The following is a 115,343-nucleotide window of genomic DNA, read 5'->3' on the forward strand; positions in this document are numbered from 1 at the left end:
AGCTTAGTTGATGAAGATAAAGATGATACGGTTTGTACGCTACGAGAAGCTGTACAGTTTCTAAATTATCGTGGTTCATCTAATGCAGCCGATGTAGAAAAATATGCAAATGGTTACCATGGCTGTGGAAATAAAGATGCTTCATCAAATATTATTTTACAGCGTGATAAAGAATATACGCTAAATAGCAAAATAACGATTACAGCTCCCCTTACCATTAGTACAGTAAAAAATGATTCTACATTAGTTGATACTGATCAGCCTGGTTCTCATAATGCAACCATCAAAATGGTAGGTACAGATCAGTTATTTAAAATTGATGATGGTAGCGTTGAAAAACCATCATTTGCTGTAACCTTGAGTGACCTTAACTTACAAGGTGCAGGCGCAAACTCTAATGTGTTAACAGGCGGTTTAATTTTAAACCATGAAAAACTCACTATTCAAAACTCTCGGTTGATTGGCGGATATGCGAATCAGGGTGGGGTAATTTACAATCAAGGATTATTATCTAAAACCGGTCAAACAGCTGGCTTTGTAACTATCATAAATAGTTTATTTCAAAATAATAAAGCAACCCAAGGTGGCGTTATTTATAGCGAGCAACCTTTGTATTTAGTAACCCAATCTGTAGTACGTGATAATGAAGTTTCCTCAGCAGATGGAACCTTATTTTATGGTGCAACGAAATTTGATGATGAAAGTACTGGTGGGTATTTAAATATACGTGCCATAGGTTTTAGTAACAGTACATTCTTTCATAACAAAGTCGGTTTTATTGCAAACATTAAAGATGGAATGTTTGTTAATAATATTACAATGATTAAAAATGCAGCAGGCTTGTTTCTTGATGCTCCTCAAGGAAATGCTTCTATTTCTAACAGCATTTTAGTTGGCAATACTGCAAACTGTACTGCAAATACGGATGACAAGACTGTTATTCAAAGTAATTTAGTTATTTCTGACTGTAATCGCAATACTACTGCAAAGTTACCTAATATCCTTTTTCCTGCTAGTGAAAAGTTAATCGCTGGAGATACCGATGAAGGTGTCTGTGATGTAACAGCAAAAGAGGGGTTGTTATGTCCATTTAGCACACCGAAAGATAGCTTTCTTGGATTTTTTAAGCCTCGCCTGCTTGAGAGTTATAATAGCCTAGCTGATTCTTTAATTATTAATAAAGGACGGTTATATAGTGACGGTTCATCGGTTGGATTGGCTGGTTGTGAAAGACTTGACCAACGTGGAAAAAATCGTAGTGGTTACGATGAACTATGTGACTTAGGTGCAATCGAATATATTTTAAATAATGAAATTGCGACAGTGGGGCAGGATATTAAATATGGCCAAGTTGCAAAATTTAATATTTTAAACTCCTTAAGTGAAGCCGATTTGGTCACACCTGCTACATGTAAACGTTTATTTGGTGACCGTCCTGATGGTAAAGAATGGCAACCTGGCTGTTTGAAAATAAAACAAAGTACCGATACGCCAGTCTCTAAAGGTAGCGTCACAATAGATCAAAATGGAAATGTTGTTTACACACCAAATGGAAACTGGCATGGCGCAGACATTTTTAGTATTCAAGTCGTTACGAGTGTATCGAGATTTAATGATGGCTCGGATTTCCAATATGTCTCGATTCCAGCAACTGTAGTCCAAGAACCTGTATCTGGTATTGAAGATAAATCTGTGAGTACAGGTGGCGGGGGAAGTGTCGGTGGTGGATTAATTTTAGGGTTATTTGGATTAATTGCATTACGCCGTTTCAAGTCATAATCAGGGATGAGGACTATGAAAAATTATAAAAAAGCAGTATTAGCATTAGCTGTGCTAGCGGCTATGCCTCTTTTTGCCGATACAGCAAATCAAAGAATTGAAGTGACAACTTTTGCGGATGAAGATGGTGAAAACCCTAATGCTTGTTCATTAAGGGAAGCAATAAAAGTTGCTGAAACACGAAGATCTGATTATGGATGTACAGTTTATAACACTTCTAAAAGTCAGGTGATCCAATTAAAAGCAGGAACTTATACATTAAACAAAGAATTGGTTCCAAATGCAGATATAGCAATTTACGGATTTGGTGAAAAAGACCAAGATAAAAATTGGTCAGAGAAGAGCGTTTTAACCAATGATTATCCAGCATTACAACCGTTGCAGACGAGAATTAATGCTGGTGGTAAATCACGTATCTTTAATACAGCAGTAAATAAACAGCCTTTATTCCTTCAAAACATTATTTTGGAAAATGGTTCAGCACCCGATTTTGGTGGCGCTATTTATGCAGGCGGCAATGTTACCTTATTAAATAGTCAAATCTTGAACTCAAATGCATCTAAAGGCGGCGCTATTTTCCTCGGTGGCGATAATGTTAATTTATCTGCAACTCACTCTTTGATCCAAGGTAATACTGCAACAGCTGGAAGTGTACTTTCAATGAGTTGCTGGAATGGTACTGCCTATGCAAAACGGGAGGTAACATTTACCTCTTCTAGTATTTTGAATAATGGTTCAAATAGTTCCAATAATACTTTTGAGTTCTGCGGAGAACCGAAAGCAACCTTTACAATTAATACCATTGCTCGAAATATTGCAAATACAGTAAATGGTAGTATTTTGAAATTTACAGGTGATGCTACTCCAAACGGTACTCCTAATCCTTCAACTATACTTAGCGCTAACAGTAGTTTATCTTTAAAAAATAATACTATTGTTGAAAATAACGCTTATAGCACCTTCTTATATGACACTATGGGAAGTAAAGAGTTAAGGTTTAATGTAATTGGTTATAATTTAGGAGCTTATGCGTGTCATTACTTTATAGGACCTGCGGCTGATTTAAAAAATGCTGGTTTCATATTATCTTTTAATGCACTAAATTTGACGAATGATGCTGGAAAATGTGATCTACCGACGGAAGCTCTTACGTCTACACATCGAACTGTTGATATAGCAGGCCAGTCTTTTGACTCATTGCTTGAACCTTTACATTCAGCTGGACCAGAGACTGGTTTTTTACCAATTTACTATCCTAAAAATAATATAGGTGGTCAGAATCTGGTGGACGTAGACCCAGAAGGTAAAGATTCGTGTACTTCTATCGACCAACGAGGCCTTTCACGACTTGCTGATAGTAAATTATATTATCAACCAAATAGCCGTAATAGTTGTGATATTGGTTCGATTGAACTAATGAAACTGACTGCTGGTGATATAAAAGGTTTAGGTAATACATCGCTTACAGATCTGCTTGCGAAATATCAATCTCAATATGATACGGTTCAGAAGAATATATTGAATCCAGATTATGCATATTTATTAAATGTATTAAAAATCGATTCTGCGAATTATAAGAATCTTCTTGATCAAACCAAAGCAAATGCAAAATATCGAGCTATCTATATCGACTTAAAGGCAAATGGTTTACCTTTGCCAAATGAAGATAGTAGTCATATTTTAAAGTTCTTTAATACAACCGACTATAATATTAATCTTGAAACTGTTGGAACGGGATTAATTGACGATAAAGTTACAAGTATTAAAAAGGATGATGGACTGTTCTGTGAATGGAATCCTTCTTTGCAACAAATTATATTCTATCGTTCAGATGATATTATTACCCAAGCGGGGGATTACAACTATTGTAAATATACAATTAGCAGTAAAGATGGATCTACGCAATCATCGGGATTATTAGAAGCTCGATTTGATAATATTCCACCAGTTGCTGGTGATGGTACGGTAACGTTTAAGTATTTAGCAAATGAAGTCATTCCTTTAAATTTATTACAGTATGCGAATGATGATGGGGATGGTCCTACAAGTACACTCAAGACAAAACCAAATAAACCTAAATTTTGGGTAAATGATCAGGGTGTGGAATTGCCGATTTATATACCAAGTAAAACCTCAAAGGATGGTATTTTCAAGGTAGTCAAAGCAGATCGAGAAGGCCCGTGCCCTAAAGATGATAGCGGTAATATCTGCTATGGTGGCAATATTTATATTCAAGCGAGTAATGTATTCAATACTTTCAATGATACATTGACTTACTATGTTTATGACGCAGATGGAACTATTTCAGCCAAAGCGGGAACAATTAACTTAATAAGCACTGCAACTACAACCGATGATTCTAGAAGTGGTGGCGGTGGAGGAAGTATCGGAATCTTCTCTCTTACATCACTGCTAGGTTTGATTGCTTATAGACGTTATCGCAAATAAGCAGAAATAAAAAAGCCTCCATAGGAGGCTTTTTTATTTCTTGTTAGCTTTTTGAATGGTACATTCTTAAAAAGTGATTTTTTTAGTGCTCTAAATATTTATTGATATATTCTTCGCGTATGGCAGTTCTTTCATCAGCACTTGCTTTTAACATACGCTGACGTAAATCATTACGCTCTTGTGTACTCATTTTTTGCCAAGCTTCGCGCATTTTCTGCTTTTCTGCATCTGGAAGTTGGTTGAACCAATCCATGCGTTGTTGCAAGTTAGCGCTTTGGTTTGGTGGCAATTCTTTTAAACTTTGATAACGTTTAATTACTGCTCGTTGCTCTTCTTCAGATAGAGCATTCCAAGTATCGTCTACTTGAGTATTGGCATCTTTAGAAAAAATCCAGAAGCGTTCAAAACCCGCAAAACTGGTTTGCAGGAAACTTAATGAACAAAGGATAAGTGCTAACTTTTTAGCTACCATGTTGAACTTTATCCTCACCCAACACCATCAGCATTTCTAAATCTTCCACCATTTGTGGAGATAATTTAGGATTTACAACCACTTGATTTTGTGGCTTATCCATCATATCTACCGAATTTGGTAAAATAACAAAACCAGTAATCGCTGCAGCAAGTGCAAAACCAGTCATTTTCCAGACACTATAAAAAGAGGCTGGTTTTTGTTGGATATGGTCAAGCACATGATTCATCACCACTGTTTTATTTTTATGGTGATGGGCTAAACTATCGAGTTTAGACGTCACCTTTTTAGTGAAATCATCATGATTCATTAGAACCTCCCATGGGATTTAAATGCGCTAAGTACTCTCTAAGTCCCTGAATTGCTCGATGATAATGGGTTTTTACACTACCTTCAGTGCAGTTCATAATCTGTGCTGTAGTATGGGTGTCGAAACCTTCCCACGCACGTAACATGAAAGCTTGTTGTTGACGAACAGGTAGTTTTGCAATCGCTTCCTGAATCTCTTCTATGGTTACTTCTTGATCTAGAAAATCTGCTGGATTGATTGCTTTTTCATCGACAATATCAATGATTTCTTCATCATCATTGTCTAGACTAACTTTTTTGAAGAATGAAAATGGGTTTGCCCGACGTGCTTCTTTGCGGCGCCAATCCTGAAGTTTGTTGTTTAGAATCGTATAAAACAGCGGATACCATTCTTCAGTACTTCGATCGGCGTAAGACTTGTGTAAAGCAATAAATGCTTCTTGAACCAAGTCCATGGCAATACCTTGTTGACCTTGAGTAGCACTCTCCATCATCACTAAAGCACGACCAGTAACATCTTGCATAAAAACCTTTAGGCGTTGTTCAGCCGTGCTGGCATGAACACTAGATGCTTCCGATCGAGACTTTTTCGGTGCTAAATCCATGGAGATGGAAAATCCTGTCATTGGACGTACCCACCTTATCTTCAATATATCTCTTATATAACGTTGAAAAGAGGTGGGAGGTTGACAACAATCGGCTATTTTTTAGTAGTGTAAATGATTTTTTTCACAAATATGAGCGATGTAAAATAAATTAACGTTTTATTGGCGCTGACGAACCATCTCAAAAAAACAAATAGATCCTGCAATAGCTACATTTAATGACTCTTGACCACCTGGTTGCGGTATTGTCACTGATTGTGCGTGTTCTAGAGCATAATCACTTGCGCCTTGTCCTTCGTTACCTAAAATCCAAACGCATGGCTTTGAAAGGTCTTTTGAATAAAGACTGGTCGAGCGATGAGAACTTGTAACGAAAACAGGAATATCGAATTTAGGAAGAATATCGGTCAATTGGAAGTTTTCAAAACAATTTAAGCTAAAATGAGCCCCCATACCTGCCCTTAAAACGCGTGGTGACCAAAGTGAGGCAGAGCCTTGCGTACAAATAATTTGTTTAATATTTGCTGCTGCTGCTGAACGTAATAATGTGCCTACGTTACCTGGGTCTTGTACATTCTCTAGAATTAACGTATCTACGTTATAGTCAATCGTTAACGCAGTTTTAGGCAGATCAATAATAGCTAAGCAAGGAAGGGTATTACCTAAAGTACTTAAGTCTTTATATAAAACTTCACTGATAATAAAGACATGACCCTGATGGAGTTCGATAATTTTCTTTAAATCGTCATGTTCCAACGCCTGTTCAGTCATAAACAACGAAAAGAGTTTTTTCTGTTGTTGTAACCAAGCTAGGCAAAGGTGAGTACCTTCAAGAACCGTTTGTTGATGCTTTTTTCGGGCGCTATTGAGGTCAATTAAACCACGCAAATGTTTAATTTTTGCATTGTCTTTTGATTCTAAAAAAATAACCGCCATAAGGATATATCCAAAAGGGCGTCATCATACTATATGACGCCCTCTATAATTTAATTATTAATGATAGCTTGTTACGCGTTCAACTTCGTTTTTAGAACCGATAATTACCGGAACACGTTGGTGAAGCTCTGTTGGTTCAATATCTAAAATACGAACACGGCCTGTAGTTGATGCGCCGCCTGCTTGTTCAATGAGCATACTCATTGGATTAGCTTCATACATTAAACGTAAACGACCAGCTTTTTTCGGGTCTTTTAGATCATATGGATAAAGGAAAATACCACCACGGCATAAAATACGGTGAATATCGCCCACCATACATGCAACCCAACGCATATTGAAATCTTTTTCACGTACAGATGTTTTACCTGCAAGTAACTCTTCAATATATTGTTTTACTGGTTGTTCCCAATGACGCTGGTTAGATGCGTTAATAGCAAACTCTTGAGTATCTGCTGATACTTGAACATTCTCTGTAGTAAGTAAGAATGTTTGAGTTTCTGGGTCTAAAGTAAAGAACGCTACACCATTTCCAACGGTTAAAGCCATCATTGTTGATGGGCCATATAACACATAACCAGCAGCAACCTGTTGAGTACCTGCTTGCATGAAATCTTGTGCTTGTGTTACTGCATTTTTTGCAGGAAGAATCGAGAAGATTGTTCCTACGCACATGTTGATATCGATGTTACTTGAACCATCTAATGGGTCGAATAATACTAAATATTCGCCGTTTTCTTGCGCAGGTGTAAAGTCATCAAGTTCTTCAGATGCAAGACCACCAACATGAGGGTGAACTTTTAAAGCATCAATTAAATAGTCATTAGAAATCACATCAAGTTTTTTCTGTGTTTCACCTTGAACATTTTCATTACCTGCACTACCTAAAATTCCAGCCAATGCACCTTTTTGTAGGGCTTGGTCAATGGTTTTACAAGTCGTAGCAATCGTGTCGATGACTTGGGCCAACTCAGGTGTAAGGTTCCCTTTTTGTTGTTGTAAAAATTGGGACAATGTGAGGTTGGACATAAAAAAACGCTCCTGTGCGCAAGCATCAAAATGAGTCAAATAAATACGTGGCATATTCTAGATGAGAATGCCGGAAAATAAAAATTATCTTACTTTATTTGTGTTGCATTTATGCTTACAAGCCCCATTTTACATGGTATGTTGTTTGCATAGCAAAGGAATGTATATTTAGGAGAATCGAAATGACAACTAAGAAGTTTGATGCGACCCCCACGGCAGGCGAACCAATCAATTTAGAAGAAATTTCGAAAGAAAGTGTTCAGGAAGCTTGGAAAGACTATGAAGCAAAACCTGAATATAAAGCTTTTAATAAGCATGATTTGATTGAGTCGATGCAACATTCAGAAGAAGAGGAAAACAAATCTTCTTAAATTAAGAATCAAAAAATAAACGCCCATATGTGGGCGTTTATTTTTTGGAGTGTCTTATTTTAATAGAGGAGGAACCGCTTCATAGTTAATTTCAACACGGCGGTTTTCTTTCCAAGCTGACTCGTCATGGCCTGGGTTAACAGGAGCTTCTTTACCATAACTTACCGCTTCAAGTTGCTGTGGGTTTACACCATTTGTGATGAGGTAACTTTGAACTGCTTTTGCACGACGCTCACCTAAAGCCATGTTGTATTCACGTGTACCACGTTCATCTGTATGACCAGTTAATGCAACTTTTGAGTTTGCATTTGCCATGAGGAACTGAGCATGGGCTTGAAGTGTTTGATAATCTTCGGCAGATAAATCACTGCTGTCATAATCGAAGTGAACAACACGTTTAGCTAAAGCAGCTTTATTTGCTTCAGTTACACCTTTTGATGAAGCACCTGCCAAATTTTGGGCATTTAATGCGGCATCTTCACTTAAACCAGTTGTGTTTACTGTACTTGGGTTTGTAGTACCAGTAGTTGCCGTTGTTGCAGGCTTACGGCTCGCACAACCTGTCATGACAAGCGCTACACTAAGTAGAGGAAGGGCCAAATATTTGATTGATTTCATCATCATCTCCATCAATGGAATAAAAAGTTATTTAGGTGCCCAGGCTGGTTCACGTACTTCACCTTGTTCACTCGGTAAATTCATACGGAAACGACCATCAGTGGACATGATAGACAGTAAACCACGGTTCCCTTCACGAGTTGCGTAAACCACCATTTGCCCATTTGGTGAGAAACTTGGTGATTCATCTAAACTCGTTGGGGTAAGAATATTGACAATGCCTGTATTAATATCTTGGATAGCAACTTTATAGTTACTGCCACTTGGTCGATGCACTAGTGCAATTTTTTTGCCATCTGCACTTAAAGTACCACGAGCATTAAATGACCCTTTAAATGTTAAGCGTTTTACTGAGCCATCTCCAAAATCATAGCGATAAATTTGAGGAGAGCCTCCACGGTCAGATGTAAAAATAAAAGCTTTCCCATCTGGTGTGTAACGTGCTTCTGTATCAATGCCAGAATCATTCGTCATACGTTTGACTTGGCGAGTTGATAAATCCATTTGATAAATTTCAGGGTTACCATTCATTGATGCTGTAAATAGCATTGATTTGCCATCTGGTGAAAAGCTTGGCGCACCATTTAAGCCTTTAAAGCTGGTAAGTACTTCACGTGTTCCAGTAGATAGATCTTGTAAGTAAATTGCTGGGCGTTTAGTTTCGAAAGAAACATAAGCAATTTTTTTAGCGTCAGGAGTCCATGCTGGAGACAGAATTGGGTCGCGTGAAGAGAGAACAGTTTTTGGTTGCTCACCATCTGTATCGGCAATTTGTAAAGTGTAACGTTCCGCAGGGGTTGCCGGATTACGTAATACATAAGCGATACGACCGCTAAAATCGCCTGCAATACCAGTTAATGCTTGATAAATAGCATCACTAACCATATGTCCAGCTTGACGGATGCGTGAAGCAGGAACATTCAACAACTCATTGAGAAGATATTGCTGTTTTTGTACATCATAAAGTTGGTAATGGACTTCAAACCCATCAGCTGTTTGCTTAATTTGCCCAGTAACAACATATGGAATACCAGCTGCTTGCCAATCAGATGCTTGAATCTGATTAATGGCAGCATTTGCAGGTAAGTTTTTCGATGAACTTGTGAAACGTCCTGAACGGTTTAAGTCAGTTTCCACAATTGGATAAAGTCCATTGTCATTATTAAAGGGAACAATAGCGATTTTAGGCGCCTGATCAGGTGCTTTTGCAATTTCTAAATGTAGTTGAGCAAAGGCAGCTGTTGGTGCAAGAGGACTTAGTGCTGTAAGCAGCGTTAAGGCTAAAAGGTGTTTGCGGCTCGTTTTCATAGGTTTAAAGTCATTGAAGGCATTTTTGTGACTGTGGATTTTGTAACATAGTTACATGCCTTAAACTATTTAAAGCATGTAACAAGATACTTATTTTGCAGTAAATGTTGAACTGAATGATCTTGCTTCGCGTCGAGCATCAGGATCAGATGGCATAGGGTAAGGCGCAGCAGAACGAATCGCTGCTTCAACACTAGCTTTAACATCTGGGTTGCTAGAGCTAACAATAACTGATAATACAGCTCCACTATCACTTAACGTTACACGCGCAGTAGCTTTTTGACCTGATGTTCCTGCTGGAATATCCCAAGCATTTCTAATTTTCTGCTCAAAATCACGCTTCGCTGAAGATGCAATTTTTTTGGCTTCACCCTTTTTCTGAGCGGCTTCTTCCTGTGCTTTTTTAACAGATGCAGCTTTTGCTTCGGCCTCAGCTTCAGCTTTACGTCTTGCATCTTCAGCCGCTTTTTGCTGTTTCGCTTTTGCGTCAGCATCAGCCTTATGCTTGGCATCCTCAGCCGCTTTCTGCTTTTGAGCCTTTGCATCGGCTTCAGCTTTACGCTTAGCATCTTCGGCAGCTTTTTGGTGTTTAGCTTTTGCGTCAGCATCAGCTTTACGCTTGGCATCCTCAGCCGCTTTTTGCTTTTGAGCTTTTGCATCAGCTTCAGCTTTACGCTTGGCATCTTCAGCTGCTTTTTGGTGTTTAGCTTTTGCATCGGCTTCTGCTTTACGCTTAGCATCCTCAGCCGCTTTCTGCTTTTGGGCTTTTGCATCAGCTTCAGCTTTACGCTTGGCATCCTCAGCTACTTTCTGCTGTTTAACTTTCGCCTCTTCAGCCGCTTTGCGTTTAGCATCTTCAGTTGCTTTACGAGCTTCATGTTTCGCTTTTGCCTCAGCTTCAGCTTTACGTTTTGCTTCTTGCTGTGCCTGAAGTTTTGCATTTTCTGCTTCACGTTTCAGTTTTGCATCGGCCTCAGCTTTTCGTTTAGCAGCTTCTTCAGCTTTGCGAGCCTCATTTTGTTCATGTTTGGTTTTTGCCTCAGCATCAGCTTTACGCTTTTGTTCGGCTTCAACTTTTGCAGCTTTTGCCTCAGCTTGACGCTTAGCTTCAGCTTGCTGCTTTTGAGCTTCCTCTAAACGTTGTTGTTCCGCAGCTTGCTTCGCTTTAGCAGCTTCTTCGGCTTTACGTTTTTCCTCAGCTAATTTTGCTTGCTGTGCCTGCTCGGCTTTTTGCTTTTGGGCACCCAGATGTTGTGCTGTGGGCGGAGGAGGTGATGGTACTGCTGGAAGATTTTGAGGAAGATTTTCATCCACAATTGGGCTTAGAACTTCTTCTGCCTGATTTTCTGCTGTAGTTTGTGGCTCAACTTCTTTTGCTAAAGGCGGTGGTAAATCTTCTGGCTTAACTAAAATAGTAGTTAGCTTTTTGGGCTGTTCAGGTGGTTTACTCAAGCCTAAAAAAAGCAAGCCGACAATAGCAATTGCATGAACTCCAAGTGTGAAGCCCAATGCAATCGCATTCTGTTTAAAAGGAGGCTTTTGATTTTTGTTCATAGCTTATTTTAAAGGCTCTGTCAGAAGGCCAACTTGAGTTAAACCTGCTTCTTGTAAACTTGCCATCAATGATACGACCTCGCCGTAAGGGCGTGACTTATCACCATTCACTAAAACCGTAAGCTGTTTGTTTTCCTGCTCAGCTTGCTTTTGCGCTTCACTTAATACAGATTCGAGCTTTTCACGAGAAAGTGGCTCGTTATCTTTATAGTCTTGGTATTGAAGATAAATATTGCCATCTTTACCAATCGTTACCATGGCTGGCATATCTTTGGATTCAATTGGACGATTATTTGCCTGAGGTAAGTCGACTTTAATACCGCTAGTAATCATGGGAGCAGTAACCATGAAAATAACTAAGAGTACGAGCATTACATCGATATAGGGTACGACGTTCATGTCACTTTTTAATGGTTTTTTTATGCGCTCAAAGCGCCCTGAACGTTGAATAGCCATTATGCATCTTCCTGTGATGGACCCACAGATTGACGTTGCAATAAAGCAATCATTTCTTCGGCAAATAATGCGCGGTCAGAGTAGACGCTTTCGCTTTTAGCAGTAAAGTGGTTAAAAGCGAGTACCGCAGGAATTGCAGCAAATAAACCAATTGCAGTTGCAATAAGTGCTTCAGCAATACCCGGTGCAACCGTCGCTAATGTGACTTGATCAACGGCAGCCAAACCAATAAAAGCATTCATGATTCCCCAAACAGTACCGAATAAACCGATATATGGGGCAACCGAACCGATACTTGCTAAAGTACCTAAACCATATTCCAGACTACCCTGATCACGACTTAAACCGACACGTAAAATACGCTCGGTGCCTTCAATCGTTTGAGAAGTAGATGCTTGACGTTTTTTAAGTTTAAAGAACTCACTCAATCCTTGATAAAAAATATCTTCAAGGCCTGAACGTTTTGAGTTGAGTTGTGCATTGTTATAGAGGGTATTAAGTTCAGCACCAGACCAGAACATTTTTTGGAAATGTTCATCGCCTTGACGTGCTTTTTTATAACCCATATGTAACTTGGCAATGAGGTACCAACTAAAGATTGATGCTAACAATAAAATCAGCATGACCAATTGGACGACTGGACTTGCTTGTAAAATAAGGTCAGAAATATGCAGGGTTGATTCAATGTTTGTTGCCATAGTTACATATGCCGGTTGTTTTTTTAGTCTTGTTCCAATTCTTTACGAATAAGATCACGTATTTCTTCTGGAAGACGACGAGCTACCAGTTCTTTACTTAAACATGCCAACTCAACCTCGCCAGAAGCAAGCAAGATTTCACCACGATAAATATTTTGTTGCAACACAAATGACGCAGCTTTACATGAAACTACACGTGCTGTAACAGTAATTAGGTCATCCATTAAGATAGGGCGCATGTATTTTACGTCGATTTTGTGGACAACAAAGTTGTAGTCTTTTTGATGCCAGTAATGATCAACGCCAGAAGCACGGAGCCATTCTGTACGGGTACGTTCCATATAGCGAATGTGGTTGGCGTGGTAAACGATACCGCCTGCGTCCGTATCTTCGATATAAACACGAATATTGAATTCAAAATGATTCGCCATGAGAGTATTCCGTTTTAGTTCACTATAGAGCTTTATATTTAAAATATGACTGCTGAATAAAACATCAGTTCTAATCAAAGTCATACATCTGCTTTTAAATACGGGGCAGTTTAGCAGATTGCATACTAAGTCCTATGGCACAACCTTTCAATTGCGATTGCTCTATTTATAATCTAAAAACGGTACATCTTATGGCTAGCATGCTTTTGAGTTAAGAAGGCTTCCATGAGGTTTGAACTTGTTTTGATATATTCGGATAATCTAATACGAATCTTACATGCAGCTCAGTTCCTGTTTTTAAGGCCTTGTCGTCTACAATAAAATAAGGACTATGATTTGGTGCAGCTTGAGTTAAGTCCTGATTTTCTGGTGTTGTGCCTAAGAAAACAAAGAATGATGGCATTAATTTTCCATAATAGGCAAAATCTTCACTTGCGCTTGCATTATGATCTAAAACATGAAGTTTTGAGTCTCCAACAACCTTGGCTAAAGTTGGCTGAATAAGCTGAGTCAGTGCTTTGTCATTCATGGTCACTGGAGCATAAGGTGCAATTTCAATTTTAGCAGTCACATCATTGGCTTGAGCATCGTGCTCTATCATGACTGGTAAACTTTTTAAAATATTTGCTCGTATTTGTTCGTTATTAGAGCGAATAGTCCCAACCATATTGACCTGTTCAGGGATAACATTTCCTGCTGTACCACCTTGAATATTGCCAATACTCACTACGCCCATGCCTTGGGTAAGGTCGGTTCTCCGGCTAATAAGGCTCTGTAAATTATTAATCATTTGTGCTGATGCATAAATCGGATCTCTACCTAACCAAGGGGTAGAACCATGTACCTGCTTGCCGTTGACCTGAATACGTAAATGGTCTGCACTATTTAAAATAGCGCCATCTTTATAATAAAGGTGGCCACTTTGCATACCAGAGATGACATGTATTCCAAAAATGGCTTCAGGTTTATAGTCTTTAAATGCTCCATCTGCGATCATTTTTCTGGAGCCGATTTGATCACCTTGTGTGAAATTATCTATATCTGCTCCACCTTCTTCAGCAGGTTGAAAAACAAAGACAACTGTACCCGATATTTTATCTTTATTGGCAGCTAGAATTTTTGCTGCACCTAATAACATTGCAGTGTGTGCATCATGTCCACATGCATGCATCACATAGGTTTCTTTACCTTGGTAAATTGCTTTTTGTTTACTCGCAAATGGAACACCACTTTTTTCCTCCATAGGTAGCGCATCCATATCTGCTCTAAGCGCAATAATAGGGCCGGGTTTATTACCTTTTAAAACACCTACAACCCCTGTTTTTGCATAACCTGTTTTGACTTGAATGCCATAAGACTTTAATTCTTTTTGAACAAGTGCAGATGTCTTAACTTCTATATTGCCCAGTTCAGGATTTTGATGAATATGTTGTCTTAATTTAATGACCTGATTTTCATTTTGTTGTGCGGCATCTTTGACCCAATCTGCTAGGCTCAGTTGACTCATGAGGGCTAGTGGAAAAACTAAAGCGGCTTTCTTATACATGTCCTTATCCTAAAACTATTATTGTTCATAAGATTTAATGTCTAGATTTCTTATAATTCAGTTTTTAAAAATATTAAAAAATCAATAAGGTATAAAGAAAGACTTAAAAGGTATAGAGTGGCTAAATTATTGATAAAGCAATTTTTATTTGAGTTAAGAAGAGCAGTTAAATTAAAAAAGGAAGAGAAAATTCTCTTCCTTTGATTAGTTTTTAGGCTCAGGTGGCGTCATGCCAAACTGTAAGTAAGACTGGTTGGTTGCAATGCGGCCTCGTGCAGTACGCATGACATAACCTTGTTGAATTAAATAAGGTTCAATCACATCTTCAAGCGTGCCACTGTCTTCAGCCATAGCTGCTGCAAGCGCTTCAACTCCAGCAGGACCGCCATCAAAACGCTCGAGTAACATGCTCAAATAACGACGGTCTAGAGTATCTAGACCAGCTTTATCAACATTGAGCATATCAAGCGCACGTTGTGCCATTTCATGAGTCACTTCACCTGTACCTTTCACTTGTGCGTAGTCGCGAACACGTCGTAATAAACGATTGGCAATACGCGGTGTACCGCGTGAGCGACGAGCAACTTCTTCTGCACCTTCAACTGTAATGGGCACATCCATAAGGTTTGCAGAGCGTGACACAATATGAGTTAAGTCTTCTACAGAGTAGAACTCAAGACGCTGCACAATACCAAAACGGTCACGTAGAGGGGAGGTGAGTAAGCCGGCACGTGTGGTGGCAGCAACGAGGGTAAAAGGTGGCAAATCGAGTTTAATTGAACGAGCAGCAGGGCCTTCACCAATCATGATATCGAGTTGGTAATCTTCCATTGCCGGATACAGAATTTCTTCAATCACTGGAGAAAGACGGTGAATTTCATCAATAAATAAAACATCACCTTCTTCAAGGTTAGTCAGCATTGCCGCCAAATCACCCGCACGTTCTAAAACAGGCCCTGAAGTGGATTTGAGATTGCCACCCATTTCACGTGCAATGATATTAGCCAGTGTAGTTTTACCTAAACCCGGTGGACCAAAAATCAGTGTGTGGTCGAGTGCTTCACCACGACCACGAGCAGCGCCAATGAAAATTTCCATTTGCTCGCGTACAACTGGCTGTCCAATATAATCGGCAAGTGAAGTTGGTCGAATAGCCCGATCAAAATGATCTTCAGGTTTTTCTGTTCCACTGATTAGACGGTCTTGCATAGGTGTGTTTACTTCATCATTGATTTAAGAGCAGCACGAATAATATCGGCTGATTCAGTGTAATCGGCTTTAACCGCAGCTACAGCTTTTTGTGCTTCAAGTGGCTTATAACCTAAAGATTGCAGCGCAGCTTCTGCTTCTGCAACAGGAGAGTTTGCAGCAAATTGAATTTGAGGCATGGCCGCCGCAGTTGAAGTGCCTTGAGCCAAGGTTTTAAAACGGTCACGAAGTTCAATCATTAAACGTTCAGCTGTTTTTTTACCAACGCCCGGAACTTTGACCAGCGTATTAATATCATCATGTTCAATTGTGTGTACTAGCAATTCAACACTTAAAGTAGAGAGAATACCTAATGCCATTTTCGGACCGACACCATTTACTTTTAATAAGGTGCGGAAAATAGTTTTTTCTTGAGCATCGCTAAAACCGTAGAGCTGCTGTGCATCTTCACGCACAACCAAATGCGTCCATAGCGTAACTTTCTGGCCTTTTTGTAATTGGCAAAATGTTGAAAGTGGCGTATCAATTTCATAGCCCACACCATTTACATTGAGTAAGACAGTAGGGGCTTCTAGGGCAAACACTTCGCCAATTAAACATCCGATCATGAAATTATCTTCTCAAATAAAATGAGTTAAAAATTAGGGTGCAATGTTATGCGCAATGCCTTTCATTGTCATAAACAATTTGTTTGGGTATTGGCCTAATGGCTGAAATCCATATTGTTGATAAAATTCTGCGACACCATCTTTTGCGTCAACAAGAACAAGAGGAAATCCTACTGTGGCACTGGCTTGGTATAAACGATGTAAGGCATCTAATAATAAAATTGCCCCTAAACCTTGTTTCTGAAAGTAAAGGTTATGATGTGCCATTGTGGCACATCATAACCAAAAGATAAATTAAGTCGTGAGATGATATATGTAGAGAAACATACTCAAATAAAAGAAAAAGTTTCAGTTTCCCAGCCTAAGAAATCTTCCCAGGTTTTTGTAACTTTATTCTGAGAATTTCCCTGAGTGATGACTTGATAATCGAATTTTTTAGCATTTTCCTGTGCAAAAATAATGATTGAATTTTGAGAACTTGAATCTTTAATTTCAAATTTTCCTGAAATAGGAAAATGAACATCCATTGTAAAAGGCTGTTCTTGATTATTAAAAGTCACTTCATAAGTGCCAATGGGACTATTTTTAACATGAAGTTTTCCTTTAGTCGATAACCACTTTATTTTATTTTCATCCTGATCTAATGTGATGTAATTTGCTGATTCAAAATCAGTTAAGGTATAGACAATAGTTGCAAAGCGATTTTCTCTGGTTTGAGAATAAACCACCAATTGATCTGTTTTATGTACAAATCTAATTTGGCTTGCTTGTTGTGCTGTAATTAAACGTTGACTGGTATGTGGTCGTACTGTAGTGGTGGTTATTCGTCCCATCCATGTTGTCTTATTACCTTCAATATATTCATTACCTTGTAGATATTGGATGCTTAGATTTAACTCAAGAGTTGATAGGCTGATATTTAAATTCTCCCTAATTATTGGTTCTGCTGGAATAATTTTAATATAACCATGTATCATTGCCTCTACTCCACCAAAATGATCCAGTTTACAGTTCTCAAATATAAAGCCATTCTTTTTTTGAGTAAAAGTACCTGATATTGGCGAGTTTTGTTGACAAAATTGAATTGCTCTTTCAGCAGCAGAGCGTGCTTGACCGACTAAAGAATCATCTGAATTGTCGATGGCAAGATTTAATGGTGCAGATAAAATTTCGTGGATAGTTTTATCATTGTTCCAGTTAAGCATTTAGTTGTTCTACCTATATGATATTTAAGATTTTATAGTCAAATATTTTATATTCTTGCCTATTTTTGTACAAGACTCTTAAATTGATTCATTTAAAAAAATCCTATTTTATTACCTTGTAGCTCTTGCGCCAAGCTATAAGCCTGATGATCTGAAAACTTACTAATAATATCGAGTACCTGCATGATATTACTGTAGTGGTTATTGCTAAAGCGGGCACCGTACAAATGAAGGATCGACATTAAACGTTGTTCTTTAAAGCTTAAAGATTTATGCGGCATGGTTAATGGTACAAATGCGTCAAGAATAGTTTGCAAACTTTGATGTGCAATAATTTCTAAACCAGACTTTTGTGGGTGCTCAAAGATTTTTTCACGCGCCAGATTTTTGGCTGTTTCAATCCCTTTAGCAATGTCTGGTGAGCAATATTGTAAAAGGCTACCTTGCAGCTGACCTGTAATAATTTCATACTGATGCTTGGCAAAAGCTGTTGTGACTTCATCGACCAAACGTTTCATAACACGGCCACGTAATGCCGAGATTTTTTGTTGCCATGTACTGCTCGGCTGTGACAACTCTTCAGGTTGACCATAATCTGCAATTAAGTTGAGGAAAATCGGTTCAACTTCTTGATAGTGGAGCATATTTAAAATAATGCCATCTTCTAAATCAATGAGGGCATAACAAATATCATCTGCTGCTTCTAATAAATAGGTGAGTGGATGCCGGCAGTAGTGATATTCACCTAATTGGATGAGACCAAGCTGTTCAGCAATTTGCTTTAAAATTTCTTTTTCAGACTGATAACAACCAAATTTCGCCCGTTGGTGAGAGGGACGATCGCCTTGGGAAGCAATTGTTTTTGAAAGCCAAGGATACTTTAAATATGCGCCTAGGGTCGCGTAAGTTAAACGCATGCCTCCATCATCTGGATGATAGTCAATACGGGTTAATAGGCGTAAACCTTGAGCATTACCTTCAAACTGACGAACATCGGCTTCTTCTTCGGGCGTTAATTTTTTTAGAAAATCATTATGTGATGCATCGTCAAACCATTCACGAATTGCATATTCACCTGCATGCCCGAAAGGAGGATTACCAATGTCATGCGCAAGGCAGGCTGCTTGAATAATTGCGCCGACATCGGCAGGAGAAATCCAAACGGGCAATTCATCTTTTATTTTTTCGGCTGCCAGCATACCCATGGAACGGCCAATACAGGAAACCTCAAGGGAGTGAGTTAAACGGGTATGGATACCGTCATGCTGTGCTAAAGGGTGAACTTGAGTTTTACGGTTTAACTGACGAAAACTTTGTGAAAATATAATGCGGTCATAATCTTTATGAAATGGGCTTCGAGCCAGCTCTGTACTGCTTTTTTTACTACCTAAACGAACTGCAGATAGCAGTTCTAACCAACGCATTTGTTCCATTTATCATTATTCAAAACTATAAAGCCTGATCATGCCAAAAAAATGCTAAAAGCACTAGCTTGGTGCGACATAGTTTGTCTTAGCTTGTTCCTATATTATTTGTTCTATTCAGCTGAGTTCGGTACTAAAATTACTATGACACATAAATAGGTTTTCTTTTGTAGATCTAAGATTATGAAAGGAATTTTCTCTAAATTTACTCAGGATAAATTGGAGTAATACAAAGGTGAGTATAGGGATATCTGGCTTATTCATAGATTGCACAAACGTTATAAATAAGCCGGATTGGATCAACTTTTTTTTGATATTAGAAAAATCTGGAGAAGAACCCGGGTTTTTTCCATGACTTTTTGTATTCGGCGGCTATAGGGGTATGGTCGCTAAATGACAGGATGTGATCTAGATGTTGGTGCGCCTGTTTGATCTGACCGCTGTTGTAGTATGCTTCAGCTTCGAGCAGATAGATTTTTTCCATGATGTCATCATAGTCCCATGCTTGCTCTTCATAAATTGTTCGGGACTGTTCCGCCAGCTGATGTACCATTGCAAAATCACCTAGCTTGAGAAAGCTTTGTATGAGGTATTGGTTGAGCGTCGGAAAATTATCCGGATCAAATTCCTGCTCTATTCTGGCTGCATGGTGTTGATAAAACTGGATCGCTTGCTCGTGTTGTTCAAGTAAGCAGTGACTTTTTATGAGCAGATAAATCGCTTTGTCCCAGTCTTGTGGTGCGATCATAAAATTGCGCTTTATCTCTAAATAGCGATAAGCATATTGGTTTACCTTTTCATAATCCTCTAATTCATTATAGACCTGCATTAAGACATAATAAGGCTGTGAGGCTAATGGATAACGTGCAGTGACACTTTCATAATAGTCTTTGCGGATCAATGCATCCTGATTTTCATAGAGTTCATAAATTAGCCTCTCTACTGCACCCTCTGCAACATGAAGATTACGATAGTCTTGATCATTCATGTGCTGTGTTTTCGCATAATGATCATAGAGCCGGAATAATACTTTTTCGGCCTCTTGCTGAATATTGTTGAGTCGGCCCAATTTTGCCTTACAGGCCACCTGCTCAGCTACTCGAACCTGATGTTCAATAAACGGCACACAGCTTTCATCATATTTTTCAAAATATTCTGTTAAGGCCAGTTCCATCTGCGGGTAATCTTCAGAATATTGATAAGCCCAGATCCGGTTAAAATGTAACTCCATAAATTCAGAATACTGTAACCCTTCTGTTGCAATCTGTGCTGCCTGATCATAGTGTTCCGTATTCAGCAACTGAATGGCATAGTTGTTACAGCACATGGCAAAAACGTGATAGTCCCCGTAGAAATCGCTCTGATACTGATTATGCTCATAATATTGTTTAAAGGCGTGATAAGACTGACGGTAAACTTCACAGTTTAAGTGGTGAAAGTAAGTCGTAGTTTCCTCATCGAACTGATAATTCTCCTGATAAAACTCGTTCAGACTCACCCCTGTAGCATATAGGTCTCTGGGGAGGGCCTTGCTGAATACAGGTACTTCCAGATGGATCGGTTGTTGAGCCAGATATTTCGATTTCACCCATCTACGCCAGGTCACTACATCCGGTTCTAAGGCCTGAGCTTTTTCCAGATAAGTGAGTGCTTGCTGATATTGTTCGTTTTCATACAGATAAGTTCCAGCAAAATGGAAGGCAGCAGCTTCATCCGGATATTTTTCAATGGTGCTTAGACAGCGTTGATAGTAGGAGGATTTGGTTTTATTGAGTTGTTCATAATAGTTCCGCTCAATAATAATCTGGTAATAGCGCACTTCAGGGTGGTTATAACCATTTTTAATCATTTCTTCAAAGCGGTGATACCAGCGGACTAATCCGGCCGGAACTTCGGGTTGGTAGTTTAATCCTTTGATCAGTTTTAATAGTATTTTTTGTGCCAGGGTAATTTCCTGATGCTCATACGCAATTTCTGCCAAATGCAAATATTCGGTTTCATCTTCAACAGACAACAGATCGAGACCGTTTTCGATGTGCATGATTAAGTCAGGATGTTGTTGAGTCTCAAGGAAATACACTTTGTCGAGCCAGAGCTGGGAAACCATGATATCGCGCAGTTCACGGTTATGGGCATACCGCTGTTGATACAGTTCGGTATATTCGGCATGATATTTCAAGAAGTCATTTACCTGATGCTGTTGCTTGGCAAGTAACAGATAAAAACGCAGGGCTGCTTCTTTTTCATTTTCCTGCTGATAAAGTTGCTGGATCAGTTTTTTATATTCATCAGCACTTCCATGATTAAGTAATGAAAGATGTTGAGAGGTACTGTCTAGAGATGTTTCATAGTCAAAAAGATAGTCAAGCAATGTCCTGATGACAGTAGCATTATTATTTTGGTTTATAATTTTCTTGAGGTTGGGGAAAATCTTATCTTTTAAGACAATATGGATCTGTTGATGTCTTTGAGCCGCGGCTTGCTGGTAATAGGCTTTTGAAATCAAGTAGAGGATATCAAGGTCACTGGGATGATCTGTTAAATATTCTTTAGCAGTTTCAATACATTGGTGAATTTTATTTTGTTCAAGCAGTTGCTCAATTATTTGCTTATTCATTTAAGCTCTCTAGGCCAATCTAAGTTATTAGGAAGACAGGTCTGTATTATATGTTTTTTCAGGTAAATTAATATCAAAGTATTGATAAGTTTAAACTCATTACAAAAACAGGACCAGAAAAGCTAAAACCTACAACCTAACATCAACATGATAAGAAAGGTGAATCGGATGCAAAACGATTAACCAATCCTATACTCTTGAGTCTTTGATATCATGAACTTTGCTATAAAACTGTTCAAAGTGAAAACTTTATATTGATTGATTAGAGGCAACCATATTTTCTGGAGAATGATTAAAGTGGGTTGTAGTGAGTAAGGCTTTCATACCATCCCAATAGTGTGAGAAAAGTAAACTTAGATTGAGCAAATACATTACGTTGTACAGTAAATGAATTGTTACGAATAAAGTAAAATAGAGAAAGCTATAACAAATTAAGCGATTCACAGTAGAAAACTCTGATTTTTAAGATGGATATGGCTAGCTGAACAGCTCCTTTCGCAGTAGAATATGCGCTCTCTCTAAAGTCACATTGCGGTAAGGTTCACAAGACCTGCCCGTGGAGCCAAAATCAACATGTTTATCGTGGCCGGTGCAGCAGCACATTCTTCTTTTAAGAAAGCTCAACTATTAACACGTTTATCGTCAATTAGTTCTGTTCAATCTTTTGACAGCCAATGGGTCTATTTGTTTGATCAAGCGCTCAACGAGCAGCAACATCAATCTGCTTTGCAATTATTAAATGACGGTGAGTCTTTTGAACTTCGTCAACCTGCAAGTGATGAGATTCAGATTTTAGTAACACCACGTGTGGGTACTATTTCACCTTGGTCTTCTAAAGCAACTGATATTTTCAAGAACTGTAATACACCAGTTCACCGTTTAGAACGTGGTCTTTTATTTACGTTAAAAGGTGTTTCTGAAATTTCTAATGAAGTAAAACAAGTACTTCATGACCGTATGACAGAAACTGTTTTTGCTCAAATTGATGATGCAAAAGCGCTCTTTTCAGAAACAGCTCCAAAACCTTTAAACTCAATTGATATCTTGGGTGAAGGTAAAGAAGCATTAGTAAAAGCCAACAACGAATTTGGTTTTGCTTTATCTGAACAAGAAATTGATTATTTAACCGAAGCGTTCACTCGACTTGGCCGTAACCCAAATGACATCGAGTTAATGATGTTTGCACAAGCAAATTCTGAACACTGTCGTCATAAAATCTTCGGTTCTGAATGGACAATTGATGGTGAAAAACAACCATTATCATTGTTCCAAATGATTAAAAATACTTATAAAGAATCACCAACTGACGTGTTATCAGCATATAAAGATAACGCTTCTGTAATTGTTGGTTATGACACTATGCGTTTTTATCCAAAAGCAGATGAAAATGGTCATTTTGTCTATAAATATAAGAGCCAAGCTGCTCATATTTTAATGAAGGTTGAAACTCACAACCATCCAACAGCAATTTCTCCATTTGCTGGTGCTGCAACTGGTTCAGGCGGTGAAATCCGTGATGAAGGTGCAACTGGTCGTGGTGGTAAACCAAAAGCTGGTTTAACAGGCTTTACAGTTTCTAACTTAAATATTCCTGGTTTTGAACAACCTTGGGAAGAAAACTACGGTAAACCTTCACGTATGGCATCGCCATTACAAATTATGATTGAAGGTCCATTAGGTGGCGCGGCATTTAACAACGAATTCGGTCGTCCTGCATTAAATGGTTATTTCCGTACTTTCGAACAAAACGTAAATGGTGAAGTGAAGGGCTTTCATAAGCCAATCATGATCGCTGGTGGTTACGGTAACATTCGTCCTGACCATGTAGAAAAAGATGCGATTCAACCAGGTGACTTGCTCATTGTATTGGGTGGCCCTGCAATGTTAATCGGCCTTGGTGGCGGTGCAGCATCTTCTGTAGACAGCGGTACAATGGGTGAAAGCCTTGATTTCGCATCTGTACAACGTGAAAACCCAGAAATGGAACGCCGTTGTCAAGAAGTGATCGATACATGCTGGCGCTTAGAAGACTTCAACCCAATCGTTTCTGTACACGACGTTGGTGCGGGTGGTTTATCAAACGCTATGCCTGAACTTGTAAACGACCACGAGTTAGGTGCAGTTCTTAATCTTCGTAAGATTCCTTCATTAGAACCGGGCATGAGCCCAATGGAAATCTGGTCAAACGAAGCACAAGAACGTTATGTTCTTGCAATTCGTCCAGAGTCTTTAGAACAGTTCGAAGCAATCTGTGCACGTGAACGTTGCCCATTTGCCGTTTTGGGTGAAGCAACAGAAGCACGTCATTTAACTGTTGAAGATCCATTGTTCCAAAACAATGCAGTTGATATCCCAATGCAAGTAATGCTTGGTGGTACACCGCGTATGCAACGTTCATATGAAACAATTGAGCGTAAAGGTAACGAGTTTGATGCTTCAAAAGTTGATTTGAAAGATGCGATTTTCCGTGTATTGAAAAATCCAACAGTTGCATCTAAGTCATTCTTGATCACTATTGGTGACCGCTCAATTACTGGTATGGTTGCGCGTGACCAAATGGTTGGTCGTTGGCAGATTCCTGTTGCGGATGCAGCAGTAACAACTACAAGCCTACAAGGCTTCACTGGTGAAGCAATGGCAATGGGTGAGCGTCCACCAGTTGCATTGTTAAATCCAGCAGCGTCTGCTCGTTTGGCAGTTGCTGAAGCAATTACTAATATTGCATGTGCAAACATTGAGCAAATTAGCGATATCAAACTTTCTGCAAACTGGATGGCTGCTGCTGGTCAAAAAGGTGAAGACCAAGCATTGTTTGAAGGTGTGAAAGCGATTGGTATGGAAATGTGTCCTGCTTTAGGAATTGCGATTCCTGTAGGTAAAGACTCACTTTCAATGCGTACCACTTGGAACGATAACGGCGAAGATAAAGCTGTAACATCTCCAATGACTGGTGTAATTACTGCATTTGCTCCTGTAGCTGATGTTCGTAAGACTTTAACACCTGAACTTAAGGATTTAGAAGATTCAGTACTTGTACGCATTGATTTATCTAAAGGTCAGTTCCGTTTAGGTGGTTCGATTCTTGCTCAAGTATATAAAGCAATGGGTTCAATCACTCCAGATATTGATAGTTTTGATGATTTCAAAGCGTTCTTTGCTTTAATTCAAGACTGGAATAACCGTGGCTTGATTCAAGCTTACCATGACATCGGTGATGGTGGTTTACTCGCAACTGTAGCTGAAATGATGTTTGCTTCACGTTTAGGTGTGGCATTAGAAAACCAAACTACTGCGGGCTTATTTGCAGAAGAAATTGGTGCAGTTGTTCAAATCAAAGCAGCTGATTGGAAAGCTTTACAAGCAGAAGTTGCTGTGTCTAGCTTGAAAGATGCAATTGCTGTAGTTGGTCGCGTAAATAACACTGATCAATTATCTGTAAACGGTTTGACTTTAGAGCGTGCAGAGTTACAACAGGCTTGGTCTGAAGTCTCTCATCAGATCCAACGTTTACGTGATAACGTTGAAACTGCTGATCAAGAATTTGCTTTAATTACTGATAAATCACATCAAGGTTTAATTGCAAAACCTACATTTGATTTAAATGAACCTATTGAAGCGCCGTTTATTAATAGCCGTCGTCCTAATATGGCAATCTTGCGTGAGCAGGGTGTAAACGGTCATATTGAAATGGCAGCAGCTTTCGACAAAGTTGGCTTTAATACGATTGATGTACATATGAGCGATTTACTTGCTGGTCGTGTAAGCCTAAGTGATTTCGAAGGTTTAGTGACTTGTGGTGGTTTCTCTTACGGTGACGTAATGGGTGCAGGCGGTGGCTGGGCAAAATCAGTTCTGTTCAATGCGAAGTTACGTGATCAGTTTGAACAATTCTTCCACCGTGAAGGTACGTTTAGTTTAGGTATCTGTAATGGTTGCCAAATGTTGTCACAATTAGCACCGCTTATTCCGGGTGCTGAACACTGGCCACGTTTCCACCGCAATATGTCAGAAGTTTTTGAAGCGCGTAGCGTAAACGTTCGTGTTGAAAAATCTGTTTCTGTATTACTTGATGGTATGGAAGGTTCGATTTTACCAATTGCTGTTGCACATGGTGAAGGTCGTGCAGTTGCGAGTGAAGCTAACATAGCAAGCTTGAATGCAGCTAACCAAGTTGCATTGCGTTATGTTGACAGCCACGGTAACCCAACTCAACATTATCCATTGAACCCGAACGGTTCACCAGAAGCGATTACTGGTGTAACGTCTAAAGATGGTCGTGCAACAATTATGATGCCGCATCCAGAGCGTACTTTCCGCGCAATTCAACACTCTTGGAGTCCAGAAGAGTGGACTGAAGATGGTGCATGGTTACGTATGTTCCGTAACGCACGTAAGTTTATTGGATAATATAAAAATTGAAATAAGCCACCGAAAGGTGGCTTATTTGTATGTAGTACAATCCAAATAGAATAAATAGTAGAGAAGAAAAATGAAATCAAAAATCCATTTCCGTGAGTTTGCACTTCTGATGGCATTACTCATGTCTATTGTTTCTTTTTCAATAGATGCAGTTTTACCTGCTTTAGGTGAGATTGGACGAGTTTTTGACTTAAAGAATAATAATCAGACACAGTGGGTCATTATTGGTATTTTTTCTGGTATGACGATAGGGCAACTCATTGCTGGACCTCTATCTGATGCGATTGGACGTAAACGCATTTTATTTGCTGGGATCATCATTTACTTTTTGGGAAGTTTATTGTGCTTTACCACACAAAGTTTTGAATGGTTTTTAGTAGGGCGCTTTATTCAAGGTATTGGCGTTTCAGGGCCTTACGTCGCATCTATTTCGATTGTACGAGATAAATACAGCGGCGCTCAAATGGCCCGTATTATGTCCTTAATTATGATGGTGTTTATGGTTGCGCCAGCGATTGCACCAAGTCTGGGACAGCTTATTATTCATTTCTTTGGTTGGCGTGATATTTTTGTTTTATATATGGTCTACGCCACAGTTGTTGGGGCATGGGTCGCTTTACGATTAGAAGAGACGCTACTTCCTGAAAACCGTTTACCTATGCGTTTACAAGCATTTCAAGAGGGCTTTAAAGAAGTCGTAAGTAATAAAACTACCATGAGCTATTTGCTATGTGCAGGCTTTTGCTTTGGTGGATTTATCGGTTATTTAGGAACTTCTCAACAAATTTTTATGCAGCAATTTGGTAAAACAGGGCAAGAATTTAGTGCTTACTTTGCTGTGCTTGCGGGTGTGATGGGAATTGCTTCATTTACCAACTCTAAAATTGTGATGAAGTTTGGTATGCGTCCAATTTGTATTTATGGCTTTCTAGGTTTGTGCTTAATTTCTTTGGTTTTCTTAGGAATTCAACTTTTAGGCGTGGCTGTGTCATTCTGGATGTTTATGCTTTATGCCTGCATTTTATTTTTATTATTTGGAACTTTATTTGGTAATTTAAACGCGATTGCAATGGAGCCAATGGGGCATGTTGCTGGTATGGCTTCGGCCATTATTGGTGCAGCTTCGTCTGTATTATCACTTATTCTAGCCTCTATTATTGGGCAGTTATATAACGGTACATTGATTCCAATGACTTGCGGCTTCGTCATTTTATGTGGTTTAGCATTTATGATGACCGTATATGAGAATAGAATCATAAAATTTTCATAGAGTTTATAAAACTAAGCATAAATCTATAAGGGAAATTACTTTTAGAAATTCAAATTTTGAGTTACTAGCTTAAAAGTTATTATGACTATCTATTTCAGGGGAGCTATGATGAAAATTTTTTTATCAATAATTATTGGTGCTTTGATAACAGCTTTAGGTATTTTTTTTCTATACAACGGAAAATTAAACGGTCCAGAGTCTGTTGTTCTGATTTTGGGAGGAGTGTTAATAGGATTAATTATCTATTTTTCTTCTGAAGTGCAAGAGTTCTCTATTGCTGGAAATGCTGTTAAGTTAAAAGAATTAAGAAGTGAAGCGATTAAAACAATTGATGAGCTTGCTAGAGCAAGAACAGAAACATTTCGCTTAATGTTGGTCCAAGTATTAAAGTTAGGAGGGGGCTTTGGGAGCTCATCGAAAGTAGAGGAAAGAGTTAAAGATTTTCTCAATATTTATGAGATTATTATTAAATTTGGATGCGTAGAGGATTTGAATGATGATATTAAGAAAGCTTTACAAGTATTAATAGTATCTCAATATAATAATTTGGGTTTCATTCATAAATCTGCTTCAAAAAAACCGAAAGATTGCTTAGATGACTTATGGCAGCCGCAAGATTTATATATACAATTGAAAGATCAAATGATTGATGAGTTGTGTAATAGAACTAGTCCAAAGCCTGATTTTCTTAAAGTAAAAACAGATGTCATTAATGCTATTGATGCTTATAAAGAGTTATATTTAATTCACAAAAAGTTAAAACCTTAGAAGTTTTAACTGGCTCAATTTTTGCTTTCTCTGTAACAACGATAAAAATTGGAGATCAAAATGATGAAAAACAAAAATCACATAAGAGCGATGTATACAAAGGACAGAGGCTGGCGCTTATTTGGCTTAGCACTTGCTATTCAAATTCTTTTTATTGGAGCAAACTATTTGGCCATCATAAGCTGACTTTGATTTAGAAGCTTTTTTAACGGTATGATTTAAAGCAAGTTCAATATTTTTGAGTCATTCCACTCATGTTAAAGTTGATTTATTACGTACCTGAGTCACATCTTGAGTCGACTAAACAGTCCATATTTACTGCTGGAGCAGGTGGTATAGGTAACTATGAACACTGCGCATGGCAAGTCAAAGGGATAGGGCAGTTTAAACCAGTCAAAGGTGCTGATCCTTATATTGGAGAGTTGGGAGAACTCGAACAAGTTGAAGAATGGCGCGTTGAAACAATTGTACTTGAAGAAAAGGCAAGTGAGGTTGCGAAAGCATTAAAGGCAAGCCATCCCTACGAAGAGCCTGCCTTTGAATTTATCCAAATTTTGGATATTAGTTAAATTGTGAGAAATCTGGTTTACGTTTTTGCATAAATGCTTGTACAGCTTCTAGCATTTCAGGTGATTGAACGCGTTGCATAAAAATTTCAGCTTCATGATCAATACATGCAATGATCTTATCTAGATCATGCTTCATCAATGCTTTTGTTTGTTTTAACGAAGCAAGTGGTAATGCTGTTAAGTGTTGAGCAGTTGCCTGAGCAGATGTGTAAGAATCTTCAACGACTTCATTCACTAAACCAGCTTGTGTTGCCGTTTCTGCATTAAATTTTTTCGCAGTAAACAGTAATTCAGCTGCTTTGTGATAGCCGGCTTGTTTAACCAATAATTGACTTGCACCACCTTCTGGAGAAAGGCCAAGACTTACAAATGGAATTTGGAATAGGGCCGTGTTGTCAGCAAAAACTAAGTCTGCATGTAATAAAATCGTAACGCCAATTCCAATTGCCACACCTTTTACTGCAATAAGAAGTGGTTTTGTTAATTTAGCAGCTGCTTTAAGTAGAACGAATGGCGGAACTTCTCCAGCTGGCCCCATGTTCGGATTTTGTACAAAACCCATAAAATCTTTCATGTCATTGCCAGCGGTAAAATCTTGCTCGACACCACGTAGAATGACTACTCGAACATCTTTATTAAGGTCGGCTTCATTCAGTGCTTTGGCAATCCATAAATAAAGTTCGCCATAGAGTGCATTTTTTGCATCTGGGCGATTTATGGCTAAGGTGAGTACGCCACCTTCTAAATTTGCATTTAAATGTTGATGAGGTTGTTGAATACAGCTAAGTGTCATCGTACTATCCTTGCTTTAAACCACGTTGTTAATTTTTAGGTTCTCATTATGGCGCATATTTTTTGTAATGAGCGTTACTGATGAGTTCATAAAAAGTGAAAATCTAATTATGTATAAATTTGACTATCTCGTTTTTATAGGGCGTTTTCAACCATTTCATTTGGCTCATATGCAGACAATTGAAATTGCTTTGCAGCAAAGCCATTATGTCGTTTTAGCATTAGGCTCTGCTCAAATGGAGCGCAATATCAAGAATCCGTTCTTAGCAGTAGAGCGCGAGCAAATGATCTTGTCAAATTTTTCACCAGAAGAGCAAAAGCGTATTCGATTTGTACATGTCGTCGATGTTTATAATGATGAGAAGTGGGTAAAACAAGTCAAATCATTAGTAAATGGTGTAATAGAACCGAATTCAAAAGTTGGTCTGATTGGGCATTTTAAGGATGAGTCATCTTATTATTTAAGGTTATTTCCAGAGTGGGTAATGGTTGAGCTGGATAGCTTAAAAGACTCTATTTCAGCAACGCCAATGCGTGAAGCTTATTATCGTGGTGAAATCCAAACTGAATTCTTTCCTGTAGGAACGATTAAATTTTTAGATGAATTTAAAGAAACTGAAATTTATGCTGAACTACAACGCAAATATCTTATCGATGATAAAAGTAATTTAAATTAAATCAGTTTGTGGCCTTAATTCTTGAATCAAAAAATCAATAAAAACACGAATATGAAAAGATTCGTGTTTTTTATGTGGGTAGAGGAGAGAAAAAGGACGTGAAGTTCCTGAAAGTTTTGTAAGAACCTCAAGCAACTCTCCATTTTTAAGCTCTTTTTCTACTATAAAACGGTAGGTTTGTAATAATCCTGCACTATGTTTTGCTAAGGTGACAGTACCTAAAATATCATCTAAACAACGAATCTTACCTGTGCTTTGATATTCAATAGTTTGATGATTTGAATTGAATAACCAAGGTACATTTTTTCCTGTACTAGGTAACACAAATTGAATGCATTGATGATGCTGTAAATCGTCAAGGATCTGCGGTGTGCCGAAATTTTTTAAATATTCTGGCGAAGCCACCACAATTAGCTCAGCTTGTTCAAGCTGACGTGCAATCAAATTCGAATCAGCAAATTGTCGTCCACGAATTGCTAAGTCATATCCTTCTGCAATAAAGTCCACATTTTTATTGGTTAGTTGAACATCAACTTCGATGGCAGGATATTGTCGTGAGAATTTTGCTAATAATGGCAATATTCGGTAATGCCCATAAGGTGTTGGTACGCTAATTCGAATCAAACCTGAGGGTTGTTGCTTTTGGTTTTTAAGTTGTTGCTCAGCTTCTAAAATTTGATTTAATGCTTGTTTACATTCCTCAAAATACATTTTTCCTTGTGGTGTTAAACGTACTTGTCGAGTCGTTCTCATAAAAAGTGGTGTTGCTAAATGTTTTTCTAATCGGGCAATTGAACGGCTTACCGCTGCTGGACTAACACCTGCATGAAGTGCTGCTTTGGAAAAGCTTTCGTTTTCTGCGACTAAGCAAAATAGCTCTACGCTACTAAACATCATTCTTTTTAGCTGTTGAGCCATTTATTACACCATGTAAAAAATGATTTGAGTTCTGGGCTATTTAAGCACATATAAGTAAACAATAAGATGATTTTCATACCTTGTATGGAATTATTTTATGAAACTGTTTTATTCACCAAATGCCTGTTCTTTAGCGCCACATATTGTTTTAAGAGAGCTGGGATTTGCATTTGAATTAATCAAGGTTGATTTGCACCAGCATTTAACAGAAAAGGGTGAAGACTTTTATCAACTTAATAAAAAAGGACAAGTACCTTTATTACAGCTTGATAATGGTTCATTGTTAACGGAAGGCGCTGTAATTAGCCAATTTCTTGTTGATCAATCGTCACGAAAAGATTTATTAGCTGAAATAAATACCGCCGATCGTTACGAGACTCTCTCATGGATGAATTTTATTGCTTCTGAAATTCATAAAGCGTATTCGCCATTTTTCAATGACTCTTATAATGAACAATGCAAAAGTGTATATAGCATCATTCTCAATAAGCACTATTTACGTATTGATGAACAACTAAAGGGGCAGAATTATTTAACAGGAAGCAACTTTACGATTGCTGATATTTATCTTTTTGTCGTTACTCGCTGGGCTGATTTTATTGGGCTTGATCTAAAGCACTTTATGCATTTAGCAAGTTTTATGCAGAGAATTGCCGAGCGTCAAACGGTTCAAGATGCTATTGCAGCCGAATCTCTTTGTTATGAAAGAAAATTATAAAAGGAGGTGAATATGCCTTATATCTTAATTCAAATTACTAAAGAAAATGTCTCACTACAGCAGAAACAACAGTTAATTCAAGAAGCAACGGAGCTTATGGTTCGTATACTTGATAAAGATCCTGCAACTACATTTGTGGTCATTAATGAAGTTGAAACCGATAACTGGGGTGTTGCAGGTGAAACTGTTTCTGCGATACGAAAAAGGCAAAGTTTGAGTACTTAAAATGCAAAATAACGCTATTAGTGAAATTCAGCAGCAACTAGAACAATATTTTGACGGTCTGTATTTTTGTGATGTGCAACTTCTAAATAATATTTTTCACTCTGATGCTATATATATCAATGTAACCGAGCAGCCTGTACTACGACTTAGTATGGCCGAATATTTTCCAATTGTTGCGAGTAGGATTTCTCCAGCTTCAAAGCGACAAACACGACAGGATAAAATCAGTTCAATCAATTTGATTCATGAACGGTTGGCACTAGTACATGTTGAATGCGTTATCCACCCTAAATATTTTTATGATGCACTTACATTTGTGTTCGAAGATGGGAAATGGAAGATCATATCGAAAGTATTCCATTATCAAATTTTATTGGACTGAATGATTAAGCATCTGCCCAAAATATAATTCGGTTGGAAAAAGGATCGGTGATGCTGAGTTCAAGTGTTTCCCAATCTGTCTTTTCAACCTGAGGTTTAGAAAATTTATAATCTTTTTGACTGAGTTCACTATGTAACTCATAAATATGTTCCCAATAAATACGGATCGCGCTATGCGGACTGGCATCTCCAAAATGCTCAGAGAGATGAATGATGCAATCGTCTTTAGAGACTTGTAAATACAACGGAAAGTTATCTTCAAATTGGTGTTGCCAATCAAGCTGAAAGCCTAAGAAATCAAGATAAAATGATTGAGCTAACTCGACATCAAAAATTCTGAAAATAGGGGTAATCGAACCAGATTGCATCATTTTTCCTTTTTAGCGTGTACCAAATTGTTGAGTCCAATAGCTCTTTTGTTTACCTGTTTGGTCAGAAGCACAAGCGATTGCATAAGTTGTAAACTTAGGGTTCATTAGATTACTACAATGTAGGGGACTCGATAGCCATTTTGTCATTACTTCATTTAAAGTTTTCTGCCCACTCGCGACATTTTCACCATTGGCTTTACCGAGTGTATTGTAAAGTTTTAAACGTGACTTTAAATCTAGTCCTGTTGAGCCAACATGTCCAAGAAAGTTATGTGTTGCCATATCTTGACTATGAGAGAGTGCGCCTTGGTATAAATTATTATTCCAACTCAGCGGCGTAGTTGCAGAAAAATACTGCTGACCGCACTGGCGTGATTGCTGGCGAATCTGATTAATTGTATTAAGAATAGCTTGTTGATAAGCAGGACTTTGTAAGTCTTGGCAAGTTATTTCAATAGTTGAGTTTTGAAGTTGTGGGGTAGAAGAGCTAAGTGTAGGAGGCGTGCTTGATGAGTTAACGGAGCAAGCAGCAATAACAAGGCTAGAAGGTAATAAAGTACAAACTTTTAGTAGATTCATCGCTATGCCATTATTCGAATTATTTTAATATTTTTATCATACGCCAAATTAAAATGACTGAGCAATTTATGTGCGTGTAAAAAAGCGAGTATTCAACTCGCTTTTCATTACTTAAGTTTATTAAGCTGATTGCAATGCTTTTAAGTCGTCTAGAACTTGTTCTGCATGACCAGCAGCTTTTACTTTACGGTAGCTTTTAACTAAAGTTTTGTTATGGAAAATGAAAGTAGAGCGCTCAATACCCATTACTTTTTTTCCATACATGTTCTTTTCTTTAATCACATCAAAGTGATTGCAAAGTACTTCTTCTTTATCACTAATGAGATCAATGGTCAGTGCCTGCTTTTCTGTAAAGTTTTGATGGGCTTTTACAGAGTCGCGCGAAACACCGTAAATACGAGCACCTAATGTATCAAACTGGTCTTTTAAACAAGAAAAACCGACAGCTTGTGTAGTACAGCCTGGAGTTGAATCTTTAGGGTAGAAGTAAATGATTAACCATTCATTATCGACTTCAGCTAAATTAACTTCGCCGTGTGTAGTTGGGAAAACCTGATTTGGCAGTTGAATATTTTCAGACATTTCTTATCCTTTAAAAGTTAAATTTGATCTAATTCAAGTGGTAGAAAAGCATATTCTTCATGATAAACAATATCGAGTTTTCTTACAGGAATAGCTTTGTTAAAAATTGGACCATCAATGACAGTGGTATGAAATTCACCGCCTTCACCGCATGGATCAATGCCACGGTTCTCAAGCTCTTGGATATATTCTAAAGATAAAACTTGACCTAAATCTTCTACTTTCATTCCTAGTTTAAGATTAACAGTGACTATTACACTTTTAAATCCAAGTTGAATAAACTCTTCAACCACTTCACGATGCGGACGCAGCCAGAGTGGCATGCCTAATTTAAGCCCCACTGTTTGAGTGACATGGTCATGCCAACAACCATGTTCAGGCATATCTAAATCACCTGTAACCAGCACCTCTGCACCTTTTTGTTTCGCTTCATTCAGTAAGCTAATGAATTTAGTTTCATAGTCATTCCAACTAGACGAAGCCATAAATACAGGTAAGCCAATTGCTTGTGCTTGCGCCTGAATAATATCAAGTGGCATAGCATGTGAACGAGAGCGCTGACCTTGTTCTTCAAGCATGACAATGAGCCCACTCACCGTGCCAGTTTTCATTGCATGGTAGAGAGCAAGAGAACTGTCTTTGCCTCCACTAAATGAGACAATAGATCGTTTATCTGTTGCGTTGGTTTTCCATTGTTCTTGCATGGTTTATTTCGGATGACGAGATCAGTTTCATTTTAGCAGAGCTATAAAAAAAGCCTGCATAAATGCAGGCTTAATTTGGAGCAACAAAAGCTTATTTTTTAGGAGCTTGTTGTTGAGCTGCTTTCATCGCTTCTTCAGTTAATTTTTCAAGCTTAGTTGTTAACTGAGGACCGAAACACGCTTTAAGGTCACGATTTTGTTGTTGTACAAAAGCTAAAGAGCTTGGGCTTTTCTTCGCATTGATTGCGCTTTGGATTTCCCATTTTTGTGCTTCAGTCACTTTACCTTGAGCATCAACTTGGCAGCTACAGAATTTGCTAACTTCAGCTGAGCTTAATTTACCGCCTTTTGCAGTTTGGTCTTTACAAACGTTGATTAATGCACCTTTAACGTTAGTGCTTTTATATGCTGCTTGAACTGGGTTTTCAGCTGCTTGAGCTGAACCAGTCATAAGTGCAGCTGCTGAGAATAAAGATGAAAGAATAAGATTTGATTTTAACAACTTCATAAATTTTACCTACTTATTGCGGTATATAGCGTGTTGGATCGGTAACGCCGGCATCGATAAAGCCTTCTTTACGCAAACGGCAGCTGTCACACTTGCCACACGCACGTCCTTGAGCATCTGCTTGGTAGCAAGATACCGTTTGGCTATAGTCTACGCCATGTTCAATCCCTAAACGTATAATATTCGCTTTGGATAAATGTAACAGGGGTGTTTCAAATTTAAGTGGTTTTCCTTCAACGCCAGCTTTTGTTGCTAAACGAGCCATATTGGCAAAAGCATCAATAAATTCTGGGCGACAATCAGGATATCCTGAATAATCAACAGCATTGATACCAATCACAATCGCTTCAGCATTGAATACTTCGGCTGCAGCTAAGGCATATGAAAGGAAAATTGTGTTACGTGCTGGTACATAAGTTACAGGAATGCCTTCTTGTAATTGTTCTGGTACAGCAATGTTATGGTCTGTAAGTGCAGATCCACCTAAATTGGCTAAATCGATATTGATTACACGGTGTTCAACACCTGCACGCTGAGCTAATGCTTTGGCTGCATCAAGTTCAGTGGTTGAGCGTTGACCATACATAAAACTAATAGCGATACATTCATAGCGCGCTTGTGCCCAAGCTAGGCAAGTGGTTGAGTCTAAGCCGCCTGAAAGTAAAACAATGGCACGAGGGCGCATATTTTTCTCCATATTCGGAATGATTTATTTTATTGAGCGATTAACGACCTGATTCATCATTCCAGAGCAGTTTATGTAACTGTAGCTGGAAACGTACAGGCAGTTTATCGTCCAGTATCCACTGTGCCAGATCACGTGCTAAACGTGGCAGGCCAACAGCACCTTTTTCAACTGCAAAGGCAGGGGAGAACCAAACAGTACTGACTTTGGTCTGCAGTTGATATTGTTCAACTTGTTGTTTTGACCATTCATAGTCTTCACGATTACAAATCACAAATTTGATTTGGTCATGTGAAGTTAAGTAGTCAAGATTACTGATGAGATTACGGTGTTCTTCACCAGAAGTTGGAGTCTTTAAATCGAGAACTTTAGAAACACGTGGGTCTACTTTTGATACATCAATAGCACCACTGGTTTCTAAAGAAACGTCAAAGCCAGCATTACATAAACGTTGTAATAAAATTAAGCAATTTGGCTGTGCTAGAGGTTCACCACCAGTCACACAAATATAAGGCGTTTGATATTTTTCAGCCGTTTCAATAATGTGCTCGAGTGATAAACGCTCGCCACCTTCAAAAGAATAGGTGGTATCACAATATGTACAACGTAAAGGACAGCCTGTGAGACGAATAAATACAGTCGGTAAACCAGAGGCATTTGCTTCACCCTGCAACGAGTAAAAAATCTCGGTAATGCGTAAACCAGACGCAGGGTCAGAGACAGGAATTGCAGAGGAACGTAAGGAAGCCATTCTAGAAATACCACACTATATAAAAAATAAAATCTCTACGATCAGTGTTGATCGTAGAGATGCTTGATCAAACTGAAATTAGTCAGCGCGTAACAAATCGTTCAAACTTGTTTTTGCACGTGTTTGCGCATCAACTTTTTTCACGATAATTGCAGCGTATAAGCTGTATTTACCGTCAGCAGATGGGATGTTACCTGGTACAACAACTGAACCAGCAGGAACACGACCATAATGGATTTCGCCAGTTTCACGGTCATAAATTTTGGTTGATTGACCAATGAAGACACCCATTGAAATGACTGAACCTTCTTCAACAATAACGCCTTCAACGATTTCAGAACGCGCACCGATAAAGCAGTTGTCTTCAATAATGGTTGGGTTAGCTTGTAATGGCTCTAAAACACCACCGATACCAACACCACCAGACAAGTGAACGTTTTTACCGATTTGAGCGCATGAACCTACAGTTGCCCATGTATCAACCATTGTGCCTTCATCTACATAAGCACCAATGTTGACATAAGATGGCATTAACACCACATTTTTAGCTTGGAAGCTACCACGACGAGCAACAGCAGGAGGCACAACACGCACACCAGCAGCTTTAAATTGCTCTTCAGTCCAACCAGAGAATTTAGTTTCAACTTTGTCGTAGAAACGAAGATCACATGACTCGATTGGTTTATTGTCATTGAGTTTAAATGATAATAAAACAGCTTTTTTTAACCATTGATGAACAACCCATTCACCATTGATTTTTTCTGCAACACGAAGTGTACCGTTATCTAATCCAGCAATTGCTTCTTCAACAGCTTGGCGAATTTCGCTAGAGCAATCTGCTGCAGTAAAGTTTGCGCGGTCTTCAAATGCTTGCTCAATGATCGTAGAAAGCTGAGACATGATCTTCCTTCCATAAAAAATTTTAAAGATTTTACACTAATTTGTGACAAGAATCTTTGAAAAAACGTGTTACGTTTAAAGCGAGAGTTAAAGTGGAAAAGCTTATTAGATAATCAAGTGTTTTTTACACAAAAATGATTTGAAAATAAAAATTTAACTCAATTTGTATCAAAAAATAACAGAAATCTAGCAGTTTTTGTATAAAAAAGAATCTATGCTCTTGAATATAATTTTTGTCACAAGCTGAATAAATTAAAAACAGAGCCTTTTCTTGAGGAGAAAACGATGAAAGTATTACGTGTTTTAGTGACAACTACAGCTTTACTTGCTGCTGGCGCTGCAATGGCAGATGAGGCTGTTGTTCATGACAGTTATGCATTCGATAAAAACCAATTAATTCCAGTGGGTGCTCGTGCTGAAGTTGGTACTACAGGCTACGGTGGTGCTCTATTATGGCAAGCAAACCCATATGTTGGTTTAGCATTGGGTTATAACGGTGGTGATATTTCTTGGTCTGATGATTTATCAATCAATGGTACTAAGTATGACATGGATATGGATAATAAATTAGCATATTTAAATGCTGAGATTCGTCCATGGGGTGCAAGTACTAATCGTTGGGCGCAAGGCGTATATATCGCTGCTGGAGCAGCATATGTTGATAGTCAATATGACTTGACTAAAAAAGTAGGTACGAATGCTTCTGTTGAAATTGATGGAAATCGTTTTAATGGGGGTGCTAATGGGGTAAATATCGCGGGTAATCTAAAGTATGATAACGATATTGCTCCTTACCTAGGCTTTGGTTTTGCACCTAAAATCAATAAAAACTGGGGCGTATTTGGTGAAGTCGGTGCCTACTATACTGGTAACCCTAAAGTAACTTTAGCTTCAAATAATGATGCATTAATTGGTAGCGATGGTCGTACTCTAGGTAAGACTTTAGATGATCAAGAAAATAAAATCCGTAACGATGACAAATACCAATGGTTACCAGTGGGTAAAGTTGGTGTGAACTTCTTCTGGTAAGATCCTAAAGAAAAAACGAGCTTCGGCTCGTTTTTTTTGTATTTAATAAAATAAATAAAAGAGCTATTTAGCTCTTTTATTCTGTTCTTAATTTTTATTCATCTGGATAAGCAATTTTTTTCAATGCTTTAATGTCGGCATCAGGTGAGCATAAAGAAATAAACTCATAACCGTAACCACGTAAGAGATGGCCTTTACGAACAGCAATCCATGTGGTGTTAACACCAAAGATATCAGTTTTAATTTGCTTTAAACGATAGTCACGTTCAGCATCGTAAGCAACATCGTTGACAATTCCGACGCCCATACCAAGTTCTACATACGTTTTAATAACATCGGCATCAAGAGCAGACATTACGATATCAGCATCAATTTGAGCATCTTCAAATGCTTTATCGATTTTAGAACGACCTGTAAAACCACCATGATAAGTAATCAGTGGATATTCAGATAAAGCATCAAGATCAATCTTATCGAGTTTGGCAAGTGGGTGCTCTTGCGGTGTAATAATACTGTGCTGCCATTGATAGTAGGGAATACTTGCTAAATTTTCTTCAGTTGTTAAAGATTCTGTCGCAATACCAATATCGGCTTCACCTTGTAAAAGCATTTCTGCAATTTCTACAGGACTGGCTTGTTGCAAAATCAAATGTACTTTAGGGAACAGCTTTTTAAATTGATTGACGATCGGTGGTAGTACATAACGTGCTTGAGTATGCGTTGTCGCAATTGTTAACGTACCTTCATCTACTTTATTAAAGTCATCAGCAAGACGTTTAATATTTTCAGCATCTACAAGCATACGCTCCACAATGCTAAGTAGCGACTGGCCCGGTTCAGTTAAACCAAGTAAACGTTTACCTTTACGAACGAAAAGTTGTACACCTAATTCATCTTCTAAATCTTTAATATGTTTACTTACACCTGATTGAGAGGTGTATAACGCGGCAGATGCTTCCGTTAAATTAAAGTTTTGGCGTACTGTTTCTCGGATAATTCTTAATTGTTGAAAGTTCATTTACACTTTTCCTCGAAAGAGGTGAGGAACGGCTTTAAATTCCGCGAGATGGCTCCTCACCAAATAATTCCTTAAGCAACTTGATCTGCAAATAGATGAAGTTGAGATGCACTCACCCAAACAGTTTGATTTGGTTTAAATGCATGTTGTTTTGCAGCTTCACTGCTCAGAGCAATCTCAATTAAACGTCCATTACGATCTTGTAATTCCGCCACTACTTTTCCAGCAATCCAGACTTCACGTACAAAAGTTGCTTCAATTGTATTTGCCTGTGGTTGCGAATGAATATGTAACTCATCCGGACGGGCAAAAGCAATCACTTTTCCTTGCGGTGCCTGAACTGTAGTCGGTAATTCGATACGATCATTGCCAATACGGATAATACCGCCAGCATGTTCACCTTCAAAACGATTTGCTTGACCCAAGAAATCAAATACAAATGGTGTTGCAGGTTTTTCGTAGACTTCACGTGGTGAACCAATTTGTTCGACGTTACCTTTATTCATCACAATAATCTGGTCAGCCACTTCAAGAGCTTCTTCTTGGTCATGGGTTACGAAAATTGAAGTGATATGCAATTCGTCATGCAAGTTCCGTAACCAGCGACGTAACTCTTTACGGACTTTGGCATCAAGTGCGCCAAAGGGTTCATCAAGTAATAAGACTCGTGGCTCTACTGCCAACGCACGGGCTAAAGCAATACGTTGACGTTGACCACCAGAAAGCTGAGCAGGGTAGCGGTCTGCTAAAAAGCCCAGTTGAACTAGGTCAAGCAGACGAGTAACACGTTTTTTAATCTCAGCTTCCGAAGGACGGGTCGCACGAGGGCGAACACGTAAACCAAAGGCAATATTGTCAAATACAGTCATATGACGGAATAAAGCATAGTGCTGAAATACAAAGCCAACCTGACGTTCGCGAACATGGACATTTGTTGCATCTTCACCTTCAAGTAATACTTGACCGCCATCGGCTGACTCTAAGCCAGCAATAATACGAAGTAGTGTCGTTTTACCGCAGCCAGATGGTCCGAGTAGCGCAACCAGTTCACCCTCTGGAAAGTCTAGGGAAATATTTTTAAGCGCATGGAATGCACCAAAGTGTTTTTCAATATTCTTAACTTGAATACTCATGATTTCATTCCTTACGAATCAGTTGAATGCGGTTCTGGTTTGTCTTGATGTAGTTCTAACCAAGTTTTCAATACCAGTGTTAATAAGGCTAAGAAAGCAAGTAATGAGGACACGGCAAAGGCTGCACTGAAGGTGTACTCGTTATATAAAATTTCAACATGAAGTGGCAGGGTATTGGTTTCACCACGGATGTGGCCAGAAACTACCGATACTGCACCGAACTCACCCATTGCACGGGCATTACACAAAATCACGCCGTAAATTAAACCCCACTTAATGTTAGGCAGAGTGACTTTCCAAAAGGTTTGCCAGCCTGACGCACCAAGTACAATCGCAGCTTCTTCTTCTTCTGTTCCTTGAGCTTCCATAAGAGGAATTAACTCACGTGCAACAAAAGGAACGGTAATAAAGATGGTCGCTAAAACAATTCCGGGCACCGCATATAAAATCTTAATGTCATGGTCCATTAACCAGCCGCCTAACCAACCTTGAGCACCAAAAATCAGTACAATCATTAAACCCGCAATAACAGGTGAAACTGAAAAAGGCATATCAATAATGGTGGTTAAAATCGCTTTGCCTTTAAACTGGAACTTGGAAACAGCCCATGCAGCGGCAACACCAAATATCACGTTAATCGGTACGGCAATCGCTGCGGTGAGTAATGTTAATTTCACCGCTGACAACGTATCTGGATCAATTAAAGCCTGAACATAGACTTCAAGACCTTGTTTAAACGCTTCAACAAAAACCAGAATAAGTGGCAACATCAGGCAGCTAAGAAAGAAAATCAGTGCAACTGTAATGAGTGTATAACGTACCCAAGTCGGTTCACGAGTTGCATCACGAGACTGTAGCTTCAAAGCAAGCGCATTGCTGTCGGTATGTAGGTTCATGTGATATTTCTCCCTGTACGACGGTTTGCCCATGCTTGAAGTAAGTTAATGACAAATAAAATAATGAAAGAGAGAACTAACATAACCGCAGCAATAGTCGTTGCACCTGCATAGTCATATTCTTCAAGACGAGAAATGATCATGAGCGGGGCAATTTCTGTTTTAAACGGCTGGTTACCTGCGATGAAAATTACAGAACCATATTCACCCACGCCACGGGCAAATGCTAAAGCAAAGCCTGTAAATAGCGCAGGTAGTAATATTGGCAAAATAATTTTAGTAATGGTCTGCCAGCGATTTGCTCCAAGTGCAGAAGCAGCCTCTTCAAGCTCGGTTTCGATATCGCTTAGTACGGGTTGAACAGTTCGAACAATAAAGGGAATACCAATAAATACTAAAGCTAGCGTAATCCCGATAGGTGTATAAGCAACATGAATACCGAGTGGTTCTAAATATTGACCAATCCAGCCAGTAGGGGCATAAAGCGAAGTGAGAGCAATACCTGCAACTGCTGTTGGAAGTGCAAAAGGTAAGTCTACTAAGGCATCAACCAGACGTTTTCCGGGAAAGTTATAACGGACAAGGCACCAAGCTAAAAGTAGTCCGAAAACAACATTAATAAACGCTGCAATTAAAGCTGAACTAAAGCTGAGTTGAAGCGATTTTAAAATACGTTCAGAAGTTAAAATTTCCCATAGTCCGTCCCATCCGATTCCAAATGATTTGATAAAGACTGCGGCTAATGGAATAAGCACAATAAAAGAAACGTAGGCGAGGGTGAAGCCCAATGATAGACCAAACCCAGGCAGCACTCGGGATCGCTGCGACATGATATTTCCTCAAAGAGAAAAGCCTGCTGAAACCAGTAAGCGAATAAATAAAGATAAACGGCGCGGTATAAAGCTGGGTATTAAGCAAATTTCAAAGAGAAATGTGTCTTTACCGGATCAATAGATGAGTGGCTACACATCGAGTCTTCAGGAAGTAGATAGTTCAGTAAGTCAGGGAATGGGCCAAAACCAGAAGCAACATTGATATGACCGACTTGCCCAAGATTAATTGGGTTTAATTGCCAAGCTTTAGCAAGTTGTAAAGCATCAAAAAAATCTAACCAAGGATCATTTTCACTAATCAGTAGTGTTGTAGGCACATTAATTTTTAACTGATGAAAATAATCTTTGTAGTCAGTCAAGCTATGACGGGCAAAACCTGCTTCACCAAAACGTGCCGGATTTGCAGGAGCAACCAAAATTAGTTTTTTAACTTGAACTTGTAACTCAGGATGCTCAGCCAAAGCAGCAACACTTGTTAAGCAACCGAAACTATGCGCAACAATTTGCACGGGTGCTTGTACTGCTTGAACAGTTTTAACGAATTGCTCAATCCATTCACTTAATACGGGTCTATCCCAGTTTTTTTGCTCAACACGAGAACTAGACACGAGTTGACGCTGCAACCAAGATTGCCAATGTTGATGTTCACTTCCACCTACACCTGGAACAATTACAGAGTGAGTCATGTCTGTTCTCCTTATCGTTAGTACAAAGAATTACTTCTCTGTACTATTGATTTTCACGATTTGATCGAAAACACCACCATTATCAAAGTGTTGTTTTTGCACTTTTGTCCAACCGCCAAACTCTTTATCAATTGTTACGAGTTTCAATGGCTTAAATACATTGCTGTATTTTTTGAGTACGGCTGCATTACGAGGGCGGTAGAAGTTACGTGCTGCAATTTCTTGGCCAGCAGGTGAGTACAAGTAGTTGAGGTAACCTTTAGCGATGGTGAGGTTGCCTTTTTTAGCAGCGTTTTTCTCAACAACAGCAACTGGTGGTTCAGCTAAAATCGAAAGAGACGGGGTAATAATTTCAAATTTGCCCGGTTGTTCGCGAACAGCTAAGTGAGCTTCATTTTCCCAAGCAAGTAATACGTCACCAATGCCACGTTCAGCAAAAGTCGTGGTTGCACCGCGTGCACCCGAATCTAGAACTTTAGTGTGCTTATAAATTTGGCGGACATATTCTTGTGCTTTAGCATCGTTACCACCTGGTTGATGTTTTGCCCAAGCCCAAGCTGCAAGGTAGTTCCAGCGGGCACCGCCAGAAGTTTTCGGGTTTGGTGTAATAATTTCTACACCTGGTTTGATTAAATCACCCCAATCTTTAATTTGTTTAGGGTTACCCTTACGTACCAAAAACACGATTGTTGATGTGTATGGAGTAGAGTTTTGTGGCAATTTCTTCTGCCAATCAGTAGGAAGCAATTTTGCTTTTTCTGCAATTTCATCGATATCAGCTGCAAGAGCTAATGTCACAACGTCAGCATTTAAGCCATCAATCACGGCACGGGCCTGTTTACCAGAACCACCGTGTGATTGTTTAAACTGAATATCTTGTCCAGTACGCTGTTTCCAGTAAGTACCAAACTGTTTATTAAAGTCTGTATATAACTCGCGAGTTGGATCGTAAGAAACGTTTAAGAATTCTTGAGCTGCAAATGATGAAACAGAAAGAAGTGCAGCAATAACCCCGACTTTTAATTGAGAAAAACGCATGAGATAACCCCTCAAAAATACGAAATGTTCAAAACATGAACGCAGAATAGCGCTAGTCTTTATTCTAAAAAAATAATAAAAAACGAATTTAATATGAAAAATATAGAAATATAAAAAATGGATAAGCTATTCTTAAATCTTGATATATAACAAGTTTCAAAAGTCCTGATTAAATCGGTATAATTTTTTAAAATCAGTCATTTATTAATTAAATGAAAGGTGTTGTATTGTTGGGCGGTTTTTAAGAAAGGACGGATTAAGCATGTGGTGTTTTAAAAATGGGCAACCTGTTGAAACCATTCCGTTACTAGACCGAGCATTTCATTATGGAGATGGATGCTTTACCACAATTCGTGTTTTTCAAAATAAGATTGAGCTTAAAGCACGTCACTCGGAACGTCTAAAACTTGCCTGTCAAAAACTAGTATTAACTGCAAACTTTGACTTCATTGAACAGAGTTTGCAGCATCTATATAAACAAAACCTTGTACTCAACGGTACTTTAAAAATTGTGATTAGCCGTGGTGAAGGTGACCGTGGTTATAGTTTGCCAAAGCATGAAGCAGATATTTATGTCTGGTTCTATCCAAAAGCATTGGACCAGTTCCGACCAGATTTTATTGAGTGTGGGGTTTTAAATCAGGCCTTGGGTTTAACCATGCCGAGTTTAGTTGGACTTAAATCTTTAAACCGTCTTGAACAGGTACTGCTAAAAAAAGAAGCAGATCAACAAGGCTGGGCAGAAGCATTAGTATCTGATGTACAAGGTTATATTGTTGAAGGGGTAAGCAGTAATTGTTTTATTCGTTTAAATGATAGATGGATTACACCGGAACTTCGCTATAATGGCGTCCACGGTGTGATGCGTGCAGAAATTTTGGCACGTATGCAGCACCATGGAATTGCCTGCGAAGTCAGAATAATTGAGCTAGATGAAGTACCACAAATACAGAGTCTATTCTTTTGTAATGCTTTACATCCAATGCGAGTGGTTACTCAAATCGGTGAACAAACTCTAGATTCACAGGCGTGCCTAAATTTATTTCATACTCTTAACTTGAATCAGATTCATTAATATGCCGAAGCCACCTGTGAACGCGAAAGCAAAAAATGCTAAAAAAAAGGGCAAGAAAACAGCATCTCATTTTCCTAAAAAGTTGGTGCTCATTGGCTGTTTTATCGTTTTAATTTCTATTTTTGCTATTTTATGGTCAAGTTTATTTAAAGCTTATCCTATTGAAGGGAAAAAGCAGATGCTATCGATCACTTCAGGTGAGACCTACTCTGGTTTTATCGATCATTTAGCAAAAGAAAACAAAATCCATTTTCCTATTGTACTTAAGCTTTATCAAAGATTTATGATTCATGACAGCATGAAAGCTGGTGTATATGAAGTTGAGCAGGGTATGAGCGTAAGACAAGTATTAGAGATGTTGTCTAATGCTGATAATGCTCAGATGAACCGTATTTTAGTGATTGAAGGTACGACTTTTAAGCAGCTTATTACTGCACTCAAAAATGATAAAAATGTAAAAAATACAATACTTGACTTACCAGATGATCAGCTGATGAAGGCGCTAGGAATTCCTTATCATCATCCGGAAGGTTTATTTGCGCCTAACACTTATTTCTTTGCAAAAGGTGAAACTGATAAAAAAATCCTGACGGATTTATATCATCACCAAATGAAAGCATTAGATACAGCTTGGGCGAATCGTGCACCAAATTTACCTTATAAAGATAAGTATGAAGCTTTGATTATGGCTTCAATTGTTGAAAAAGAAACAAGTTTAGATAGTGAGCTTGAGCAAGTATCTGGTGTATTTGTACGCCGTCTGAAAATTGGTATGCGTCTACAAACTGACCCAACCGTAATTTATGGCATGGGTGCAAACTATAAGGGTAACATTACTCGCGAAGACTTACGTACACCAACGCCATATAATACTTATACAATTAATGGCTTACCGCCAACACCAATTGCCTTACCAAGTCAAAAAGCAATTGAAGCTGCATTACATCCAGATGACTCAAATAATATTTATTTTGTGGCAACTGGTAATGGTGGTCATAAATTTACTGCAGATTTGCAGGCTCATAATCAAGCGGTGCAGCAGTATTTATCCGTGTTGAGATCGAAGAAATAAGGAAAAGAGATGTTTATTAGCTTTGAAGGCACGGAAGGGGTAGGTAAAACTACACTCATTCGAAAAATTCATCAGCATTTTGAAGAGCAAGGTAAACAAGTTGTTTTAACCCGTGAACCGGGTGGTACGCCATTAGCAGAACAAATACGTTCAATGCTTTTGGCGGTGAATCATGATGAAAATATGAGCCATGATACTGAACTACTCTTAATTTATGCGGCACGTGCTCAACACTTACAACAAGTCATTTTGCCGGCTCTAGAGTCTAATAAAATTGTTTTAAGTGATCGCTTTACCGATGCAAGCTTTGCTTATCAATGTTCGGGTCGTGGTTTAAGCCAAGATAAATTACAGCTTTTAAATCAGAACTTTGTTTCACGCATGCCTGAGGTGACTTTTTGGTTAGATGCACCGATTGAACTTGGTATGAACCGTGCACGTGAGCGTGGAGCTTTAGACCGTTTTGAACAAGAAAAGTTAAGTTTCTTTACTAAAGTTCGCGAAGGTTATGAGACCTTATGGAAAGCTGAACCTGAACGTATTAAACGTTTAGATGCTACGCAAAGTCCTGATCAGGTGTTTGAGCAGGCTTTGCAATATTTAGGATAAGTAATAATAAAAGCCACTCTCATATTTTGTGGGAGTGGTTAAAAATAATAATAAATCTGGTTTAAAAGGTCATAGAAAATATGAGTCAGTATTCTATGCTATTTTGAATATTGTTCTGAAATCGAAGAAAAACAAGGATGAAAAGTTCAAAAGAAGAAATTGTAGCGTTTCTTGAAAAGGAATTTCCGCCAAGTCTTGAACATTGCACGATTGAATCAGTCACGCCTAAAGCTGCTGTCGTTTATTATCACGTTGATCAAAGACATCAACGTCCGGGCGGTACTATATCTGGGCCTACCATGATGACTTTGGCAGACTTTGCTTTGTATATTGCAATACTCGGTGAAATCGGAATTGTTGGTTTAGCTGTCACGACTAATTTTAATATTAATTTTTTAAGAAAACCCGCAGGTGATAAAGATCTACGTAGCGAATGTAAGCTCATGAAAGTAGGGAAGAGTCTTGTGGTGGGTGAGGTATGGATTTATTCAGTAGGGCAAGAGGAACCGGTGGCACATGTGACCGCGACTTATTCAATTCCTCCTCGATCATAAATATTAACCTAAATAAAAAGCACAGCCAGAGCTGTGCTTTTTTGTAGAAAAACAGTTTAAATTTCGGTATTAACCAATGGTTGTTCTACTGCAAAATTTGGAGGAGTTAACACAGTTTTACGAATCTCGTTCGAAGTTTCCGGATAATCGAGCGTGTAATGTAGACCACGTGACTCTTTGCGGTGCATGGCACAGCGCACAATCATCTCAGATACTAAAACAAGATTACGCAGTTCAATCAGGTTTTTGCTGACACGGTAGTCTTGATAATATTCAGTGATTTCACGCTTTAACATTTCTATACGGTGTAAAGCACGTTCTAAACGTTTCGTGGTTCTTACAATACCAACGTAGTTCCACATGGTTGAACGTAATTCATCCCAGTTTTGTAAAATCACCACATCTTCATCTGGGTTGGTTACTTGAGAGTCATCCCAAGTCGGTACTTTCGGTAGTTTGAAATTCTCATCAAACTTATTTTCGATATCTTTTGCTGCGCTCATACCGTAAACAAAGCACTCAAGTAATGAGTTACTCGCCATACGGTTAGCACCATGTAAACCTGTATAAGAGGTTTCACCAATTGCATAGAGACCTTCAATATCGGTCTGGCTATTTGAATCAACCACAACACCACCACATGTATAGTGTGCAGCCGGCACTACTGGAATCATGTCTTTTGTAATGTCGATACCTAACTCAAGCAAACGTGCATAAAGTGTAGGGAAGTGCTCTTTAATAAACTCAGGTGATTTGTGTGTAATGTCTAACCACACATGGCGAATACCGAGACGTTTAATTTCATGGTCAATGGTACGTGCCACAATATCGCGAGGAGCCAACTCTGCACGATCATCAAAACGAAGCATAAAACGTTCGCCATCTGGCAAGCGTAAATAAGCACCTTCGCCACGCATCGCTTCAGTAATTAAGAACGAACGCGCTTGTGGATGGTACAGGCAAGTTGGATGGAACTGATTAAATTCCATATTCGCAACACGGCAACCTGCGCGGTAAGCCATAGCAATACCATCGCCTGTAGCAATATCAGGGTTAGACGTATAAAGGTAAGCTTTCATCGCACCGCCGCAAGCAAGTGCGGTAAATGGTGCAAGGAAGGTATGAACTTTTTCAGTATTTTCATCTAAGGCATACAAACCAACAGCGCGATTCGCTTGATCTGTATGACCCAATTTATGCGACGTGATTAAATCAATCGCAATGTAGTTTTCAAAAATAGTAATATTCTTGCGTTCTTTCGCACGTTCAACCAGTGTAGTTGAAATGGCTTTGCCTGTAGCATCAGCAGAATGGATAATGCGGCGCTGTGAGTGGCCGCCTTCGCGAGTTAAGTGAAGCTGCTCATCTTCATCTAAGGTGAACTGAACACCTTGCTTTAAAAGAAAATCAACAGAAGGGCGACCACCTTCGACAGTATGCTGAACTGCATCCATTTCACATAAATGAGCACCTGCAATCATAGTGTCATTAATATGTTGTTGAATAGAGTCTGTTTCATCAAGAACAGCAGCAACACCGCCTTGTGCATAGAAGGTACTTGCCTCAGTTAAAGCAGCTTTGGCTAAAACTGCAATATTAAAATGACTTGGTAACGATAAAGCCAGACTTAAACCAGCACCGCCACTGCCCACAATAATCACGTCAAAGTGGTGAATTGTCTGTTGATTAGGCATGTCCATTCGCATCAATTTAAAACGTCCGCTAATGACACCCCTTTTTACCTAAAAAGGCAAGAGCTTAAGCGCTCTAAGTCACAGAAAAATTGCAATTAGCTTAAAAAATTGCAATGCGTAAAATAAACGTGATGATGATGTCTTACAAATAAACATATTGTTACGCACAATTCCAAAGCATTGTGATACAAAAGTTTTATTCTTATTCTCGTAGACCAATTGTGGGTGAGCACCGAATGAAATCTCGCTATTTACAACAAGGAATGTATGCAGCGGTATTTACAGTTGCCGCTGTTCAAGCAAATGCTGCTGTTGATTTTTCAAACCTCGTTGAACAAGTTAGTCCGGCTGTGGTGAGCGTAAACGTCGTAAAAAAAATGACTCAGGATGAACTGTTACAACAGCAAGTTCCTGAAATTTTAAAACGTTTCTTTGGTAATCAGGTCATCATTCCACAGCAACAAGGTCCTCAAGAAAAAACAGCATACGGTAGTGCATTCTTTATTAGTAAAGATGGTTACTTACTCACAAATCATCATGTGATTGAAAATGCTTCCCGCATTAGTATTACTTTAAATGACCGTCGTGAAATTGATGCAACTGTTGTTGGTAGTGATGAACGTACCGATGTTGCATTATTAAAAGTCAATGGAAGTAATTATCCTGCTTTAAAAGTTGGTAATGTTGACCGCTTACGAGTCGGAGAGCCAGTATTGGCAATTGGTTCTCCATTTGGTTTTGACTACTCCGCTTCAGCAGGTATTGTTAGTGCTAAATCACGAAACATGAGTGGTGAAACTTCTGTACCATTTATTCAAACTGACGTTGCACTAAACCCAGGTAACTCAGGCGGTCCATTGTTTAACCAAAATGGCGAAGTTGTTGGGGTAAACTCACGTATCTTTAGTGGTACTGGCGGTTATATGGGCTTGTCTTTCTCTATTCCAATCGATGTTGCGATGGATGTAGCTGAACAGCTTAAAACAAAAGGTAAAGTTACTCGTTCATACCTAGGCGTCATGATGCAAGATATTGATCGTAATCTTGCCGATGCTTACAAACTCCCTAAACCAGAAGGTGCCCTCATCACACAAGTGACACCAAATTCACCTGCTCAAAAAGCAGGGCTTAGAGCTGGTGATGTGATTTTAAAACTTAATGGTGCTTCTGTGCTGCGTACAAGTGATTTACTCTACGCATTAAATAAAGTTCAGCCAAACCAAACCGTTCAGTTTGAAGTGTTACGTGATGATAAAACTCGTAATATCACTGCAACTTTAGCAACTGCACCAGATGAAACACCAGCTACTGGTACTCAGACCTCTGCTTCTAAAGGTCCAGTGTTAGGCATGAGTATTCGTGATTTAGCTGAACCAGAGAAAAATACTTTGGGTGTAAAAGGTGGTATTTATGTTCAAGATGTCCGCCGTGGTGGGTTGGCGTCATTGTCAAATATCATTCCGGGTGACGTGATTGTTCAGGTCAATAATACTCAAATTTTAAATAGCCAAGATTTTGCGAAAGTTGTTTCTAACCTACAAAAAAATACGGTTGCACGTGTTGGTATCATTCGTCAAGGACAACGAGCAATGCTTGGTTTACGCATTCAGTAAAATGATATAAAAATGAGCCACCCTGAAAATGGGTGGTTTTTTATTATTTGTATTCGGCATAATGTTCGATCTAGCTAATTTAATTGTAGCTTTAGATTTAATAATTAAAGTGGGTGTTTTGTGAGCAGTATTTTCGATTTACATATTCAGGTTCAGCCACAGCATATTGATGCTTTGGGTCATGTTAACAATGTAATGTATGTCCAATGGATGCAAGATGTTGCTGCTGCTCATGTTGAAACATTAGGGGTAGGCGTAACCAAATACCTTGAGCTTAAGCATGCAATGGTTGCTGTTGAGCATCATGTGCAATATCGTAAGGCTGCGTTTGAAGGCGAAGAAATTATATTGCGGACATGGCTAGACGATATCAATGCGCTTTATTCATTTCGCCAGTATGTTTTTTTCCGTCCGTCTGATCAAGCAGTCTTATTTGTTGGGAATACCAAGTGGGCATGTATTGAAATTGCATCGGGTCGACCAAAACGAATGTCGCCAACTTTTACACAAGCTTATAAGCCCCTTGATTCAAGCATAAATCCTTTAGATTTTACTATTTCATATGCTCGATAGTCGGAAGTATTACATGTGCTTTGAATTGTCATTTTTTAGAACATAAGTACAAAGCTCATGATTATTTTGGATACTTTAAAATATCCATCTGCTATAATCTCTCGCAATTTGTTAAACCGCTTTGGCTATGTATTAAAACAAGCTACATAGCACTTTATATTTTCTCAAGGTAGCCCATGGCGCAAGCTAAAAAATCAGTTGATATCAAAAATATCCGAAATTTCTCGATTATCGCTCATATCGATCATGGTAAGTCTACTTTGGCTGACCGTTTTATTCAGATGTGTGGTGGCTTACAAGATCGTGAGATGCAAGCTCAGGTCTTGGACTCAATGGAGCTTGAGCGCGAACGTGGGATTACCATTAAAGCAGCCTCAGTGACATTGTATTACACCCATCCAAATGGACAAGAATATCAGCTTAACTTTATTGATACTCCGGGGCACGTTGACTTCTCGTATGAAGTATCTCGCTCATTAGCTGCATGTGAAGGTGCATTGTTGGTTGTCGATGCTGCGCAAGGCGTAGAAGCACAATCAGTTGCAAACTGTTATACCGCGATTGAACAAGGTCTCGAAGTTCTTCCTATTTTAAATAAAATTGATTTACCGCAGGCTGAACCTGAACGTGTAATTCATGAAATTGAAGAAATTATCGGGATTGAAGCGACAGATGCACCGACTTGTTCAGCAAAAACAGGTTTAGGTGTTGAAGGTGTATTAGAGCGTTTAGTTGACGTTATTCCGGCACCAGAAGGTGATCGTGAAGCTCCATTACAAGCTTTAATTATCGATTCATGGTTTGATAACTACTTAGGTGTAGTGTCTCTTGTTCGTATTAAACAAGGTCGTATCCGTAAGGGCGACAAAATGTTGGTTAAATCGACTGGACAAACTCATCCGGTAACTTCTGTAGGTGTATTTAATCCTAAGCATACTGAAACAGATATTCTTGAAGCTGGTGAAGTAGGTTTTGTTATTGCGGGTATTAAAGACATTTTTGGTGCGCCAGTAGGTGATACCATTACACTTGCAACAACACCAGACGTTGCAACTTTACCTGGTTTTAAAAAGGTTAAACCGCAGGTTTATGCGGGTCTTTTCCCAATCGATTCAAGCGACTTTGAACCATTCCGCGAAGCATTACAGAAATTACAAATTAACGATTCTGCCTTGTTCTTTGAACCTGAAAGTTCGGATGCACTTGGTTTCGGTTTCCGCTGTGGTTTCTTGGGCATGTTGCATATGGAAATCGTACAAGAGCGTTTAGAACGTGAGTACGATCTCGATTTAATTAGTTCGGCACCAACAGTAGTTTATGAAGCTGTTACCAAAAAAGGTGAGACGATCTATATCGACAGTCCGTCTAAAATGCCAGATGGTTCAGTTGTTGAAGATTTACGTGAGCCAATTGCTGAATGTCATATTCTTGTGCCGCAAGAATACTTAGGTAATGTCATGACCTTATGTATTGAGCGTCGTGGTGTCCAAAAAGACATGAAGTTCTTGGGTAATCAAGTTTCGATTACTTTTGAAATTCCAATGGCTGAAGTCGTAATGGATTTCTTTGACAAGCTTAAATCATGTTCACGTGGTTTTGCATCGCTAGACTATAACTTCGTACGTTTCGAAAGTTCATCTTTAGTTAAGGTTGATGTATTAATTAATAGTGAAAAGGTTGATGCCTTGGCTATGATTTGTCACCGTAATGATGCTCGCCATCGTGGTATTGCTTTAGTTGAAAAAATGAAAGACTTGATTCCACGTCAAATGTTTGATGTTGCAATTCAGGCTGCCATTGGTGCTCAAATTATTGCTCGTTCGACCGTTAAGGCGATGCGTAAAAACGTTCTAGCAAAATGTTATGGCGGTGACGTGTCTCGTAAGAAGAAATTACTTTCTAAACAAAAAGAAGGTAAGAAACGTATGAAACAAGTGGGTAGTGTAGAAATTCCACAAGAAGCGTTCTTAGCTGTTTTGAAAGTAGAAAGATAAAAGAAAGGGCTGGGATGAACTTATATTCTCCCAGCCATAAAGCAAGCAGCTAGGCTGCGAGTGAGGTCATGTGGATTTTGATTTTAATTTAATTCTTGTTCCAGTTACGCTGATTTTATTTGCAGTGTGGTTGTTAGATAAACTTGTTTTTAAACAGCGTGCGAATAAAGGCCGAGAGAACGAAAATTTTGTTATTACATGGGCCTATGACTTTTGGCCAGTTTTAGCTGTTGTACTTGTACTTCGCTCATTTCTTTATGAACCATTTAATATTCCATCAGACTCGATGGTTCCAACTTTAGAGACTGGCGATTTTATTTTAGTTAATAAATTTGACTATGGTGTGCGTTTACCTATCGTAAATAAAAAAGTGATTGATGTAGGTGAACCAAAACGTGGTGATGTCATCGTATTCCGTTACCCACCTCAACCAACCATTAGCTATATTAAACGTGTAATCGGTTTGCCGGGTGACCATATTGTTTATGATCATGGACAATTGATTATTAATGGCCAAAAAGTTCCTAAAGTAGCAACACAGTTTAGTCGTGAAAAAGATGCTTTAGATACACCAACGTCTATTTATCATAAAGAAACTATTGGTGATCATACCTTTACGATGCGTGAGCTTGAAGGCGTAAACGTTGCGCGTCAGGCACCATTTATCAACTATGTTGATAATGGCAAATATTCAAACCAAGACGGTTTATATTGGGAAGTAACCGTTCCGAAAGGACATTACTTTGCAATGGGGGACAACCGCGATCAAAGTGCTGATAGTCGTTTCTGGGGCTTTGTTCCTGAAGAAAACTTAACAGGCCGAGCTTTCTATGTCTGGATGCATAAAGAACCTGGTTTCCACCTGCCAAGCTTTAACCGAAATGGGAAAATAGATTAAAAACAACCATTAGGAAAACAAAAATGCGTAAGGCACAACAGGGTACTTCGTATTTAGCAATTTTATTTGGGGTGGTCATATTTGCAATTGCAGTGAAAGCTGTACTTGCAGTTTGGCCAGCGTATTGGGATGATCGTGTGATTAATAATCAGATTACTGAGCTTATGCAACAAAGCTCAGCTGATACGACACCCCAAAAGTTTATGGCACAGATGGATCAAAGACTGGAAATGAATAATATTCGTGATCTCCATTTTAAAGAGATTGCGGAAGTGTTTAACCAGTCTGGTCTAACGGTCAAAAAGAAATATGAGGTAAGAAAGCCTTTCTTACTGAATATTGATTTAGTTTTAACATTTGAGAAGAGTTTTGACAAAACATCAGTTCAAACTAAGTGATCCTCGCTTACTCAGTCGAATCGGTTATCAATTTAAACAGCCTGAATTGCTACAGTTAGCTTTGACTCACCGTTCGGTGAGTCATAAGTATAACTATGAGCGTCTGGAGTTTTTAGGCGATTCGCTGTTGGGGATGATCATTGCTAATTATTTATACCATGCCTACCCACATGAAAATGAGGGGCGCTTAACGCGTATGCGTGCAACTTTGGTTCGCCAAGAAGCATTAGGTAAAATTGCAACCGATTTGCAACTTAGTCGGTGTTTAATATTGAGCACGGGTGAGTTGAAATCTGGCGGTCATCATCGTGAGTCAATATTAGCAGATACGGTAGAAGCGATTATTGGTGCAATTTATCTTGATAGTAGTGATCTGAACCTACTCAAAGATATTGTGTTAAAATGGTACGTACCTTATTTAGATCATATTGAGCCAACAGATCAACTCAAAGATCCAAAATCACGTTTACAAGAGTATCTACAAGCACGTAAAAAACCTCTCCCTGTTTACGAGGTTGTAGATATTCAGGGTGATGCACCTCATCAACACTTTAAAGTCGAATGTTTGGTAGATGGTTTACCAAAGATTTATGGTGAGGGGTCAAGTCGTCGTTTTGCCGAGCAGGCAGCAGCGGCGGAAATTTTAAAGTTATTGGAGCAATAACCTGCATGTCGATGCATTCTGATCAAATCAATCCAGATTCAAATGAAAACCAAGATCCAAACAATCTGATTGATCAATTTTTTAGTTCCAAAGGCGTTACAATTCCTTCGGATTTTAAGAGCGGATTTGTGGCGATTGTGGGACGTCCAAATGTGGGTAAATCTACCCTCATGAACCATTTATTGGGTCAAAAACTCTCAATTACTTCACGTAAACCTCAAACGACACGCCATAAAATTATTGGCATTGATTCACGTGAAAAAATGCAAGCGGTTTATGTAGATACACCGGGAATGCATAAGAAAGAAGTACGCGCGATCAATAAAATGATGAACCGTGCTGCACATTCTGCATTACGTGACGTTAACTTGGTTTTATTTGTTATCGATGCTTATAAGTGGACTCAAAATGACGATTTAGTGCTTGAGAAACTCAAGAACGCTGAAATGCCAGTTATTTTGGTAATTAACAAAGCTGATACTTTTGAAGATAAAAGAGAGATTCTTCCTTTGATTCAAGAGCGTACCAAGCTCATGAATTTTGCTGAGATTGTTCCTGTTTCAGCCCTTCGTGGAGCAAACTTGGAACATTTAAGTGAAACGATTGAAAAATATCTTCCTTATCAGCCACCACTGTATTCATTCGATCAAATTACGGACCGTTCTGAACGCTTCTTGGCAAGTGAAATCATTCGTGAAAAAATCATGCGTCAGTTGGGTGAAGAGCTACCATACGATTTAACAGTACAAATTGAATCTTTTAAAACGGAAGAGGCAACTGTTAATGAGAAAACTGGTCGATTAAAGCCAGCTTGTACCTATATTGATGCAACTATTTTTGTAGATCGTCCTGGCCAAAAAGCAATTGTGATTGGTGAAAAAGGTGCCAAGCTTAAAACGATTGGTATGGATGCTCGTAAAGACATGGAAAAAATGTTCGAACAAAAGATCATGCTTACCTTATGGGTTAAAGTTAAAGGTGGTTGGTCTGATGATGAACGTGCTTTAAAAAGTTTAGGATATAGTGATATCTAATAAGCAGGAAATACTGGTATGAAAGCAATTACATCAATATTGGCTATTGTTGGGTGTACATTGATGTTACAAGGTTGTGTATATAAGCTTGTAACCGTACCAGTAGGTATTGCCTATAAAACAACGAAAGGTGTAATGAAGGGTACAGCTGCTGTTGTGGGAGCTGTAATTCCTGATGGTGATGATGACGATAAGAAAGAAAAAGAATCTAAGGAATAGTTTCTTTTTATGATGCGCAATGAAGTCCTGCATGGATATATGATTCATCATCGTAAATATCGTGAAAAAAGCCATATTGTGCATCTCTTCACTCAGGAATACGGGCGGGTTGATGGTATTTTAAGACAGACTCCGCCTCCTCAATATCAACCAATTCGGTTGCAAGCCACAGGTAAAAGTGAACTTAAAAATTTTACGAAGCTGGAAATATTAAATCAGCCAGTTTTCTTTTTTGGTGATGCTTTTTTTGCTGGTTTTTATTTAAATGAAATTGTTTTAAGACTTTGCCCATTAGAAGAGGCAATGCCACAAACTTTTGAACAATATCAGTTAACTTTGCTTCAGTTACAACAATTATCTTCTCACGAAAATCCAGATCTCTTTCTCAGACAGATATTAAGGCAGTTTGAACATGTCTTACTTCCAGAGCTAGGCTATGCGATTGATTTCTCAGTTGATAGCGCACAAAAAGAAATTTTGCCTCATCAGTTTTATCAGTTTCAAGTGACTGAAGGTTTTGCTCCAGTCGTTCAGGCAGGCCGTTCATCTTTGTCGGGAAAAGCAATTTTATCTATGCTGGACTATGAGCAAGGGCAGGATTTTTCTCACGAACAATTGCAATTATTAGGTAAACTATACCGTCAAATGATTACATCGCTTTTAGGTGACCGTCCCCTAAAAAGTCGACAATTGTGGATTCAAAATACTCAAACTCAATCGTAATTAGGATTTATTTATGGCTGCATTGCTTGGTGTAAACATAGACCATGTTGCTACTTTAAGACAGGCGCGCGGTACTACTTACCCAGACCCTGTAGAAGCTGCTCTTATTTGTGAACAAGCTGGTGCAGAAGGTATTACTTTGCATTTGCGTGAAGACCGTCGCCATATTCAAGATGATGATGTGCGCCGCATGCGTCCATTGTTAAAAACACGTATGAATCTGGAGTTGGCTGTTACTGATGAAATGGTTGAGTTTGCAAAAGAAATTAAGCCGCAACATGTATGCTTCGTTCCTGAAAAACGCCAAGAAGTAACAACTGAAGGTGGCTTAGATGTAGTCACTAACTTTGAAAAAGTTAAGGCTGCAACTCAGGCCCTAGCTGCTCTGGGGTGTGACGTATCATTATTTATTGATGCGGATTTTGCTCAAATTGATGCGGCAGTGGCATGTGGTGCACCTACAATTGAGTTGCACACAGGCGCATATGCTGATGCAGCAACTGAGCAAGAACAACAAGAAGAACTTGCTCGCATTGTAAAAGGTGTTGAATATGCAGCTTCAAAAGGTTTAGTTGTAAATGCAGGTCATGGACTTAACTTAAAAAATATTGCACCAATCGCAGCAATTCCACAAATTCATGAATTAAACATTGGTCATTCAATTATTGCAGATAGTGTTTTTGTAGGTCTGGCACAGGCTGTTAAAGATATGAAAACAGCGATTCAGGCAGCAGGATAATTAGTAATGTCGAGTATCAATTACGATGAATTAATGCAGCCAGTATTAGCATTTTTGGGGTGTCAAACTCCAAATGAATGGTTAGATGAGGCCGTTAATAATTTAGATATCTTGATGCAAGATCATGCCAATTGCGAGAAAAAAGCAGCTGGTACGGCAATGAACTTAATGTTCCGCTATAGTTTTTTTACAGATCTACAAGTCAAACTTGCTCAACTTGTACGTGAAGAAATGCTTCATTATGAACAAGTCCTCGAATTTATGACGAAACGTGGGCAAGAGTGGAAAGGTTTAAGTGCAGGCCGCTATGCAGGTGGTTTACGAAAAGAGATACGCACATATGAGCCAGAAGCTTTAATTGACGTACTAGTTATAGGAGCTTTTGTAGAAGCACGTTCATGCGAACGTTTTTATGCACTTGCTCCGCGTGTAGATGACGAACTGGGACGCTATTATCGTTACCTGCTTAAGTCTGAATCTCGTCATTTTGAAGACTATTTGGCACTAGCGCTTGATGTCGCAAAAACTGCAAAAATGAAAGATCCTGAAGAGGATATTCAGCAGCGTATTGAACACATCCGTGAAGTTGAAAAAAATCTGATTTTGACTCCGGATGATACTTTCCGGTTTCATAGTGGTGTTCCTGCATAGTTTTGAATGCTTCAGTTAAAAAAGTTTACCGTGAAAGGTAAACTTTTTTATTAGGTGAGCGTTATCTTTTTGGCTATAGACATATTCTGCTTTTAGTTTTTAAATGCATATAATTATTTAATAAATATATTTTTTATAGATTTTAATTTCTCTTAAAATTTTTAAAAAAAACTTTTATTTTTTTAGGCTAATAATAAATATTGTGTAAATATAAAGGCTGATATGTTCATCATGAGTTCAACTGAAATAGTTGATCATTTCTAAGGATATAAGAATGTTAGCATTAGTTACAGGCGCATCGGCAGGTTTTGGTTATAGCATTTCAAAAAAGCTGATTGAGTTAGGCTATAAAGTTATTGGTTGTGGAAGACGGGCAGAAAAACTAGAAGAACTAAAACAAGAACTTGGTGAAAAATTCTACCCATTAGTATTTGATATGACGGATACAGCAGAAAATATAAATAAAATATTCAAAGAATTACCAAATGAATTTCAAATCGATCAAATTGATTTGCTCGTAAATAATGCAGGTTTGGCATTAGGCCTAGAATCGGCAGACAAGGCAGAATTAGATGATTGGTACACGATGATTGATACCAATGTTAAGGGGCTTGTTACTGTTACCCGACTGATTTTGCCAAGCATGGTAAAGAAGAAATCAGGCTTAATCATTAATATGGGCTCAATTGCAGGTACATATCCATATCCTGGTGGTAATGTTTACGGTGCAACAAAGGCTTTTGTAGAGCAGTTTAGTCTAAATCTTCGTGCTGATTTAGCTGGTACTGGTGTGCGCGTAACTAACGTTGAACCAGGGCTGTGTGGGGGAACTGAGTTTTCTCTTGTACGTTTTAAAGGGGATCAGGAGAAAGTGAGTAGTCTCTATGATAAGAAAAATCCAATTTTGCCTGAAGATATTGCAAATACGGTAGCGTGGATTGCATCGCAACCAGCTCATATTAATATTAACCGTATAGAAATGATGCCAACAACGCAGTCTTTTAACCCATTAAAAGTTGTAGAAGCGGAATAATAGAATTTTAAAAATGATCTAAAGATGGGGATATATTCTTTAAATTTAGATCTGATGATTAAATCTAGTAAATATCAATTCATGAAAAGCAAATCCTCTACAGATAGGTAGGGGATTTTTTATAGGTATTCAAAATAAATGGCAATAAAAAAGCCCGCTTTAATGCTGCGGGCTTTTTAGTATTTGGCTCTCCCACCTGGGCTCGAACCAGGGACCTGCGGATTAACAGTCCGTCGCTCTACCGACTGAGCTATGGGAGAATCTGCATGCGATTATAAGGAGATTTTGACAAGGGTCAAGTGAAAATCGTCATGTTCCCTTCATTTTTGTGTTGTATGCTTCTTATTTGATCAAGTTGAGTAGAGAGGATATAAATTACTTGCACTTTAAAAACTCAATTGCTAGATTCAAAAAAGAACAAGCGTTTGGAGTAATCCAAACAGTGTGGATTTAAACCAACTTGCCAGCACTAAAATGGCTAAATCGGAGATAAGTATGAAAACACTTACTGTTGCTTCTATTTTTTCTAATTTTGATTTTTATCAACGCAATTATCTCAATATTTTAAATCAACCAGAATCTTATTACACACTTGTAGAAGATGCATGGATCAATGCTTTTCCATTTAAAAAGCAGGACTTGTACTTAGGTGACTTATTACAACTCTGGTTTAGTTCAAAATGGGATGTGCATACTTCACTGAAAGTTTTAAAGTCTTCCAACATATTAGATCAATCTAAACCCCTCTATATTTTCCAGCTCGAAGGCGAATTATTACTAGGTAAAAATAAAGTTTTAGCTTGGTCTACTCAGTGTCATAAAGTGATAGAGCTTCAACTTAAGAATATTTGGGCACCTTATGTGGTTGCACAAACTTGTGACCGTCCAGATCTTCCTGACTTAATAAAAAAGGCAGCCATTTAAAGCTGCCTTAGTTTTTATGGTCGAATGATCATGCAGGTTGCTGTTGCATACGCATAAAGTTTACCTTCTTCATCAATAATTTTACCTTCGGAAATACCTAAATTTTTACTTAAATTAATGACTTTGCCAGTGGCAATTAAAGGATGGTTCTTTGGAATGGGGCGGCACATTTTCACGTTAAGGTCGATTGTGCCATAGCCTACACCCGCAGGTAACATCGTATGTACTGCACAGCCAGTTACCGAATCTAGAACTGTGGCAGCAAAGCCACCATGTACACCACCTAATGGGTTTAAGTGATTATGATCTGCTTGTGCTTTGAAAGTCACACATCCTTCAGAAATTTCAGTAGGTTGCATTGGAATAGTTTTGCTTATACTGGCAGGTGGAATGTGACCTTCAATCATGGCTTGTAAAAATTCGAGGCCTGTCATTTCCATAGGATTTTTCATTTTTTGAGTCCTTCAGTAATTAAGTTCTAAAATGGAACTTGATGTTAAATTAGGCGTTAAAATGCATATTGTCAAGTTGGCAAGTACAAGAAATATGGTTATTTTATAGTTTATAAACTTGTAAAATGTGGTTGAGTAGAATATTTTATAACCCTAAAAATATAAACTTCTTGTGGAAAATAATAATGAACGGTCAGTGTTTATGCGGTAAAACAACTTTTGAAGTTGAATTAAAAAATCATGATGTACATGCTTGCCATTGTTCGATGTGTCGTAGACAAACTAGTGGTGTCAATATGACAGTTGATGTGGTCAAAGGCAGTTTAAAGTTTATTCAGCAAAAGCATCTTAGTATATTTAACTCTTCTGACTGGGGAGAACGAGGCTTTTGTAATGCTTGTGGAACAACAATTTTTTGGAGAACGAAAGATCAAAGTTACTGCAATATCAATGCATTTTCTTTAAATGAGCCAGTAGAAGGCTTGAATTTGGATATGGAAATTTTTATTGATTCAAAACCCGATTTTTATACTTTTCAAAATCAAACAAAAAAACTAACTGAGGCTGAGGTATTCGCATTGTTTAACCCAGAATAATTTTAATTATAAAAAAAGGCCTCAATTTTGAGGCCTTTTTAATTTTACAAATTATTTAGCAGCTTTTTCAGCTTCGATAGATGCAATTGCAGCATCCACACCTTCGATTGATTCAGCAGCTTTTTTGATACGTGCTAACGCATCAACAAGTACTTCATCAGCTGTTGCATATGAAATACGCATGAAGCCGCCTAAACCAAATGCATCACCAGGAACAACTGCTACGCCAGTTTCTTCTAGTAACCATTCAGAGAATTCTGTGCAAGACTTTAAGCCTTTTGCACGAATAAGAGGGCGAATGTTTGCATACGCATAGAATGCACCATCAGCAGGTAAACAAGAGATACCTTTGATGTCATTTAAGCCATTAACTACTAAGTCATGACGACGTTTAAACGCTTCAATCATTGGCTCTAAAACATCTTGTGGACCATTCAATGCAGCTTCAGCAGCAACTTGTGAAATTGAAGTTGGGTTAGAAGTTGATTGAGACTGGATTTTTTTCATTGCACCAATGATTTTTGCTGGGCCGGCTGCATAGCCAATACGCCAACCAGTCATTGCATATGCTTTAGATACACCATTTAAAACAATTGTGCGGTCATATAAATCTGGAGCAACAGTTGCAATGTTGTAGAACTCATCTTCCCAACGAATTGGTTCATACATGTCATCAGAAGCAACAAATACTTGTGGATGACGACGTAAAACTTCTGCTAAAGCTTCTAATTCAGCTTTGCTATAAATCATACCTGTTGGGTTAGATGGGCTGTTTAATACCACTAAACGAGTGTTTGGTGTAATTGCAGCTTCTAATTGTTCAGGTGTAATTTTGAAACGTTGGTCTTCACCACATTTCACAATAACTGGTGTACCTTCAGCAATAATCACCATATCTGGATAGCTTACCCAGAATGGAGCAGGGATGATCACTTCATCACCTTTGTTTAATAATGCAAGTGCCAAGTTAAAGAAGCTTTGCTTACCACCACATGAAACCAAAATCTGGTTTGGTTGATAATCAAGATTATTATCACGCTTAAACTTAGCAATAATTGCTTTTTTTAACCCAGGAGTACCATCTACAGCCGTATATTTGGTGAAACCATTATTAATTGCTTCAATTGCAGCATCTTTAATGTGTTGAGGGGTATCAAAATCTGGCTCGCCAGCACCTAAACCAATCACATTCTTGCCAGCAGCTTTAAGCTCAGCAGCTTTGTTAGTTACAGCAAGTGTAGGGGACGGTTTGATAGCATTGACACGATCAGAAAGACGTACGTCCACGGCAATATTCCTCTTATGGGATTAAAAAATAAAAAGCATACTATCTTATCGCAAAAATTAGGCAATTTGCGGATGTGGGTATTTTTAGATGTAAAAAAGTTTAATTTAAGAAAGATCTTGTTGTGGTTTTACTCAATTGAAGCTTTTTTCGAAAGAAATGAGAAAAATCCTTTATAATAAGTCGCAATCGAAATATCGAGACTGAATTATGACTGAGCAACAGCCAAAACAGAAAAAGGCTTTGGTGAAATTGCCATTCCCAATGCCGAATGAAAGCAATCAAGCAGATGATGCTGTACACAACCAAGTGCGTCCGAAGCCAGAGCAATATGCAGATAGAACTTGGATGCCACCTCGTGGTACGCGCCGTTCTATGGGTAAGCGTTAATTTAAAAAACAGGCAATATGCCTGTTTTTTTATTGTTGTGGCACTTCTTGATAATAACTTTTTTTCTTTTGATACATACTGTGATCTGCGCGTTTTAGCATATCTTCCACTTGTTCATTTTCTTTTGTGGTTGCATGTCCAATAGCAATACTAATTGGATGGCTTGAGTAATATTGATTATCTATATTGAAAAGCTCCTGAATAGTTTGCAGCATCATTAAAACATTCGCTTCATCAGCGCCAGGCATTAAAATCACAAACTCGTCGCCACCGATTCGAGAAGCTGTATATGCAGTATTTGTGATTGTCTGATTTAAAATATTACCTACACGCCGCAATAAACCATCGCCAATATCGTGACCAAGTTGATCATTGGTTTCTTTTAAACCATTCATGTCTAAAAAAATTGAAGAAACAGGGCGAATAATGCTGCGATTTAAGCGATTAAGCTCTTCTGTAAAGAAAGCACGGTTATAAAGCTTAGTCAGTACATCATGCTGGCCTAAATATTCTAAATAATTTTCAGCTTTCTTTCGTGCAGTAATATCTGTCAGCGCAACTTGTACCAATCCCCAAGTCTCTTCATAGCCGGGGAATACGGTAAACTGTAGTAAGACATTTCTAATTTGTCCGTCTAAGGCATAATTAACGGCTTCACGCTTGTGGTGAATATTTCCTTGCCAGAGTTCAATCAGCTGTTCTCTAAAAGTTTCCACCATTTCTTCGGCAAAAATTTTATGGGTATTTTTTAAGAGAGTCGTTTTGTCAGGGGCTTTAAATAAATCTAGAGTCGACTGGTTAACATCTAAAATTAGAATATCTTCTATACATTGACGCACAAACTCAGGATGTACATCTAGAAAAGTCCTAAAGTCTTCAATACCTAATAGCCTAAGCTGATCAATTCTATTTTTAATACGGCTAAAATCTTCAACCCAAAGCGAAGTAGGAGAATAGATAAACATTGACTCTGCTAGGCGTCGATTTTTCTCTTCCTGACGAAGTGCATTTTGATAAGGCGTAATGTCTTCGGTGGTAATTAAAATACGGTCAAATGTAGTTTCAGAACCCGGTAAAATTGCTCCACGCAGTTGTACATCAATACGTTTACCAGAAAGCGTGTAATTTATAGTGGTACTTGAGAAATGAGTTTTGCCATTCCATAACGCTTCGAGTTCATGAATATGGGCTTCAAACATTTCTTTTTTAAAAATAAGATTTAAGTTGGCACATAATTCTTCTTGGTTTTTTGCTTCAAAAAGTTCTAATACTTTTTGGTTGACCTTAATAATTTTAATTTTATGGGCACATTCGACAATTAAATTTTCATTTTGACTTAGAAATTCATATAGGTCTTCGACCCCTTGATTTCTCCATAGGTCAAATAACTGCTTAACTTCACTGAAGTCCTCAATCCACATTGGAATTGGGGGTAAGTCAAAAATTGAAGAATCTAAAGTTTCCATTTGTTTCTTTAAGTATTCAGTTCGTCTTAAAGTATAATGAGAAAAATTAGGATTTGGGAAAATAATCAGTTTAAATCTTTAGAATAATTAAAATAATGAGAAAGCAGAATTTATCTGCTTTTCTCATAAAACATCAAAATAAATTAACGGTTAATTGGGTGGTCGATATTTTTCTCGCCGCGCCATAATTTAATGAAGTCTTGTTCATCGAAATCGTAAAGTTCCATCAGTGCCACAATTACACTGACAAAAATCATTGCGCCTTCTGAGTTACCATGAATATTGAAAATCTTACCATTGAGCTTACCTAAAATATCACTCAATTCATGATCTCGGCCTCTGCCATAGCGGTCACGAGGATATAACTCTTCATTTAAAACAATCAATGCTATCGCTTTTTCAGCATTTGATAAATCAGTTTTATCTAACGCGTCTTCAAAAGAGTCACTGCCATGATTAAAGTAAAAAATAACTTCATCGTTAATGAAACTTTGAACCATTTTTTGAGTGAGTGTCGGAAACTGTGAAACAGCATTATCTTCAACATACGGTTTAAATGATTCTGGAAAAATCACGTTGTGATATATGCCTTTAAAAAGCGGAGCAATTTCGGAAACTTTATAACCTGCAATCCCACATCCTAAAGCAGTCACAAAGTATTTCATTTTAGGGTGATTTTTTGCATAAATTTTAAAGTCTTCAACATAATGCTCGATTTGGGAGAGTGGCATTTGTTGAATATGTTCATTTAAAGTTGGAATTGCAAAGCTTTGTCCAGCCCAGCCACGTCCCACACCTTCTATAGCCCCAAAATGCTGACTGGCAACACGTGCGGCTCCACTACCATGTTGCCCAGCCATATTACTACCGAAGACAAACACTGTATCTTCAGGCAGTTCAGTTACAATACTTTCATCATGATATTGATAGGTCATGGTTATGCTTTTTATCTAATGGATAAGTCCATGTTGCAACCGTTTAAAGCATTGGTCAAGTATCAAGATGCTTAATATTTTCGCTGTAGATTAATCTGGCTACAGACTTTAAATTAGGGAAAAAATCCCCATTAAGTTGCTAGAAGATAAATTCAAATTTTTGATAAAGAGAGAGAACTGTGAACGAAAATCAACCTTTCGATTTGGTCACTCATTACCAGCCAGCGGGTGATCAGCCACAGGCAATTGAAAAGCTGGTGAATGGTGTCGAAAAAGGTTTTCGTAATCAGTTACTGTTGGGTGTGACTGGTTCAGGTAAGACCTATACCATGGCAAACGTGATTGCCCAAACCCAACGACCAACCATTGTGATGGCGCATAATAAGACTTTGGCAGCCCAGCTGTATGGTGAATTTAAAGCCTTCTTCCCAAATAATGCGGTTGAATACTTCGTAAGTTATTACGACTACTATCAACCTGAGGCGTATGTTCCTTCTTCAGATACATTTATTGAAAAAGACGCAGCAATTAATGACCATATTGACCAGATGCGATTATCGGCAACACGTGCTTTGTTAGAACGCCGTGATGCAATTATTGTAGCTTCTGTTTCTGCTATTTATGGTTTGGGTGACCCAAATGCTTATATGCAAATGTTATTGCATGTGGTGCAGGGTGACCGAGTGAGTCGAGACGAAATTATTCGCCGTTTGGTTGAAATGCAATATACCCGTAATGAGCTTGAATTTTTACGTGGTACTTATCGAATTCGTGGCGAAATTATTGACATTTTCCCAGCTGAATCTGACCAACACGCAATTCGTATTGAGCTTTTTGATGACGAAGTAGATTCAATTCGTTGGTTTGATCCACTCACCGGTAAAATGGTGCGAAAAGTACCACGTGTCACGATTTATCCAAAAAGCCATTATGTGACGCCAAAAGACAACTTAACACGTGCTATTGATACCATTAAGGATGAACTTCAAGACCAGCTTAAGTTCTTCCGTGAACATGACAAGTTACTTGAAGCTCAGCGTATCGAGCAACGTACTCGTTATGATTTGGAAATGATGCAGCAGTTAGGCTATACCAATGGTATTGAAAACTACTCTCGTCATTTATCGGGCCGTCCTGCAGGCGAAGCACCACCAACACTATTTGATTATGTACCAGACGATGCTTTACTTATTATTGATGAGTCACATGTAACGGTTCCTCAAATTGGCGCAATGTATAAAGGTGACCGTTCACGTAAAGAAAACTTGGTCAATTACGGTTTCCGTTTACCAAGCGCGCTTGATAACCGCCCTATGAAATTTGAAGAGTGGGAGCGTATTGTTCCGACCACTATTTTTGTCAGTGCAACGCCCGCTAAATACGAATTGGAAAAATCAGAGCAAGTAGTTGAGCAGGTCGTTCGTCCAACAGGTTTGATTGATCCAGAAATTGAAGTTCGCCCAGTACTTACGCAAGTCGATGATGTACTTTCTGAAATTAATATTCGTAAGAATTTAAATGAACGTGTGTTGGTGACGACTTTAACTAAACGTATGGCGGAAGATTTAACGTCTTATTTAAAAGAATATGGCGTTAAGGTTGCTTATTTGCATTCAGATATCGATACAGTTGAGCGTGTCAAAATTATTCATGAGTTACGTACGGGGGTATTCGACGTTTTAGTCGGTATTAACTTGCTTCGTGAAGGTTTGGATATGCCAGAGGTTTCTTTAGTTGCTATTTTAGATGCAGATAAAGAGGGCTTCTTACGTTCAGAACGTTCGCTTATTCAGACCATTGGTCGTGCTGCGCGAAATGTGAAAGGTAAAGCAATTTTATATGCAGATAGAATTACCGATTCTATGCAAAAAGCAATTGATGAGACTGAGCGCCGTAGAGCCAAACAAATTGAGTTCAACGAACTACATGGTATTACACCTCGTAGTGCTGTTCGTCAGGTCATCAAAGAAATTGATGCAGGTGAAGTGCTTTCAGATGATCAAATTGATGAGAAGGTATTAGAGCAGGCACAAGCTTTAAGTGCCGATGATCGACATATTCTTTCTGATCCTAAATTGTTTAGTAAGCATATTACTAAGCTTGAGAAAGAAATGTTAAAAGCATCCAAAGACTTACAATTTGAGCAAGCGGCACGTATTCGTGATGAAATCGTTCGTTTAAAAGCGCAAATGTTGCAATAAATGGATACATAACACTACATGATTTGTTTAAAAAACAAGCTAGTGTAGATATTTAAGTTATTTTGTATTCACAACTAAAAGTTGAGGGCAACAATGGCATTTCGAAATAATGTTCCGCAAGCCAGTTGGCGCTTGGCAAAAATTGCATTGGGCGGGATTGTTCTGACTGGTTTGGCTGTCGGAACATATGCCTACGCTCAGCAGAAGCCTTTACCAACTGTCGATAAAGTTGAATTAGACCGTTATTTAGGTGTGTGGTATGAAGTCGCGCGTAAACCCGCTTTTTTCCAAAAAAAATGTGCTTACAACGTATCTGCAACTTACACCTTGAATGAAAATGGAAATATCGTTGTAGATAACCGTTGTTATGATAGCCGCAAGCAATTACAGCAATCTATTGGTGAGGCTTTCGTAGTTAATCCACCCTATAACACAAAATTAAAAGTGAGTTTTTTACCTGAGGCTGTAAGGTGGATTCCAGTCATTCGTGGGGATTACTGGATTTTAAAACTGGATGAAGACTATCAAACGGTTTTAGTCGGGGAGCCTTCCCGTAAGTATCTTTGGGTATTATCTCGAACGCCACACCCGCATAAAGAAGTAATTGACGAATATCTGAATTATGCAAAAACATTAGGATTTGATATTCGTGATGTTATTCATACTGAGCACAAAGAATAAATAAATTCTGCTTAATAAAAAACCATGTCTTCGCATGGTTTTTTCTTTTGTATAGTGGATAAATCAAGTATTGTAGCGCTTTATTTTTATTAAAGTATAAAGAGGTTGGTGATGTTAAAAGGCGTGATTTTCTCTGTCATGGCATCATTAACTTTCGGTGTGCTTTATTTCTATACTCAACTACTTGGTCAACTCGATAGTGAGCAGACGTTTGGGTGGCGTATTATTGCGACTTTGCCATTTTTAACTGTGTTTATGTGGTGGAGTGGTGACTTAAGCCATATTAAAAATATCTATCACCGTATTTTGGCAAAACCATCTTTTCTCTTATTACTCATCACAACCTCCGTTTTGACGTCGGTACAGTTATGGCTCTTTTTATGGGGACCCATGCACGGCCGTGGTCTACAAGTGTCTTTGGGATATTTCCTTTTACCGCTTGTTTTAGTGTTAGCTGGCAGTGTCTTATATGGCGAAAAAATATCAAAATTTCAATGGGTCGCTATTGTTCTGGCAATAGTGGGTGTAGGTCATGAGATTTTTCGTCTAGGAAGCATTGCTTGGGAAACTGCTTTAGTGGCTATAGGTTATTCCGCTTATTTCTTGTTACGTAAGAAAATTAAAACGGATAATTTAGGAGGCTTTTGGTGGGACCTTCTGATTATTATGCCAGTTGCAATCTATCTGACACATACAGGGTTATTGCCATATAGTAAGTTTTTCAATCAGCCGACACTCGGGTTGGTTATTGCAGGATTAGGTGTGCTTAGTGCTATAGGCTTGGGATGTTATATATTGGCAAGCCGTTATTTACCTTTGGTTGTTTTTGGTCTGCTTGGATATCTTGAACCAGTACTACTTGCTTTAGCATCTTTAGTGCTAGGGGAAAGCATTGGTAAAGAAGAATGGTTTACTTATCTTCCAATTTGGTGTGCCGTTTTGGTATTGGTGTTAGAAGGCGCATTCCATCTATATCAACAGCAGCAAAAAGCCAAAAATTTGCAGTTAAATATCGAAAAATATCAAAAAAGATTAAAAAATGATGCTCACGATTAGAGCATCAGAATCTAAAAAGTAAGAAAAAGCAAAAATTTAGCTGCTTTAAACAATAAGATAATAAAAAATAATTATAGGTATTTTATGAATTTATGATGAATTTTAGGAAAATCTAGCCACTAACGTCAGCTTTTGATTCATTCTTGCTAATAATTCCATTACAATTACGGGGTTTTAAAAATCACGCCTAGATATAATTAATTAGAGGACGTATCTGTGAGCAAAGACACTATCATCGCCCTGCACGCTGAACACCAAGGCCGTTGGAAAAACCGTGAAGAAATCGCGGAACGTATGATTGCAGTAATCGGTCAATTATACCGTGAAAAAAATATTGTCGTATCTGTTTACGGTCGCTCTTTAATTAACCGTTCTGTTATTCAAATTTTGAAAACTCACCGTCGTACACGTGTTGTAGATGTTGAGCTTTCTGTTGTAAATACATTCCCAATTTTAGAAGCTTTAGCAAAAGTTGAAAACATTGGTTCTGCAGAAGTTGATATCGGTAAACTTGCAGTTGAATATAAAGAAAAAGGCGGTGATGTTGACGCGTTTGTTGCTCAAGCTGTTGAGTCAATTAAAGGTAGCGCAACTTCTGAACAACCTAAAGACGTAGTTCTTTACGGTTTTGGTCGTATCGGTCGTATCTTAGCTCGTTTAATCATTAGCCAATCAGGTTTAGGTCGTGGTTTAAGCCTTAAAGCGATTGTTGTTCGTAAGTCTTCTGACGGTGACTTGGCAAAACGTGCTTCTTTACTTCGTCGTGACTCAATTCACGGTACTTTCGCTGGTACAATCTCTGTTGATGAAGAAAACGAAGCAATCATTGCGAATGGTAACTTCATTAAAGTGATCTATGCATCTAGCCCAAGCGAAGTAGACTATACACAATACGGTATTGAAAACGCGCTTTTAATCGACAACACTGGTAAATGGCGTGATGCTGAAGGCTTAAGCCAACACTTGAAATGCCCAGGCGTTGCACGTGTTGTATTAACTGCACCAAGTAAAGGCGAAATGAAAAACGTTGTATTTGGTGTAAACAACACTGACATCTTAGATGAAGACAAGATCATCTCTGCTGCAAGTTGTACAACAAATGCAATCACTCCAATTCTTAAAGTATTGGATGACAAATATAAAGTTCTTAACGGTCACGTTGAGACAGTTCACTCATTTACAAATGACCAGAATTTAATTGATAACTACCACAAAGCTGATCGTCGTGGTCGTGCAGCTACATTGAACATGGTTATTACTGAAACTGGTGCTGCTAAAGCTGTTGCTAAAGCATTACCTGCATTAAAAGGTAAGTTAACTGGTAACTCTGTACGTGTTCCTACACCAAACGTATCTCTTGCGATTTTAAACTTAACGCTTGATAAAGAAGTTGATCGTGAAGAAGTGAACGAATACATTCGTCAAATCTCGATTAACTCTAACCTTCAAGGTCAAATCGGTTATACAAACTCTACAGAAGTAGTATCAAGTGACTTTATCGGTTCTCGTACAGCTGGTGTATATGATGCTCAAGCAACGATTACTTCTGGTAACCGCTTAACTGCTTATGTTTGGTACGATAACGAAGTAGGTTATAGCTGCCAAGTATTACGTATCGCTGAACAAATGTGTGGCGTAAGCTATACAAAAATTCCTGCAGAAACTAACGCTTAATTCCATTTAACGTTAGATAAAAGTATGTGACAAAAAGACCCAGTTTAGACTGGGTTTTTTTACAACCGTACAAAATATATGCTGATTATTTTTTAGAAATCAATGAGAATAGGACTTAAGGAACAAAAAGAAATAGTAAAGGGATTGGAATTGCAGCAGTTTAAAAGATTATTAATCGTCTTCTTTTTTATCATTATCGCGAATATATGTGGTGTGCTCATCGCCATTTGGGTTTTCAAGCATTTTAATATTTATATTCCGCTGAAAAACCAAGCTGTAGCGATTGATTTACAAGAACCATTGCAGGTGCAAGTTAAAGTCAAAGATGCTTTAAATGTCGATGTAAAAGGCCGAGTAAATGCGAATATTCCTATTAATGAAAAGTTAACGATTCCTCTCACACAGACGTTAACTCCACGTGTCTATTTCGATAATATGGTGCCAATTAGTACCGTTATACCGGTTAAAGAAACGTTAAAAGTTGATCAAAGTCTACCAATAGATACAAAAGTTCAAGTCAGAGTATTAGGTAGGGATATTACTTTGCCATTAAAAGGTAATATTCCATTAAAGCTTGATGTACCTATTGATATTCAAGTCCCACTTGATCAAAAAGTTCATTTGAAATTTGATGCTCCGGTAAAAACTGTTTTAAAAGAAGATCTTCATATTCCATTAAATGCTCAGTTAAAAACAAACATTCCAATTCAGGGGAGTTTGAATGTACCTGTAAAAACTGCTTTAAATGCTTCGGTAGATGTGAAAAATACGTTGCCAGTTAGAATTGAGCATGGTGAGTTAAAAATACCTTTATCGAGCATGAGCCTTAATCGTGTTAAAGATGATAATGCTACATCTTTACCTGCTCAGAACCAGAAAAAGTAGGTGGGTGGCTTATGTTGGGTTCAATAAAAAGTATGCTCATCAGTTTCTTTCTGATTATGGTACTCACGGCAATTTTATTTTGGCTCTATTTAAACATACAGGCTTCAGTGGTTGTTTCTGCACACGAGTCGGATATTCGATTACCAGAGTCATTAGAAACTAAAATTCATGTTGGCAATAATTTACAGGTACAATCTATAGGTAAACTAGATACCTCAATTGATATTGATCGTCAGATTTCGGTGCCATTAAAGGGAAGATATTTGGCTGATTTAGAGTTTGAAGTTGAGACTCCAATTACAGTAAGTGTTGATTATGCGACAACACTGAAAGTCGATCAGGTTATGCCTTTAGAAACAACCACCGATTTAATTTACCAAAATAAACTACTTCCTAGATTTCCATTAAAATTAAATATTCCCATCAATCTTGATATTCCATTTCAGTTAAAACGTAGTTATACCATTCCGGTTAAAATTGCTTTTAATGGTCCGGTTTATTTTGAGTTTGATGAATCGGTAAATTTACCAATTAAGCATCAGTTTAATCCAAGTTTAAAAATTAACGATGCAATGGAAATGGGTAATATCTCAAGCTTTAATGCGATTATGTATAACTCGGTACAGCACACAAAAGCTAATTTAGATATGAAGATGGATTTGCCTTTACGTAATGTTCATCCTTAAGTGATAAACACATAAAGAGAGGCAATGATCTGCTGTAAATTTTTATCAATATCAAAAGAAATAAAATAAGACCTATGAAAGTAGAATTCTCTCGATTTTCTATTCGAGAATTTTATGAAAATATGGCAGAATAGGCGGTTTTAGAGTTTTTAGAGGATTGGCAAATGCGCTTTGTTGATGAAGCAGTCATTACCGTAGAGGCTGGCGACGGTGGCAATGGCGTAGCCAGTTTTCGCCGTGAAAAATTTGTACCATTTGGTGGCCCAGATGGTGGTGATGGCGGACGTGGTGGAAGTATCTATATTCAAGCCGATGATGATACAAGTACCTTAGTCGATTACCGTTACACCCGTAAATTCCGCGCTGAGCGTGGTAAAAACGGTGCAGGTGCTAACTGTACCGGACGCGGTGGTGAAGATGTGGTTTTAAAAGTACCTGTTGGTACAACAATTGTTGATACAGATTCTGGCGATATTATTGGCGACTTGGTTGAAGACGGCCAAAGAATTCTGGTTGCAGGTGGTGGTGAAGGTGGTTTGGGGAATACTCACTTTAAATCATCAACTAACCGTGCTCCGCGTAAATGTACTACGGGTACTAAAGGTGAGTTTCGTGAAATTCGTCTTGAGTTGAAAGTATTGGCAGATGTTGGCTTATTAGGTATGCCAAATGCGGGTAAATCTACTTTCATTCGTGCTGTAAGTGCTGCAAAGCCAAAAGTGGCAGACTATCCATTTACAACCATGGTTCCAAACTTGGGTGTTGTAGATGCTGACCGTCATCGTTCATTTGTAATGGCCGATATTCCGGGCCTTATTGAAGGTGCGGCAGAAGGTGCAGGTCTAGGAATTCGCTTCCTTAAACATTTGGCCCGTACTCGTATTCTTTTACACATCATTGATGTACAACCAATTGATGGTTCAGATCCAGCACATAATGCAAAAGCTATTATGAACGAGCTGGCTAAGTTTTCACCTACTTTGGCGAAACTACCAGTTGTTTTGGTGCTGAATAAACTGGATCAAATTGCTGAAGAAAGCCGTGAAGAGTGGTGTCAGCACATTCTAGATGAATTAGAGTGGACTGGTCCTGTCTTTAAGACATCAGGCTTATTAAGCGAAGGAACAAAAGAAGTTGTGTATTACTTGATGGATCAGATTGAACAACAACGTGAACGCGAAGTTGAAGATCCTGAGTACGCAGCAGAAGTAAGAGCTTTCCGTGAACAACTAGAAGTTGAAACACGTGAACAAACCATTGCGGCAAAAGAAGCATATCGTGCGATGCGTCGAGCACAACGTCTCGAAAGTATGATGGACGATGATGACGATTTTGACGATGATGAAGACGACAATGATGTAGAAAGCATCTACGTTCGTGACTAAAAAACCGAGGAAAACATGATAGAAGTGGTCGATGGGCAACGTAAGCTCAGTGAGTGTAAACGAATCGTTGTTAAAATCGGATCATCTTTACTCACAGCAAATGGGCAGGGGCTAGATCTGGAAGCTATTTCGCATTGGGCGAAACAGATTGCAGATTTACACAATGCTGGACACGAAATTATTTTAGTGTCTTCAGGAGCTGTAGCAGAAGGTATGGTTCGTATGAAGCTTGCGAGTCGACCCACCGATCTACCCAGTTTACAAGCATGTGCCGCAATTGGGCAGATGGGCCTAATTCATACATGGTCTAGCGTGCTTGAAAATCATAGTATTCGAACAGCGCAAGTGTTATTAACACATGACGATTTGGCTGATCGCCGTCGTTATTTGAACTCATGCGATGCGTTGCAGAACTTGATTGACTGGCGTGTTATTCCGGTTATCAATGAAAACGATACAGTCTCTACTGACGAGATTCGTTTTGGTGATAACGACACCTTAGCAGCAATGGTTGCTGGTCAAGTACATGCTGATTTACTGATCATTTTAACAGATCAGCAGGGCATGTTTGACTCAGACCCTCGCCATAACCCTGATGCAAAGTTGTTATCAACTGTGCGTGCCATGGATGATGTTTTATTTGAAATGGCTGGCGGTGGTGGGCTTCTTGGACGAGGTGGCATGGTCACTAAAGTTCGTGCTGCACGTTTAGCTGCCAAGTCAGGCTGTCCAACACTGATTGCTAGTGGTGAAAGTGACAATGTATTGTCACGAGTAATGGCTGGTGAAATGTTAGGTACATTATTCACAACAGATAAAGACCGTATGACAGCACATCAACAGTGGCTTGCTGCACATTTACAAACAGCAGGTCGCTTGGTAATTGATGATGGCGCGGTTGACGCGATTAAATCAAAACATCGCAGTTTACTCCCTGTTGGGGTCAAAACTGTTGAAGGACATTTTGATCGTGGTGATGTAGTTGAATGTGTGGATAAACAAGGCAAACGTATTGCAGTTGGACGAGTAAACTTTAGTTCTCGTTCAGCTGAAATTATTAAAGGCCTTTCTTCAGACAAGGTTTACCAAGTACTTGGAGAAGCCCGTTCGCTTGAAATGATCCATCGTGACCATATGGCGATTTATTAAGTTGTGATCAATCAAAAAAGCTCGCTTCATGCGAGCTTTTTTTGTGGTGTTAATGAAGGCAAGATTCGATCTTCACCGACCATAAAAGGGTGGGTGGCAAGGCTTAGCATGTCTAAATCTTCTGAAGTATTCCCATAAGCATAAATTTGATAATAATCCTGCAAAGAATATTGTTCATGTATTCTTAACTTCTTTTGTTCATTACTACAATCTGGTGTTGCGTAGTAACCTGTCATCATGCCATTTTTAACTTGAGTTTCAGTACAAATTAATTCGATATCAAGTAATTTGCAAAGTGGAGCAAGATAGATATCAATTGAAGCCGAAACTAATACCACTTGGTCACCAAGTAATTGATGTTGTTGTAATTGTGCAAAGATTTCAGGTGAAAGCGTCGAGACGAGCTCTTGTGCATATTCTTCACCTAACCTTTGTAGCTCAATTGCCGGGGTATTGCGGAACATGCTTCGGAACAGCTTAGCTCGCATCGCATGGGCGGGATAAAAATTAAGGTAATAGGCTTGAATCCATGGCAGGATTTTCAAGCCTTGCTTAACGATGTGGCGCTTAGATAACGCATAAAAGATGAACCCTGTAAAGCTGTCTTTACTACACAAGGTCCCATCAAAATCGAACAGGGCGAGATTTTTTATTGTCTTATTCGTTTCGCTCGTTGCATACATGATTCATATCGTCCGTTTACGCGGGTTGCATACCAGTTAGTATTGTAGTCACGACTTAATTTAGGCCCAGAAATTACCACTTGAGGCATAATGGCATAGATCGGTTCTTTGCCAGTTTTAGCCTTATAAAGTTTAGTTAGTGCAATATAAGTTGTTGTACTTTCAAACTTTTTCTCTTTTTCTAACTTCAGATCATCGCGAAGTTGTCTTGGAGTAATTAAAACATTATTTGCAGTAAATAATTTCATTAACTCTTTTTCTGACTGACTCTGAACTGCGAGTGGATCACCAGATTTATTGTAAAGTAATAAATCACCATCTAAAGTAAGTTTAGTATCAGTAAGGGCATCGAGCATGCTTTGAAAAGCAGCATTACGGCTAGAGTACATACCTGAGTTATAATCGGCAAAACGGTAAATCGCCTTATCATAGTCTGCTGGATATACCATCAAGCGGTGAATACCATAATATAGACCACCATATTGCGTATAAAGATCATTTCTAAGGTCTGCAATATTCATGCTAGAACGCTTATGAGCTTTGGCATAATTAATATGAACTTGCATTGAACCCAGTGTAGTGATTGGATTCATTTTCTCGCCAATATCTTGTCCGACCAATTTAGCCGCACCCGTTAAAGCACTGACATGATAATGTTGAGTCATAAAATCAAAAATTTGACGATAAAGTAAGTCGAGATCTTTTTCAGTTTTGACTTTACGCATCTGACTCATATAATTGTTGTCAGGGGAAGGCTGGGTTTTTAATACTTCCTCGAAGTAGCCTGCGACAGTACCGCCAACTTTCTCACCAAGTTTGTCTTCAAACTTTTCATTTAAACGGGTACTGACTTCATCAACCGCTTTTTTACCAAGACCCGGTACTACTGGATTGGCAACAAAGTTAGATTCCTGATCTACAATCGCAACAATACTGCAGACATTTTGCTTGGTTTTAGGAATTTTTAATTCCTGCATAATATCTTCAATATCTTTGGCCCATGACTCACGATCATGCACGCGCGATGGAATTAACTTTTTAATTTGCTGGCTTTCTAAATCGGGCTCATCATTTTTTGACCACCAGGCTTTATCTCCACAAGCAGCTAAACTCATGCATACGGTGACTACACCGAATGATTTTAATAAAAAACGGGAAGACAACGGTTTGTTCATGGAGAGGAAAGCACCTGCAAAAAAGATGAGCTGATCAAGCGGATGAAGTATACTATGTTGATCATCAATTGTATGAATATATATGTATATTGGTCCCTATCAACTGTCAAATAATTTAATTGTTGCCCCTATGGCCGGCGTCACAGACCGTCCATTTAGAACACTGTGTAAGTATTTTGGTGCGGGTCATGCGGTGAGCGAAATGATGACTGCTGACAAAACTTTGCGGATGACTAAAAAAAGTCTTTATCGTGCGAATTTTGATGGAGAGCTCGCTCCTATTTCTGCACAAATTGCAGGTTCTGATCCAGAACAGTTAGCTGAGGCTGCTCGTTATCAAGTTGCAAATGGGGCACAAATAGTTGATATCAATATGGGATGTCCTGCAAAAAAAGTATGTAATAAATTAGCAGGTTCAGCATTATTACAAGATGAGGACTTGGTTGCCCGAATACTGGATGCTGTTGTTGCAGCAGTTGATGTTCCTGTGACGTTAAAAACCCGTTTGGGATTTTTAAATGGCCAAGAAAATATTTTACGGGTAGCAAAACGTGCTGAAGAGGCAGGGATTGCTGCGTTAGCATTGCATGGCCGTACACGTGAAGACATGTATTTAAATACAGCGCGTTATGAATTAATTAAACATGTTAAAGAGTTAATCAATATTCCAGTAATTGCCAATGGTGACATTGATAGCCCTGAGAAAGCAAAATATGTACTGGACTATACTGGCGCTGATGCAATTATGATTGGGCGGGCCGCACAAGGTCGTCCATGGATTTTCCGTGAAATTGCTCATTATTTAAAAACTGGTGAGCATTTGGCTGCTCCCAATATTGAAGAAGTCAAAGATGTACTTTTAGGACATTTGTCTGAGTTATATCAATTTTATGGTGAATATTCCGGATGTCGTATTGCTCGTAAGCATATTGCTTGGTACACCAAAGGCTTACGTTCAAGTAACGAGTTCCGACAAAATATGTATAAAGTTGAAACCACTGCTGAACAAGCATTAGTGGTCGAGAGTTATTTTAATCAATTACTTGCAGAAGGTAGTTTGATGAGCGATGTTCAGGTTGAACAAGTTAATTTATTAGCTACTCACTAAAATAAAGCAACCAGTACACAGGCTGGTTGCTTAAAATCTTTATCTATTCATTATCTAGCATTTCAACAACGAGTTGATTGACCAGATCAGATGCGCCTAATTCACGTATTTGTGCAACATTACTTCCTGCCCAAAAAGCACCAAAACCATAGTCATGGTGTTTACTCGCAAGAGCATTGAGTTGCTTTGCTAAATCGTAAGCGTATGGATATTCTGGTTGGGCAGGTCGAGTAGGTGAATCGATTTTGGTATGCCAATGGTTGAATAAACCGCGAGCGGGACGCCCAGAAAGACTCGCGCTAATTTGCGTTACAGGTTCAGTAAATAATGCTTTGCGATATTCAGCAGAAGCATTTGAAGTTTGGCATTGAACAAATGCTGTACCTAACTGGACTGCGGTTGCTCCTAAGCCCAGCATATGTTTGGCTTGTAAGCCAGTCATGATGCCACCTGCAGCCACAACAGGAAGCTTACAATACTTCACAATCAATTGGACCAAGTCACTGGTTTTAATCGCTGCGTCAAAAGTCTGGTTGAAAATTCCTCGATGTCCACCAGCTTCAATACCTTGAGCAACAATAATATCGATACCTGCTGCCTCAATCGCTTGGGCTTCAATCAGGTTGGTGGCCGAAACCATGGTCAAAATACCAGCTTCTTTCAAAGCTTTAATTTGATGCAGATGCGGAATCCCAAAATGAAAGCTCACCGCTTTAGGTTTAGTTTCTAAAACAACATTTAAAAAGTCATCATTGTCTAAAAAACTTGGATAAATACAGTGCAATTCTTGAGGTGGTTGAACACCAAATTTTTCGAAATGAGGACGTAGATATTCAATCCATTGTTTTGCTTTTTCTAGATTAAGTTCTGTAGATTGATGACAGAAAAAATTAACCTGAAATGAGTTTTCAGTGAGTGCTTGAGTTCTTAAAATTTGTTCACGTGCACTTTGTGGAGTATTTGCTCCCAAGCCTAATGATCCAAGGCCTCCTTGATTTGAAACCTCGGCTGCTAGTTCTGGTGTAGAAACCCCTGCCATGGGAGCCAGAAAAATTGGATGTTTAATTGCAAGTTGTTGTAATAGGCTCATTTTATTCACCTCACTTCTTTCACTTCACCATAACGTGAAAATAGAATGAAGAGCAAATAATATTGGCTATTTAATTTTTAAATATTCTAGAGGACTATTTTAAAAATCTTTTTATAAAGGAGTGACGTTAAATAAAGAACCGATCCAGCTTGAAAAAGCCATTGCTAAAATTCCCCATAACGTAATACGTAAACTACCTTTAAGTTTAGATGTACCTGCAAAATAACTAGAAAGTGCACCTAAAATCGCTAATGAAAGAATACCGGTAGCCAAAACCACAGGCATAATCCATTGATTCGGGCTCAGTAATATAGCGAGCATGGGGAAAAAAGCCCCAAAAGAAAATGATGCAGCAGATGATAATGCAGCTTGTACAGGATTGGCTGCCGTATTTTCATGGATACCTATTTCATCACGGGCATGTGCACCCAATGCATCATGAGTGGTTAGCTGCAAAGCAACTTCTTGAGCCAATTCTTTAGACAAGCCTCTAGAAATATAAATTTGAGTTAATTCATCTAATTCTTTTTGTGGGTGCTTTGAGAGTTCTTTTGCTTCAATAGCTAGATCAGCTTTTTCAATATCTTCTTGAGATTTTACGGAAATATATTCTCCGGCAGCCATTGATGTAGCCCCAGAAATTAGTCCAGCAATGCATGTAATTAATAGAGTATGTGAGTTGGCTCCACTTGCTGCCATGCCCATAATTAAGCTAGTGACAGAAATAATTCCATCATTGGCTCCTAATACCGAAGCTCTTAACCAACCTGAACGGTGAATTGCATGATGCTCTGTATGATGTGGAAAAGCCATGTGTTTTGCCTTATAAATGTTTTATAGATGCTATGAAATTTTACAATTTATTGATCAAAAAATATGTCATCATTATAGGAAATTTAGGGATACTAAAGAATAGATCAATAATAAGAATGGAGACTAAATTATTTATATTAAACCATCCTTAACCTAACTTAACGATGTAAATCATTATTTTTAATTATGATATTTATTGATTATTCCAAAAATTGCTCCTAATAACTCTAATTTACTGCAGAGGTGAAAATGAAAAATAGCAAAACAATAAATTCTATAACGCATTCAATATTACTTATGGGAGCAGTGATCTCTTCTTTAACGGTAGTGAGTATGGGCTCTGTTTATGCACAGGACCAAGTAGCTTCAGACTATAAACCTGGAAACCTCATTTATGATAAGTGGGACAGATTTTATAAAATAGAACAGTCTCAACCTCAAGAAGCAGAAAAAATATTAGTTGAGCTGAGTAAGTTGACCCCTACAGATATTAAAGTCTGGAAAAGCCTTACTTATTTACAAATTCGGCTCGAAAAAAGAGATGAGGCTTTACAAAGCTTAAGACAAGCAAGAGCTTTAGCTCCTCAAGATCACACTTTAAAATTACAAGAAGCATATTTGCTGAATCAGCAGAAAAAAGATCGTGATGCATTGGTTTTATTTAAAGAATTAACTTCATCTTCAGATCCAGCAATTGCAGCAAAGGCAACTCAAGCGGTTAAAAATTTAAGTGGGGTTGAGGTTAAACCATATTTTGGTGATATTTATTTTGCACCCTCTTATGAGTCACGTTATGACGATGTTATTTTTCCTTTAAAAGTTCGGTACGGTAAAAATATTGATAATGGACGAGCTCAAGTCTATGGCTTTCTTAATTTAAACCGTGATACTAAATCTCAAGGTGGAGTACGACCTGAAATTATTGATGAAAATGCGGTTACTCTTGGGGTAGGTGCAAATTATCAACCATGGACTTCAATTCCTGTTCGAGCTTATGTCGAAGTGGGTGGAAGTTATGACTTGATTGATCGAAATAGAAAAAAATTTCGTGAAAGTGTTGTAGGCGGTGTAACGGGTTATCAGGAATGGTATTCGCAGTCTAAATGTAATCATACACTTTGTTTAGATAATTACTTTACGGACCTCTATGGTAATGTCGCGACTTATTCAAGAGAAGACTATAACGTTATTGGAGATTTACGCTTACGCACAGGTTTAAATTTATATAAAGGAGACGAGGGAACTGTGCAGGCTTATGTGAAATTGCATGGCTTAGCAGACAGTAAAAATGAATATTACAATAATTTATTTGAATATGGCCCAGGGATTTCATGGCAGCCTTTTAACTATCAACCAATAAAACTACGTGTTGAACGTCTATATGGCAACTATTTTAAAGACGTGCCTGTTAATACAAAAGATCATTACAACAATACCCGAGTAGAACTTGTTTTTTATAAGGATTTCTAATAATGAAAAAAATTTTTATTTCGATTGTTTTTGGTACCCGTCCAGAGCTTATAAAGTTGGCTCCAGTAATTCTATTAGCAAAACAAGACTCACGATTTCAGGTAGAAGTTATTTTCACGGGGCAGCATGATGAATTAGTGCGAGATGCCATAGATTTCTTTGGGGTCGAAATTGACCACCGACTTAAAATTATGAATGCAGGACAAAGCCTAAATCAGCTGTTAATTCATGGTTTGACACAACTTGAACATGTCTACACCGATGGTCAAAAAAGAGATGCGATTGTCATTCAGGGTGATACTACGACTGTGTTAGCTGCTGGGTTAGTCGCATTTTCAATGAAGATACCTGTTGCCCATGTCGAAGCAGGTTTACGTTCTTATGATTTAGATCATCCATTTCCTGAAGAAGGTAACCGCCAGTTAGTTTCTCGTATTACCAAATGGCATTTTGCCCCTACAGAACAATCAAAGCGTAACTTGTTAAATGAGCAGATTCCACCTTCGTTGATTACAGTGACAGGGAATACGGTAGTCGATGCTGTATATTTAGGAAGGAAACTCATAGCTGAAAAGACGGGTTTGAAAAATCAACTTGAGCCTTACGGAATTGAATTAAAACAAAACGATAAAGTTGTACTTATAACTGCTCACCGCCGTGAGAATTTTGGCGAAGGAATTCAGAATATTTGTAATGCAGTTGAGCATTTAGCTAATCATCATCCTGATTTACATTTTATTTGGCCTGTGCATTTAAACCCAGCTGTACATGATGTAGTGCATGATAAGTTTAAAAATCATGCTCAAATTCATTTGGTTAAGCCACTCGATTACCCAAGTTTATTGGCCGTTATAGATCGTTCCAGTTTTATTTTAACGGATTCTGGTGGTTTACAAGAGGAAAGTCCATCGTTTAATAAACCTGTATTAATTTTACGAGACACTACTGAACGTCCAGAAGTAGTAGAGGTGGGGGCAGGGGTATTGGTTGGAACAAATCAGCAAAAAATTATAGATGAAGCTGAGAAACTTTTAACGGATTCAAAGCATTATCAAAAAATGGCAAATGTTGAAAATCCGTTTGGTGATGGACGTGCTGCTCAGCGAATATTAGATGAAATTTCTAAAACGTATGAATAGAAGCTATTTAATTTGAAATTTCTGTTTTGTTTATGGCGGTAGATGTGCCGCCATAAGCGAGACGATACCACAAACCGACGATGTAAACCGACCAACGTCCCATGTAGTGTGGACCATCAAAAATATAAATTTTCTTGCCTTCATAAGCTTTAATCTGAGAAATGATTTCCCAAGGATAGGCTGCTCGGAATTGTCCATTTTTCTTGGTTCGAAAAGCTTCGAGCACAATCACCGTTTTATCTTTTCCAAGAGTTTGCTCAAGTTGATCTAAAATACGTCGAGCTTGTTGAGGAGTTCTTACTCCCACACCTACGCCGTCTTGAAAAAAGATACCCGCTTGTTGAGGCAACCAACTTTTAACCCACAAATCATAGTTTTCAGGTTCGCTTTCACCACTGTAAATACTAACCCAGATGGGTGAGGGTAGCTTTTCTAAAACATGACCTAATGTACTGACTCTTAGCCATGTTGGATCGGCTTCTACTGGAAAATAATAACCTTTTAATGGTGCATCTTTTTGTTCTTGAATAATTTGCGCAGATTTTTCTCCTAAAGCAACGACATTTGCACGTGCTTCACGTTCATTATATTCACCTGCTAAACCCAAAATAAGATTTTTAGCCCAAGGTTGTTGTTTAATTTTTTGTATATCAATGGCATTTTCCCATTGAGGAAGATTAGAGTTTTTCCACCAAGATTTAGATTCGACGACTGACCATTGGGGAACAAAAGTGTTCACTCCTAAGTAATGCCAGTTTCCTTTAGGAGGAGTGGTATTATTATCGGGTTGCCAGAAAATACCTTCAATAATTGGAGGTTGTCCATGATTTTTGAACAACCCCGCATACGCCACTACACTACATATAATTAAAATAATAAAAGCAGTTATTTTAATTGGTATCTGTTTTCTCATTATTTCGTCGTAACCAATACCACAAGAAGATCACTATTATCATAATTGCAGAGATAATCACAACTAGTAAAAAGAATGATGATTGCTGAACTAGTGGTGCTTTTTGGTTGCCTACAATTAATTTTTGGAGAACATAAATATTGCCATTTTCAGAAACCAGCATTTTGGTGACATTGTTTGGAATTTTATGTTGTATTTTTCCCCATAAGTGCATAAAGCTGAGCGCACCATTTTCAGAGTCAGTAATCACATCAAAGCGGTTATTGTTATAACTCACAATAAAACCATTTGCTGCTGCTGGTGCATAAATAATGTTTTGATGCATTGATACTTGTTGCTGATAAATTTCTTTATTGACTCTGACATTAACTGCTTGAGGAGCGTTTGGTGAAAACCGTACTAAGTTTAATGGCATTGGAGCTTGTGTAAGCAGCATATTTTTAGCGACTTGCCCCAAAATAATGGCAATGTTTAAAGCCCCTGATTGGTCATCAATTGCAATTGTTGGCTTGGTCGCTAACGTCATGGAAAGTGCTGCAACACCATTTTTGAGCTTATGTGGAAGTTTTACCGTTGATTTGGCAGTATCAACCCAAAGTGAACCATGAGCATTTGGTAAACACTGTGAGTTGGCAATGACCGAGTTTTCAAGTTTTAAGCTAAAGTTTGTTGTATTTGAAATTTCCTTGGCAAAGATGTTGAACTGTCGGTTTACGGGGTCAGAAGCAAGATCTGCTGTTTTCATACTACCAGCGAGGCCGCCATCCAGCCATGCAGTTATACTAGAGCCTTGTAATAAACCACTTTGAATACGAAGTGCGATTTGTCCCTGTAGGATATCAGTTGGTTGCCATACTGCTGGAAAATCAAGAAAGAGGTTCTTTTCAGCATGGTTGAGTCTGAAGTCACTAATACCCAAATCTGCAAGCGTATCAATTTTTCTAAATTGCGCCCACGCTGGTGTTGAAATTGTGGTTGGGAAAATAGCACTGCCTGTATCAAGCTGCTGTACATAAGAAGGGTTAATTAGTCCATTAATTGCGGCTGTAAGCTCTTGAGGTGTGTGGTAAGTAATTGATAATGTCGGAACACCTTCTGCTGGTTTTGCAATTTGTACTAAAGCACCGCCTTTAAGTGGGCTAGCCGAATGAATTACTTCAATAATAAAGTTTGTTTCAGGATTTAAATTAGTTTGTCCTGAATCGACCCACTCAATTGGTGTTACAGAACTCCACGAACTTACCAAACGAGCTAGCATGGATGCTTCGGTAATTTCCTTACGGTTATATTTTAAAATTCCAACAAATGGGGTAGGACGCCTAGTTTGTGGGTTAAATAGAGCATCTGGTAAATCTTTTAAACGATAAACATTACGAATAGGCGTAAAGTCGAGTTGGGAATTACTCAAATAAGTTAAATGATCGATATCTTCGGTACAGAAGGTTTCTTTTGTCTGGTTTAGAGTTGTCGGTTTAGCATATTGTTGAATAATAAAATCTAAACGGTGAAAACCACTTGGACTGGCAGGAATATTAAATTTAAATTGACCATCACCATTTAATGTCGTGTTATAGATAAGTTTATCGTCATACTTTACGAGTAATGTGGTGTCATTTTCAGTGGAATAGTCAGTAGAAAACTGTATATTTTGCCATTCAGCGCCTTTTCCCACATAGAAAAAATGGGGCTCCACCGTATATTTAGTTGATGTACTAATATCATCTAATTTCCATGTGTTGGTATGAGCAGGCACGGCTAACATAAGGCAGCTGCTAGCAAGGAGTGCTTGTATAAGTGGATAGAGTTTGAAAGTCTTTTTCATTTATTTTTTCTCCTTGCTACGTTCTGTTTTGTACCATTGAAGGGAATTACCCTGTATTTTATTTTTTAGCATGTCGAATGCGGCTTTAAATACAATAAATAAGAAGATTTGTGAGTAACTTACGTAAGATAAAACAGAGTAAAAATAGAGTTCGGGTTTAACTTTTTCTAAAGATAGCGTAAACCACATTTGCGCTACATATAGGCAAAATGAAAGACCCCACAGGAGCGTAAATGGTCCCGGAACTGAAATACCTGCAATATCAAGTAAGCCAAGTGTTAAGGTGATATGACTCCAAAACAGAGCTGGTACGAAAAGGATGTAGCACATAATGTTATTCAGAATTTCAATTCCGATGGGAAATGGTGTTCTGAGTGCTACAGGTAAATATTTACGTGTCACATAAAAATTACCTTGTGTCCAACGTGAGCGCTGTTTAACAAATACACTTAAGGAAGGCGGGTCCTGCTGCCACCCAATTGCATAGGGAACCCATTTAATTCGTTTTTGTCCGATAAAAATTCGGAAACTCATTTCTGTATCATCGACTAGCGACTTTTCATCAAAACCACCCAAAGTTTCTAATGCATCGCGCCAGATAACGTAGTTAGTCCCCATCAATGTTGATAGTTCAAAACGTTGCCAGCGCCCACCTTGAAAGATCCATTGGAAAAAGATGAACTCAATGGCAATAAAACGAGTCAAAATACTATCTTGCCAGTTACGGGTTCTTACTTTGCCATTTACAGCAACCAACTTTTTATCTGCCAGTAAGGTTTGTGCGAGTAATCGGACGCAATCAGGTTCAGGAGTACTATCGGCATCATAAACAACAATTAACTCACCTTTAGCATGAGGAAGGCCGTTATTGAGGGTTCTTGATTTACCTTTACCGCCCATACCTTTGGGTACATTAACAATCTTTATGCACGGATAAATTTTTGCGAGGTTTTCTGCAATTTCAAGCGTGTTGTCCTTGGAGCCATCATTGATCAGTAAGACTTCATAAGACTCTGCTGGGTAATCTTGTTGAGCAATTGCATGCAAAGTGTCCTCAATCACTACGCCTTCATTATAAGCAGGGATTAAAACACTTAAGACTGGCCATCTTTCTGGTATTGGTAAGTTTTGTAGTTCCTTTTCAGCCGTTTTGGAATACTTCCACGCTTGATAGCTTAACCATGCCCAAAATGCCTGTGGAATCCAAATACCTAGAAAGCCAAATAAAAACAGAATATCAATTGGAGCCATTTTTACGAACCCTCCTAATAATAGAAGAGATGAGTAGTAATAATAGAATTAATCCCACTACTAAGGAGATCCATGAAATGTAACTACCAAATGTACCGAGGAGATCTGGATAGGTCGTTGTTAAAATCAGATCTAGAGGAACAACAACTATACTTAAACCAATAAATATATAACCAATAAGATTGGTACTGACATGTTCAGGGGTGCTTACATAATTAATATTATTAAATTTCCACGAAATACCGAGTTGCGGATAGCGAATATTGGAGAGGGGTAAATCGGCAGGAGGATTGATAATAATTTCATAACCTGAAACATGACCGTTAAAACCTTTGGCCGAATAAAATAAATGTTTACCTTGTTTAACCTCTCTTGAGGGTATGGGTAAGTTTGCCGAATTTAACTGGATAATATAACTACCCGCTGGTTGTGAAATTAAATTTTCATCCCACCCTGTACTCACAAATGCAGCCATTGGCCGTAAACCAATAGCTGTTGAAAATGTCGCCTTAGCAGCAAAATATTGAGGCTGTTCAGTTTTAAAAAGTACGATCGGAATAGCGCCTTGGCTTACTGCTTCTTTTAATAAAAAATAGTGGGGGAAACCAAAGACTTCATCTGGCAAGATAATGCCGGGTCGAATTCCATTATGAACAAACTTTTGAAAGCTTTCTGAACTAATCTGATCAATGGTAAAGACTGGCCACCATGTATCTTGATAAGGAAAAAACATGGAAAGATCATTAGAACTTTGTATTTCGGCTTTTGTTTGTTCCGCTTTAATTTCACAATGATAATATTGCCGATAGAACTGCTGTAGAGTAGCGTCTGGATATTGGCTAGAAGCAATCACAATTCCACAAATATTAAGAAGATTAGACATTAGCTCATCTCCTCAGGTGGAATTGGAATAATTTTATATTCCACCTCAAGGCGTAATGTCATAATTTCTCTTAACTTTTTAATAAAGTCAGGTTCTTCTTCTGTTTTTTGCTGGCGAATGACAATACTGTATATATTTTCCAAGTCATCATCAGCAAACTGGAAAATAATCTCATTAGGTTCATGTTGGCTCAAAATTTTAATCATTTCATTTTGAGTGGTTTTCCAAACATCATCACCGAGCATTTCTTTTATTAAACTACGATTAAGAATCCTAATTACAAAAACTTCGTAGTCTTGGACATTATGGTGATCAAGTAGTTTAAAAAAACTACGTTGGAAGTATTTTAAAGCGCTTAATGGGAAAATATCACGACGATAATTTCGGTCATAGCTTTGAATATCTCGATATTTTTGAACATTAATTTCAATATTATGGCGTACAGCACTTAAAAAGAGCGGAATAAGAGGAATAATAAAAAGTAAGAGAAGCTGTCGTTCAATGTGCGTTTGAGCCCCTAAGTCGAGTAGAAAATATACAGCAACTCCAATAAATGCGAGTAAACCGACAATTAAAGACAAGCCGACTTCTAAAAAAGCACCAGAAATTAAAAGAAGAAGAATAAAAATCCAGCTTCCTCTAAAACTCACAGGCAACCACTCATATGCAACCATTCCCATAAATAGGTGAGCTGCGATAATCCATAAGACGAGTGTTCTACCTGGGTTTTTTTGTTGCATGCGGGTTATGCTACCTTTTTGTAATGTTAATTTTTTTATACTTTTATAATGAAAGGTGTGGATTTGCGAAGTTGTTGTTGTTTATGTCCTTTTTAAGTATCTAATATATTTATTTGTAGTTGAAAGTCCCTTTATAGTCAAATCCTGTTGTTAATTGTTAATCAAAAATAAACAGATAAGACTTAATTCTTATCTAAATACTCTTGAATGTTTCAATTGCTTTAATACGTGATTCTTTTAAATCTACAATTGGTTTTGGATAATTTAAGCGAAGACTCGTTTTACTTAAATAAGGTTCATGAATAGATTTATTGTCCAGATGAGCTAATTCTTTCACCCACTTGCGAATATAGTCTCCATTCGGATCAAATTTTTGTGATTGGCTAACGGGGTTAAAAATCCGGAAATAAGGTACAGCATCTGTTCCAGTTGAGGCACACCATTGCCATCCACCATTGTTCGCCGCTAAGTCCCCATCAATTAAATGCTGCATAAACCATTGCTCACCAATGCGCCAATCAATCAGTAAGTTTTTGCATAAAAACATGGCGGTAATCATTCGTACTCGGTTATGCATCCAACCTGTCTCTAAAAGTTGACGCATACCAGCATCAACAATAGGGATACCCGTTTGCCCAGTTTGCCATGCTTTCAGGTGTTCTGGATTATGGTTCCATTTAATTTTTTGAGTATCTTTTTTAAATGGGATGTGTTTAGACACATACGGAAAATCAAATAAAATATGCTGGTAGAATTCTCGCCAAAGAAGTTCATCCAACCATGTTTGTTGGCCTTCATTGACTAAGTGAAAGTTGCCGTGTTGAGCACGAAAGAGTGCTTGTAGACACTGTCGAATAGATAAAATGCCAATATTTAAATAAGGCGAAAGTTTGCTTGTACCTTCTACGTTAGGAAAATCTCGCTCGACTTTATAGTGAGATACAGAGTCTTTAATAAATTCATCTAACTGTTCTAATGCATATGATTCGCCAACAGGCCATAAATCTTGTTGTTCTGTTCTAATGGATGAGCAGAATAGCTTTTCAATTTCAGCTAAGTCTGCATTTTCCACATTTAAGAAATCAGTTGGAACTTTAGTTTGTTTATTTGGTAAAGGGTAACATTGTGGTAAACCGTTGGTATCTAGTTTTGCATAACATGCTTTTTTGAATGCACTAAAAACTTGATACGGTTGTTCTGATTTGTTGCGAATTGAACGCAGAGGAAAAATTGTGCGGTCATGAAATAAAAAAAGTTCTTTACTGCCTTTATTTAAAGAGTCTTGTACTGTTTTATCTCTTTTTAATTCATTTACACCCATTTCAATATTGGCATAAACATTTTCAATATTATATTTCTGGCTGAAATCAGAAATAAACTTAGCGATATCCTTCCAATTGGGAATGACTTGGACAACAAGCGGAATATGAAGTGCTGCTAATTCTTTTTGAAGCTCTCTGAGTTGTCGTAAATAAAAATTAATTTTTATTGGAGCATCGTCGTGTTGTTTCGATTGCTCTGGCGATAAGATGACTAATCCAATTGAAGGTCCTTGCTGACAGGCATGCCATAAAGCTGCATGATCGCGTACTCGTAAATCTTGTCGGAACCAAATCAACTGATAAGTATTTGACATGCATCGTCCAATAATAAATTAACTCTCTGAATATTATATAAAATAAAGGCATAAAAAAAGCAAAGCCGAAGCTTTGCTTTTTATCATCTTGTGAAAGATGAATTAGTGGTGGTGACCACCTGCACCGTGTACGTGACCGTGATCTAATTCTTCTTGAGAAGCTTCACGGATTTCTACGATTTCAACTTCAAAAGTTAAATCTTGACCAGCAAGTGGGAAGTTAGCATCAACTACAACGTTGTCGCCTTCAACCGCTTTAACAGTAACGATTTGAACGCCGTCATCTGTTTGAGCTTGGAATTGCATACCAGGTTGAATGTTATCAACACCTTGGAACATTTGAGCTGGAACTTCTTGTACTAGGTCTGGGTTGTATTCGCCATAACCTTCAGCAGCTGGTACGTTTACAGTGAATTTCTCACCAACAGTTTTGCCAGTTAATGCATTTTCTAAACCTGGAATGATATTGCCTGCGCCATGCAAATAGGCAAGTGGTTCACCTTGAGATTGATCAAGTGTTTCACCCTCAGCGTTTGTTAATTTATAGTGGAATGAAACCACGTGGTTATTTGCAATTGCAGTCATGTTTTTGATCCATTCAATCAATTAAAGCGTACATCATAAAGTGAAAAATAAATTTTGTAGACTACAAAATCTCAATCTTTAACACTTTTTCTAATGCGTTTTTGTCTATATAGGGATGAACTTAAAAAATTCAACTCAATACAGCTTAATTTTTGGACGTACTCGTCTTGTAAGTAAATCTTTCACTGTGAGTAGTCCAGCTTGAGTGTATCCGTGAATTGTTGCTTGATGTAAACGATATAAAGATACATACATCGTTTTAGCAATATATCCTTGTACACTAACATCCCCAAGCAATTCTCCAACGGCTTTATTACGACTTAAAGACACAAGTGAACCTTTGTCATTAAAAGTGAACATCGGCTGTGAACGGCCATTTAGCCTAGCAGCCATTGCATCTACTAAAAAGCTTGCTTGTTGACTAGCAACTTGAGCGCGTGGTCCAAGAGGCGGGTTTCGTGCATCAAGCTGGCAATGTGCACAGTCACCGAAAGCGAAAACATTTGGGTCAGAATAAGTTTGCAGGGTTGCATAGACCATTAAACGGTTAATGTTGTCACGTTCGAAATCGGTAAAACTTTCAAGAACTTTGGGGGCTTTTACCCCAGCTGCCCATACCGTAATATCACTTTTGAGCTGATTACCATTACTGAAATAGATGCAATGCTTATCAACTTTTTCAACGCGGTGTTGAGTTAAAATTTCGATGCCCATTTTTTGGAGCTGTTTTGCACTATGCTCAGCCGTTTTCTCATTTAGGGCAGGAAGAATTCGCCCTGATGCTTCAATCAGTGTAATTTTGACTTGTTTAGGATGGATTTTTTTCAAACCATAGCGATAAAAGTTTTTGGTTGTTTCAATAAGTTCTGCTGCAAGTTCGACGCCAGTTGCACCCGCGCCAATGATTCCAATATTTAAGGTACGTTGATCTGGTTGATTTTGCGCTTCGATGTATAAATGCAAAAGGTCTTGTTGGAAAATATCAGCTTGTTTTCGACTATCGAGAAAATGACAGTTTTCACGTACCCCTGGTGTATTAAAGTCATTCGATACAGAACCAAGCGCCAAAATAAGCGTGTCATAACTCAGTTGTTGAACATGATTGTTTTGTTCTTTAGACACTTGAGGGGGCACTAAATCTATTATTTTTTTCTCTTTATCAATTGCAAGAAGCGTTCCTAATACAAATTCGTAATGATGTTTTTCTGCATGGGCAAAATAATTGGTTTGTTCTTCGTGAGGATTTAAAGAACCTGCAGCAATTTCATGAAGTAGCGGCTTCCAGATATGAGTCAAATTTTGGTCGACTAATGTAATTTTAGCTTTACCACTTTTCCCAAACGTTTCACCGAGTTGTGTGGCAAGTTCTAAACCACCCGCACCACCACCGACAATAACAATATGATGTAAACTTTGGGCCATTTTTATCACCTAATTATTTTTCTATAAAAAAAGATGGCTAAATTATGCCATCTTTTATTTATAAAATTTATTGTGCCTCTGTGCACAATTTGATGTTTTTAGTGCGAATCTACAGGGTAGAGTTTTGCTGCACTATGGTTACTCGATGAAAAAATAGAGAAAAGATTAGAAAACCACATCATGATTCTTTGGAAAATGTTAGCTTCTTCAATATGCACATCATTTTCAATTTGTAGGCTGCGAATCAGCTGATTGTTTTGATAAATTGAAACAGTTGCCAAGTTCATCGCTTTCATTAATGGAGCAGTTAACTTTTGCTCATTTAACTGAATGTTTACACGTGTTTGAGTGGTTTCAAGTGGAACAATAGTTTTAGGCTGCTTGTTACTATCAAGAACTTGAATACGCTGTGTAGCATAATCAAACGTATTTAAATCGATAGCTGCTGGCTCAGCATATAAAGAAGTCGTGACAATGGTTGGCTGCTTAGTTTCTACTTTAAACATTTTTAAAGTTGATTTAATCACAGGTAGCTCAGCAATTAGTTTTTGCTCTGGAATAACCACTTCATCACGTGTATACGCATACGCAAGATTCATTAACTTATCGGCAATTTCAGCGCGTTTTACGGCACTTGGTGTACCTAAAACAATAACCAGTAAACGTCTTTGCGGTAAGTTTGGTGAAAATGAAGGACGCGAAGCTGTGAGAGCCAAGTTATAACCCGCTGCTTTGGTATAGCCAGTTTTTAAACCATCTACAGATGGATCATATTTCAAAGCAAGGTTGGTCGCATGGTGAAAACGTTGATTGTAGCTAAAGCTTGGCATTTTTGAATAACGTAAATATTCAGGTGTTTGGTGAATCACTGCCTGACTTAATAAGCTCAAATCATGAGCTGTAGTGTAATGGTCTGGCATTGTAATCCCGGCAGGGTTACTAAAATGCGTGTCTTTCATACCTAATGCTTGAGCTTCTTGATTCATACGTTGTACGAAATGAGGCACGTCACCAGAAATTTTTTCTGCCAAAGTCACCGCGGCATCATTTGCTGACATCACAATTAAACCAGCCAAAAGCTGATCAACTGAAATTTGTTCACCTGCTTTGAGGTACATTTGTGATTCGTCCCACTGAACCACACCTACGACAGGGGTTGCAGTAATGACTTGATCTAGCTTTAATTTTCCAGCCTTAATCTCTTTTAATGCAATGTAGGCAACCATCATTTTGGTTAGGGATGCTGGTGCACGTTGTACATGACTATTATGCTCAGCAATGATTTGTCCAGATTGAGTGTCTACAATTGTCCATGCAGCGGCTTCAACACTTTCAGGAGCAATATTAAGTAGAGCAGCATTGGTAAGAGTAGTACAGAAAATACTAAACAGCGTAAAAAGAGATAGGAAGAATTTCACTAGGTGACCTTGACGTTTACTGGCAAATACGGAACACAGATGCCCAGCATGCTATGCCTTTTTTTTGTAGAAGGCTAGTCTGAATTGTTGCCAAAAAATACATCTACGCAAGTCGATACAAAAAAGTGATAATCTAAGGTGAAACCGTTCTTATTTTAAATTGAAGAATTTATGTTGCATTATCAAATAGAGTTCGATGATTACAAACAGCACCTTGTTCACGTAACAATTCGTTTTTTAGCGAATCCAAATCAGGAACTATGGTTACCAACGTGGATTCCGGGCAGTTATTTAATTCGTGAATTTTCTAAGCATATTGAAGCTGTAAAAGCTTACGATGAAGCTGGACGCATGCTCAATATTAAAAAAACTGAAAAAAATCGCTGGCGTTTATTTAACACCGATCATGAGTTAATTACTGTTGAATACGATGTCTATGCATACGATTTATCAGTACGTGGTGCTTATGTAGATCAAACACGTCTATATATTAACCCAGCCTGTGTATGCTTAGGTTTAGATGGACAAGAGCAATCTGCTTGTGAATTAGAAATCTTTTTGCCTGATGAATTAAAACACTTTCAATTAGCAACTGGCTTAGCTTCAAAAAGCTTAGTTAAGGGACGTTTTACCTTAAAAGCTGATCATTATGATCAACTGATTGATAGTCCATTTGAACTGGCTGATCAAACACGTTTTAGTTTCGAAGCGCACGGAATTGCACATGAATTTGCAATTTCAGGACAGCACAGTACCAATGTGGACCGTTTAAAAGCGGACATTGAAAAAATCTGTGCAGCTGAAATTGAAATGTTTGGTTCAGCGCCATTTAAAAACTATACCTTTATGACGATGGCAACAGGCAATAGTTATGGTGGCTTAGAGCATTGCAACAGCACAAGTTTGATTACACCACGTGATGATTTACCAAAATCGAATGAACCAACTGAACCTTCGAAAGACTATCAACGTTTCTTAGGTTTATGTAGCCACGAGTATTTTCATTCTTGGTTGGTGAAGTTTATCCGCCCAGAAAATTTTGCAAACTATAATCTTCATAAAGAAGGCTATACCTCGCTACTGTGGATTTTTGAAGGTTTTACTTCATATTATGATGACCTCATTTTATTACGCAGTGGTGTGATCTCTCAAAAGTCTTATCTAGATTTGTTGAAGTCACAGCTTGATCGTTATTTACAAAATCCGGGTCGCTTTGTTCAAACAGTAGCTGAATCAAGTTTTGATGCATGGATTAAGTTTTATCGTCCAGATGAAAACACGAATAATGCGGGCACCAGCTATTACAACAAAGGCGCATTAGTTGCCTTATGTCTAGATTTAGGCTTGCGTTTACGTGGTTCTAGTCTTGATGCCTTAATGCGTCGTTTGTATGAAAACACACAAAACGGCATTCAGGTTAATGAACGTACCGTTTTTGATTTGTGCGAAGAGTTAACAGGTGATAGTTGGGTTGAGCAAATCAATCATTTGATCAACACAACTGAAGAGTTACCGCTAGATCAGTTATTCCCTGAGTTTGGTTTAAGTTATACGTTTAAAAATGATAAGACATTGGCTTATGGTTTAAAGCTGACTGATAAACCTGAAGGTGTGTTAGTACAAAATGCTCACCGTGAGGGAGCTGGTGCAAAAGCTGGTATTTCTGCCAATGATGTCATTATTGCAATTGATGGATTAAAAGCGACCACAAAACTTATTGAGAAATATGCTAAACAAAAGGGTAGTTACCAAGTTTTGGCTTTCCGCCGTGATGAGTTATTGTCGTTTGAAGTGACAGGTGACAGCATAAACTTAACTGAAGTTGAACTTATTATTGAAGATCAAAGTAAAGCTGATAAATGGTTAAAAGCCTAAATAACAGTGAATTAATTTATAAAAAACCGATGTTTCGTACATCGGTTTTTTACTTTTTAGTAGATTTTGAAAATTGAAATAGGTGTTATCTTTGAGTTTATTTTGAATGAAAAGTATAATATTTGTCAGAACTCTGAAAGATATCTCATGTAATTTAACAATGTCCTATACCTAAAAAGTTGGTAAACGTACATGTATTACCATAAGTTAGGTATAAGATTATTATCAATAGATTTAAATTATGTATTATTTCGCTGCGAAATGTCGTTATCACTGGATATTTCGTTGACTGAAAGCCAATGAGAGCCGATACTCTCAGGGTTTTATTTAAGCATATCGGTTCGTAGGCACTGGGCCAAAAGCTCGGTCCTCAAAACTCAATTCAACGGAAGGGGCTATATATGGCTGGTGAAAAGTCAACTATCATTTACACACTGACTGACGAGGCGCCATTATTGGCGACTTATTCGCTACTGCCGATCATTGAGACCTTTACTAAGCCAGCAGGTATCGAGATTGTTAAAAGTGACATCTCTGTAGCTGCACGTGTGCTCGCAGAATTCGCTGACTACCTAAGTGAAGAGCAAAAGGTATCCGACAACCTTGCTGAGCTAGGTCGTCTTACACAAGATCCAGATACTAACATTATCAAACTCCCAAATATTAGTGCCTCTGTTGCGCAATTGACAGCATGTATTAAAGAACTTCAATCTAAAGGTTTTGCAATTCCTGACTATCCGGAAAACCCAGCGACTGAAGAAGAAAAAACTATTAAAGCTCGTTATGGCAAATGCCTAGGTTCAGCAGTAAACCCAGTTCTTCGTGAGGGTAACTCTGACCGTCGTGCTCCTGCTGCCGTTAAAAATTACGCTAAGAAACACCCTCACTCAATGAGCGAGTGGAAACAGTGGTCACAAACTCACGTTTCACACATGGAAGAAGGTGACTTCTACCACGGTGAAAAGTCAATGACACTTGACCGTGCACGCAATGTAAAAATGGAACTTATCACAAACAGTGGTAAGAGCATTGTTCTTAAACCAAAAGTTGCGCTTCAAGAAGGCGAAATCATCGACTCAATGTTCATGAGCAAGAAAGCACTTTGTGATTTCTATGAAAAAGAACTTGATGATTGTAAAGAAGCTGGAATTTTATTCTCTTTACACGTAAAAGCGACAATGATGAAAGTTTCACACCCGATCGTTTTCGGTCACTGTGTGAAAATCTATTACAAAGAAGCTTTTGAAAAACACGGTAAGTTATTTGACGAGTTAGGTATTAACGTTAATAACGGTATGGCTGGGTTATACGAGAAAATCGAAACTCTTCCAACGTCATTACGTGAAGAAATCATCGAAGACTTACATGCTTGCCAAGAACACCGTCCTGCACTTGCAATGGTTGACTCGGCAAAAGGCATCACAAACTTCCATTCACCTAACGACATCATCGTAGATGCTTCTATGCCTGCAATGATCCGTGCTGGTGGTAAAATGTGGGGTGCTGATGGTAAGCAATACGATGCTAAAGCAGTAATGCCAGAATCAACATTTGCCCGTATTTACCAAGAAATGATCAATTTCTGTAAATGGCATGGTAACTTCGATCCGAAGACTATGGGTACAGTACCAAACGTTGGTTTGATGGCTCAAAAAGCTGAAGAATACGGTTCTCACGACAAGACTTTTGAAATTTCAGAAGCTGGTATTGCAAACATTACTGATCTTGACACTGGTGAAGTGTTATTAACTCAAAATGTGGAAGAAGGCGATATCTGGCGTATGTGTCAGGTGAAAGACGCTCCGATTCGTGACTGGGTTAAACTTGCAGTAACGCGTGCACGTAACTCAGGCATGCCTGCGATCTTCTGGCTTGACCCATACCGTCCACACGAAAACGAATTGATCAAGAAAGTACAAAAGTACTTAAAAGATCATGATACGACTGGTCTTGATATCCAAATCATGTCTCAAGTACGTGCAATGCGTTACACACTTGAGCGCGTAGTACGTGGCCTAGACACGATTTCTGTAACTGGTAACATTTTACGTGACTACTTAACTGACTTGTTCCCAATTATGGAACTTGGTACTTCTGCGAAGATGTTGTCTATCGTTCCGCTTATGGCGGGTGGTGGCATGTACGAAACTGGTGCAGGCGGTTCAGCACCTAAACACGTACAACAACTTGTTGAAGAAAACCACTTACGTTGGGATTCGCTTGGTGAGTTCCTTGCACTTGCAGTTTCTCTAGAAGAAATGGGCATTAAAGAAAACAATGCTCGTGCGAAGTTACTTGCGAAGACACTTGATGAAGCGACTGGTAAATTGCTTGACAATGACAAGTCTCCATCACGTCGTACAGGCGAGCTTGATAACCGTGGTAGCCATTTCTACTTGTCACTTTACTGGGCTGAAGCACTTGCTGCTCAAGACGAAGATGCTGAGTTGAAAGCGAAGTTTGCTCCACTTGCGAAAGCTTTAGCTGAAAACGAAGAGAAGATTGTTGCTGAACTTGCTCAAGTACAAGGTAAAGCTGCTGACATCGGTGGTTACTATGCAGTTGACCCTGCAAAAGTAAACGCTGTAATGCGTCCAAGTGCTACATTTAATGCAGCACTTTCAAGTGTTCAAGCTTAATTACTGATTCGTTAGTAAATAGCTTAAAACCGGTGCGTATGCACCGGTTTTTTTATTTTCTAAAAAATAAAAGTCATTAAAAAAGCCCACTGACGTGAGCTTTAAAACTTAAATGTTTTTATCGACCATTGCGGCCACGACCACGTGGTGCCTTGGTATTTGGACGAGTTGTACCATTGGTCTTACGACGTGGTTTTTCACTTTCATCCATTTGCCAAATACGTTTTGTACCAGACTTTTTAACAGAACCATCTTTATTCTTACGAACCATTGGTTTGCCACCTGTACCACCCGGTTTTTTTACATAAGAACGTGAACGATAAGGTTGCTCGGCTGGAACATCTTTAAAGTCTGGGTAGAGTAGAGGTTCGATTTCTTTGGTGTCGCCCGGCTGTAATCCTAATTGAACTAAATCAATTGAACCAATTTTAGTACGAATGAGACGTAAAGTCGGGAAACCTACCGCAGAGGTCATGCGACGAACTTGACGGTTACGACCTTCACAAATAGAGATTTCAATCCAAGACGTTGGAATGTTGGCACGGTAACGTACAGGAGGGTCACGGTCCCATAACCATGCAGGTTCACTTACCTTAATCGCTTTAGCTGGTAAAGTCATACCATCATTAAGCTCTACACCTTTACGAAGTTGCTCAAGCGCTTCTTCGGTTACATCGCCATCAACTTGAACTAAATACGTTTTGTATTTTTTATTCGCAGGGTTGGTAATGAACTGATTCAAACCACCATGATCAGTTAAGAAAACTAAACCCTCAGAGTCCATATCAAGACGGCCTGCGATGCGTAAAGTCGGGTCATCTACAAAGTCAGAGACCGTCATGTGCGCTTCGTCTTTACGAAACTGGGAGAGCACGTCATAAGGTTTGTTAAGAATGACGATTTTCATAAAAAATGACTTCTTCTTTCAAATAAGCGGTAAAAACATTGAGCTATATTTAAGTGTGAAATTTGCTTATTTCCCACATAAATCTCAAAAAGGGTTAAATTCGATTAAGCTATTATGCGTTAATAAAAGTTGAAAGTATTGTTTATCGATAATTATTTTTGTTTGGTTAGTTAAATATTATAAAAGGGAGAATCTACACAATGGGTTATCAGAAGATCGTGGTTCCTGCCGACGGTGATAAAATTAAAGTAAAAGCAGACCTGTCACTGAATGTACCAAATCATCCAATTATTCCTTTTATTGAGGGTGATGGTATTGGTGTAGATATTACACCAACAATGAAAACAGTCGTCGATGCGGCTATTTTAAAAGCTTATGGTGGCAAACGTTCCATTGAGTGGATGGAAGTCTATTGTGGTGAAAAGGCCAATAAAATTTATGGCACCTATATGCCAGAAGAAACTTTTGAAGCCCTGCGTGAGTTTGTCGTTTCAATTAAAGGCCCTTTAACTACCCCAGTTGGTGGCGGTATTCGCTCACTCAATGTAGCATTACGCCAAGAATTAGATTTGTACGTATGTGTACGCCCTGTGCGTTGGTTTAAAGGTGTTCCTTCGCCTGTTCAACACCCTGAATTAACCGACATGGTGATTTTCCGTGAAAATTCGGAAGATATTTATGCAGGTATTGAATGGAAAGCAGACTCTGAAGAAGCGAAGAAGGTGATTAAATTCCTTCAAGAAGAAATGGGCGTCACAAAAATTCGCTTTCCAGAAGGATGTGGTATTGGAATCAAACCTGTATCTAAAGAAGGATCGCAACGTTTAGTTCGTAAAGCCATTCAATTTGCGATAGATAATGACAAACCATCGGTAACCTTTGTTCATAAGGGAAATATTATGAAATATACCGAAGGTGCATTTAAAGAATGGGGATATGAGTTAGCGCTAGATCGTTTTGGTGGTGAACTTATAGATGGTGGCCCTTGGGTTAAAATTAAGAACCCTAAAAATGGTAAAGACATCATTATTAAAGATGTGATTGCAGATGCTTTCTTACAGCAAATTTTGATGCGTCCTGCAGACTACTCAGTGATTGCAACCCTGAATTTAAATGGTGACTATATTTCTGATGCATTAGCGGCAGAAGTAGGGGGGATTGGTATTGCACCTGGTGCAAATATTGGCGGTGCAATTGCAGTTTATGAAGCAACGCATGGTACGGCCCCTAAATATGCCGGACAAGACAAAGTAAACCCGGGTTCTATCATTCTTTCCGCAGAAATGATGCTTCGAGACATGGGATGGACTGAAGCGGCTGACCTGATCATTAAAGGAATTTCAGGAGCGATTGCAGCTAAAACGGTAACTTACGATTTTGAGCGTTTAATGCCGGGCGCAACCTTATTGCGTTGCTCTGAATTTGGTGATGCCATTATTAAGCACATGGAAGATTAATCTTTCATAGAAAAGCCCTCAATTGAGGGCTTTTTAATTACTTTAAAGAATTATTATTTATAGATTTTTATAGTATTGAAATGAATAAAAATAAGTTTATGGAATATTGGAATTTAAGCTAAGAGTGGGCGGTAAATGCCCATAGCATACAAGCCAATATTGTTAAACTTAATAAGATTCCACCCTGACCATGATGAGTTGCATAGAGTGGAATATTGCCCATGGTATGCGTCATTTTGTAGTTCAGAATGGGTCTGATACAAAAGAAAAAAAGAGGTAATGATAAGATCACCGTATTACTAATTTTAATGGTATAGCGAAAATAGTAACTAAATAGGCCTATTGTGGCTGCATATAGCAGCGTTTTAAAAAGCACTTCTCCACTGGTATATATATCTATGCCAAGATAAAAATTAAACTTCCATATAAGAAGGCTAACTGTAGCAATTATTGTGATAATACCTACAACAACGGCATTTGCTGGGTTTGATACATTAAACATTTTTAAAAGTTTTTAATTGGTATAAAGTAATTTGTTTAAAATATATATTATAAAAACATAGAGTACAGTGACTATTTTTAACTTTATAAAACTCCCAAAAAAAAACTATTTAGACATTTTGAGACTCATGCGAATTTGAGCTTGTTTCTTTAAATACCCATAGAGCAAAACAGAATATAATGACGATCAGTAACCCCAAACTTTGACCATGACCTGATAGATAAAATGGAACATCTGGTATAGTTTGAATGGCCTTGTAGTCAAGAACTGGCTCTAGCCAAAAGTATGCGAATGGAACAGCAATTAAAAATTGTGTTGTAAACTCAATATGATCGCGTGTTAAAAAACCAAGAATAGCCGCCGTGCCAATATAAATAACAATCTTTACAGAGACCTCATATGATGTAGTCATATCCAGTGCGAAAACAGTCCGACATTTAAATGCCAATAATGAAACACAGATAAAAGCGAACATCGCCAAGAGCTTTAAAAGCTCATCAATATAATTGTTATTGCTCATGTCTTACTCTATTTTAAGTATTAAAAATTATAAATTTTTATTGAATATAGATCAGAAAATTACACTCTACATTGACATAATGTGACATTTTTTGTCAGCTAAGCGTTTGTGGTAAGGCTTAAAATTATAGTTGCTATGTGATTTTGACTGTTGATGTATTCATCAATTTCTACTTCAGAAATATTTGAGTGCTCATCGAAAAAGCCCCTGATATATCGGGGCATTTTTTATTGCATAAATTCGGGATGTTTAGCAGTTTTAGGTAGCCCGATTTTCTTTTGATAACTTTGATCTAAGGTTTGAATAACAAGTACGAAAGTAACTAAAAGTAGAGCAAAGAACAACGGTTTCACGGTTTGGTTTCTCCGAGAGTGGTAGGTATGGAAGAACGAGTGCGGACTAAAAGGATTAAAGCGAATAGCAAAACAATGCCACCCATTAAGAACAGATGTGCATAAGACCAATGCAAGTGATGCAAGGTACTAATTACCACGCCACCTAGCAGTTGGGTACTGGCAAAGCCAATGGTGGCAAGGCTCCAGATTTTTTGATAACGCTGCTCATAAATGTGTAGCAGGCTATAAGAACTAATAAATACTGTGGCCGGTGTGAGTAGACCTGTAAGAAAGGAAGATAAAGCGAGCAAAGCAGTAGCATGGGAAAAGAAAGGTAGGGCAACTGCCAAGCAGTAGAACCCATATAGCCATTTAATGGCTTGTAAGTATCCAGTAAGGCGGCTTAAACAATACGCTACAAAAGCGCCAATACAGCTTCCGACTCCGTAAAGCACCCAAAATAAATTTCGTTGCTCTAATGGAAAATGTAAGGTTCTCGATAAGTAGTCCATCCAAAACAAAGAGTGTGGAATATATGCAAAAGCACTACACATATAAGCAATAATAATGACCAGTCCCAAGCGTGAATGTTTGCTATTTTGAGGTACTTGATTGACCTCTTGAACGGACACTGTAGGTTGGTGCCTTAATAATTGAAGAAGTACCAAACTGCCAATAATAGAAAGTGCTGCAAAAATACCCCAGACATATTGGACAGGCATGTTTTTGAGCGCAGGAATAATGACGGTCGCAGACAGCACCCCCACACCAATACCGCTAAACCCTAAAAAGTTAACTTTAAGCCTTTGGCTTATTGCAATTCTTTTCATAGCAAAGCTGGGTGCCAAAATCATGAGTAGACCACCAGCAATACCAGAGATGGTCCGCCAGAACACAAACCAAGCCAAAGGCATGTGTATAAAGGCGCAGCAGAGTAGGCTTAAGCTGCCTGCAAGTGCAGAACTTATAATAAGAGTTGGAATAGATTTTTCTTTAATACTAAACAGTGCCAATAGAGCGCCAAGTAAGTAGCCCAATAAATTTGCACTGCCTAAGAAACTTGCAAAGTCGTGAGTCCATCCATATTGCACAATCATGATGGGCATAAGCGCAGTGTAAGAAAATCTAAAAATACCAATTCCCAAGCAAGTTGCTAGAAAGACAAGCAGGCTCATTCGATAAAGCTTAGTCATGAGGAGTCTCTCAATTTTTTTATTATTAAAAGCGAGTTTATTAATCATTAAAAATGATTTAATGTGATAGTAATTATCTTGTTTTGAGATAGTGAGATGTTACTTAAGTCTTTAGAGTTTTTTTTAGCGGTTGCAGAGAGTGGAAGTTTTTCATTGGCTGCACAAAAAATGTATACGGTTCAATCGAATATCACCAGCCATGTGAAAAAGCTTGAAGAAGAGTTAGGTGTGATTTTATTAAATCGCCATAATCCCGTGACATTAACCAATGCAGGGCAACAGCTACATAGCTACGCTGTTCAAATGATTGCATTGCACAATAAAGCTAAAAAAATCTTTCAAGAAGGTGATATTGACCCGAATGAAACGATTCGTTTGGGCAGTATGGAAACGACAGCAGCGATAAGACTGCCTCAATTGCTTAATGAATGTATGCAGCAATATCCGAATTTGCCGCTTGAACTTCAAACTCACCCGACAGGATATTTGTTAAATGCTGTGCAACAAGGCGAGGTCGATTGTGCTTTTGTTGCTTCTAAATATGTGATTCCAGAGCTATATAGCTTGCCGGTGTGGCAAGAACAATTGGTTTTGGTTTGCCCAAAACAACAAACTGAATTTCCCGACATTGCTACGCTTGCAAAGACCCGATTTATTGCGTTCCGACAAGGGTGTTCATATCGCCATGCAATTGAGCTGTTTTTAAATGATCACAGTGTGCCGCCTTCGCAAATTATGGAAATGGGCAGCCTAGACGGGATTGTAAGCTGTGTGGAATTAGGTGTTGGTTTTGCTTTATTGCCAAAGTCATATTTGACTAAAGTGGCCGATAAAGTCTCATTAAGTTGTTTTGAAATTAACACTGAATCAGCACATTTCACCACCTATTTAGTGGCCCAGCCTGCTGACACATGGGGCAGTAATTTAAAGCAATTTATTTGTTTTATTGAGCAACAGTTTATACAGAAATGCACTTAATTTTTATACATAAATATCCTACTTAACTTATGTTTTAAAAGTGATATATATGTATTTAAAAGTCATTTTATATTCTCATTCAGATCGGTAATGATCTGCATGCTAGAAAATTGTTGAAAAGGGTAGTTTATATAGACCGGCTATGGTCAAATATGCCCCCTTAAAAGATGACACAAGCAATAATTTGGAGTTTGGGAATGAATATACCCTTAATCATCAATATTGTGGTTTTTGTCGGGTTAATATTTTTACTCGCCCAAACACGTAAAACAGACTGGAGCTTATCTAAAAAAGTTCTAGCTGGCTTAATTTTAGGTGTAGTGTTTGGTTTAGGACTACATTTGATTTATGGCGGTGGCCATCCGATTCTTGCTGAATCTATTAGCTGGTTTAATATTGTTGGTAACGGCTATGTAAAACTTTTACAAATGGTCGTGATGCCTTTGGTCTTTGTTTCGATTTTAGGTGCAGTAGCAAAGTTACACCAAGCTTCCTCTTTAGGAAAAATCAGCGTCTACACCATTGGAACTTTGTTATTTACAACACTCATCGCTGCATTAGTTGGGGTATTTGTGACGAACCTATTTGGCCTAACTGCCAAAGGTTTAGTACAAGGCGCCGCTGAAACAGCACGTCTGACTGCAATTCAGACAGACTATGTGGGTAAAGTAACAGATTTAAGCGTACCGCAATTTATTCTTTCCTTTATTCCAAGTAACCCTTTTGCTGAGTTAACGGGTGCAAATCCGACCTCAATTATTAGTGTGGTTATCTTTGCTATCTTTTTAGGGATCGCAGCACTCAACCTAATGAAAGATGACGCAGAGAAAGGTCAGCGTATTTTGACTGCTATTCAGACGTTACAGTCTTGGGTAATGAAGCTAGTTCGCTTAGTCATGACGCTTACGCCGTATGGTGTTTTTGCCCTCATGACTAAGGTTGTGGCAAGTTCAAATGTTGCAGATATCTTAAACTTAGGCGGTTTCTTGGTGGCGTCTTATTTAGGCTTGGCGATTATGTTTGCCGTACATGCCATTATTTTGACTCTAACAGGTGTTTCTCCACTTAAGTTCTTTAAGAAAGTTGCTCCAGTTTTAACATTCGCATTTACGAGTCGTTCAAGTGCAGCAAGTATTCCACTGAATATTGAGGCACAAACTCGTCGTTTAGGCGTACCTGAGTCTATTGCAAGCTTCTCTGCTTCTTTTGGTGCGACCATTGGTCAAAATGGTTGTGCGGGTTTATATCCTGCCATGTTAGCCGTGATGGTTGCGCCAACTATGGGTATTAACACTTTAGACCCAATGTGGATTGCTTCGTTAGTGGGTATTGTGACTTTAAGTTCAATTGGCGTAGCAGGTGTTGGTGGTGGTGCAACTTTCGCAGCATTGATCGTACTTCCTGCTATGGGCTTACCTGTAACATTGGTTGCACTTCTTATTTCAATTGAACCTTTAATTGATATGGGACGTACAGCATTGAACGTAAATGGTTCAATGACTGCGGGTGTAGTGACGAGTCAATTTATGGGTCAGACCGATAAAGACATATTAAATAGTGAAGATGAAATTGAGTTAACTCAACATCATTAAAAGTTAATATGAAACGGCTCTCCACTTTGGATGAGCCGTTTTTTTATATGCTTAAATTGCCGCTGTGATGTTAATTTTTAAAAAACTGTATCTGTTTTTCTTTTAAATAATTTTCGAAAATGAACCTATTACAAAAGAGAGCACTATCATGAAAATGTATCAAGTCGATGCTTTTACAAAAGAGTTATTTCGTGGCAATCCAGCTGCTGTGATTGTTGAAAAAGAATGGCTAGATGCAGATTTAATGCAAAAGATAGCACTTGAAAATAACTTATCTGAGACTGCTTTTGTAAAAATCATAGACGCTGAAAACTATGAAATTCGTTGGTTTACGCCAACGGTTGAAGCTGATTTTTGTGGGCATGCGACGCTTGCAAGTGCTTTTATAATATTTAAAGATTTTACTGACAAGAAGACCATTAATTTTCATGTCCGAAATTTAGGGCTTTTTATCGTTCAACAAGATGATGATGGCAAAATCAGAATGAATTTTCCAATTCGTAAGGCTCATCAAGTTGAAGATTACCCAGCTGTTTTACGTCAAGCATTAACGAAACCCTTTAAAGCCGTATATCAAAACGTTCAAGCTTATATTGTTGAATATGAGTCAGTTCAAGATGTATTAGATGAGCAGCCTGACATGAACCTCCTCAAGACTTTAGGTAAACGGGCTGCTATTACAACTACAGGCATGGAGGTTGCAATTACCTCAAAAGCCGACCAGCAATATGACTGTGTATCTCGTTATTTTGCGCCTATTGCGGGTATTGACGAAGACCCAGTTACGGGTTCAATTCATACTGCAATAGCACCGCTATGGGCAGAGAAACTCGCTAAAAATAATATTGTGGCGTATCAGGCTTCTAGCCGTGGAGGTGTCTTATATTGCAATATCCTAAATCAGGAACGTATTGAAATTTCAGGCTATGGCAAACTTTATATGCAAGCAGAAATTTTTCCTTAAAATATAAGGCCGTTTAAATAAACGGCTTTTTTTTCAAATCTTTACTATTAATGTCAGCTTAAATTTCCTACTATAGTCCCACAACTATTGATTTTTTATTATTCAAATTAATTGGTATTTATATGTTTATGCAGTTTAAACAACTGACTCTCTCCCTATGTATTCTTGGTTTAAGTGCTGCCTCTTTTGCACAAACGACATTAGTAAAAAGTAAGCAAAATATTGAGGAATATAAATTAGATAATGGCTTTCGGGTGGTACTTGCGCCGAATGACAAAGAAAATAAAATCTTTATTAATACCATCTATTTGACAGGTTCTTTAAACGACCCGCAAGGTAAAGGCGGCTTAGCGCATTTACTTGAACATTTGGCGTTTAAAGGCACGCAAAATGTGAAGGATGAAGAGTTCCAGCGCCGTTTAGACCAATATACATTAATGACTAACGCGAGCACGGACTACTATTCAACCAAATACACCAATATCGTCCGTCCAGAAAAAAATGCGCTAGATCAAGTGTTGTACCTTGAGTCTGAACGTATGGATAAATTGGTACTCCAAGAAAAATTTGTTCCTTCTGAAATTGAAATCGTAAAGCGTGAACGTGAAGTCCGTATGGATCAGCCTTTTGCTGTCTTAATGGATCAAATGTGGAAATCGGCTTATGGAAACAAGTATTTAGGGCGACTACCAATTGGTGATTTACCTGAGCTTAAGTCTATTAAAATGCCTGAATTGAACCAGTTCTATCGCAGTTGGTATGCACCGAACAATGCGGTTATGGTGATTTCAGGTAAGTTTGATAAAACTGATGTTTTAAAGACAATTGACCAATATTTTAGTCCAATTCCTGCGCGAGCTGTACCGAAGCCTGTTCAGGTGCCGATGTTAGATTCCACAAAAATGAAAGATCGTGAATTTGTGGTGAAAAAGGGCAGCGATTTAGCCAAATTCCATATCTATATGAATGGGAAAAATATCAAAATTCAACCGACACTGGCTTTAGCACCAATGTTATATACCATGCAGCCAAGTGGTCACTTGTACCAGAGCATGGTTGAAACAGGTATTAGTACAGACGTTCAGGCATCAACATGGTTAGACCAAGATTTTAACGTCGTATTTTTAGGTGCTGTTTACTCACCAAAAAATGACCCTAATAAAGTTGAAAGCGCTTTGCTCTCTGGAATTGAAAAGGGTAAACCTTTTACGGAGACTGAGCTAAATCGTGTAAAAAGCTTAATGAAAACGCAAGGTGAGTTAGTCAATAAAGACGCCGTTGCTTTGGGTTCTCGTTTAAGTGATTACACTGTAGCTGGTGGGCAGTGGGACCAATATTTTAAAGATTTAGATGCAGTTGAGAAAGTGAAGCTCAATGAAGTAAATCAAACCTTAAAACAGTTCCTTGTTGCTGGGCATCGTATTGATGGCGATATTTTGCCGACACCAGAAGATCAAAAGAAAGCATTGCAACTCGACCCTAAAGATAAGCCTAAAACTTTAGATCAAAGCGATGTTAAACCAGAGCCTTTAAAAGACCCGAAAGTTTATCAACAAGAAGTTAATGAGTTTTTAAAAACCTCTAAGCAATATGCTGAAAGTAATGAGAAAAAGATTATTCGCGGGAAACTTAAAAATGGAATGAAGTATGCTTTGTTCCCTGTAGAAACCCGTGATGACCGCACTTATGCGACCATTACTATGGATTTTGGTACAGAAAAATCTTTATTTGATAAAGGCACGGTTGTTGATTTAACTTCATATTTATTACTTCGTGGTTCTGATAAATATAGTTTGCAAGACATTGCAGATAAATCGATTGATGCAGGTGGAGCAGCTTATGCGAGTGCCGACGGTAATGGCATGACTATTAATATTCAGTCTAAAACTGAAAAATTTGATGAGTTCTTCAAGTTTGTTTTAGAGGTCATGAAAAATCCTAAATTTGAACAATCTCAATTCGATCTAATTAAGTCGCAAAGCTTATCTAGCCTTGATCGCCCATATACTGAACCGGATGTCGTGGCAGGTTTAACATTGTCGCGTTTAATTGAAGAGTACCAACCAGGTGATTTGCGTTATCACTTTGAACCTGAGCTGGCTAAAAAACAATTAAAGAATGTGACTCAAGAACAAGTGAAAGAGCTATATCAGCATTTCTTTGCAATGAATCATGCGCAAATTGCGATTACGGGTGCATTTGATGCCAAGAAAATGAAAAAGTTATTGAATCAAGAATTCGGCAGTTGGAACAGTAAGCAGCCATATGAAAAAATCTTGATTCAACATGTCGATTTTCCTGCTCAACAAGTACATGCTTTATCTGAACAACGTGAGTTTGGTAGTTATCAAAGCGTACTCGCATTACCTGTTGGGAAAAATCATCCTGATGCATCTGCATTAATATTAATGAATTATATTTTAGGTGATTCTCAAATTTCTTCACGTTTGGCTCAAGAGCTTCGCGAGAAAAATGCATTGGTATATGGTTTTGGAACAGGGCTGCAACTCGATCAGAATACTAATGTTGGTGCATTAAGCATTAGTGCAAACTATACGGCTGGTCGCTCGTTGCAAGTTTCTGCTTCTGTTCATAAGGTACTCAATGACTTATTAACCAATGGTATTACCGAGCAAGAACTTGCAGCCGCGAAAGCAGATCTCATGAAAAAACGTGTTACTGCATTAGAAGACGAACGCAATATTCATGGTATGTTAAACCTTGAGCTTGAGTCAGGTAAAACCTTACTTGACCGTGTTAAGCACGATCAAGATTTAACAAAGCTGACAGTTGCTGATGTGAATGCAGTCATTAAAAAATATATTAAACTTTCCAATCTTGTGGAAGTTATGGCTGACCAATATGGTCAACCCCAAAAGCAATAAATGACTTAGCAAATAAAAAAGCCACTTGAAGTGGCTTTTTTATTTGGATATTTAAAATTTATTAATGATCATGATCATGTTTGTGAGTATGAAAATCTTCATTCTTACGGAAACGTAAGTAGTTATCGAACTGTTCACAGTACTCATCAAAGTTATCTTCAAGCATCATTTGGAACTGTTGAAGAAGATAAGACATGACTTGCTCTTTTGCATCACGCATTTCGTTGCCGTCTTTGAAATTATTGGCAGCAACCCACGTATTAAAACGGGCAGTTGCAAATAACATTGCTGCACTCACTTGGCCGCGAAGCTCGGCAGGGTCAGGTTTTTGACCTTTAGGCGGGCGACAAAAATCATTCGCTTGTTTAATGAATTCATCCGCACGCTCAAAGAAAACAGCATTTAACGCTTCTTCTTCAGTAATATCTGTTGCATTAATCTTTTGAGACATGACATATTCCCGCAAAAATAGAGCTGCTTATTATAGGCAAAGCCTTGCGGAAACAAAACCTTTGCCTTAGTCTGTAAATAGCCTAAGTATGGGGGAGTTTTAATATGCAAGATGCAATTGCCGTTCAAAGTTTAAAAACAGATATTGCTTTATTACGCCAGCATATTTTTCCACCCCAATATTTAGAACATGTCGAAGGCCTGCCGATTTATTATGGTTTACAAGACGAAGTCTTGGCCTATTACCAACAATGGAAAGATTTAATCGAAAGGGCACAAGAGCTTTTTCAACCTTTTATGGAAGATGAATTACCAGATGCAATTCATTTACCAAGCCATCTAAACTTACCCTTATTCTTTTTCCATGTAGACCGAATTCGGATTAATAAAACACGCGCAAAAGAATCAAAAACTTTCCGTGGTGTTGCAAGTCTTATTGAAAAATGTGGGCAGTTTGACACAAACCAGATATTTACCATGCAAGAATGGTTGCAAAGTGATGATACAGCAGCGCTAGTTGCACACCGTGAATTTATTGATTTACGGACGTATGTATTCCAGCATGGTCAAAGTGAATATACGCGTTCACGGTTTTATACCAATGGTATTGTGTTAGGGGTAGAGCCACACTTTAAACTCGTCGATGCTCGCGATAAACCAAGAAAACAGCGTAGTGATAGCTATAGCGATCCATTAGCAGATAACGGTGTATGGAAAGTATTTGGTAAATATAGATAAAAAGTCGCGGCATATTTGCCGCGACTTCAAGATTCTTACCAAAATGTTTTTGCCTGTTTAAATTTTTGCAAAGCTTCGGCAGACTGATTTTGTAAATAAGGTTGTTTGGCTTTAACCCATCCTAATGCAAACCAAAAATGTGGGTCGTGTTCAATCGCTTTATTAAATAGATCTTCGGCAATAAATAAGTCGTTATAAAGTCCTAAAGTATTTTGCACAGGCTGTAATTGTTTTAAAAACTGCTGAACATTTTTACGAGGATATAAGCTCGATATAAACTCAATGCAGTAACGAAGCTGTTTGGCTTTCTTGCGCGTTCTGTGTTGTTCGGTGACTTCAAGTTCAGTGAAATGATCGGCATTACTCACCACTTGATGATGTAACTTATCTAAGCTTTTTCCTATATATTTTTTCAATTTTCCTTTGGCGTTTTGATCTTCTTCTTCTGAATAGGCAAATGCTAATAAGGCAAGTATAAGCTTAATGGTGTCTGCTGATTTAAACATTGTGGCAAGATCTTTTAATGGCTGTTCAGAGAGCGGAAGTAAAAGCTCAGGTGAACCATGCTGCACAATCATAGGTAAAATTTCGGTACGAATGGCATCTTCATCTCGCGTGTCCCCAAGCTGACGGAACAGTTCGGCAATTTGCTCTTCCCACACAGGGTTTAACTCGTCTGACCATGCTGAAAAAAGTTTTAGTGCACTACGTAAACGGCGTAAGCTTACACGTGCCTGATGAATGTGCTCAGCCTCGGCAACTCCATCGGCAATTGCGGCCATGTTAGGCAAGAATTGTCCCAAACAGTTTTCTACAATCTTTTTGAGTGCCTGTTCTGCTGAAATGTCTTTATCTAAGTTCAGATTTTTTGCGTGAACAGCCGGTGAAGCAGCTTGCCCCAATGCGAGTAAATTACCGCGCTCGGCTTTACTTCTCACATCTAGCCAAAGTTCATAACGATTAATCCATTGCTGAGCAAATTGAATAAGTGTTTTAACTGCACCTTGTTTAAGTTCGAACTCAACTTCGCAAATTTTGCTTTGTGCGGTTGCTGTTTTTACGGCGCCGTCATCAAGACAGACTTCAATTGCCGTGTCATCTGCTTCAAAAACATGATAGGTACGTTGTACATCAGTCTCAAACTGTAAGCTTAGCTTTTCGACTTCAGAGCCTAAAGCTTGAGTAATCAAATCTGTGACGGCTTTATTGTCTTTATATAACTCAAGGTTTAAGTCAGGTTCTTGATCGCATTTTCCTAAAAAAACTTCTTCTTCGACACGATGTAAATGACTTTGGCCGGCAGCTTTAAAGGTTTGTACCCACAGATTATTTTCTTTGCGTAAGCGTAAGGCCATACCATTTTTTGCAAGTAGGCGATCTGGCGTATCGTAATACTTGGCCTGTAGATGAATATGCTGTGCTTTATGTTTTTTTAAATATTGCTGGACGGTTTTTTTCTTCGATTCAGGTAACTGAAACTTAAGCTCAACTTCAACCATAACAGATCTCCCTGAATCAGGTATTTAAACTATCTTGAATAAGTATAATAGCTTAGCGCTGAAAATAATGTTTTTGATAGAGAAAGTTACAATCAAACATATGACGCTACACTTTTATTTAGGTGTACAATCAGGTGATGTTTTGATCAAATAAAAATCAGGAAGATGATCGTGAATGCACCCGTAAATTTTAATCATGAAACTCAGCCAGAGTTTGAATTACCTATTAAAAACTATCAGGAATTTTATCGTTTTTATTTAACCGAACACCGTAACATTATGAGCAGACGCCTACATGTGGTGGGTAGCAGCATTGGTATATACTTTTTTTCAAAAGCCATTCGTAAAAAACAGGCCAAATACGTACTTTATGGTTTAGTTTCTGGCTATGCGTGTGCATGGATTGGACATTTCGTATTTGAGAAAAATAAACCTGCGAGTTTTAAACAGCCTCTTTATAGCTTTATTTCTGATTGGCGAATGCTATCTGATGTTGCAACTGGTCGATTAAGTTTGATTGATCGCAAGCACGATAAAATTCCAAGTTAATTTTTATTTCTATTCTTAATATACCGATTGGTACTGATAAGCCTATACCAATCGGTACTTATGATGACTTATAAATCCGTTATACTAGCGAAGTTTTTAAAAGCGAGAGTAGAGTATGCGCGGTTTATATCTCATTACCAACGATGACCCAATCCAATTATTATTAGAAAAATTAGACGCCGCACTCGCAACACGTCAAATCGCAATTTTACAGTACCGCCGTAAAAAAGTAGACAAAGCCGACCAGCCTGCTGAAGTCGAACAGATCAAACAGTTATGTGAAAAATATCAGGTTCCTTTTGTCATTAATGATGACCTAAAACTGGCTGCTCAGTTTGGTTTAGGTGTGCATTTAGGCCAAAGTGACGGTGAAATCACAGATGCAAAATCACAGTTACCAGAAGGTGTCATTATTGGCCGTACTTGCTTAAACTCATTAGAACTTGCCCAAAAAGCAATTGCTGATGGCGCAACTTATATTGCCTTTGGCGCAGTGTATGCAACTGCCACAAAACCAGAAGCAGGCAATGTCGGTATTGAAGTCATTAAGCAAGCAGCGGCTCAATATGATTTACCTATTTGTGCAATTGGCGGTTTAACAGTTGAAAACTCAAAACCCGTGATTGAGGCTGGAGCTGACCTCTGTGCAGTCATTAGTGATATATTAGGTCGATCAACTGCTGAAATTCCTGCCCGTGTACAGGCGTGGGCACAATTATTTTCTTAAGCTTTCAAAATTATTTTTTAGATATTTAAGACGAGCATTTCCATGAGTTTATCTCCAAAGCAAGAACAGTTATTTAAACAAGCCAGCAAACACATTCCAGGTGGTGTGAACTCTCCGGTACGTGCCTTTAATGGCGTTGGAGGAACACCAGTTTTCATCGAGAAAGCCAAAGGTGCGTATTTATGGGATGTAGATGGCAAGCGCTATGTAGATTATGTTGGCTCTTGGGGACCAATGATTTTGGGCCATGCTCATCCAGATATTATTAAAGCTGTACAAACAGCAGCAGAAGATGGTTTAAGTTTTGGTGCACCAACCGTACACGAAACTACATTGGCAGATATCATTTGTGAAATCATGCCATCTATTGAATTGGTACGTATGACCAATTCTGGTACGGAAGCAACAATGACTGCTATTCGTTTAGCACGTGGTTATACTGGCCGTGACAAAATCGTGAAGTTTGAAGGTTGTTACCACGGGCACTCTGACTCATTGTTAGTAAAAGCAGGTTCTGGTTTATTAACTAAAGGTGAGGGCGAACCAACATCAAAAGGTGTACCAGCTGACTTTGCTAAACATACTTTAACACTGCCATATAACGATATTGCAGCATTAAAAGAATGCTTTGCTAAATTTGGTCATGAAATTGCGGGCGTCATTATTGAACCTGTCGCAGGTAATATGAATATGGTGAAACCAATTGATGGTTTCTTACAAGCGATTCGTGATGTGTGTGATGAATACAATTCTGTATTTATTATTGATGAAGTGATGACAGGTTTCCGCGTTGCATTGGGCGGTGCTCAGTCAGTTTATAACGTTAAACCTGACTTAACGACTTTAGGTAAAATTATTGGTGCTGGCTTACCAGTTGGTGCATTTGGTGGTAAGCGTGAAATCATGGAATGCATCGCACCTTTAGGCGGTGTGTACCAAGCGGGGACTTTATCTGGTAACCCACTTGCTATGCGTGCTGGTATTGAAATGTTTAAACATTTACGTCAACCTGACTTTTACAGCAAGTTATCTGCTCAACTTGAAAAGTTACTTGCAGGCTTGCAAGCAGCAGCAGATGAAGCGGGTATTCCATTTAAAACTCAGCAAGCGGGTGCAATGTTTGGTCTTTACTTTACCGACCAAGAAGACATTACAAGCTTTGACTCTATGTTGGCATGTGATATTGAAGCTTTCAAAAAGTTCTTCCATGGCATGTTAAAGCGCGGTGTAAACTTAGCGCCATCGGCATTTGAAGCAGGCTTTATTTCATCTGCTCATTCAGATGAAGATATCGAATATACGATTCAGGCTGCAAAAGAAACATTCGCCGAAATGAAGTAAGCAAAAAGGCCCGTTTTAAACGGGCTTTTTAATTTGAGCTATTTTTATATTTGTAGAGAACAATGTTTTATCCCTTACCTCGAAAAATCCAGTTAGCCGTAAGTACCTCAAATTGGCCTATTGAATCTACGCATAGCATCTTGCTCATGGTTGGGTTAAATGAACTTGAAAATGCCCCTGACTGGATGAACCAGCCATTAGCCGATCATTTAGAATTACTAAGCAAAAGAGCACAGGCACTCGATATTCCAGTCATGATGATTCAGTCATCTCAACTTCAACAGACCATGTTACAGCTTGGGCAACAGTTGTCATCAAACACTCAAGCACAAGTGATAATGGCGGGAAATTTATCACCGTTGTTTAAACAAGTTATGCAGCTTGTTTTATCCATTACAGATTATGTAGCTGTTGTAAATGATGCGATTTTGGCGAGTAGTTTAGAGCAGCATATACAATGGATTGAAAAAATCAGTTTTGACTCCATTCAACATGTGAACACACAGACTTTAATGCGGTTATGGTCTTTAAGTGCACCGTCGTCACAGGTGTTGTCTGATAAAGGAATTTTATTGGCAGTTGCTGAACAGGTGGGGCGGCATCCAATGGAAATTCATCCCGAAATAGATTTAAGAAACTATGGCTTAGACACTGCTGGCGTCA

At 38.4% G+C, this 115,343-nt stretch carries 113 protein-coding genes, 1 tRNA gene and 1 pseudogene (2 of these 115 cut by a window edge); 56 read left to right on the forward strand and 59 right to left on the reverse strand.

Going from position 1 to position 115,343, the window contains the following annotated elements; all coding sequences use genetic code 11:
• Both rbtA and ACH8JV_RS00280 read left to right on the forward strand, forming a co-directional pair.
• On the forward strand, positions 1-1,779 hold the 3' portion of the coding sequence (gene rbtA, locus ACH8JV_RS00275) for a rhombotarget A (RefSeq protein ID WP_396519098.1). It extends 75 nt beyond the left edge of the window; the window shows 1,779 of its 1,854 coding nt (coding positions 76-1,854); its start codon lies off the left edge, out of view; its stop codon occupies positions 1,777-1,779.
• Between the two features lie 15 nt (positions 1,780-1,794).
• Positions 1,795-4,227, forward strand: a complete 2,433-nt coding sequence (locus ACH8JV_RS00280; RefSeq protein WP_396519100.1) for a CSLREA domain-containing protein — start codon at positions 1,795-1,797, stop codon at positions 4,225-4,227.
• An 82-nt stretch (positions 4,228-4,309) separates the two neighbouring features.
• Here ACH8JV_RS00280 and ACH8JV_RS00285 read toward each other — a convergent pair whose 3' ends face one another.
• The 5 genes from ACH8JV_RS00285 to ACH8JV_RS00305 all read right to left on the reverse strand — a co-directional run bounded on the left by ACH8JV_RS00285 (position 4,310) and on the right by ACH8JV_RS00305 (position 7,578).
• On the reverse strand, positions 4,310-4,699 hold the full coding sequence (locus ACH8JV_RS00285; RefSeq protein ID WP_022575263.1) for a DUF3106 domain-containing protein: 390 nt from the start codon (positions 4,697-4,699) through the stop codon (positions 4,310-4,312).
• On the reverse strand, positions 4,689-5,009 hold the full coding sequence (locus tag ACH8JV_RS00290; RefSeq protein ID WP_002052599.1) for a hypothetical protein: 321 nt from the start codon (positions 5,007-5,009) through the stop codon (positions 4,689-4,691). Before ACH8JV_RS00290 ends, ACH8JV_RS00285 begins: the two co-directional genes overlap by 11 nt.
• Positions 4,999-5,613, reverse strand: a complete 615-nt coding sequence (locus tag ACH8JV_RS00295; RefSeq protein WP_396519102.1) for an RNA polymerase sigma factor — start codon at positions 5,611-5,613, stop codon at positions 4,999-5,001. Before ACH8JV_RS00295 ends, ACH8JV_RS00290 begins: the two co-directional genes overlap by 11 nt.
• Before the next feature lie 159 nt (positions 5,614-5,772).
• Positions 5,773-6,549 (reverse strand): TrmH family RNA methyltransferase, encoded by a 777-nt coding sequence (locus tag ACH8JV_RS00300; RefSeq protein WP_396519104.1) that lies wholly within the window; start codon positions 6,547-6,549, stop codon positions 5,773-5,775.
• A 57-nt stretch (positions 6,550-6,606) separates the two neighbouring features.
• Positions 6,607-7,578 carry a class 1 fructose-bisphosphatase gene (locus tag ACH8JV_RS00305; protein ID WP_396519106.1) on the reverse strand — a complete coding sequence of 324 codons (972 nt, stop codon included), beginning with the start codon at positions 7,576-7,578 and terminating at the stop codon, positions 6,607-6,609.
• A 182-nt stretch (positions 7,579-7,760) separates the two neighbouring features.
• Between ACH8JV_RS00305 and ACH8JV_RS00310 the strand changes: the two genes are divergently transcribed.
• Positions 7,761-7,949: an NF038105 family protein gene (locus ACH8JV_RS00310; RefSeq protein WP_002052586.1), complete on the forward strand. Its 189-nt coding sequence runs from the start codon at positions 7,761-7,763 to the stop codon at positions 7,947-7,949.
• A 54-nt stretch (positions 7,950-8,003) separates the two neighbouring features.
• Here the strand turns inward: ACH8JV_RS00310 and pal are convergent, their stop codons facing one another.
• The 13 genes from pal to ACH8JV_RS00375 all read right to left on the reverse strand — a co-directional run bounded on the left by pal (position 8,004) and on the right by ACH8JV_RS00375 (position 21,623).
• Positions 8,004-8,567: a peptidoglycan-associated lipoprotein Pal gene (gene pal / locus ACH8JV_RS00315; protein WP_263614381.1), complete on the reverse strand. Its 564-nt coding sequence runs from the start codon at positions 8,565-8,567 to the stop codon at positions 8,004-8,006.
• A gap of 27 nt (positions 8,568-8,594) precedes the next feature.
• Positions 8,595-9,875: a Tol-Pal system beta propeller repeat protein TolB gene (gene tolB, locus ACH8JV_RS00320; protein WP_263614380.1), complete on the reverse strand. Its 1,281-nt coding sequence runs from the start codon at positions 9,873-9,875 to the stop codon at positions 8,595-8,597.
• 90 nt (positions 9,876-9,965) lie between these two features.
• Positions 9,966-11,429 (reverse strand): cell envelope integrity protein TolA, encoded by a 1,464-nt coding sequence (tolA, locus tag ACH8JV_RS00325; protein WP_396519108.1) that lies wholly within the window; start codon positions 11,427-11,429, stop codon positions 9,966-9,968.
• Between the two features lie 3 nt (positions 11,430-11,432).
• On the reverse strand, positions 11,433-11,885 hold the full coding sequence (gene tolR / locus ACH8JV_RS00330) for a protein TolR (RefSeq protein ID WP_002052868.1): 453 nt from the start codon (positions 11,883-11,885) through the stop codon (positions 11,433-11,435).
• Positions 11,885-12,583 (reverse strand): protein TolQ, encoded by a 699-nt coding sequence (tolQ, locus tag ACH8JV_RS00335; RefSeq protein WP_396519110.1) that lies wholly within the window; start codon positions 12,581-12,583, stop codon positions 11,885-11,887. The genes tolR and tolQ overlap by 1 nt, the downstream gene beginning before the upstream one ends.
• A 23-nt stretch (positions 12,584-12,606) precedes the next feature.
• Positions 12,607-13,014: a tol-pal system-associated acyl-CoA thioesterase gene (ybgC, locus tag ACH8JV_RS00340; RefSeq protein ID WP_004699892.1), complete on the reverse strand. Its 408-nt coding sequence runs from the start codon at positions 13,012-13,014 to the stop codon at positions 12,607-12,609.
• Between the two features lie 211 nt (positions 13,015-13,225).
• Positions 13,226-14,560: a M20 family metallopeptidase gene (locus ACH8JV_RS00345; protein ID WP_396519112.1), complete on the reverse strand. Its 1,335-nt coding sequence runs from the start codon at positions 14,558-14,560 to the stop codon at positions 13,226-13,228.
• A gap of 204 nt (positions 14,561-14,764) precedes the next feature.
• Positions 14,765-15,769 (reverse strand): Holliday junction branch migration DNA helicase RuvB, encoded by a 1,005-nt coding sequence (gene ruvB, locus ACH8JV_RS00350; protein WP_002052424.1) that lies wholly within the window; start codon positions 15,767-15,769, stop codon positions 14,765-14,767.
• A gap of 8 nt (positions 15,770-15,777) precedes the next feature.
• Positions 15,778-16,377: a Holliday junction branch migration protein RuvA gene (gene ruvA / locus ACH8JV_RS00355; protein WP_005067777.1), complete on the reverse strand. Its 600-nt coding sequence runs from the start codon at positions 16,375-16,377 to the stop codon at positions 15,778-15,780.
• 33 nt (positions 16,378-16,410) lie between these two features.
• The gene (locus ACH8JV_RS00360) at positions 16,411-16,644 is read right to left on the reverse strand and encodes a hypothetical protein (protein ID WP_191012008.1); all 234 of its coding nucleotides are present in this window, start codon (positions 16,642-16,644) and stop codon (positions 16,411-16,413) included.
• 62 nt (positions 16,645-16,706) lie between these two features.
• A complete protein-coding gene (locus tag ACH8JV_RS00365) occupies positions 16,707-17,582 on the reverse strand; it encodes a hypothetical protein (protein WP_191012007.1) in 876 nt (291 codons plus the stop codon).
• 92 nt (positions 17,583-17,674) lie between these two features.
• The gene (locus ACH8JV_RS00370) at positions 17,675-19,015 is read right to left on the reverse strand and encodes a deoxyguanosinetriphosphate triphosphohydrolase (RefSeq protein WP_396519115.1); all 1,341 of its coding nucleotides are present in this window, start codon (positions 19,013-19,015) and stop codon (positions 17,675-17,677) included.
• Between the two features lie 307 nt (positions 19,016-19,322).
• Complete coding sequence (locus tag ACH8JV_RS00375; RefSeq protein ID WP_396519117.1) at positions 19,323-21,623, reverse strand: hypothetical protein; 2,301 nt, start codon at positions 21,621-21,623, stop codon at positions 19,323-19,325.
• A 573-nt stretch (positions 21,624-22,196) separates the two neighbouring features.
• Here ACH8JV_RS00375 and purL point away from each other — a divergent pair.
• From purL to ACH8JV_RS00400, 5 genes are all read left to right on the forward strand, one after another.
• Positions 22,197-26,030, forward strand: coding sequence for a phosphoribosylformylglycinamidine synthase (purL, locus tag ACH8JV_RS00380; protein WP_396519119.1), 3,834 nt, complete (start codon positions 22,197-22,199; stop codon positions 26,028-26,030).
• An 82-nt stretch (positions 26,031-26,112) separates the two neighbouring features.
• Positions 26,113-27,312: a multidrug effflux MFS transporter gene (locus tag ACH8JV_RS00385; RefSeq protein WP_396519121.1), complete on the forward strand. Its 1,200-nt coding sequence runs from the start codon at positions 26,113-26,115 to the stop codon at positions 27,310-27,312.
• A gap of 105 nt (positions 27,313-27,417) precedes the next feature.
• Positions 27,418-28,080, forward strand: coding sequence for a hypothetical protein (locus ACH8JV_RS00390; RefSeq protein ID WP_396519123.1), 663 nt, complete (start codon positions 27,418-27,420; stop codon positions 28,078-28,080).
• 60 nt (positions 28,081-28,140) lie between these two features.
• On the forward strand, positions 28,141-28,266 hold the full coding sequence (locus ACH8JV_RS00395) for a KGW motif small protein (protein ID WP_348884601.1): 126 nt from the start codon (positions 28,141-28,143) through the stop codon (positions 28,264-28,266).
• Between the two features lie 68 nt (positions 28,267-28,334).
• A complete protein-coding gene (locus tag ACH8JV_RS00400; protein ID WP_311069429.1) occupies positions 28,335-28,649 on the forward strand; it encodes an NGG1p interacting factor NIF3 in 315 nt (104 codons plus the stop codon).
• Here ACH8JV_RS00400 and ACH8JV_RS00405 read toward each other — a convergent pair.
• Positions 28,642-29,442, reverse strand: a complete 801-nt coding sequence (locus ACH8JV_RS00405) for an enoyl-CoA hydratase-related protein (protein WP_396519125.1) — start codon at positions 29,440-29,442, stop codon at positions 28,642-28,644. The two genes, ACH8JV_RS00400 and ACH8JV_RS00405, sit on opposite strands and share 8 nt — an antisense overlap.
• Before the next feature lie 109 nt (positions 29,443-29,551).
• On the opposite strand from ACH8JV_RS00405, the gene ACH8JV_RS00410 reads away from it, so the two are divergent.
• Positions 29,552-30,118, forward strand: coding sequence for a nicotinate-nicotinamide nucleotide adenylyltransferase (locus ACH8JV_RS00410; protein WP_396519127.1), 567 nt, complete (start codon positions 29,552-29,554; stop codon positions 30,116-30,118).
• Here ACH8JV_RS00410 and ACH8JV_RS00415 read toward each other — a convergent pair.
• Positions 30,110-31,036: a LysR substrate-binding domain-containing protein gene (locus ACH8JV_RS00415; protein WP_396519129.1), complete on the reverse strand. Its 927-nt coding sequence runs from the start codon at positions 31,034-31,036 to the stop codon at positions 30,110-30,112. The two genes, ACH8JV_RS00410 and ACH8JV_RS00415, sit on opposite strands and share 9 nt — an antisense overlap.
• Before the next feature lie 97 nt (positions 31,037-31,133).
• Between ACH8JV_RS00415 and gstA the strand changes: the two genes are divergently transcribed.
• Genes gstA through ACH8JV_RS00430 form a run of 3 tightly spaced genes read left to right on the forward strand, consistent with a single transcriptional unit; the run spans position 31,134 to position 32,361 of the window.
• Entirely contained in the window at positions 31,134-31,754 is a 621-nt protein-coding gene (gene gstA, locus ACH8JV_RS00420; protein WP_396519131.1) for a glutathione transferase GstA, read from the forward strand.
• Positions 31,755-31,766: 12 nt separating this feature from the next.
• Positions 31,767-31,979, forward strand: coding sequence for a 4-oxalocrotonate tautomerase family protein (locus tag ACH8JV_RS00425; RefSeq protein WP_396519133.1), 213 nt, complete (start codon positions 31,767-31,769; stop codon positions 31,977-31,979).
• Position 31,980: 1 nt separating this feature from the next.
• Complete coding sequence (locus ACH8JV_RS00430; RefSeq protein WP_396519135.1) at positions 31,981-32,361, forward strand: nuclear transport factor 2 family protein; 381 nt, start codon at positions 31,981-31,983, stop codon at positions 32,359-32,361.
• 4 nt (positions 32,362-32,365) lie between these two features.
• Here ACH8JV_RS00430 and ACH8JV_RS00435 read toward each other — a convergent pair whose 3' ends face one another.
• The 8 genes from ACH8JV_RS00435 to dapD form a co-directional block, all read right to left on the reverse strand.
• Entirely contained in the window at positions 32,366-32,728 is a 363-nt protein-coding gene (locus ACH8JV_RS00435) for a glyoxalase superfamily protein (protein WP_396519137.1), read from the reverse strand.
• A gap of 12 nt (positions 32,729-32,740) precedes the next feature.
• A complete protein-coding gene (locus ACH8JV_RS00440) occupies positions 32,741-33,310 on the reverse strand; it encodes a CAP domain-containing protein (protein WP_396519139.1) in 570 nt (189 codons plus the stop codon).
• 120 nt (positions 33,311-33,430) lie between these two features.
• The gene (locus ACH8JV_RS00445; RefSeq protein WP_263614365.1) at positions 33,431-33,892 is read right to left on the reverse strand and encodes a peroxiredoxin; all 462 of its coding nucleotides are present in this window, start codon (positions 33,890-33,892) and stop codon (positions 33,431-33,433) included.
• A 17-nt stretch (positions 33,893-33,909) separates the two neighbouring features.
• A complete protein-coding gene (locus ACH8JV_RS00450) occupies positions 33,910-34,596 on the reverse strand; it encodes a diphthine--ammonia ligase (protein WP_396519141.1) in 687 nt (228 codons plus the stop codon).
• 91 nt (positions 34,597-34,687) lie between these two features.
• Positions 34,688-35,104 (reverse strand): hypothetical protein, encoded by a 417-nt coding sequence (locus ACH8JV_RS00455; RefSeq protein WP_396519143.1) that lies wholly within the window; start codon positions 35,102-35,104, stop codon positions 34,688-34,690.
• A 13-nt stretch (positions 35,105-35,117) separates the two neighbouring features.
• Positions 35,118-35,789, reverse strand: coding sequence for a 7-cyano-7-deazaguanine synthase QueC (queC, locus tag ACH8JV_RS00460; RefSeq protein ID WP_001247780.1), 672 nt, complete (start codon positions 35,787-35,789; stop codon positions 35,118-35,120).
• A gap of 40 nt (positions 35,790-35,829) precedes the next feature.
• Positions 35,830-36,540, reverse strand: coding sequence for a 7-carboxy-7-deazaguanine synthase QueE (queE, locus tag ACH8JV_RS00465; protein WP_396519145.1), 711 nt, complete (start codon positions 36,538-36,540; stop codon positions 35,830-35,832).
• A gap of 78 nt (positions 36,541-36,618) precedes the next feature.
• The gene (gene dapD, locus ACH8JV_RS00470) at positions 36,619-37,440 is read right to left on the reverse strand and encodes a 2,3,4,5-tetrahydropyridine-2,6-dicarboxylate N-succinyltransferase (RefSeq protein WP_002052807.1); all 822 of its coding nucleotides are present in this window, start codon (positions 37,438-37,440) and stop codon (positions 36,619-36,621) included.
• 285 nt (positions 37,441-37,725) lie between these two features.
• Between dapD and carO the strand changes: the two genes are divergently transcribed.
• The gene (carO, locus tag ACH8JV_RS00475; protein WP_396519147.1) at positions 37,726-38,469 is read left to right on the forward strand and encodes an ornithine uptake porin CarO type 2; all 744 of its coding nucleotides are present in this window, start codon (positions 37,726-37,728) and stop codon (positions 38,467-38,469) included.
• Between the two features lie 94 nt (positions 38,470-38,563).
• Here carO and ACH8JV_RS00480 read toward each other — a convergent pair whose 3' ends face one another.
• The 6 genes from ACH8JV_RS00480 to ACH8JV_RS00505 all read right to left on the reverse strand — a co-directional run bounded on the left by ACH8JV_RS00480 (position 38,564) and on the right by ACH8JV_RS00505 (position 44,073).
• Positions 38,564-39,487, reverse strand: coding sequence for a CysB family HTH-type transcriptional regulator (locus ACH8JV_RS00480; RefSeq protein WP_263614360.1), 924 nt, complete (start codon positions 39,485-39,487; stop codon positions 38,564-38,566).
• 71 nt (positions 39,488-39,558) lie between these two features.
• On the reverse strand, positions 39,559-40,620 hold the full coding sequence (locus ACH8JV_RS00485) for a sulfate/molybdate ABC transporter ATP-binding protein (RefSeq protein WP_002052588.1): 1,062 nt from the start codon (positions 40,618-40,620) through the stop codon (positions 39,559-39,561).
• An 11-nt stretch (positions 40,621-40,631) separates the two neighbouring features.
• The gene (gene cysW / locus ACH8JV_RS00490) at positions 40,632-41,516 is read right to left on the reverse strand and encodes a sulfate ABC transporter permease subunit CysW (protein WP_002052783.1); all 885 of its coding nucleotides are present in this window, start codon (positions 41,514-41,516) and stop codon (positions 40,632-40,634) included.
• Positions 41,513-42,346, reverse strand: a complete 834-nt coding sequence (gene cysT / locus ACH8JV_RS00495; RefSeq protein ID WP_004707527.1) for a sulfate ABC transporter permease subunit CysT — start codon at positions 42,344-42,346, stop codon at positions 41,513-41,515. The genes cysW and cysT overlap by 4 nt, the downstream gene beginning before the upstream one ends.
• Before the next feature lie 80 nt (positions 42,347-42,426).
• Positions 42,427-43,035: an alpha/beta hydrolase gene (locus ACH8JV_RS00500; protein ID WP_016804963.1), complete on the reverse strand. Its 609-nt coding sequence runs from the start codon at positions 43,033-43,035 to the stop codon at positions 42,427-42,429.
• Positions 43,036-43,065: 30 nt separating this feature from the next.
• The gene (locus ACH8JV_RS00505; RefSeq protein ID WP_261487971.1) at positions 43,066-44,073 is read right to left on the reverse strand and encodes a sulfate ABC transporter substrate-binding protein; all 1,008 of its coding nucleotides are present in this window, start codon (positions 44,071-44,073) and stop codon (positions 43,066-43,068) included.
• Between the two features lie 262 nt (positions 44,074-44,335).
• Between ACH8JV_RS00505 and pabC the strand changes: the two genes are divergently transcribed.
• The 4 genes from pabC (at position 44,336) to ACH8JV_RS00525 (ending at position 47,383) form a co-directional block, all read left to right on the forward strand.
• A complete protein-coding gene (gene pabC, locus ACH8JV_RS00510; RefSeq protein ID WP_396519149.1) occupies positions 44,336-45,148 on the forward strand; it encodes an aminodeoxychorismate lyase in 813 nt (270 codons plus the stop codon).
• A 1-nt stretch (position 45,149) separates the two neighbouring features.
• A complete protein-coding gene (gene mltG, locus ACH8JV_RS00515) occupies positions 45,150-46,220 on the forward strand; it encodes an endolytic transglycosylase MltG (RefSeq protein ID WP_396519151.1) in 1,071 nt (356 codons plus the stop codon).
• Positions 46,221-46,229: 9 nt separating this feature from the next.
• A complete protein-coding gene (gene tmk / locus ACH8JV_RS00520) occupies positions 46,230-46,829 on the forward strand; it encodes a dTMP kinase (protein WP_000470764.1) in 600 nt (199 codons plus the stop codon).
• Between the two features lie 137 nt (positions 46,830-46,966).
• Positions 46,967-47,383, forward strand: a complete 417-nt coding sequence (locus ACH8JV_RS00525) for a PaaI family thioesterase (protein WP_396462435.1) — start codon at positions 46,967-46,969, stop codon at positions 47,381-47,383.
• A 56-nt stretch (positions 47,384-47,439) separates the two neighbouring features.
• Here the strand turns inward: ACH8JV_RS00525 and nadB are convergent, their stop codons facing one another.
• Positions 47,440-49,083, reverse strand: a complete 1,644-nt coding sequence (gene nadB, locus ACH8JV_RS00530) for an L-aspartate oxidase (protein ID WP_263614354.1) — start codon at positions 49,081-49,083, stop codon at positions 47,440-47,442.
• A gap of 230 nt (positions 49,084-49,313) precedes the next feature.
• On the opposite strand from nadB, the gene ACH8JV_RS00535 reads away from it, so the two are divergent.
• From ACH8JV_RS00535 to ACH8JV_RS00590, 12 genes are all read left to right on the forward strand, one after another.
• Positions 49,314-50,690, forward strand: coding sequence for a Do family serine endopeptidase (locus ACH8JV_RS00535; protein ID WP_396462436.1), 1,377 nt, complete (start codon positions 49,314-49,316; stop codon positions 50,688-50,690).
• Between the two features lie 120 nt (positions 50,691-50,810).
• Positions 50,811-51,263 carry a thioesterase family protein gene (locus tag ACH8JV_RS00540; protein ID WP_016804958.1) on the forward strand — a complete coding sequence of 151 codons (453 nt, stop codon included), beginning with the start codon at positions 50,811-50,813 and terminating at the stop codon, positions 51,261-51,263.
• 176 nt (positions 51,264-51,439) lie between these two features.
• Positions 51,440-53,257, forward strand: coding sequence for a translation elongation factor 4 (gene lepA / locus ACH8JV_RS00545; protein WP_004699962.1), 1,818 nt, complete (start codon positions 51,440-51,442; stop codon positions 53,255-53,257).
• A gap of 70 nt (positions 53,258-53,327) precedes the next feature.
• Positions 53,328-54,155 (forward strand): signal peptidase I, encoded by an 828-nt coding sequence (gene lepB, locus ACH8JV_RS00550; RefSeq protein ID WP_016804957.1) that lies wholly within the window; start codon positions 53,328-53,330, stop codon positions 54,153-54,155.
• 23 nt (positions 54,156-54,178) lie between these two features.
• Entirely contained in the window at positions 54,179-54,553 is a 375-nt protein-coding gene (locus ACH8JV_RS00555; RefSeq protein ID WP_016804956.1) for a DUF4845 domain-containing protein, read from the forward strand.
• Positions 54,525-55,217: a ribonuclease III gene (gene rnc / locus ACH8JV_RS00560; RefSeq protein WP_004707545.1), complete on the forward strand. Its 693-nt coding sequence runs from the start codon at positions 54,525-54,527 to the stop codon at positions 55,215-55,217. The genes ACH8JV_RS00555 and rnc overlap by 29 nt, the downstream gene beginning before the upstream one ends.
• A gap of 11 nt (positions 55,218-55,228) precedes the next feature.
• On the forward strand, positions 55,229-56,251 hold the full coding sequence (gene era, locus ACH8JV_RS00565; RefSeq protein WP_080593587.1) for a GTPase Era: 1,023 nt from the start codon (positions 55,229-55,231) through the stop codon (positions 56,249-56,251).
• Between the two features lie 18 nt (positions 56,252-56,269).
• Positions 56,270-56,470 (forward strand): NF038104 family lipoprotein, encoded by a 201-nt coding sequence (locus ACH8JV_RS00570; protein WP_396519153.1) that lies wholly within the window; start codon positions 56,270-56,272, stop codon positions 56,468-56,470.
• Positions 56,471-56,479: 9 nt separating this feature from the next.
• Entirely contained in the window at positions 56,480-57,193 is a 714-nt protein-coding gene (locus ACH8JV_RS00575) for a DNA repair protein RecO (RefSeq protein ID WP_022575281.1), read from the forward strand.
• Positions 57,194-57,206: 13 nt separating this feature from the next.
• A complete protein-coding gene (gene pdxJ / locus ACH8JV_RS00580) occupies positions 57,207-57,932 on the forward strand; it encodes a pyridoxine 5'-phosphate synthase (protein ID WP_016804931.1) in 726 nt (241 codons plus the stop codon).
• Between the two features lie 6 nt (positions 57,933-57,938).
• Positions 57,939-58,583, forward strand: coding sequence for a tRNA-(ms[2]io[6]A)-hydroxylase (locus ACH8JV_RS00585; RefSeq protein ID WP_151739120.1), 645 nt, complete (start codon positions 57,939-57,941; stop codon positions 58,581-58,583).
• A 274-nt stretch (positions 58,584-58,857) separates the two neighbouring features.
• Complete coding sequence (locus tag ACH8JV_RS00590) at positions 58,858-59,616, forward strand: SDR family oxidoreductase (RefSeq protein ID WP_016804929.1); 759 nt, start codon at positions 58,858-58,860, stop codon at positions 59,614-59,616.
• A gap of 184 nt (positions 59,617-59,800) precedes the next feature.
• Here the strand turns inward: ACH8JV_RS00590 and ACH8JV_RS00595 are convergent.
• Positions 59,801-59,876 (reverse strand) — tRNA-Asn (locus ACH8JV_RS00595).
• A 49-nt stretch (positions 59,877-59,925) separates the two neighbouring features.
• Here ACH8JV_RS00595 and ACH8JV_RS00600 point away from each other — a divergent pair.
• Positions 59,926-60,070: pseudogene (locus tag ACH8JV_RS00600) on the forward strand (hypothetical protein); the annotation flags it as partial.
• 41 nt (positions 60,071-60,111) lie between these two features.
• Entirely contained in the window at positions 60,112-60,540 is a 429-nt protein-coding gene (locus ACH8JV_RS00605; RefSeq protein ID WP_022575284.1) for a hypothetical protein, read from the forward strand.
• 14 nt (positions 60,541-60,554) lie between these two features.
• Here ACH8JV_RS00605 and ACH8JV_RS00610 read toward each other — a convergent pair whose 3' ends face one another.
• On the reverse strand, positions 60,555-60,992 hold the full coding sequence (locus tag ACH8JV_RS00610; RefSeq protein WP_396519156.1) for a PaaI family thioesterase: 438 nt from the start codon (positions 60,990-60,992) through the stop codon (positions 60,555-60,557).
• Between the two features lie 185 nt (positions 60,993-61,177).
• On the opposite strand from ACH8JV_RS00610, the gene ACH8JV_RS00615 reads away from it, so the two are divergent.
• Complete coding sequence (locus ACH8JV_RS00615) at positions 61,178-61,588, forward strand: GFA family protein (protein ID WP_396519158.1); 411 nt, start codon at positions 61,178-61,180, stop codon at positions 61,586-61,588.
• Positions 61,589-61,639: 51 nt separating this feature from the next.
• On the opposite strand, the gene ACH8JV_RS00620 is transcribed toward ACH8JV_RS00615, so the two are convergent.
• Entirely contained in the window at positions 61,640-62,875 is a 1,236-nt protein-coding gene (locus tag ACH8JV_RS00620) for a pyridoxal phosphate-dependent aminotransferase (protein ID WP_279970084.1), read from the reverse strand.
• 208 nt (positions 62,876-63,083) lie between these two features.
• Here ACH8JV_RS00620 and ACH8JV_RS00625 point away from each other — a divergent pair, with 208 nt between their 5' ends.
• The gene (locus ACH8JV_RS00625) at positions 63,084-63,263 is read left to right on the forward strand and encodes a hypothetical protein (RefSeq protein ID WP_002118942.1); all 180 of its coding nucleotides are present in this window, start codon (positions 63,084-63,086) and stop codon (positions 63,261-63,263) included.
• 29 nt (positions 63,264-63,292) lie between these two features.
• Here ACH8JV_RS00625 and ACH8JV_RS00630 read toward each other — a convergent pair whose 3' ends face one another.
• On the reverse strand, positions 63,293-64,729 hold the full coding sequence (locus tag ACH8JV_RS00630; RefSeq protein ID WP_396519160.1) for a diguanylate cyclase domain-containing protein: 1,437 nt from the start codon (positions 64,727-64,729) through the stop codon (positions 63,293-63,295).
• Between the two features lie 143 nt (positions 64,730-64,872).
• Positions 64,873-65,664: a hypothetical protein gene (locus ACH8JV_RS00635; protein ID WP_396519162.1), complete on the reverse strand. Its 792-nt coding sequence runs from the start codon at positions 65,662-65,664 to the stop codon at positions 64,873-64,875.
• Between the two features lie 179 nt (positions 65,665-65,843).
• On the opposite strand from ACH8JV_RS00635, the gene uvrB reads away from it, so the two are divergent.
• The 8 genes from uvrB to proB all read left to right on the forward strand — a co-directional run bounded on the left by uvrB (position 65,844) and on the right by proB (position 75,381).
• A complete protein-coding gene (gene uvrB / locus ACH8JV_RS00640; protein ID WP_016804922.1) occupies positions 65,844-67,865 on the forward strand; it encodes an excinuclease ABC subunit UvrB in 2,022 nt (673 codons plus the stop codon).
• Between the two features lie 93 nt (positions 67,866-67,958).
• Positions 67,959-68,546, forward strand: coding sequence for a lipocalin family protein (locus ACH8JV_RS00645; RefSeq protein WP_396519164.1), 588 nt, complete (start codon positions 67,959-67,961; stop codon positions 68,544-68,546).
• Between the two features lie 108 nt (positions 68,547-68,654).
• Positions 68,655-69,602, forward strand: a complete 948-nt coding sequence (gene rarD, locus ACH8JV_RS00650) for an EamA family transporter RarD (protein WP_396519166.1) — start codon at positions 68,655-68,657, stop codon at positions 69,600-69,602.
• Between the two features lie 216 nt (positions 69,603-69,818).
• Positions 69,819-71,276, forward strand: a complete 1,458-nt coding sequence (locus ACH8JV_RS00655) for a glyceraldehyde-3-phosphate dehydrogenase (RefSeq protein ID WP_263614343.1) — start codon at positions 69,819-69,821, stop codon at positions 71,274-71,276.
• 150 nt (positions 71,277-71,426) lie between these two features.
• Positions 71,427-72,161: an MFS transporter gene (locus tag ACH8JV_RS00660; RefSeq protein WP_396478272.1), complete on the forward strand. Its 735-nt coding sequence runs from the start codon at positions 71,427-71,429 to the stop codon at positions 72,159-72,161.
• 11 nt (positions 72,162-72,172) lie between these two features.
• Positions 72,173-72,847 carry a hypothetical protein gene (locus tag ACH8JV_RS00665; protein WP_311069411.1) on the forward strand — a complete coding sequence of 225 codons (675 nt, stop codon included), beginning with the start codon at positions 72,173-72,175 and terminating at the stop codon, positions 72,845-72,847.
• A 164-nt stretch (positions 72,848-73,011) separates the two neighbouring features.
• Positions 73,012-74,232 carry an Obg family GTPase CgtA gene (gene cgtA / locus ACH8JV_RS00670; RefSeq protein ID WP_191010286.1) on the forward strand — a complete coding sequence of 407 codons (1,221 nt, stop codon included), beginning with the start codon at positions 73,012-73,014 and terminating at the stop codon, positions 74,230-74,232.
• A gap of 15 nt (positions 74,233-74,247) precedes the next feature.
• The gene (gene proB, locus ACH8JV_RS00675; RefSeq protein WP_022575289.1) at positions 74,248-75,381 is read left to right on the forward strand and encodes a glutamate 5-kinase; all 1,134 of its coding nucleotides are present in this window, start codon (positions 74,248-74,250) and stop codon (positions 75,379-75,381) included.
• A gap of 26 nt (positions 75,382-75,407) precedes the next feature.
• Here the strand turns inward: proB and ACH8JV_RS00680 are convergent, their stop codons facing one another.
• Together ACH8JV_RS00680 and ACH8JV_RS00685 are read right to left on the reverse strand one after the other, a co-directional pair.
• Entirely contained in the window at positions 75,408-76,064 is a 657-nt protein-coding gene (locus ACH8JV_RS00680; protein ID WP_199999605.1) for an HAD-IB family hydrolase, read from the reverse strand.
• Complete coding sequence (locus ACH8JV_RS00685; RefSeq protein WP_263614339.1) at positions 76,031-77,239, reverse strand: DUF1615 domain-containing protein; 1,209 nt, start codon at positions 77,237-77,239, stop codon at positions 76,031-76,033. Before ACH8JV_RS00685 ends, ACH8JV_RS00680 begins: the two co-directional genes overlap by 34 nt.
• Before the next feature lie 82 nt (positions 77,240-77,321).
• Between ACH8JV_RS00685 and dusB the strand changes: the two genes are divergently transcribed.
• Positions 77,322-78,347 (forward strand): tRNA dihydrouridine synthase DusB, encoded by a 1,026-nt coding sequence (gene dusB, locus ACH8JV_RS00690; RefSeq protein ID WP_396519168.1) that lies wholly within the window; start codon positions 77,322-77,324, stop codon positions 78,345-78,347.
• 43 nt (positions 78,348-78,390) lie between these two features.
• On the opposite strand, the gene ACH8JV_RS00695 is transcribed toward dusB, so the two are convergent.
• Positions 78,391-79,437 (reverse strand): NAD(P)H-dependent flavin oxidoreductase, encoded by a 1,047-nt coding sequence (locus ACH8JV_RS00695; RefSeq protein WP_396519170.1) that lies wholly within the window; start codon positions 79,435-79,437, stop codon positions 78,391-78,393.
• 111 nt (positions 79,438-79,548) lie between these two features.
• Positions 79,549-80,250, reverse strand: coding sequence for a VIT family protein (locus tag ACH8JV_RS00700; RefSeq protein WP_049066550.1), 702 nt, complete (start codon positions 80,248-80,250; stop codon positions 79,549-79,551).
• 249 nt (positions 80,251-80,499) lie between these two features.
• Between ACH8JV_RS00700 and ACH8JV_RS00705 the strand changes: the two genes are divergently transcribed.
• Entirely contained in the window at positions 80,500-81,720 is a 1,221-nt protein-coding gene (locus ACH8JV_RS00705; RefSeq protein ID WP_396519172.1) for a tetratricopeptide repeat protein, read from the forward strand.
• A 2-nt stretch (positions 81,721-81,722) separates the two neighbouring features.
• Entirely contained in the window at positions 81,723-82,859 is a 1,137-nt protein-coding gene (gene wecB, locus ACH8JV_RS00710) for a non-hydrolyzing UDP-N-acetylglucosamine 2-epimerase (RefSeq protein ID WP_396519174.1), read from the forward strand.
• A gap of 7 nt (positions 82,860-82,866) precedes the next feature.
• Here wecB and ACH8JV_RS00715 read toward each other — a convergent pair whose 3' ends face one another.
• The 9 genes from ACH8JV_RS00715 to ACH8JV_RS00755 all read right to left on the reverse strand — a co-directional run bounded on the left by ACH8JV_RS00715 (position 82,867) and on the right by ACH8JV_RS00755 (position 93,529).
• Positions 82,867-83,772: a hypothetical protein gene (locus tag ACH8JV_RS00715; RefSeq protein WP_396519176.1), complete on the reverse strand. Its 906-nt coding sequence runs from the start codon at positions 83,770-83,772 to the stop codon at positions 82,867-82,869.
• A complete protein-coding gene (locus tag ACH8JV_RS00720) occupies positions 83,750-85,594 on the reverse strand; it encodes a hypothetical protein (RefSeq protein ID WP_396519178.1) in 1,845 nt (614 codons plus the stop codon). Before ACH8JV_RS00720 ends, ACH8JV_RS00715 begins: the two co-directional genes overlap by 23 nt.
• A complete protein-coding gene (locus ACH8JV_RS00725; RefSeq protein ID WP_000035257.1) occupies positions 85,595-86,845 on the reverse strand; it encodes a glycosyltransferase in 1,251 nt (416 codons plus the stop codon).
• Positions 86,832-87,728: a hypothetical protein gene (locus ACH8JV_RS00730; RefSeq protein WP_396519180.1), complete on the reverse strand. Its 897-nt coding sequence runs from the start codon at positions 87,726-87,728 to the stop codon at positions 86,832-86,834. Before ACH8JV_RS00730 ends, ACH8JV_RS00725 begins: the two co-directional genes overlap by 14 nt.
• Positions 87,728-88,468, reverse strand: coding sequence for a hypothetical protein (locus ACH8JV_RS00735; protein ID WP_396519182.1), 741 nt, complete (start codon positions 88,466-88,468; stop codon positions 87,728-87,730). The genes ACH8JV_RS00730 and ACH8JV_RS00735 overlap by 1 nt, the downstream gene beginning before the upstream one ends.
• Positions 88,469-88,661: 193 nt before the next feature.
• Positions 88,662-90,104: a cryptochrome/photolyase family protein gene (locus ACH8JV_RS00740; RefSeq protein WP_396519184.1), complete on the reverse strand. Its 1,443-nt coding sequence runs from the start codon at positions 90,102-90,104 to the stop codon at positions 88,662-88,664.
• A 102-nt stretch (positions 90,105-90,206) separates the two neighbouring features.
• Positions 90,207-90,689: a peptidylprolyl isomerase gene (locus ACH8JV_RS00745; RefSeq protein ID WP_263614329.1), complete on the reverse strand. Its 483-nt coding sequence runs from the start codon at positions 90,687-90,689 to the stop codon at positions 90,207-90,209.
• Between the two features lie 135 nt (positions 90,690-90,824).
• Positions 90,825-92,111, reverse strand: a complete 1,287-nt coding sequence (locus tag ACH8JV_RS00750) for an NAD(P)/FAD-dependent oxidoreductase (protein ID WP_396519186.1) — start codon at positions 92,109-92,111, stop codon at positions 90,825-90,827.
• A 98-nt stretch (positions 92,112-92,209) separates the two neighbouring features.
• Positions 92,210-93,529: a D-alanyl-D-alanine carboxypeptidase PBP6B gene (locus ACH8JV_RS00755; RefSeq protein WP_396519188.1), complete on the reverse strand. Its 1,320-nt coding sequence runs from the start codon at positions 93,527-93,529 to the stop codon at positions 92,210-92,212.
• Positions 93,530-93,700: 171 nt separating this feature from the next.
• On the opposite strand from ACH8JV_RS00755, the gene ACH8JV_RS00760 reads away from it, so the two are divergent.
• Positions 93,701-95,404, forward strand: a complete 1,704-nt coding sequence (locus ACH8JV_RS00760; RefSeq protein WP_343569154.1) for a M61 family peptidase — start codon at positions 93,701-93,703, stop codon at positions 95,402-95,404.
• Between the two features lie 401 nt (positions 95,405-95,805).
• Positions 95,806-98,043, forward strand: coding sequence for an NADP-dependent isocitrate dehydrogenase (locus ACH8JV_RS00765; protein WP_263614325.1), 2,238 nt, complete (start codon positions 95,806-95,808; stop codon positions 98,041-98,043).
• A 118-nt stretch (positions 98,044-98,161) separates the two neighbouring features.
• On the opposite strand, the gene ACH8JV_RS00770 is transcribed toward ACH8JV_RS00765, so the two are convergent.
• The gene (locus ACH8JV_RS00770) at positions 98,162-98,950 is read right to left on the reverse strand and encodes an rRNA large subunit pseudouridine synthase E (RefSeq protein WP_191028931.1); all 789 of its coding nucleotides are present in this window, start codon (positions 98,948-98,950) and stop codon (positions 98,162-98,164) included.
• A gap of 200 nt (positions 98,951-99,150) precedes the next feature.
• Between ACH8JV_RS00770 and icd the strand changes: the two genes are divergently transcribed.
• Complete coding sequence (icd, locus tag ACH8JV_RS00775) at positions 99,151-100,407, forward strand: NADP-dependent isocitrate dehydrogenase (RefSeq protein ID WP_396519190.1); 1,257 nt, start codon at positions 99,151-99,153, stop codon at positions 100,405-100,407.
• A 611-nt stretch (positions 100,408-101,018) separates the two neighbouring features.
• On the opposite strand, the gene ACH8JV_RS00780 is transcribed toward icd, so the two are convergent.
• The 3 genes from ACH8JV_RS00780 to ACH8JV_RS00790 all read right to left on the reverse strand — a co-directional run bounded on the left by ACH8JV_RS00780 (position 101,019) and on the right by ACH8JV_RS00790 (position 102,957).
• The gene (locus ACH8JV_RS00780; RefSeq protein WP_396519192.1) at positions 101,019-101,429 is read right to left on the reverse strand and encodes a hypothetical protein; all 411 of its coding nucleotides are present in this window, start codon (positions 101,427-101,429) and stop codon (positions 101,019-101,021) included.
• Between the two features lie 227 nt (positions 101,430-101,656).
• Positions 101,657-101,782 carry a hypothetical protein gene (locus ACH8JV_RS00785; RefSeq protein ID WP_125507149.1) on the reverse strand — a complete coding sequence of 42 codons (126 nt, stop codon included), beginning with the start codon at positions 101,780-101,782 and terminating at the stop codon, positions 101,657-101,659.
• Complete coding sequence (locus ACH8JV_RS00790) at positions 101,779-102,957, reverse strand: YbfB/YjiJ family MFS transporter (RefSeq protein WP_396519193.1); 1,179 nt, start codon at positions 102,955-102,957, stop codon at positions 101,779-101,781. Before ACH8JV_RS00790 ends, ACH8JV_RS00785 begins: the two co-directional genes overlap by 4 nt.
• A 96-nt stretch (positions 102,958-103,053) precedes the next feature.
• Between ACH8JV_RS00790 and ACH8JV_RS00795 the strand changes: the two genes are divergently transcribed.
• The 4 genes from ACH8JV_RS00795 (at position 103,054) to ACH8JV_RS00810 (ending at position 109,376) form a co-directional block, all read left to right on the forward strand.
• Positions 103,054-103,935, forward strand: coding sequence for a LysR family transcriptional regulator (locus ACH8JV_RS00795; RefSeq protein WP_396519195.1), 882 nt, complete (start codon positions 103,054-103,056; stop codon positions 103,933-103,935).
• A gap of 197 nt (positions 103,936-104,132) precedes the next feature.
• Positions 104,133-105,527 (forward strand): L-cystine transporter, encoded by a 1,395-nt coding sequence (locus ACH8JV_RS00800; protein ID WP_337080721.1) that lies wholly within the window; start codon positions 104,133-104,135, stop codon positions 105,525-105,527.
• 148 nt (positions 105,528-105,675) lie between these two features.
• The gene (locus ACH8JV_RS00805) at positions 105,676-106,491 is read left to right on the forward strand and encodes a PhzF family phenazine biosynthesis protein (RefSeq protein WP_396519197.1); all 816 of its coding nucleotides are present in this window, start codon (positions 105,676-105,678) and stop codon (positions 106,489-106,491) included.
• Between the two features lie 122 nt (positions 106,492-106,613).
• On the forward strand, positions 106,614-109,376 hold the full coding sequence (locus ACH8JV_RS00810) for a M16 family metallopeptidase (protein WP_396519199.1): 2,763 nt from the start codon (positions 106,614-106,616) through the stop codon (positions 109,374-109,376).
• A gap of 61 nt (positions 109,377-109,437) precedes the next feature.
• Here ACH8JV_RS00810 and ACH8JV_RS00815 read toward each other — a convergent pair whose 3' ends face one another.
• Complete coding sequence (locus ACH8JV_RS00815; protein ID WP_209048400.1) at positions 109,438-109,827, reverse strand: DUF3144 domain-containing protein; 390 nt, start codon at positions 109,825-109,827, stop codon at positions 109,438-109,440.
• Between the two features lie 104 nt (positions 109,828-109,931).
• On the opposite strand from ACH8JV_RS00815, the gene ACH8JV_RS00820 reads away from it, so the two are divergent.
• Entirely contained in the window at positions 109,932-110,564 is a 633-nt protein-coding gene (locus ACH8JV_RS00820; RefSeq protein WP_396519201.1) for a hypothetical protein, read from the forward strand.
• Positions 110,565-110,599: 35 nt separating this feature from the next.
• Here the strand turns inward: ACH8JV_RS00820 and ACH8JV_RS00825 are convergent, their stop codons facing one another.
• Positions 110,600-112,063 carry a CHAD domain-containing protein gene (locus ACH8JV_RS00825; RefSeq protein WP_396519203.1) on the reverse strand — a complete coding sequence of 488 codons (1,464 nt, stop codon included), beginning with the start codon at positions 112,061-112,063 and terminating at the stop codon, positions 110,600-110,602.
• A 165-nt stretch (positions 112,064-112,228) separates the two neighbouring features.
• On the opposite strand from ACH8JV_RS00825, the gene ACH8JV_RS00830 reads away from it, so the two are divergent.
• The 4 genes from ACH8JV_RS00830 to ACH8JV_RS00845 all read left to right on the forward strand — a co-directional run.
• Positions 112,229-112,612, forward strand: a complete 384-nt coding sequence (locus tag ACH8JV_RS00830) for an Mpo1-like protein (protein ID WP_396519205.1) — start codon at positions 112,229-112,231, stop codon at positions 112,610-112,612.
• A gap of 115 nt (positions 112,613-112,727) precedes the next feature.
• The gene (gene thiE / locus ACH8JV_RS00835) at positions 112,728-113,339 is read left to right on the forward strand and encodes a thiamine phosphate synthase (protein WP_272197464.1); all 612 of its coding nucleotides are present in this window, start codon (positions 112,728-112,730) and stop codon (positions 113,337-113,339) included.
• 42 nt (positions 113,340-113,381) lie between these two features.
• Entirely contained in the window at positions 113,382-114,680 is a 1,299-nt protein-coding gene (gene hemL / locus ACH8JV_RS00840) for a glutamate-1-semialdehyde 2,1-aminomutase (protein ID WP_396519207.1), read from the forward strand.
• 62 nt (positions 114,681-114,742) lie between these two features.
• Positions 114,743-115,343, forward strand: partial view of an acyl carrier protein gene (locus ACH8JV_RS00845; protein WP_396519209.1) — the 5' portion only. It continues 104 nt past the right edge of the window; 601 of the gene's 705 nt are visible here — the first part of the coding sequence; the start codon lies at positions 114,743-114,745; the stop codon falls past the right edge of the window.

Origin of the sequence: Acinetobacter sp. ABJ_C5_2 (genome assembly GCF_044538485.1) — a bacterium.
Lineage (GTDB): Bacteria > Pseudomonadota > Gammaproteobacteria > Pseudomonadales > Moraxellaceae > Acinetobacter > Acinetobacter nosocomialis_A.

Coding starts and splice junctions, on each gene's coding strand:
- ACH8JV_RS00630 (WP_396519160.1), bottom strand. CDS start 64,729: ATGGAAACTTTAGATTCTTCAATTTTTGACTTACCCCCAATTCCAATG.
- ACH8JV_RS00285 (WP_022575263.1), bottom strand. CDS start 4,699: ATGGTAGCTAAAAAGTTAGCACTTATCCTTTGTTCATTAAGTTTCCTG.
- ACH8JV_RS00365 (WP_191012007.1), bottom strand. CDS start 17,582: ATGCTTAACTGGAACAATGATAAAACTATCCACGAAATTTTATCTGCA.
- purL (WP_396519119.1), top strand. CDS start 22,197: ATGTTTATCGTGGCCGGTGCAGCAGCACATTCTTCTTTTAAGAAAGCT.
- ACH8JV_RS00740 (WP_396519184.1), bottom strand. CDS start 90,104: ATGTCAAATACTTATCAGTTGATTTGGTTCCGACAAGATTTACGAGTA.
- ACH8JV_RS00525 (WP_396462435.1), top strand. CDS start 46,967: ATGAAAAGTTCAAAAGAAGAAATTGTAGCGTTTCTTGAAAAGGAATTT.
- ACH8JV_RS00480 (WP_263614360.1), bottom strand. CDS start 39,487: ATGAACTTTCAACAATTAAGAATTATCCGAGAAACAGTACGCCAAAAC.
- ACH8JV_RS00795 (WP_396519195.1), top strand. CDS start 103,054: ATGTTACTTAAGTCTTTAGAGTTTTTTTTAGCGGTTGCAGAGAGTGGA.
- ACH8JV_RS00805 (WP_396519197.1), top strand. CDS start 105,676: ATGAAAATGTATCAAGTCGATGCTTTTACAAAAGAGTTATTTCGTGGC.
- ACH8JV_RS00645 (WP_396519164.1), top strand. CDS start 67,959: ATGGCATTTCGAAATAATGTTCCGCAAGCCAGTTGGCGCTTGGCAAAA.
- gstA (WP_396519131.1), top strand. CDS start 31,134: ATGAAACTGTTTTATTCACCAAATGCCTGTTCTTTAGCGCCACATATT.
- ACH8JV_RS00800 (WP_337080721.1), top strand. CDS start 104,133: ATGAATATACCCTTAATCATCAATATTGTGGTTTTTGTCGGGTTAATA.
- ACH8JV_RS00430 (WP_396519135.1), top strand. CDS start 31,981: ATGCAAAATAACGCTATTAGTGAAATTCAGCAGCAACTAGAACAATAT.
- pal (WP_263614381.1), bottom strand. CDS start 8,567: ATGAAATCAATCAAATATTTGGCCCTTCCTCTACTTAGTGTAGCGCTT.
- ACH8JV_RS00750 (WP_396519186.1), bottom strand. CDS start 92,111: ATGGCCCAAAGTTTACATCATATTGTTATTGTCGGTGGTGGTGCGGGT.
- ACH8JV_RS00295 (WP_396519102.1), bottom strand. CDS start 5,613: ATGGATTTAGCACCGAAAAAGTCTCGATCGGAAGCATCTAGTGTTCAT.
- ACH8JV_RS00585 (WP_151739120.1), top strand. CDS start 57,939: ATGTCGAGTATCAATTACGATGAATTAATGCAGCCAGTATTAGCATTT.
- ACH8JV_RS00680 (WP_199999605.1), bottom strand. CDS start 76,064: ATGTATGCAACGAGCGAAACGAATAAGACAATAAAAAATCTCGCCCTG.
- ACH8JV_RS00410 (WP_396519127.1), top strand. CDS start 29,552: ATGTATAAATTTGACTATCTCGTTTTTATAGGGCGTTTTCAACCATTT.
- ACH8JV_RS00615 (WP_396519158.1), top strand. CDS start 61,178: ATGAACGGTCAGTGTTTATGCGGTAAAACAACTTTTGAAGTTGAATTA.
- ACH8JV_RS00790 (WP_396519193.1), bottom strand. CDS start 102,957: ATGACTAAGCTTTATCGAATGAGCCTGCTTGTCTTTCTAGCAACTTGC.
- ruvA (WP_005067777.1), bottom strand. CDS start 16,377: ATGATCGGATGTTTAATTGGCGAAGTGTTTGCCCTAGAAGCCCCTACT.
- ACH8JV_RS00290 (WP_002052599.1), bottom strand. CDS start 5,009: ATGAATCATGATGATTTCACTAAAAAGGTGACGTCTAAACTCGATAGT.
- ACH8JV_RS00825 (WP_396519203.1), bottom strand. CDS start 112,063: ATGGTTGAAGTTGAGCTTAAGTTTCAGTTACCTGAATCGAAGAAAAAA.
- ACH8JV_RS00385 (WP_396519121.1), top strand. CDS start 26,113: ATGAAATCAAAAATCCATTTCCGTGAGTTTGCACTTCTGATGGCATTA.
- ACH8JV_RS00375 (WP_396519117.1), bottom strand. CDS start 21,623: ATGAATAAGCAAATAATTGAGCAACTGCTTGAACAAAATAAAATTCAC.
- ACH8JV_RS00725 (WP_000035257.1), bottom strand. CDS start 86,845: ATGGCTCCAATTGATATTCTGTTTTTATTTGGCTTTCTAGGTATTTGG.
- ACH8JV_RS00610 (WP_396519156.1), bottom strand. CDS start 60,992: ATGAAAAATCCTATGGAAATGACAGGCCTCGAATTTTTACAAGCCATG.
- nadB (WP_263614354.1), bottom strand. CDS start 49,083: ATGGACATGCCTAATCAACAGACAATTCACCACTTTGACGTGATTATT.
- era (WP_080593587.1), top strand. CDS start 55,229: ATGCATTCTGATCAAATCAATCCAGATTCAAATGAAAACCAAGATCCA.
- dapD (WP_002052807.1), bottom strand. CDS start 37,440: ATGTCTCAGCTTTCTACGATCATTGAGCAAGCATTTGAAGACCGCGCA.
- ACH8JV_RS00695 (WP_396519170.1), bottom strand. CDS start 79,437: ATGAGCCTATTACAACAACTTGCAATTAAACATCCAATTTTTCTGGCT.
- ACH8JV_RS00700 (WP_049066550.1), bottom strand. CDS start 80,250: ATGGCTTTTCCACATCATACAGAGCATCATGCAATTCACCGTTCAGGT.
- proB (WP_022575289.1), top strand. CDS start 74,248: ATGATAGAAGTGGTCGATGGGCAACGTAAGCTCAGTGAGTGTAAACGA.
- ACH8JV_RS00815 (WP_209048400.1), bottom strand. CDS start 109,827: ATGTCTCAAAAGATTAATGCAACAGATATTACTGAAGAAGAAGCGTTA.
- ACH8JV_RS00770 (WP_191028931.1), bottom strand. CDS start 98,950: ATGAAAATCGTCATTCTTAACAAACCTTATGACGTGCTCTCCCAGTTT.
- ACH8JV_RS00555 (WP_016804956.1), top strand. CDS start 54,179: ATGCGTAAGGCACAACAGGGTACTTCGTATTTAGCAATTTTATTTGGG.
- ACH8JV_RS00745 (WP_263614329.1), bottom strand. CDS start 90,689: ATGACTGCAATTGCAAATAACCACGTGGTTTCATTCCACTATAAATTA.
- ybgC (WP_004699892.1), bottom strand. CDS start 13,014: ATGGCGAATCATTTTGAATTCAATATTCGTGTTTATATCGAAGATACG.
- ACH8JV_RS00450 (WP_396519141.1), bottom strand. CDS start 34,596: ATGCAAGAACAATGGAAAACCAACGCAACAGATAAACGATCTATTGTC.
- tolQ (WP_396519110.1), bottom strand. CDS start 12,583: ATGGCAACAAACATTGAATCAACCCTGCATATTTCTGACCTTATTTTA.
- queE (WP_396519145.1), bottom strand. CDS start 36,540: ATGGCTTCCTTACGTTCCTCTGCAATTCCTGTCTCTGACCCTGCGTCT.
- ACH8JV_RS00390 (WP_396519123.1), top strand. CDS start 27,418: ATGATGAAAATTTTTTTATCAATAATTATTGGTGCTTTGATAACAGCT.
- ACH8JV_RS00440 (WP_396519139.1), bottom strand. CDS start 33,310: ATGAATCTACTAAAAGTTTGTACTTTATTACCTTCTAGCCTTGTTATT.
- ACH8JV_RS00345 (WP_396519112.1), bottom strand. CDS start 14,560: ATGTATAAGAAAGCCGCTTTAGTTTTTCCACTAGCCCTCATGAGTCAA.
- ACH8JV_RS00300 (WP_396519104.1), bottom strand. CDS start 6,549: ATGGCGGTTATTTTTTTAGAATCAAAAGACAATGCAAAAATTAAACAT.
- queC (WP_001247780.1), bottom strand. CDS start 35,789: ATGCGCCCTCGTGCCATTGTTTTACTTTCAGGCGGCTTAGACTCAACC.
- wecB (WP_396519174.1), top strand. CDS start 81,723: ATGAAAAAAATTTTTATTTCGATTGTTTTTGGTACCCGTCCAGAGCTT.
- ACH8JV_RS00780 (WP_396519192.1), bottom strand. CDS start 101,429: ATGAGCAATAACAATTATATTGATGAGCTTTTAAAGCTCTTGGCGATG.
- ACH8JV_RS00575 (WP_022575281.1), top strand. CDS start 56,480: ATGATGCGCAATGAAGTCCTGCATGGATATATGATTCATCATCGTAAA.
- ACH8JV_RS00455 (WP_396519143.1), bottom strand. CDS start 35,104: ATGAAGTTGTTAAAATCAAATCTTATTCTTTCATCTTTATTCTCAGCA.
- ACH8JV_RS00625 (WP_002118942.1), top strand. CDS start 63,084: ATGACTGAGCAACAGCCAAAACAGAAAAAGGCTTTGGTGAAATTGCCA.
- pabC (WP_396519149.1), top strand. CDS start 44,336: ATGTGGTGTTTTAAAAATGGGCAACCTGTTGAAACCATTCCGTTACTA.
- ACH8JV_RS00765 (WP_263614325.1), top strand. CDS start 95,806: ATGGCTGGTGAAAAGTCAACTATCATTTACACACTGACTGACGAGGCG.
- ACH8JV_RS00705 (WP_396519172.1), top strand. CDS start 80,500: ATGAAAAATAGCAAAACAATAAATTCTATAACGCATTCAATATTACTT.
- ACH8JV_RS00810 (WP_396519199.1), top strand. CDS start 106,614: ATGTTTATGCAGTTTAAACAACTGACTCTCTCCCTATGTATTCTTGGT.
- cgtA (WP_191010286.1), top strand. CDS start 73,012: ATGCGCTTTGTTGATGAAGCAGTCATTACCGTAGAGGCTGGCGACGGT.
- ACH8JV_RS00715 (WP_396519176.1), bottom strand. CDS start 83,772: ATGAGAAAACAGATACCAATTAAAATAACTGCTTTTATTATTTTAATT.
- dusB (WP_396519168.1), top strand. CDS start 77,322: ATGTATATTGGTCCCTATCAACTGTCAAATAATTTAATTGTTGCCCCT.
- ACH8JV_RS00820 (WP_396519201.1), top strand. CDS start 109,932: ATGCAAGATGCAATTGCCGTTCAAAGTTTAAAAACAGATATTGCTTTA.
- ACH8JV_RS00505 (WP_261487971.1), bottom strand. CDS start 44,073: ATGCGTTTTTCTCAATTAAAAGTCGGGGTTATTGCTGCACTTCTTTCT.
- carO (WP_396519147.1), top strand. CDS start 37,726: ATGAAAGTATTACGTGTTTTAGTGACAACTACAGCTTTACTTGCTGCT.
- thiE (WP_272197464.1), top strand. CDS start 112,728: ATGCGCGGTTTATATCTCATTACCAACGATGACCCAATCCAATTATTA.
- ACH8JV_RS00360 (WP_191012008.1), bottom strand. CDS start 16,644: ATGGCACATCATAACCTTTACTTTCAGAAACAAGGTTTAGGGGCAATT.
- hemL (WP_396519207.1), top strand. CDS start 113,382: ATGAGTTTATCTCCAAAGCAAGAACAGTTATTTAAACAAGCCAGCAAA.
- ACH8JV_RS00425 (WP_396519133.1), top strand. CDS start 31,767: ATGCCTTATATCTTAATTCAAATTACTAAAGAAAATGTCTCACTACAG.
- ACH8JV_RS00445 (WP_263614365.1), bottom strand. CDS start 33,892: ATGTCTGAAAATATTCAACTGCCAAATCAGGTTTTCCCAACTACACAC.
- ACH8JV_RS00760 (WP_343569154.1), top strand. CDS start 93,701: ATGTTGCATTATCAAATAGAGTTCGATGATTACAAACAGCACCTTGTT.
- cysT (WP_004707527.1), bottom strand. CDS start 42,346: ATGTCGCAGCGATCCCGAGTGCTGCCTGGGTTTGGTCTATCATTGGGC.
- mltG (WP_396519151.1), top strand. CDS start 45,150: ATGCCGAAGCCACCTGTGAACGCGAAAGCAAAAAATGCTAAAAAAAAG.
- ACH8JV_RS00730 (WP_396519180.1), bottom strand. CDS start 87,728: ATGTCTAATCTTCTTAATATTTGTGGAATTGTGATTGCTTCTAGCCAA.
- ACH8JV_RS00485 (WP_002052588.1), bottom strand. CDS start 40,620: ATGAGTATTCAAGTTAAGAATATTGAAAAACACTTTGGTGCATTCCAT.
- ACH8JV_RS00735 (WP_396519182.1), bottom strand. CDS start 88,468: ATGCAACAAAAAAACCCAGGTAGAACACTCGTCTTATGGATTATCGCA.
- ACH8JV_RS00685 (WP_263614339.1), bottom strand. CDS start 77,239: ATGAACAAACCGTTGTCTTCCCGTTTTTTATTAAAATCATTCGGTGTA.
- ACH8JV_RS00665 (WP_311069411.1), top strand. CDS start 72,173: ATGTTGGGTTCAATAAAAAGTATGCTCATCAGTTTCTTTCTGATTATG.
- ACH8JV_RS00635 (WP_396519162.1), bottom strand. CDS start 65,664: ATGACCTATCAATATCATGATGAAAGTATTGTAACTGAACTGCCTGAA.
- ACH8JV_RS00535 (WP_396462436.1), top strand. CDS start 49,314: ATGAAATCTCGCTATTTACAACAAGGAATGTATGCAGCGGTATTTACA.
- lepA (WP_004699962.1), top strand. CDS start 51,440: ATGGCGCAAGCTAAAAAATCAGTTGATATCAAAAATATCCGAAATTTC.
- ACH8JV_RS00370 (WP_396519115.1), bottom strand. CDS start 19,015: ATGGAACAAATGCGTTGGTTAGAACTGCTATCTGCAGTTCGTTTAGGT.
- tolA (WP_396519108.1), bottom strand. CDS start 11,429: ATGAACAAAAATCAAAAGCCTCCTTTTAAACAGAATGCGATTGCATTG.
- ACH8JV_RS00570 (WP_396519153.1), top strand. CDS start 56,270: ATGAAAGCAATTACATCAATATTGGCTATTGTTGGGTGTACATTGATG.
- ACH8JV_RS00830 (WP_396519205.1), top strand. CDS start 112,229: ATGATCGTGAATGCACCCGTAAATTTTAATCATGAAACTCAGCCAGAG.
- ACH8JV_RS00280 (WP_396519100.1), top strand. CDS start 1,795: ATGAAAAATTATAAAAAAGCAGTATTAGCATTAGCTGTGCTAGCGGCT.
- tolR (WP_002052868.1), bottom strand. CDS start 11,885: ATGGCTATTCAACGTTCAGGGCGCTTTGAGCGCATAAAAAAACCATTA.
- icd (WP_396519190.1), top strand. CDS start 99,151: ATGGGTTATCAGAAGATCGTGGTTCCTGCCGACGGTGATAAAATTAAA.
- ACH8JV_RS00720 (WP_396519178.1), bottom strand. CDS start 85,594: ATGAAAAAGACTTTCAAACTCTATCCACTTATACAAGCACTCCTTGCT.
- ACH8JV_RS00405 (WP_396519125.1), bottom strand. CDS start 29,442: ATGACACTTAGCTGTATTCAACAACCTCATCAACATTTAAATGCAAAT.
- pdxJ (WP_016804931.1), top strand. CDS start 57,207: ATGGCTGCATTGCTTGGTGTAAACATAGACCATGTTGCTACTTTAAGA.
- ruvB (WP_002052424.1), bottom strand. CDS start 15,769: ATGCAAGACCGTCTAATCAGTGGAACAGAAAAACCTGAAGATCATTTT.
- ACH8JV_RS00395 (WP_348884601.1), top strand. CDS start 28,141: ATGATGAAAAACAAAAATCACATAAGAGCGATGTATACAAAGGACAGA.
- ACH8JV_RS00590 (WP_016804929.1), top strand. CDS start 58,858: ATGTTAGCATTAGTTACAGGCGCATCGGCAGGTTTTGGTTATAGCATT.
- tmk (WP_000470764.1), top strand. CDS start 46,230: ATGTTTATTAGCTTTGAAGGCACGGAAGGGGTAGGTAAAACTACACTC.
- ACH8JV_RS00435 (WP_396519137.1), bottom strand. CDS start 32,728: ATGCAATCTGGTTCGATTACCCCTATTTTCAGAATTTTTGATGTCGAG.
- ACH8JV_RS00400 (WP_311069429.1), top strand. CDS start 28,335: ATGTTAAAGTTGATTTATTACGTACCTGAGTCACATCTTGAGTCGACT.
- ACH8JV_RS00605 (WP_022575284.1), top strand. CDS start 60,112: ATGAAAACACTTACTGTTGCTTCTATTTTTTCTAATTTTGATTTTTAT.
- ACH8JV_RS00500 (WP_016804963.1), bottom strand. CDS start 43,035: ATGACTCACTCTGTAATTGTTCCAGGTGTAGGTGGAAGTGAACATCAA.
- cysW (WP_002052783.1), bottom strand. CDS start 41,516: ATGAACCTACATACCGACAGCAATGCGCTTGCTTTGAAGCTACAGTCT.
- ACH8JV_RS00305 (WP_396519106.1), bottom strand. CDS start 7,578: ATGTCCAACCTCACATTGTCCCAATTTTTACAACAACAAAAAGGGAAC.
- tolB (WP_263614380.1), bottom strand. CDS start 9,875: ATGAAAACGAGCCGCAAACACCTTTTAGCCTTAACGCTGCTTACAGCA.
- ACH8JV_RS00310 (WP_002052586.1), top strand. CDS start 7,761: ATGACAACTAAGAAGTTTGATGCGACCCCCACGGCAGGCGAACCAATC.
- ACH8JV_RS00415 (WP_396519129.1), bottom strand. CDS start 31,036: ATGGCTCAACAGCTAAAAAGAATGATGTTTAGTAGCGTAGAGCTATTT.